This window comes from Aromatoleum toluvorans, assembly GCF_012910905.1.
GTDB classification, from domain to species: Bacteria; Pseudomonadota; Gammaproteobacteria; order Burkholderiales; family Rhodocyclaceae; genus Aromatoleum; species Aromatoleum toluvorans.
On the sequence record NZ_WTVN01000019.1, the window covers coordinates 1 to 93,563 of the forward strand.

The following is a 93,563-nucleotide window of genomic DNA, read 5'->3' on the forward strand; positions in this document are numbered from 1 at the left end:
GGGCCGGAACGCCCCACCGCCGCCCGCAGCAATCGCCCGCCGCGACACACAGGACAAGGAAGCCGAACGCCTCGCCGCACAGTGGCTGCGCCGCGTCCCCGACGAACCGGCAGGGCTGCTGCGCCGCAAACTCGAACTCGAACACCGCCGCCGCGAAAGTGGCGAAGTGGAGCGGCCATGGTGAGATCCGGCGGACTCCCTGGCGCAACGACGCTCGCGCTGGCGTGGCTGGCCCTCGCGGTCGCGCTGATCATCGCCGCGCCGCATCCGGCCTACGCCGAAGCGGGGGGCGACAGCGCACGGCCCGGCCAGGCCCTGTGGGTCGAAGCGGAACTGCAACCGGACGCGCTCCACCTCCACGCACAGGCGCGCTACACGCTGCGCCTCTACCAGGCCGTGAGCGTGCGCGAACTCGCCTTCCATGCCCCCGAAGCCGCACGCGCCGAGATCCGCCCGGCAGGCGAAACCACCCGCGAAGAGACCCGCGCCGGCCACCGCTACCGCGTCACCGAACGGCATTACGCCGTCTTCCCGTTCGCCAGCGGCCCGCTGCAGCTCACCGGCGGCCACGTGTCGCTGCGCACCGATGACGATTCCTCGCCCATACGCCGGATCGACGCTCCACCCCTGAACCGCCAAGTCAGCCCTGTGCCCGCCGGCCATTCGCCGCAAGAATGGCTACCCGCCCGTGCCCTGACGCTCACCGAAACCTGGCCCCCGGACGTGCCGCAACTGCCCCCGGGGCAAGCGCTGCGCCGCACGATCCGCATCGAAGCCACAGGCGTCGCGGCGGCACAGATTCCGCCACTCGCCCCCGGCGCGGATGGCTTTTCCCTGCATCCGGCACCTCCCCGCCTCGAAGAACGCACCGAAGACGGCTGGATCACCGGGATCCGCGAACAAACCTGGCTGCTCGTGCCCAGACAGGGCGGCGATTTCACGCTCCCCGCCTTGCAACTGCCGTGGTGGGACCCTGTCACCGGGCAGGCGCAACAGGCCACGCTTCCGGCGCGACCGATCACCGCCACGGCGCCACCCGGCGCCGCCGATCCGGCGGCGACCGAGCCGGACGCCCCCGCCGCTGCACTCGCCCCGACCCGGATGAGCGCTCCCGCAACTACCCGCGACGCAAGCGCACACACCACGGCCACCACGCTCCTCATCGCGATGGCGCTGCTGGCCGCCAGCGCCCTCCTCCTGCACCGCTACCGCCGCACCGCCACGCTCCGCGGCCTCCGCCGCGCCTGCCGCAACAACGACCCGACCGCCGCCCGCGCGGCCCTGCTGCAATGGTCCCGCGAAATCGGCATTCCCGGACCAGACAGCCTCCTCGCGCTCGCCCGTCATCTGGGCGGCGCCGCAGCCCACGCCGAACTCGCCGCCCTCGACCGCCACCTCTACGGCGATCCGCGCCAAGCATGGAACGGCCGCCGGCTCATCGCCGCACTGCGCAGCGAACACCCCGATCTTGCCCTTTTCCGCCTGCAACTATCGGGAATGACCCGAGGCAAGCCTGCCCTCCACCCGCAAGCAATGGTGGAAATACCAGATACATGCTGTAATTACCCACTGCGTGAGCCCGTCAATACGCCCGCGCCCTCCGGACCACGCCGGCCGGAACGAGCCATTTGCCCTGAAGTGATGTCCGCGCCGATCGAACATGCCCCCCCTCTCGACGTGCTGATGGTCAGCACGTCGTATCCGTCGACGCTCACCGACTGGCGCGGCCTCTTCATCCGCCATCTCTCCGACGCGCTCGCCCGACGCCGCGACCTCGCACTGCAACTGTGGGCGCCGCCGGGCGATTCGCACCCCGCCGTGCGCGCCGCCGCAACGCCGGCCGAGTCGGCCTGGCTCGCCGCGCTGATGCAGAAAGGCGGCATCGCCCACCTGCTGCGCAACAGCCCCCCGCAGGGGATGGCCCACGCACTGCGTCTGCTGCAATTCCTGCGCAGCACCTACGCGCGCAGCCGCCAGGTCGATGTCTATCACATCAACTGGCTGCAAAACGCCCTGCCGCTGCCCGCCAACGGACGCCCCGCGCTGATCACGGTGCTGGGGACCGACATGCAGCTGATGAAGCTGCCGCTGATGGCGACGCTGCTCCGGCGTGCGATGCGCGGCCGTGCCGTGGCGATCTGCCCCAACGCCGAATGGATGGTTCCCGAACTTACGGAACGCTTCGGCGACGTCGCGACGGTACGCTTCGTCCCCTTCGGCATCGACCCCGGCTGGTACGCGATCGAGCGAACTTTCGCACCCAACGCCCCCGCCCGATGGCTCGCCGTCACGCGACTCACGCGCGGCAAGCTGGGGCCCCTGTTCGAGTGGAGCGAACCGCACTTTCGCGACGGCACGCGCGAGTTGCACCTCTTCGGGCCGATGCAGGAAGAGATCACGCTGCCCGACTGGGTGCATTATCACGGCCCCGCCGCGCCCGCCCAGCTGATGGGCGAGTGGTTCCCGCACGCGCGCGGCCTCATCACCCTCAGCCAGCACGCCGAAGGCCGCCCGCAAGTCATGCTCGAAGCGATGGCCGCCGGCCTGCCGATCATCGCGTCGCGCCTGCCGGCCCACGAAAACATCGTCTTCCACGATGGAACCGGCGCGCTGTGCGACCGACCGCAGGACGTCGCGACGGCGCTCGAACGCCTCGAGGCACCCGACGCCAACCTCCGCGCCGGTGCCGCCGCCCGCGCCTGGGTCGCACGCGAAATCGGCACCTGGGACGACTGCGCCGCCCGCTACACTGCGCTTTATCGCCAACTCCTCGACGACGGCAAGGCATGAACGACGCGATCCTGCTCCTCGGCGCACATGGCTTCGTCGGCAATGCGCTGACCCGCGCACTGGCCGCTGCCGGCGCTGCCGTCGTCGCCGTCGGCCGCCACCCGGGCGCCGCTGCCGCTCCCGGGATCACGACGGTCCCCGCCGCCTTCGCCGAGCCGGCGCAATTCGCCGAATGGCTGCCGCGCTGCCGCGCAGTCGTGCATCTCGCGTCCGCCTCGACGCCGGGCAGCAGCGCCGGCAAGCCGCTGTTCGAACTCGACCGCAACCTGCGTCCCACCTTCGCCCTGCTCGAAGCATTGCAGACCCGTCCGCAGTGCGAACTGCTCTACCTGTCCTCGGGCGGCACGCTGTACGGCGACGCCGAGGTCAGCCCCGCGACCGAGCGCCACGTCATCCGCCCCAAGTCCTACTACGGCGCCGGCAAGGCCGCCGCGGAGCACTTCATCACCGCCTGGAGCGCCCAGTTCGGCGGTCACGCGACGATCCTGCGCCCGTCCAACCTGTACGGTCCCGGCCAGAGCACGCGCCAGGGCTTCGGCATCATTCCCACCGCCTTCGACGCGCTACGCGAAGGCACCCCGCTCACCGTCTGGGGTGACGGCAGCACCGTGCGCGACTACCTCTACATCGACGACTTCGTCGCCCTCTGCCTGGCCATCCTCGCCCGCCCGATGCCCGCCGGCACCCAGGTCCTGAATGCCTCCAGCGGCGCGGGCCTCAGCCTCAACGAACTCTTCGCGCACATCGAGAACGTCGCCGGCCGGCCCCTGCAGCGCCACTACGTCCCCGGCCGCAGCGTCGACGTCTCACGCATCGTCCTCGACGCCAGCCGCGCGCAACACCACTACGACTGGCACGCCGGCACGCCGATCGAAGCGGGCCTCTCCGCCGCATGGCAGTGGCACACGGCCGCGACATGACCACCCGCCCCGTCTGCTCCGTCTGCATCGCCAACTACAACGGCGAAGATCTCCTCGCCGACTGCATCGACTCGATTCTCGCACAGGACTGCGACTTCCCCGTCGAGATCCTCCTCCATGACGACGCCTCCACCGACCGCTCGCTCGAACTGCTGCGCGAACGCTATCCCCAGGTCGAAGTCATCGCCAGCACCACCAACGTCGGCTTCTGCATCGCCAACAACCGCTTGGCACAGCGCGCGCGTGGCGACCACCTGCTGCTCCTGAACAACGACGCCGCCCTCGCCCCGGACGCGCTGCGCACCCTCCACGAGCACGCCTGGCAACAACACCCGCGCGGCATCCTCACCCTGCCGCAATACGATTGGGAAACGGGCGAACTCGTCGACCGCGGCTGCCTCCTCGACCCGTTCTACAACCCGGTCCCCAACCTGGACCCGGCCCGGCACGACGTCGCGATGGTGATCGGCGCCTGCCTGTGGATCCCGCGTCAGCTGTGGCAGGAGCTGGACGGCTTCCCCGAATGGTTCGAGTCGATCGCGGAAGACATGTACCTGTGCTGCCGCACGCGCCTGGCCGGCCACCCGGTGCAGGTCACCGACAAGAGCGGCTATCGCCACCGTCAGGGGCAAAGCTTCGGCGGCAATCGCGCCACGACAGGACGCCTCGCCAGCACCTTTCGCCGCCGCCGACTGAGCGAGCGCAACAAGACCTTCGTGCTGGCGATCTGTACGCCGGGAACATGGATGTGGCTTCTGCTCACGCTGCACCTGCTCGCACTCGCCGCCGAAGGCGCCGCACTTGCCCTGCTCAAACGCGACCTGCGCGTGTGGCGCGAAGTGTATGCGAGCACCTACCGAAGCCTGCAAAGCGAATTCGACCACCTCAAGTGCAGCCGCGCGGCGGCGCAGGCCACCCGCCACCGCGGCACGCCTGCCTATCGGAGCGGTTTCACGCTGCTGCCACGCAAGCTGCAGATGCTCTTGAAGTACGGGATCCCGGCGCTGCGCTAGATGCGCCTAGGCCCGCCCGCGAAACAACGCGCGCAACCTTGCCTGCGCGGCGATGAGCTGCTCGCGCGTCAGGCACAGGAGGCCGCGGTATCGGATGTATTCGGCGACCATGCGCCTGAACTCCACCGGCGACACCACGAGGCCCGGGTAATCGTGCGTGCTCGCAACACGCGCATACGAGTCGCCGAAAACCGCGCTACGCTTCGTTCTACCCGTGAAGATCCTGTAGCGCGAGGTCACCTTCGGAACGAAACCGAAATCACATTTCGTCGAGTACTTGACCCACAAGGACCAGTCTTCATAAAGATCCAACGCCTCGTCGAAGCCGCCCAGCTCCTCGTACAGGGAGCGCGCGAACAACACCGACTGGATCGGAAGAAAATTCTTGTACCACAGGAGCACGCGGGAGAACTCCTGCCGGTACGGCACTGCCACCGCCCCGTCGGTCCAACTGCCATCGGCGGCGTACACGGAGGTAATCTCCTCCGCGAGCGCATAGCTCACTTTCAGGCCGTTATTGACCGCGTGAGCGACCAGCACCTCGACGTGATCCGCGTACAGCTGGTCGTCCTCGTCCAGAAAACAGATGAACTCGCCGCTGCAGTGGGCGAGGCCCAGGTTCCCTGCGGCGGCCCTACCGACGGCACCGCCAGTCTTGACGTACACGGCTTCCCGTCCGGCAGCGACGGGCAGGTTTTCCACGATCTGCCTGCCCTGCCCCTCGCCGTCGTCGACCACGACAAGCTCGACATTGCCGTAGGTCTGGTTCCAGGCTGTCTTTATCGCCTCCGCCAACATCGCCGGGCGGTTCATGGTTCGAATCACGATCGAGACCTTGGGCTTCGCTGCAGCCGCTTCGATCGCATAACGTCCGCCGGGCCGATGCCGGCAGTATCGCCAGCGGTCAAATTGCGGACGGGAAGCCGGCGACGTATTCGCCGCGCAATCGGCCCGGAACGCTGCGGCACGCCCGACGACCAGGGACAGCACGCGGTGAACGGCGATCCGCCTGCCCTTGAGGAAGAAATACAGACTCTCGCCCAACAACCAGAGTATCCCGCGCACGGCAACGAGCGCCGAACCATGCTTGAGACGCAGGAGGATGTTGTTCGCCCGGTCGTACACTTCCTGCAGCGGCTTCTGCCCGTGCATCCCCACGAGGTCGTCATGAAACACGATGCAGTCGGGGAGGTAGCGGATTACCTTCCCCTTGCTGCGCAGCCGAATCGACAGGTCGACATCCTCGCCATACATGAAGAGACGGCCGTCGAACCCCCCGACGTCAAGGAATGCCTCGCGCGACACGCAGAAAGCCGCGCCCGAGAACCACGGCGTCTCGAGCGAAACCGGGTCGTATTCCTTCGGGTGCTCATACGGCCGATGCGCCAATTCCAGCACCGCCGTCGCGGGCCCTGCGCGCCGGATCGCCTGTGCTGCCCGCGTCAGCGCGCCTTCGCCGATCCGCAGGTCCTGGTTGAGCACGACGTACCAGTCCTTGCCGGTACCCTCGATCACCTTGTTGATCGCCGCCCCGAAACCGAGGTTGTTGCCGTCGCCCCCCATCACGACGACCTGCCCGCCCTCCACGCCATGTGTCGATCCCGCCCCGGCCAGGGGCGAGTTGTCCCACACGAAAACCTGAACCTCCCGGACAGCGGCGTTCAGCTCGCGGAGCGAGGCACGCACCAGTTCCTGCAGGGACTGGAGGTCCGGCTTGTAAGCGACGATCACGACGCCGATTGAAACATCGCGCTCTTCAGCCATTTCTGCGCATGCACCACGTAGATCCCACGAGCGTGGAAAGGGGAACCCCTCGGTATGACGCCCAGACTGCCGACCAGAACAATAGGCCGCTCACTTTTCCTTCACCGCCCGAAAAGTCAGGAATTCGCGCTGCCCGGGAACGAGCATCTCGCAAGCCTCCGCCAACACATCCGACACCTTCGGTCTGCCCTTCCGCGATGCCGTCAGGACGTCCTCGCTACGGCCGATCGCCTCACTCGCGGCAAAGATGGAGTACAGCACCAGCCCACGGAACTCCTGCGAAATACGCGAAAAGCCCGCCTTGCGCAAGGCGGCGCGCAACGAATCCGGCGTGAACAGCACGAGATGCCGCGGCGGCTCCAGCCCGCGCCAGTCCGGTCCGTACAGGCGATGCCCGAGGCTCGCGAGATTGGGCGTTTCAAGCCACAGGCGCCCACCGGGCTTCAGGAGACGGTGGATCCGCGCGAGCATGCCGATGGGATCATGAACATGCTCGATGACATGACTCGCAGTGATCACGTCGTAGCGTTCGCGCACATCGTCGAACAGCTCGATGCCGCCGTGGCGGACCTGCAAACCCTCTGCGCGGGCCGCACGAACGGCCTGCTCGTCGAAATCGACCCCCTCCGCGCGCCACCCCATTTCACGCGCCACCGCGAGGAAGCGGCCGTTGCCGCATCCCACGTCGAGCAGCGCCCCCCCGCCCGCCGGCGGGCGGGCCAGATGGCGGCATTCGGCATCCGCCGCCGCACGCAACGGCAGCAGCAGCGGGATGAGCAGACGGCCCGCCGTCCGCGCGGGATGGCGCGCAAGGCCGTAACGGCTGTTCAGATAGCCGTTGAGCCAGTCGTGCAACAGCGCTCTGATCATGCCGATCCGGCGGATCGTCGGCGCGTTCTGGGCACAATGCGTGTAATAGCTTGAATACGCGCGCCCGATCGTCGCACGATCCGGGCGCGGTGCCAGATAGGCCGCGCCACACCCCCCGCAGCGATACATGTTCCAGCGCCCGGGCGCAACGCGAAAGATCCGGTCGGTCAGTCCGGCGTGCAGCAGCGCCCGTTGCCCGAATCCGCAAACCGGACAACGCTCGACCGCCTCGCACTCTGACTCGGGCCACTCGGCAACATCGAAAGGGTCAGCTGCGGCGATGATCGGCCTCCCTGGGTTTGGCAAACAATCGCTGACGGCCGAAACACCACAGCGTTCCGGCAAGGGCCAGCGCGACGACCGCGGCAAGCGCCCAGCGCAACGCCGGCGCCGTCACCATCATGCATGCTGCCAGCAGTGTCATGCCGCCAGCAATGCGTATTCCCGCTTCCCGCAGAACGCCCCTGCAATCCGGCTCGAAACGCGCAGCCGCAACGAACAGCAGGACCGTGTCGATCGCAATCCGCGCGCACCAGGCCAGCGCGGCTCCCAGCACGCCGAATTGCGCCACTGCGGCCACGAGCAGCAGCGCATAGACCGGAAACTCCAGCAGGTGCAACTTCGCGGTCACATCTGAACGACCTGCCGACTGGAGCATCGCGTAGGGGATGTGCGCGAATCCATTCAGGAACACGCCCAACAGGAGCCAGCGGGCGATTCCCGCCCCTTCGCTCGCCATCGATGCGTTCAGCCAGACGGTCAGCAATTCGTCGGCAAGCAGCATCGGGATAGCCACCAGCGGAAACCAGAGGACCGTCATCGCCGTCACGGCACCGCGCACCAGTTCGGCACTCTGCACCCGCGCCCCGGACCGCTTCGCCAGTTCCGGAAAGGCGGCATTGACCGCCCCCATCGGAAGCGCACCGAATCGCGATACCGCATCGAGCGGTACCGTGTACAACGCCACCACCGCCGGCGGCAGGATGCTCGCCAGATAGAAACGATCGGCAAAAACCATCAGCGGGCCGATCACGCTGGAAACCGACAACCATGCGCCAAAACTCACGAGCCGCCCGACCGCGCCCTCCGCAGCCCGGCGCTCGCGGCCGAAGTCGAGCTCCGCACGTGCAAGGTACAGCCAGGGAAGCAGCGCGACGATTCTTACGGCCGCCAGCGACGCGAGCGTGAGATCGAGACGCCGAGTCAGCACGGCCGTCACGCCGGGCACCAGAAAGGTCGCTGTGCCGAATGCGAGACGGACGACATTGACGACGGCAAAGCGCTGGAAACCCTCGAGGCAACCGACAAGACCCGTTGACACCAGTGCGAACGGCAGGGTCGCAGCCACCCAACGCAGGCCGTCCACCGCCTCCTCGCCCAAAAGTTGTTCGAATCCGAACACTTTGACGACCAGCAGCGGCACACCGAACCAGAACACGGTTGCCCAAAACACCCCGAGGGCCAGCAGCATGCCCAGTGCCTTGCGGACCAGCGCCGCCAGCTCGAACGACGCTGCCCCGCGTCCGTGCTCACTCGCGACAACCTGGGTCAACGCCCGACCGAGTCCCAGATCGAAGATGCCCGAAAACCCGATCAGTCCGATCGCGAGCGTAAACACGCCCAAGCGCGCGGCACCGAGCCCATGGAGCAGCATCGGGACCGCCAACACCCCCGCCACCGACGGAACGACGATTCCGACGATATTCCAGACCGCGTTACGCCCAACCGGAGACCTCATTCCCGGCCGGACGCCCGGGTAGATGCGCAGGGCCGCGCGCCGGCCGATCGGGCAGCGATATTGGTCATCATTTCGCTCTCCCCGCCGCTTGAGCGATACATCAGCTGCGTAATCTGCTCCGACACCAGCCCGATCAGGAAGGTCGTCACCGCCGAGGTCAACAGGAAGATGGTCGCGAGCGACAGGCGTCCGTGCAGGATGAACGTGTAGGCGTAGTAGCCCAGCCCCAGCAGTGCCTGCACCACCACCACCGGCGCAAACAGCTTCAGCGGCGAATACAGCGTCCCGATCTTGAAAATGATCAGCAGGAAGCGTGCGCCGTCCTTGAGAATCCGCACATGGCTCTTGCCGACCCGCTTCGCGGCCTTGATCGGGATGTAGGACACCGGATAGCCGGCGCGAAAGAACGCCATCGTGCTCGTGGTCGGGTAGGAGAAGCCGTTCGGCAGCAGGTGCAGGAACTCGCGAAAACGGTGCGCACGCGCCGCACGCATCCCTGAAGTGAGATCATCGATCCGGTGGCCGGTCATGTAGCTCGCCAGGCGGTTATAGAACCGGTTCGCCAGTCCGCGCCCAAGGCTCGCCTGCGAGCCACCGTCACGCGCGCCGACCACCATGTCGAAACCGTCGTCCAGCTGCGCCAGCAGACGCGGAATGTCGGCAGGATCATGCTGTCCGTCGGCATCCATGAACACGAGGATATCGCCCGTCGCCGCCCGCGCGCCGCTCTTGATCGCCGCGCCGTTGCCCATGCTGTAGGGGTGGGTGACGACCGTCGCGCCCGCGCGCTCCGCCTCCTCGCGCGTGGCGTCGGTGGAGCCGTCATTGACCACGAGGACTTCGGCATCGGGCAAAAGGCTCCTGATCCCCTCCACGACCCGTCCGATTACGGCCCCCTCGTTCTTCGCGGGCAGGATGACACTGAGTCTGTTCATGTTTCTTCCGGTGGAAACGGGCAGCCGCGCGGCCATTACCTCGTCATTGGGCGACAATGATAGCGCTCCCTGACAGTGCAAGCACGATTCATGCACGGATCCGCGAAGCGGGAACGATGCTTGCTTTTAGCCTCGACCACTCGAACAATCGCCAGACCGGCAACCGAACCTCTGCATTCGCACCCCGACACCCGTGCCCCTGCCGAAGCCCTCCCACCCGTCCTTCACTGCCCGCACGCTCGCCGCCGTCCTGCTGGTCGCGGTGGCGCTCCTCGCCTACCGCGGCATCGAGCTGAACGGCTTCCACTTCGATGACTGGCACAACATCCTCCTGAATCCCGCCGTCCATCTCGAACGCCTGACCCTGGGCGGCCTCATCGACGCCGCCCGCGGCGCGGCGCTTCCCCACCGCCCCTTCGCTTCGATCACGTTTGCACTCGACTGGTGGCGCGGCGGCGGAGACCACGCAGCCTACTTTCTCGCGACCAACCTGGTGCTGCACATCGCCACGGGCATCGCGGTGTTTGCGTTCCTCGTCCAGGCACTGGGCCGGGGCGAACCCGGCAGCCCTTCCTTGCGGACGATCGCCGCGGCCGGTCTCGCCGCCGCATGGTGGCTCGCGCAACCGATCCACATCCAGGCCGTGAGCTATGTCGTGCAGCGCATGACGGAACTCGCCGCCCTGTTCTCCGTCCTGTGCCTCTGGACCTATGTGCGGGGGCGCACCGCTCCCCGCGGACGCGCCGTGTGGTGGGCGCTGTCGCTGCTGAGTCTCGCGCTCGGCGCGCTGTCGAAGCAGAATGCCTGGATCACTCCCGCGCTTATCCTGATGGCCGAGTTCCTGATCGTGCGCCGGCAAGACCGGCTCATCGGGAACAGGCTGGACGCCGCCTTGCTCGCCCTCCCGGCGGTCGTCGGCGCACTGGGCCTCGCCGCCCTGCTCATCGACGGCCCTCTCAGGCAATGGGTCCTGCGCGGCTACGAATGGCGTGACTTCACACTCGCCGAACGCCTGCTCACCCAACCCAAGGTCGTGCTGTTCCACGTCTCGCAACTGCTGTGGCCGCTGCCGGACCGCTTCTCGCTCGAGCACGACATCGAAATCGTCCGTTCCGCCGCCTCGCCCCAGTTCTGGCTGCCCATGGGCGCCATTCTCGCCTGGACGCTCGGCGGCTTGTGGCTGGCACGGCGGCGCGAGACCCGGGCAGTGAGCTTCTTCGTCCTCTGGATTCCCGTCACGCTGCTGATCGAGAGCACCTTCATTCCGCTGGAGCTCGTGTTCGAACACCGCATGTACCTCCCGTCGGTCGGCGTGGCAGGCCTGATCGCGCTTGGGCTTGCACAGGCGCCACGCCGCGCCGCCCGGCTTGCGCCCCTCGCATCGGCCGCGGTCGTACTCGTCACCGCGTTCGGCATCTGGTCGACCCAGCAGCGCCTGCCGCAATGGCGCACCGAGATCACCCTGCTGGAGAATTCGACGAAGCACGCGCCGCGCTCGGTGCGAGTCTGGAACGAGCTCGGCCTGAAGTATCTGGAGAACGGGAACCTCGATCTCGCCCGCCGCGCGATCGACCGCGCCAACGAAATCGAACCCCGTTGGGGCGATGGCTACCCCTTCGTCAATCGCGGCGTGCTGCTGGAAGCGATGGGTCAGCCCGACAAGGCCCTTGCCGTGTACGAGGAAACCATTCGCCTGTTCCCGCGCCAGGTGCTGGGATACAACAACCGGGGGCTGATGCGCCTGCGCGCTGGCGAATTCGAACTCGCCATCCAGGATTTCGACCGCGCGATCGATACCGATCCCGCTTACGCGCCCGCCTGGACGAACCGCGGCACCGCGCAGGTACTGCGCGGCGACACCCAGGCGGCACTTCCCGACCTCGAACAAGCCGTCCGGCTCTCGCTCCGCGAGTCCATCGCCTGGCACTACCTCGCAAACATCTACACGGCGCAAGGACGCAGGACCGAAGCCGCCGATGCCCGGCTGCGTGCGTGCCGTCTCGGTATCGCCAAGGACTGCTCACAATAAGGCCACCATGATCGAGCACGCCGCCATGCCATCAGACACGCCCCTCGCCGCACTGATTCGGGCCGCAGCACGCGGGCGACACCTGCTCGTGATGCTCGCACTGGCCCTCCTCGTGGCGCTCGCCTACCACGGCATCGAGCGGAACAGCTTCCATTTCGACGACTGGCCCAACATTCTCGACAACACCGCGCTGCACATGACGCACTTCAGCGTCGGAGCACTCGTCGACGCCGCCCGCGGCGCCTTCCTGCCGCTACGCCCCATTCCATCGATCAGTTTCGCCATCGACTGGTGGCGCGGCGGCGGCGAGGCGGCAACTTTCCTCATCACCAACCTCGCCTTCCACATCCTGACTGCGTGGGCCGTCTTCGCCCTGCTGCTGCACCTCCTCGCGAAGAATGCTCCGCCAACGGCCCCGGCGGTCATTGCCTGCGGCGCGGCGGCCCTGTGGTGGGCCGTCCAGCCCATCCACGTGCAGGCGGTGAGCTACGTCGTCCAGCGCATGACCGAAATGGCTGCGTTGTTCGCGATCCTGAGTGTCTGGGCTTACCTGAAAGGCCGCACGGCAAGCCGTGCCAAATTGCCATGGTGGGCACTGTCGGTAGTCAGCCTCGCCCTTGCCGCGCTGTCGAAGGAAAACGCCTGGATCACGCCCGTCCTGCTGCTGATGGCCGAACTCCTCGTCGTGCGCAACGACGGAAAACTCGTCCGCAACCGGCGCGACGCGCTGCTGTTCATCATCCCGGCATGCATCGCACTTGCCCTGCTCGCCGACCTCGCGTTGAAGGGCCCTGTGAGCCAGTGGGCGCTGTCGGGCTACGCGACCCGCAGCTTCACCCTTGCGGAACGCCTCCTCACCCAGCCCAAGGTCGTCCTTTACCACCTGTCCCAGATCGCCTGGCCGCTTCCGCAGCGCTTCTCGCTCGAACACGACCTCGACATCGTGCGCTCCGCGACGTCAGCCGATTTCTGGCTCCCACTCGCGGCGATCCTCGCCTGGTGCGCCGTCGGCGTCGTGCTCGCCGCGCGGCGGGGCAGCCGTATCGCCGGTTTCTTCGTGCTGTGGCTTCCCGCCACCCTGCTCATCGAGAGTTCGCTGGTCCCGCTGGAAATGGTGTTCGAGCACCGCATGTACCTTCCTGCAGTCGGCCTCGCAGGGCTGGTCGCGCTCGCACTCGAGCGCGCAATACGCCACGGCGGCAAAGTTCTCCCCGCCGCCGCCCTCATCTTCGCCGCCGCCACGCCCCTCGCCGGGTGGTCGACCAGCACGCGGATCCCGCAATGGCGCTCGGAGGCGAGCCTGTACGAACAGGCGGTGCAGCGCGCACCGCGTTCCGCGCGTGCCTGGAACCAGCTTGGCATCGCCAACCTCGCCCAGCGTCGCGGCGAAACCGTCAGCCGCGACCGCTACCTGCGCGCCCTCGAAGCCTTCGACCGGGCCATCGCGCTCGATGCGAACTACGCCGCCCCGCTCACCAACCGCGGCGTCGCCCGCTACGTTCAGGGTGACGTCATCGGCGCGCAGTCGGACCTCGAAAAGGCGATCGCCATCTCGCCGCGCGAGGCCGCCGCCCAGCACTATCTCGGTGAAATCCACCAGCAAGCGGGCCGCTTCGCCGAAGCGCAGACGGCCCGCCGCCGCGCGTGCGCGCTCGGCGTAAGCATCGATTGCAACCGCTGACACGCCCTTCCCGATGCCCGACCTTCCCAGCCGGACCGAAACGCAGCGAACCCGATTCGCCCTGCTGCGGCTCTGCCTGATCGCGCTGCCGCTCCTCGCGATCGCGATCGCCTACCACGCGGCGCCGCAGAACGGATTTCATCTCGACGATGCCGAGAACATCGTGCGTCACGGCCCCATGCACGTCGCCGAACTGGATGTCGCGTCACTGAAACGCGCCGTGACCCAGGCGGTACTGCCGCAACGCATCCTTCCCAACCTCAGCCTGGCAATCGACTGGTGGCGCGGCAACGGCTCACCAGCGCCATTCCAACTCACCAACATCCTGATCCACGCCGCCACCGCCATGGCCGTGCTCGCCTTCCTTCTCGCGACCTTCCGGCGTGCCGGCATGCCCGAACAGGGCGCCTGGATCGCCGCCGCGACCGCCACCACACTGTGGGCAACCCACCCCATCCAGGTTCAGGCCGTCACCTACATCGTCCAGCGCATGGCGTCGATGGCGGCCCTGTTCATGCTCGTCACGCTCGTCGCCTACCTCCGTGCCAGGAGTGCTCCCCGCCACTGGCCCTGGTATGCCCTCGCCGCCCTCGCCGGCGTCGCCGCATGCCTGTCCAAAGAAACGGCCTACATCCTTCCCGCGCTGATCCTGCTCACCGAATACACGCTGTGCCGCGAACCCGGCGAGCGCATCACCTCGCGCCTCGACTACCTCGTCCTCGCGCTACCCGTCGCCGCGGGCCTCTACGCGGTGGCGGACCTCGCCGTCCTGCACGGCCCACTGTCGGACTATGTCATGCCCGGCTATGCGCATCGCGACTTCACCCCGACCGAGCGCCTGCTCACCCAGCCTCGCGTGATCTTCTTCCACCTCGGCCAGATACTGCTCCCGCTGCCCGACCGATTCTCCATCGAACACGTCTTCCCGAATTCGACAAGCCTCTGGCAGCCGTGGACGACGGCCGTCGCGATCGCCGGCATCGTCGCCTGGATCGCGGGCGGCATCTGGCTCGCCCTGCGCAGCAATTTCCCCGCTGCCGGCTTCCTGGTCCTCTGGGTCCCGGCAACACTGGCCGTGGAAAGCAGCATCGTCCCGCTCGAAATGGTGTTCGAGCACCGCATGTACCTGCCCTCGGTCGGGCTGGCCGGTCTTGCCGGCCTCGGCCTTCACCGTCTTGCCCGCACCCGCCTCCGCCCGGCGGCGTTCGCACTGGCCATCCTGTCCGTGCTCGGTTTCATGGCCGCGACGATCGCGCGCGTCCCGACCTGGCGGACGCCCGTAACCCTCTACGAACACGCGGTGCGCGTCGCACCCGGCGCGGCCCGCGCATGGACCAACCTCGCGACGGCCTACGAAGGTGAAGACAGGACCACGGACGCGATCGCGGCCTACACGAAAGCCCTGGAGATCGACCCCGGCCGTGCGATTGCCTATCTCAACCGCGGTTCGAGCTATCGCAAGCGCGGCGACCTCGCCGCCGCCGAGGCCGACTACCAACGCTTCGTCCGCCTCGAAGGTGGCGACTACCGCGGCCCCTACGCGCTCGGCAGCCTGTATGCCGCGGCGGGGCGATACGACGATGCAATCCGCTGGCTCGACCTTGCCGGCCGACTCGACGAACGCTCTTCCCTCCCGGCCCGCGAGCTTGCAGAGGTCTATTTCGCCATCGGCCGCCCCGACGCCACGATCCGCGCCCTCGAACAGGCCCGCGCCCGCGACGCCGCGATGGCCGACGCCCCCTACTTCGCGCTCCTCGGCACCGCTTACGGTCGCCTCGGCCGCTTCGACGAAGCCATCGGCGCATTCGACCGCGCACTGCAATTCGATCCTGCCCAGAGCGGAACACGCCTCAATCGAGGCTACGCGTACCTGCGCAGCAACAAGCCAGGGACCGCGCTCGCGGATTTCGACGCCGTGATCGCGCAGGCACCTGACATCGCGCGCGCCCACTATGGCCGCGCCGCGGCGCTGGCGCAGCTCGGCCGCCAGCGCGAAGCGCTCGAAGCGGCGCAGCGGTCGCGGACCCTCGACCCCGCCGACGAGCGCGCCGCCCGCCTCATCGGCGAACTCGGCACCACGCAGTAGCCCTAGCCGGGTAAAGGCCAAGCAAGGCTCCGCGCCGGGCCGCACACGTCGCCCGGCGCCGACCGCGATCAGCCTTCCTACGGCTTCACCGGATGGAACACGCGCGAAACATAGGCAATGATCGCATCGATTTCGTCATCCTTCAGCACCGATTTCCAGGCAGGCATCGACGTGTTCGGCAGCCCTTCCCGGATCGTGTGCGCCAGGCGCCCACGCGTCATGTCCTTCATGAACTTCGGATCGGTCAGGTCGCGGGGATGCGGCTCCATGAAGCTGCCGATCCAGTTCCGCCCCGTGCCGGTCGCGCCGTGGCAGAAGGCGCAGTTCGCCTGGAACAGGGTCTCTCCGCGCTTCTCGCCGGGCGTCAGGCCCGACACCTGCGGCACCACGTCATGCAAGGCATACGGACTGGCGCTCGCGATCGCATCGGCCTTGGTCGGCGGCGGTGCGTTGAAATCGCCCGGATCGAAATGGTTGCGCGGGTAGGACAGCGGCCGCCCCCCCCACACCGGCCCCGGATCCTCGGTCCGCGCGTGGTCGTGGCAGGAAATGCACGTCGACAGGAACAGCCGCTTGCCCTTTTTTTCGGTCGGACTGAGCTGATCCCACGGGCGATCGAGCGGAATAGCCCCCGTTGCGAAGGGAAACGCCACCTTGTTCCGTTCGTGGTTGGGCCAGCCGTTCTCGGGCGTGTGGTAGCGCGTATTCACCGCCTTGGCACGAATGAACTCCGCACGCACGAAATCCACGACGGTCTCGACGTCCCTCTCGGAGATGATGCCCTTGAAGCCCTTCATCGCCGTGCCGGGCTTCCCGTCACGCACCGCGGCGATCATCTGTTCACGGCTGATCGACTTCTCGTCGTCCTTCGTGAAGTCGCGCGGCTTGGGAGCGAGATACGTCGCCGCCAGCGTCTTCGCATCCCCGGAATAGCCGTGACAAAAGTAGCAACGGAAATTGTAGATCTTGCGCCCGGCCTCATGCCGGGCGTCCTTGCCTGCGTCGGCGGCAAACGCCGGCGCCGTGAACGAGGCCGCGGCCAATGCCGCGGCAAACCCGCCCAGCCAGATACGTCCGATCATTTCGCCTTGGCAGCCTTCTCACCGGAACGGATGAAACTCTGGAACACGTATTCCGAGACGTTGGCGATTTCCTGTTCGCTCAGCACCTTGCTCCATGCCGGCATCTCGGTCCCGTTGCGTCCGAAGAAGACGGCCGCGTAAATCGCCGGACGGTTCAACGTCAGACGCGAACGCTCCTGCATGAAATCCCGCGGCACCGGGCGAATGAAGTAGGCACGCGGCCCCTGGCCATCCCCCTTCACACCGTGGCATTCGGCACAATTCTTGTCGTAGAAGGCCTGTCCCTTGGCCGCATCGCCCTTCAGTCCGGACGGAAACGGCGCCCCCATGTCGGCACGTTCCCCGGGCGCCACCGGCTTGACTGCCGGAAGCGGTGCCGCGATCGGCGGGACCGGCGCCGCGCTGCCCGCAGGAGCGGGCACCGAACCCGTTCCGCCCGTCGTCCCCGAAGTCCCCGAAATACCCTTCACCAGGCCGGCCGAAATGGCCGCACCGCGGCTGACGATCTCGGTATGCACATAGTCGGCCAGAGCCCCGAGCTGCTCGGCATTCAGGCGCGACTTGAATCCCACCATTGCCGTCCCGGGCTTGCCCTCGGTGATGACGTGGAGGATGTAGTCGCGCGGCAGTGATGGCCCCGCCTTCGTCAGATCCCTCGGCGGAGGATTGAGGCTCTTCATCGCCCGCGAATTGCCGTCGCCCCGGTCCCCATGGCACACCGAACAATACTCGTGATAGAGCACGTCGGCCTTGATCGCGCTGCCGCTCGCGCCGAAGCTCAGCGCCACACCAACACCAATTGCACACGCGCGCAGGACCTGCGTGAATTGCTTGATCTGATTCACAAGATACCTCTAGGTCGAAAAACTTCAGCGTTGATGCAAGAACCGAACCGACCTGCTCTCGAAGGTGGCATGTGCATTGCTAGGGGTACCGATCCAACCACCTGCGGCGCCTCGGACCAGCATTGCGATTCAGCGACGGGACCAGAATGAAACATATCCTTGCAACGGCCGGCTTGGCACTCCTCGTCGTGACAGCCAATGTTGCAGCTGCTGACGGCAAGGCGGTTTATACTCAAATTTGCCGCGCCTGTCATGCAACGGGCGTGGCCGGCGCCCCGATCCTCGGTGACCGGGACGCTTGGGCGCCGCGCCTGCCGGCAGGGCTCGACGCATTGCAGCAGTCGGCACTTCGGGGCAAAGGCGGGATGCCGCCGAAGGGCGGCAACCCTGGGCTTGCGGACAGTCAGGTGAAGGCGGCAGTCGAATACATGGTTTCACTGTCTCGTTAGAAACCGCCCGGGCCAGGATCCCGAACTTGAGAACGGGTTCCACCGTTTGGAAATCCGGCGACGATATTGCGAGCGACAATTGCGCAGCGTGCTCACCACACCTCCTTCCCGCCTGATCGCAGCGATCACCACGCTGCTGCTGGCCTGCACGCTCCTCTGGGGCGATCTGGCGACAGCGCAGCGGATCGACATGCGCAACAGCAAGCACAACCTCACGCAGTCGCCCGACGGCACCCGCAGCGTCGACCCCCGCCAGATCTGCATCTTCTGCCACACCCCGACCCACGCCAACCCCGTCGATGCGGCGCAACCCAAATGGCAGAGCTCGGTCCCGGATGGCAGCACTTTTCTCATGTTCGACGACATCGGACGCATCGGCAAGGAAGGAAGCGAAGCCATCGGGTCGCAGTCGATCGCCTGCCTTTCCTGCCACGATTCTGCCCAGGCATTCGGAATCTCCGGCGGAAGCCTCGATCACCCGTTCGCGGTTCCCTACCGCGGCGCCCTGTCCCCCGAGCAGCGCCAGAAGATCCGCGAAGAGCTGAAGCAATCCGGCAAGCTCTTCAACCCTGGCAAACAAATCAAGTTCGACGACGACTTCCGCCTGGCCACCCGCGGAATCGTCGACAACCGTCCCGTATGGTGGGTATCCAAGGACACCGCTTCAGCCCAGCGTGGCCGTCTCGACGTCCCCCTCTATGTGCGCGTCGATCAGGCCGACCAGACGGAGATCCCGTTCGTGGAGTGCGCGAGTTGCCACGACCCGCATACCGTGCGGCCATTGTTCCTCCGCGCCGACAGCAACCCGAACGAACTGTGTCTCACCTGCCATGTCAAGTAGCAACCGGCTTCGCCGCGCACAGAAGCTGCTTGAGAATGACCGCAGTACTTTCCATTCCGACCATCCTTGCCCGATAAGCCGATGACTCTGTTCCCACGCCATGATGCGCCCCAGTCGGGCCCGCAAGCCTCCCGCACGCTTTCGCTTCTTCTCGCCTGCGTCTTCGCAAGCACTGTCGCTCTGGTCACGGGATGCGCCGAACTGGGCGACACCGGACCCGCTCGCGTCAGCGCCGGCCCCCTCGTATTCCCCGGGCCTCCCGACGAACCGCGCTTCGTCTATGAGCGCACGATCACCAGCTCGGCCGACGTCGAAATCGACAACAGCGACGATGCGTTCCGACGCATGGTCACGGGCGCCCAGCGCTCCGGCTACTTCCTCACGAAACCCTACGCCGTCGCCGTCCACCGCGGCCGGATTTTCGTCTCCGATTCTGCAGAGCGCGCAGTCAAGGTCTTCGACGTCGCTGCGGCGAAGTACTTCACGATCGGGAGCGAGGAGCCCGGCCAGCTCGTCAAGCCGCTCGGCCTCGACGTCGACCGCGCAGGACGCCTGTACGTGGCCGACGCAACACAGAAGATGATCATGATCTACAACCGCGACGGGAAATTCCTGCGCAAGATCGGTGGCAGCGATCTCTTCGACCGCATCTCCAGCGTCACGGTCGACCCCGCTGGACAACGCATCTACGTTGTAGACATCGGCGGCGTCAAATCCGAGAACCACCGCGTCCGGGTCTTCGAAACCGCCACGGGCCGCCACGTCATGGATATCGGCAAACGCGGATCCGGCCCGGGGGAGTTCAATCTCCCGCGCGACATGGCGATCGGCAAGGACGGGAGACTGTATGTCGTGGACGGTGGCAATTTCCGCGTCCAGATCTTCAATTCGGACGGCAGCTTCCACAGCAGTTTCGGAGCGGTCGGCCGACAACTCGGGAACTTCGCCCGGCCGAAAGAGATCGCGGCTGACAAGGACGGCAATGTCTACGTTGCCGATGCCGCATTCGGCAATTTCCAGATCTTCGACCCCGATGGCGAACTGCTGATGTTCATCGGCAACCGCTCGGAGCAGGGTGGTCCTGCCCAATACATCCTGCCTTCGGGGATCACTGTTGACGAGGACGGCCGGATCTTCTTCGTCGATCAGTGGTTCTCCAAGATCGACGTCTTCAGACCCTACAACCTGCCGGCCGATCAGGGCTTCCTCGTGAATCGGGCAACTGCTTCCAAACGCTGATAATTCGTTTCCCGAGATCAGGAATATCCCAACGTCACCTCCCTGATTTCAGTACCCCCCACCCTGCGCGGCGCAGTGAAAACCCTCCTGTGCCGCGCGCCAAACCCCCGCCACGCAAGCAATCTGCGAACACCACAACGTTTCGCAACACCCCCTGACGGAGGTGGACCGGAACCTGCTAATAGTGCTTGCAACAATGAATTTGGTTTTGAAGGTCATTGGTGGCGGGGTCCGGCAGCACAGGCAACCCCCTGCGTGACTAACAAACTGTTTAACCATCCATCGGGGGTTACCATGAAAAAAATCTTCAAATTGTCACTGACGGCCGTGGCGCTCGCAGTGATCGCCGGCTCCGCCTCGGCACAGACTACGGGCATCAAGAGCACGCCGCACAACCTGACGGCCGCGACTGGTACCGGTCCGAACCGGCAGAGCTCGACCGAACAGATCTGCGTGTTCTGTCATACCCCGCACGCTGCAAATACGAGCGCGTCCGCTCCGCTGTGGAACAAGGCCGTGCCCCCGAGCACCGGCTACACCACGTACTCGACCGCAAACTCGTCGACCATCGACGGCCAGGTGCTGTCAGTCGGCTCGGTTTCGGCGGCCTGCCTGTCCTGCCACGACGGCACCCAGGCGATGGACAACCTGGTCAACGCACCGGGCAGCGGCGGCCTCGTTGCAGCCGGCTCGAACCGTCCTTATACCTGGACTGTCGGCGCCGAAACGATCAGCGCGACCAGTGTCGCCAACCTGTCCAAGGACCTCACCAACGACCACCCGATCGGTATCCAGTACTGCGGCGGCGGCCTGAGCGGCAGTGCCGCGGTCGTCAGCGGCAACTGCAAGGACGGCGACTTCGTGCGGCCGGTCACCCAGAACATCAACAACACCCAGGTTTTCTGGGTCGATACGACGAACGCCGGTTCGCGTACGAAGAACGACATCATTCTCTATACGCGTACCTTTAGCGCCGGCGCCGGTCCGTCGGTGGAATGTGCATCCTGCCACGATCCCCACGTTCCGTCGAAAGGCAGCGACAACATCGCGTTCATGCGTGTGACGACCTCCGGCAGCCAGATCTGCCTGTCGTGCCACACCAAGTAAGTCGGGCATAGACCGCGGATCAGTACTGCGCACATTTGCCACACGAACGACGCAGCCGCGGTCACGAAAGGGGTCAGGCGACACAGTCGCCTGACCTTTTTTTTGTCACAATTGGGCATCATCACCAGCTTGCGCCACCTTCGGCCCGAATGGACACTGGCAGCCCAGCAGACGAGACCTCCTGATGAAAACGATCGCTTGCGCCGTTACCGGCGCTCTCGCCTCCATGTTCATTGCCTTTGGCGTCCACGCAGCCGATAGCCAGAAGGCAGGCGCCGCCGCGCCGACGCCGGCCGCGGCACAGAAACCGGCCGACCCGCATGCCGTGCCACCCTACGTCGCGGTCGTCAACGGCAAGGTGATCAGCTCCGCCGATTTCGATGTCGCGACCCGCGAGGCCATCCGCCAGAAGTTCTATCATGGCACGCCCCCCGAAGGGGAACTCGAACAACTTGTTCGGGATGTCGCCAACACCATGATCGACCGCATTCTTCTGGTCGAGGAGATCAAGCGGCGTGAGATGAAGCCCGACGCGAAAGCCGTCGATGACAAGATCGCAAACTACGAGAAGCGCTACGCGTCGAGTGCGCGTTGGCAGCAGGAGCGCGCACAGATTCTTCCGTCGCTGCGTCAACGCCTGGAAGAGGACGACATGCTCGCGGCCCTCGAGGCCAAGACGCGAAATGTCCCGCAGCCGACGCCGGACAAGGTGCTTGCATACTACAAGAAGCACCCCGAGAAGTTCACCGAACCCGAGAAGATGCGCATATCGCTTCTGCTGCTTGCAGTCGATCCTTCGTCGCCGACTGCCGCATGGGAGGCGGCGGAAACCGAGGCCGGCGCACTGCGGCTGAAACTCACGGAAGGCGGCACGGATTTCGCACAATTGGCACGAGAGCGCTCCAGCGATGCTTCCGCTGCCAACGGCGGAGATCTCGGTTACATGCACCGAGGCATGCTGCCCGAAGGCATCCAGGAAAAGATCGACAGCATGAAACCGGGCGACCTTTCCGTCCCCACCAGAGTGCTGCAGGGTGTTGCGTTGTTCCGCTATGAAGCCCTGCAACCGCCCAAGCACCACGACTTCGACACGGTAAAGCCGCGCGCCACCGACCTCCTGATGCGCGATCTTGGCGACGAGGCCTGGCGGAACCTCAAGGAACAGCTGCGGAAGAAGGCGAAGCTCGAAATGAACACGCAGCGTTACCCCGCTCTGGCCAAAAAGGGGCCGGCGACCCCGAAATAAGCTCGGCGGAATGTTGCGTTCGATACTCACTGGGAAAATGACGACGGCGGACCACGACACCTTCGGCATGGCGTCATCGGTCTGTCGCAGGCGCATTTCGCCTATCTGCGGCGGAGTGCTTCTTGGATTGACGGCTGTTCCGGCGATTGCCGCATCCGTTTCGCAAGCGGCGGAGCCCCCCTCGCAGCCTCGTCTGCGACTCGCAACGATTCTGGAAAGCCTGCATCAGGAACGCCCGACGGCCGCTGACGCCCAGTCAGCGGCTGTCGCCGAAACAGATGTGCCCAGCCCGGCGTCGGAACCTCCGCCCCTCGCTCTCAACTGGACATACCAGCTGCCCGGAGACGCTACCACACCGCCGGCAGCCCAGAATCTCGCGCCACCATCGAGTGGCAATCCGCCCGAACGTACGCAGCAGCCCGAAAAACCGAAACCGGGCGATAAACCGTCGAGTGGGGACGCACTCCCCATTCCGGCTCGACGCCCGACAAGCGTGAAAGCGGACGCACGAGATCCGGTCGACGACAAATCGGGCAATACGAGGCGCGAAACCGAATCACCCAGGACGTCGCCCGCACCGGTCATGGTTGCGGCCGACAACACAGGTTCAGCATCCCCCACCACCGGGTCGGATGCCAAGGTCGTGGGAGACGGGGACTTCCTGCCCGCCGATGAACTGAATGCCGAACCTGCCGTGGCAGATCTCCCCGTGCCCTCGCGAAACAATGGTTCCGGCGCCACGTCAGGTGAGGCCGCCGCATCCCGGAAGCGTTGGGGTATGGCTCCGGTACGGTGGGGGGGCACGCTGTCGGTGGGCCTCAGGCACAACAGCTCGGAAAACTCGACCGCCTCGACCGCCCAGGTGTATGAAGCACGCCTTCGCGCCAATTCCTATATCTGGAAGCCGTACATCGCGCTCGTTTCCGGTGACTTCGCACTCACCACGGTGCGTACCAAGGAGTCCGGCGACATCGCATCGAACAATCTGATCGGCACGTCGGTGACCGGTAGCGGATCGCTCAGCCTGTTCCCGCAGAGCCGGTTCCCCTTCAACGCCTCGTTGGCCGTGTCAGACAGCCGCAGTGAGGGCTCCTTTTCCGACTCCAACGTAAAGCAGACGCGCCTGTCGCTAAGGCAGGACTACCGTCCCCAGCTTGGGCAGTGGTCAGCCGCAGCCGGCTACGATCGCAGCGAGCTCACGGGAACCTTCGGATCGGACACCGTCGACCGCGTCTTCGGCAACTACTCGAATACGCTGGGGAAGCACTCCGTCAACCTCTCCGGCGACTTCTCGAACAGCCGCACGGTCGATCAGTCATCGAAAAATTACTTTCTCGGCGCCATTCACGGCTACAGCTTCAGCGACGAACTCTCCCTGAACACGAATGCGAGCATCACCGGTCAGCAGTTCGACCTCGGCAGTCAGGGTATCAGCAGCACCGCGAAGACCCAGAGCACCCAGATCTTCAGTTATGCCAACTGGACACCGATGGACTCCAAGTGGCGCGGCTCGGCAAACCTTCGCTATTTCCAGACGAGCAACACGATTCGCGGAGCGTCGTTCGAGAACCGGACCCTGGGCGGCGCGGCAAGCGCCACCTATCAGGCCAGCCGCAACCTGAATTTCTTCGGCACCGTCGGCCTCAACGTCGACAGCAACAGACGAACGAACTCGAACCAGTCGCTGGGCGTGAGCTATACCGGCGACCCGCTGCGCCTGGGCAGCTACGACTACACGTGGTTCTCATCTGCATCCGTCGCGAATGCAACCTCGGGTGAGGGCAGTGCCTTCCGTTCGCTGAACGGATCGCTGGGACATAGTCTGGTACGGAGCTGGCAGCTGAGCGAACAGACGTTGCTCAACGGCAGTCTCAACCAGTCGATCACGAATTCCCGCACCACCGGCCTGGGATCGTCAAGCACAACCACGCTCGGCCACGGGGCGAGCCTGAGCATGCAGGCCAACGCGGGAGACAGGCTCACGGGCTACCTCAGTGCAAGCTTCTCGGACAGCCGCACTAGGGGGGACGCAGCATCCAACTTCCAGTTGCTCAACGTCCAGCTTACCGGGAATTGGCGCATCGACGGAAACTCGGAACTCGACTCGAATTTGACCTGGCAGTGGTCGCGCCAGCAGTCCGAGAACCTCAATCAGCCGGTCGTCCTCATCGACGAGTTCGGGCGCCCGCTGTTTCGCGAGGACACGTCACGCACCGGCAACACGAGTCTCTCCGGCGGCGTCGGATACGGCCACCGTCGATTCCTGGGCATCCGCGGCCTGCGCTACCGGCTCGATTTCCGTGCCAACACGAACCGCGATGACTCGCGGCGTTTCGGCAATCCCGACGCCCTGCGCGAACAGGACCGTGCAACGCTGGATCTCGACCAGCGCCTGTTCTATCGGATCGGCCGCCTCGATACTGAGCTGCAGTACCGCATCGCCGAGATCGAAGGCCAGCGCAACCAGTTGATTTTCTTCCGGGTTATCCGGGAGTTCGGCTCGTTCTGAGGTCGATCGGCCGGACGTTATATTGCCGAGTGCAACCTTCTGCCCTGCGGGCCGACTAAATCCGATAATCTGTCGGATCGATCTGCCCGAACCGGGTGTGCTGCAACTATGTCTTTTCGCCTACGACGCACATTACTGGGACGTTTCCTCTGCTGCCTGTGCCTCCTCATGATGGCCGCCGCAAGCGCGGACGACCGCTCCTGGCTCCCTATCGCCAAGGATGGGCTGCGTGACCCCAACGGCCCGGCCGCGAAGGTGTTGCAGCAGCCCGCGGATGCGCTGACACCCCTCGCGCCGGACACCGCAGGCAATCAGGTACGCTGGGTCCGCGCCTTGCGGGAAGGGCAGATCAGTCCGCGCTCGAGCTTGCGCAAGCCTTTGAAAAGCGAAAGTTACGACAAGGACGTACTGTTGAACCTCAATGGGGGCATGCCGGTCGTACGCTTCCCTCACAGCATCCACAACGAATGGCTGGACTGCACCAATTGTCACGACCAGTTGTTTCAGAAGGAAAGAGGCGCGACGAAGATCAGCATGTTCCTGATCCTGCAGGGGGAACAATGCGGTGTGTGCCACGGGGCGGTGGCCTTCCCCTTGACCGAATGCGCCCGCTGCCACAGCGTGAAGCGGGCCGACGCGCTCGCTGAGCTCGAACGCGAAGCCGCGGCAAAAGCCGCCGCACAGCCCCCTGCACCCGCGGCAAAGCCCACGCCGGCGACGGCGGCGCCGGACGCACGCGGGCCCGCGCGCAAGACCGAGGGCAAATCGAAATGAGCGCGCGACGGACCTCGAAGTGGATCATCAGCGCCGCGCTGTTGTGTGCGTCGCTATTTTTTACAGCGCCGCACGCGACGGCGGAGTATGCTGACGTCGTTATCAATCGAGTGGCGGAAGCAGCCGGCATGCGGCCCGTGATCTTTCCTCACTGGTTCCACCGCATCCGGTTTCGCTGCAAGGTCTGCCACGCGGAACTCGGCTTCAAGATGCGGGCAGGAGCAAATCTGATCAAGATGACCGACATCATCGATGGCCGCTTCTGCGGGGCCTGTCATGACGGGGAAACCGCGTGGTCGGTCGAGAACTGTGATTTGTGTCATTCCGGCAAGGCAGGCCTGCCCCCGGGCATTTTTGGCGGCCACGAAACACTCGGACCTGGACGTTGGTGAATTCATCATGTGGCGTACCCTAGCCGGCTGCATGCTCCTGGCGTGGGCCCTGATCGCAGGTGCTGCCGGCGCCGACGCGCCCCCCCTCGAACGGGCGAACGCCTTTCTCTCGCCCCAAGGGATGATTGTCGGCGGGTTTTCGGCCCCCGCATCACCGGTTCCCGGGCGTCCCCCTACCGGCGCCTATCTCAAGCTGCTTCACCCATCGGCCCTGGCCGCGAACGGTCCCGACCTCTACGTTACCGATAGCGGCCAACGCTTGCTCTTGCGCATCGACACGGTCAGTCAGTCGATCACGCCCCTGCGCGAGGTACCGCCTTTGCCCGGGGTACGCGTCAAGGTCGGTGCCGACGGCAGTGTCTATGTGGTCCGCCCGGATCGCAGGGAGGTGACGCGTCTTGCGAGGGACGGGCGCCCGATTGCCACCTTCAGCGCCAAGTTCGAAATCCTTCAGCCCGCCGACATCGTCATCGAACCCACCCTCAACCGGCCGTGGATATCGGATGCGGCCGGGGGCGTGTTTGCCTTCCACCCGTCCGGGCGAAAGAGCGAACCCCTTGTAGGGCGCGGCGACGGATTTTCCGACGAATTCGGCGGAGCAACGCTTCTCGCTGCCAGCCGCGAACGCGTCACCGGATTCGACCCGCGCTGCCGCTGCCTGGTCGATTTCGATCGCGAGGGCGCCGTGATGGGCAAGTACGGAGAAGGCGAACTGCTGAACCCGGCGGATCTTGCGCTCGATGCCGGCGGCCGCACGTGGGTGGTTGACCGGGGCGACCGACGCCTCAAGATCTTTGAGCAGGGCAGGCTGGTCGCCGCACTGCAGCCCCCGCAGCTCGGGCTCGTCGACATTACGGCAATCTCGATCGATTTCCATACCGCGTACATCGCCGATGGCCCGGCCGGCCGGATCGGAATTTTCGGCATCACCCCGCCCTCACGGAGATGAGCTTGAAACGCACCGTGTCGTCCGCTCTTCCATGGCTGATTCTTGCGCTTGCCATCTCTATGGCAGGATGTGCGACGCAGTCCACGCCGGCACGCCTCCATTACGGGCTACTCGATGCGCCGGAAGGAAAGCGGCTCATGTGGCCGGCCGAACCGGAGGTGCCCCGCTATCAGTTCGCCGGCCAGCTCACCGGCGAGGAAAATTTCGTCCGCGAGGGCGAATCGAAAGGCGTCGGACGCTTTTTCGCCTGGGTGGTCGGCCTGATGGAGGAGGAAAAGCCGAACGTCCTGCAGCGGCCCCAGGCCGTGGCTGTGGACGAACGCGAACGGATCTTCGTCAGCGACGTGAGTCGCGCCGCGGTCTTCGTCTTCGACAAACCCGCCGGTGAACTCAAGGTCTGGGAGTACGCCGTAGGCCTGCGGCGTTTCGTCTCCCCGATTGGCGTCGCGCTCGCCGAAGGGGGCGGGATCTGGGTTGCCGATTCGGAGCTGCAGGTCGTTGCGCATCTGGATGCGCAGGGAAACCCGCTGCCGCCCATCGGGGCAGGCGTCTTGCAGCGCCCCACGGGGATCGCACGTGACCCGGCGACTGGCCTGCTATACGTCGCCGACACTTACGCCCACGACATCAAGGTCTTCGGCACTGACGGCCGACTGGAGAAGATCATCGGCGAGCGCGGGGAGGCCCCCGGAGAGTTCAATTTTCCCACCCACATCGCAGTCGCCCACGGCAAGCTTTACGTCACGGACACGATGAACAGCCGGGTGCAGGCGATTCCGCTCGAGGGTGACGCCAAACCGCAGATCATCGGACGACGCGGTCTTTACTATGGCAATCTCGTTCGCCCCAAGGGCGTCGCCGTCGATAGCGAAAACAATATCTACATCGTCGAATCCTATTACGACAATTTGTTGATTTTCAACGAGTCTGGGGATTTCCTGATGCCCATCGGCGGAGTCGGTCAGGGGACAGGCAATTTTTATCTCCCGGCAGGGGTCTGGGTCGATTCCTTCAACCGTGTATTCGTTGCCGATACGTTCAACGGACGCGTGACGATCTTCCAGTACCTTGGCGGAGCAAAGGCCGACGAGGAATGATGGCAGTACGGACGGCACGATGGATGGCGCCGTGAAGCGGAACGGACTGGCGCAAGCAGCCTCCGGGCAGGCGCGAACGGACAGCGGCGATCCGACCGAACGAAGTTCCGCGGGCGTGGGCCTGGTGCGCCGCCTTGCTTCGCTCCGGCTGACCCTCGCACTGATCGTACTTCTGGGCGTCGGTGTCGCATTCGCCTACCTCCGGGAAGGCGCCCGAACCTGGCCTCTGGTGGTGCCGCTCATCTTGCTGGCGATCAATCTGATGGCCGCAGTGATGACCAACGGCGTGTTCCGGCGCCAGACGGCGCTGCTCGTCTTTCACCTCGCCCTGGTCGTGCTGCTCTTGCTGGTCGCGGCGGGACGACTGACCTACCTGAACGGCTATGTCGGCGTTACGGAGGATGTGCCCTTCGAAGGCGAACTCTCGGAATCCGACCGTGGCCCCCTGCACGCTGGTGCACTCTCCGGCGTGCGCTTCGTGAACCGGGGTTTCCACATCGACTACGCCCCCGGACTGCAGCGAGAGGCCACGCGCAATCAGGTCGCCTGGCAAGGATCGGACGGCCGCTGGCACGACGAACTCATCGGCGATCAGAAACCCCTGGTCGTTTCCGGCTACCGCTTCTACACCACATTCAACAAGGGGTTCGCCCCCACGTTCCGGTGGCGCGACACTCATGGTTATGTCGTCCGCGGGTCCGTGCAACTTCCTCCTTATCCCCTGAAGGAATACAGCCAGGCCGCGGAATGGAGCCCCCCCGGCAGCACGCTTTCGATCTGGGTGTTGCTGGACATCGACGAAATCATTCTCGATCCTGCCGAACACACATCGTTCCGTCTTCCGGAACACTATAAGCTTGTCGTCCGGATCGGCAGGGAGCGCCATGAAATGCATCCGGGTGACTCACTGCAGACTGCCGACGGCACGCTCGAATTCGAGGGCCTGCGCAACTGGATGGGCTATCGCGTGTTCTACGACTGGACCCTGCCCTGGCTTCTGGCGGCGTGTGCGGTTGCGGTCGTGAGTCTGGCCGCGCATTTCTGGAGAAAATTCACGGCGAGGCCGTGGGACGCATAGTATGGAACAGGAACTCCAGGTCCTTTGGGTCGCGGTGACGGCCTATGTGTTTGCCGGTGTCGTTGCCGTCGTAGGCGTGGTGCTCGGCAAGCGGCCGGAACGCTCGGTCCTCGCGCTCATGCTTGCGGGACTGGCGCTCCAGACGCTGTCGATCGGACTGCGCTGGGATCGGCTCGGGCACGGCCCTTTCATCACGATGTTCGAGATCCTTTGCTCGAACGTGTGGAGCCTGATGACCGCCTACACGCTGGTTTACTGGCGGATTCCGCGGATTCGCGCATCCGCTGCCATCGTGATGCCGCTGATGTTCATCATGCTGGGCTGGCTGATGGTCGCCCACCCCGGCGAGGGCCACTACCCCCCGACCTACAATACCCCCTGGCTGTACATCCACATCGGGCTCGGCAAGGTGTTTCTCGGCGCGGTGCTGGTGGCCGTGGGCCTGTCCTGCGTGATTCTCCTGCGACATGCCGGCATCGGGCTGCAGCGGCTCGCACAGCTGCCCGCCAGCGCGCAACTCGACGAACTTGCCTTCCGCTGCATGGCGATCGGCCTCATCTTCCACACCCTGATGCTCATCGCGGGCGCCATCTGGGCGCAGGACGCGTGGGGGCGTTATTGGGCCTGGGATCCGCTCGAAACGTGGGCCTTCATCACGTGGTTGACGGTCGCATTCACGATTCACGCCCGTCTCGCCTACCGCCTGTCGCCCCCGGTACACGCCGGCCTGGTGCTCGCCGTGTTCGTCACGGCTTTCCTGACCTTCTTCGGGGTCCCGTTCATCTCCGCCACCCCGCATCAGGGGGCCGTGTGATGACGCAAGGGCCGCGTATGCCACCCGGGGTCTCGCACCGTTGGCTGCTGGTCGCCGCATCATCGCTCGGCCTGTCCGCGGTCGCCGCCATCGCCCTCGTTCTCGCCCGCACCCCCGTACTGACCTCCCTCGTACCACCGGACAGCTTTCCGCGCGCGCTCGTGGTGCACGTCAATCTCGCCACCTTGCTGTGGTATTTTGCGATGGCAGCGGCACTGTGGACTGAAACGCTGGACGCACGCCGTCAGCGGATTGCCGGCACGCTGCAGCTCGTCGGGGCCGCCGGGGCGCTCGGCGTGATCGCAACCGGCCTGCTGGCCCCGGGAAGCCCGGTCCTCGCGAATTACGTCCCCTACCTCGATCATCCGCTGTTTCTCGGATCGCTGGCGCTTTTTGCCGGAGCAGGACTGGGCACGGCGGGCATCTCGCTGATCCGCCCCCGCGATGTCGCCGAATGGGGCTTCGCAATCGCACGCCTGCCCTTCATCATGGCGACAATCTACCTGCTGCTGGCGTGGCATCGGGAGATGCCGCTCATCGACGCCCTGTGGGGCACCGGCCACATCCTGCAGTTCGGATTCGTCACCCTCATGATGTCGATCTGGCTGCGGCTGTCGGAACGCGCCGGCGCGAGCGGCCCGCCGCCGGCGATTGCAATCCCCCTGTTCGCCCTCGCTTCGCTGCCCGCGATCATCGCTCCGTCGCTGCTGCTTGCCGGCGTGGATCACGGCACCCTGCACGACCTCCACACCCAGATCATGCGCTGGTCGAACTGGCCCGCTCCGCTGGCCTTCGGCCTGCTGCTCGCGTTCCAGAAGAATGCCCGTCGTGCCGACGGCTTTGCGGCCTCGCTCGGACTCTATTGCATTGGCATTCTCGCGGGGGCCGCCATCGACAGCCAGACAACCCTGATACCGGCTCATTATCACGGTACAATCGGTGCCTTCACGCTTGCACAAATGGCTGCGGTATTCGCGCGTTTATCGCCGACTCAGGGCGCCGAACGATCAACCGAACCGACCCGCAGGCCGTTGTCGATCTATTTCTTCGGCATCACGACGCTGATTTGCGGCCTCGCATGGAGCGGCATGCTCGGCGCCCCACGCAAGGTGGCCTTCAGTGCCGCCGGGGCGGAGCTCCCTGCGATCATCGCCGCCGCGCTGACCGGCCTGGGCGGCACGGTCACGATCGTCGGTGTCGGATACTTCGCACTCATTGCCGCACCCCGGATTGTCAAACTATGCCAGGCAGCCTCGAGCCCGATCTCCCCGCACAACTCCCCCGCAGCCGCCGCGACGTTCGCCGCCGCGCGATAGCCATCACGATTCTCGCCACGCTGGCACTCGGAGGATTGCTGGCTTTGGCGCCACAACGTGGCGATCTCAAGCCGCCACCGCGCCTCGCCTTCGCTGACCTGCTCACTCTCAAGTCCCGCAATCCCCTGACGAACGCGGCGACGATGAAGGAGGTGCGGGCACGTTTCGAACAAGGCGTCGCCATGCTCCACATGCGCCAGTACGAATACGCGCTGACCGCCTTTCATCAGGTCCTTGCCTTGAGTCCTGAGCTTCCGGAAGCGCACGTCAATATGGGATTCGCGCTGATCGGACTCCAGCAGTGGAAGCATGCGCACGATTTCTTCCAGTCGGCCATCGAACTGCGCAAGGAGCAGATCAACGCCTACTATGGGCTCGCCATAACCCTCGATGCGCTGGGGGACCGCGCCGGTGCCATGGGCGCCATGCAGACCTACCTCCATAGAGCACCCGCTGACGATCCCTTCCGGGCACGCGCAGAGGCGGCCCTGTGGGAATGGCGTACGGCACAGCAGAACCCTGCCGCTGCCGTCGGCAGCGCAGGAACCGATGGACGCTGACGCCACAGCGCAGCCGACAATCGGCCAGTCGGCCCCAACCTTCGGGGCCGAGGGCAGAGGCACACCGCAGTTGCCGTCACCCGAGCGCAATGGCTCGCGCCCGACCGAGTGTTACAGGCGCAACTCGCGGCCAACGTCCTAGAATACGAGACAAGGCCGACAGCGCTGGAACAGCCCATAGCATTCTTAAATTCAAGAATCCATTCTCGCGATCGACACAAACAGTTACATTCAACGGAGAATAAGCAGCCACCGCAGGCTGCGAAACAGTACGCCAATGGTGATAGCAAGACGGCGCGTTTCTTGCTTGGCGCATCCGTCCGACACACATCGAGGCCCCATCGCGACGTCAGATGTTTGAACGATGGACGAACTCGGTGCAACAGTATGAGCTTCCGGCGCCTTGTGAGTCTGGTACGGCGACCGGGACGATTACACTCGTTAGGTTGCCAGCCGGCGGAATCTCGGGCAATTTGGCTGGCTGGAACGGTTCACGTTTTCAAGAGGGTTGAACTATGAAGCAGGTCCCGTGGGTAACAAGAATCCGCCGTGGGCTCACTGCGCTGCTGTTTGCCGTGGTGGCCATCACGCTGTGGACCCCGGCCGACAGCCGCGCCGAATATGGCGACATCGTCATCAACAACTATGCTGACGCGGCGGGCATGCGGCCGGCGATCTTCCCGCACTGGTTCCACCGTATCCGCTTCCGCTGCAAGGTCTGCCACGCGGACCTGGGATTCCAGTTCAAGGCGGGCGGCAACGAGATCACAATGCTGAAGATCATCGACGGACAGTTCTGCGGCGCCTGCCATAACGGCGAAGTCGCATGGTCGGTCGAAAACTGCGACCTGTGCCACTCCGGCAAACCGAACACTCCTACGCAAGTGCACGAAAGCACCATCCAGAAACTGGCTGTTCCCGTCGGGCAAGGAGGTAGCAAGAAATGACCCGCCGCATTCCTACCCTTCTCCTGACAGTCTTTGCCGCCGGCCTGTTCGGCTCGACAGCCGTCGCCGCCCAGGACGCCAAGGGCAAGCCGGCCGCAGCGCCGGCTGCCGCCCCCGCACCAGCCCCCGCGCCAGCGCCAGCGGCCCCGGCAACCGACGTGAACCGCTTCAACCGCCTGCTGAAGCCGGCCAGCCAGCGCAACCTGCCGCCGATGCAGGACGGCATCCATGACCCCACCAGCGAAGGCACTGCCGCACTGATGCCGCCGCTGGCCGCGTTCGAGACGCTGCCGCGCAGCAATGCCGGAAACCGCGTGAACTGGGTCAAGGCCCTCGAAGACCGCGCGATCAACCCGCGCTGGGACCGCATCGATCCCAACGCGGCGCCGGTGGTGATGGACCTGAACATCGTCCGTGAAGTGAAAGGCTCGATGCCCGATGTCGTCTACCCGCACAAGCAGCACACCGAATGGCTTGACTGCTCCAACTGCCACCCGGCAATCTTCATCCCGCAAAAGGGTGCCAACCAGATCAGCATGGCGGCCATCCTTCTCGGGCAGAAGTGCGGCGTGTGCCACGGCAAGGTCGCCTTCCCTGTATCCGAGTGCCGTCTGTGCCACTCGAAGAAGAAGGATGGGCCGGTCGCCCGTACTGGCCAGTAAATCGGTCAGCAAGTCGTTTTGAAGTCGAAAACCTGCATGCCCAGGAGTCCGCAATGATGAAATCGACCCGCCGTAAAGGGATTCTTGGACATGCAGTGCTTGCATTGGCACTCGTCGCTGCCAACTCCGCTCTGGCTCAGAGCGGACCGGCACCGTCGGGCAGTGCGTCGACCCGGCTCCAGGCCAACGAGCCCGATCGAGCCCAGCTCGAACGCCGCTTCGAATCGGTCGGAACACTGATCGAAAAGTCGACTGCGGCACGCCAGATCGAAGCCAGCGGCGAAGCGGCCGCCATGGAAAAGCGCAAGGCAGCGAAGGAACAATACACGCAGGCCAAAGCCGCTTTCGACGCGGGCGATCTCGCGAAGGCATCCACTCTGCTGTCCGCCGCAAGCAAGACCATGTTCGAGGCGGCACGCCTCGCCGCACCCGAGAGCGTCACCGCCCAGAAGGTCGAGACGGACTACAAGAACAAACTGGAAAGCGTGCGCGCCCTCCTTGCCGCACAGCAACGGATTGCGTCGGAAAAGGGTAACAAGGAATCGCAGGAAAGCAGCCGCCAGGTCGAGGCGCTCATCGCCGACGCCGAGCGCAAGGCTGCTGCCGGCCAGTACGCAAGTGGTCGCACGATTCTCGAACAGGCCTACCTGCTCGCCAAGGCATCGGTCAGCTCCATGCGCTCCGGCGACACGCTGGTCAGATCCCTGAACTTCGCTTCCAAGGAAGAGGAGTACCACTACGAGATCGACCGCAACGAGACGCACAAGATGCTCGTGAAGGTTCTGCTCGAAGACAAGCTCGGGGGCGCGCCCATGAGTCCGCGCGTCACCGAGTTCCTCACCACTGCGGGCGCACTGCGCGGCGAAGCCGAAGCGGCCGCCTCACGCAAGGACTACGAAGCGGGCATCAAGCTGCTCGAACAGTCGACAAGCGAGCTCGTGAAGGCGATCCGCAGCGCGGGTATCTACATCCCCGGCTGAGCTTCCGCGGCCACGGGACTTGATCACAGGCCCATCAGCGGCCGCACGGCTCGCCCCCGCAAACGGGAAGGGCCGAATTTCCTGATATCAGGAAACCACTCAAGCGGGCATTTTCGCCGCGGTCCGCAAACCCCCGCGGCGCTGGGGCCGCTGGCCGAATGCCGACCCATCTCCAGGCCGGCATGCCGATTGCTAGCTGAGACGTACAGCCCCGCAATCCAACGCGCACAACCCAATGCCCGCATACAGCAGCGCCCTCCGCTCGGACGATCCGCCGCTTCTGACCGCCTGGTCGGAGGCGACGCCGCAGCGCGGGTACGTTCTGGCGACGCGTCTGTACCCATGGTTTGGCTGGGCCGCCGCAGTGTTGTGCTCGCTCGGCCTCTTTGTCGGCCTGATCCTGGCGCCGACGGATCCGCATCAACACGAACATTACCGCATCGCATTCATCCACACACCGGCGCTCTGGCTATCGGTCGTTATCTATGTCGCAACCGCAGTTACGGCTGGCTACGGTCTCGCGAGAAGGCAGCGCTTTCTGTCGATGCTTGCCTCGGCACTCGCGCCGACGGGTGCAATGTTCGCGTTTCTGGCGCTATGGACCGGATCCCTCTGGGGGAAACCGATCTGGGGCACATGGTGGGTATGGGAGGCGCGCCTGACTGCAGAGCTCCTGGTGCTCTTTCTGTTTCTCGGCTACGTCGCCCTGCAGGAAGCGATCGATGACGCCCGTCGCGCAGACCGGGCAAGCGGCCTGCTTGCGCTGGTCGGCGCTTTTGGATTGCCGCTCCTCTATTTCTCGGTGTTCCGTTGGAGCGCCATGTACGGCACTGCACCGCACGGCTTGGCGGCACCAGGAAACCTCGTCGTCACTGCGGGACTTCTGCTGATGGGTCTCGGATTGTTCGCGTACACCGTCGCAGCGACCCTCGCCCGGCTGCGAAATGTCATCCTCAAGCGCGAACGAAACAGCGAATGGGTTGCACGGAATTTCGGAGCACGATCATGAACTGGAGTGGCTGGAGCGAATTCTGGTCGATGGGGGGAGATGGCCTGTACATCTGGAACGCCTACCTTGTCACGGTCGTCGTGATCCTCACGGAAATTGGGGTCATCGCATTGACGCGCCGTTCTATCCTTGAGCATCTTGGCCGCTATGCCAAAATTGCACTAAAGGAAAGGAAGCCGCGAAATGAGGACTCGAGGTTCTGATCGGAAAACGCTGCCAATCAAGGTCCGGATCGCTTCATTGCTGAGGCAGGTCAGCCGGACCGCCATCACCCTTGCACTCGCCGCACTCCTGATTCCTGCGGTGGCACAGGCGGGCGCAGACGGCCCGCCTGCCTCGATGCCGGCCCTGTCGCTCATCAGTCTCGACGGAGCGGCAGTTCGCAGCCAGGACTGGCTGGGCGGCCGCCCGGCCGTCGTCAACATCTGGGCAACCTGGTGCGCGCCCTGCCGGACAGAAATGCCTTCTCTGCAGCGTCTTGAAGCGCTCCTCGCCCCCGACGGCATTCGCGTGCTGGCATTGTCCGTCGATACCGATCACAACCTGGTGCGCGAATTTCTCCTCAAGTACGGGATCAAGCTGCCGGTGAGCATTGCAGGCTCGCCGAGCCAGGCCATGACCGCGCTGGGGGTTGTCGCGCTCCCTCAGACCTTGTACGTCGGGGCCGACGGCCGCATCCTGGGCAGCCATCTGGGACAGCGAGACTGGGCCGACGCCGCCACGGTACGCGATGTGCGCAGCCGCTTTCCCGCGGCGGCATCGCGGAAACGCTGACGGAAAGACCATCCCACGCGGAGCAGCGGCCCGCGAACACGTCCGGTGAAACCCCAGAAATTCGTACGCACCGCACCGGATCGAATCGCCTGCTCGAACGGGGCGGCACGCAACTGTCGACGGGGGCCCCAGCCAGGCCCCGTCGGACGCGACGGCAACCATGCCGAGCGAACAGGCGCTGACTTGATGAATTGACGGCGCGAACTATCTCGCCCCCTCGAGCGAAGTGATCTTTGCAGCTCAGCGCGCTGCCGGCTACTCGTACAGGCGCACCAGGCGATCCGTCGCAACCAGTATCGAGTCCGCCGCCTCCGCGACGACCAGACGATACGATCCGGCCCCTTCCACCGACAAGGCGGTACCCAGCCATTCCCACTGGAGCGCGATTTCCGCAAGCTCGCGACGCGTTTCCGCGGTGTTGTCCGGCAACGCTGCCAAGGCCGTCAAGCCACGTCTGAACTCGTCGGAAGCCGATTCCATCTCGCGACGGCTTGCCGCGGTCTCGGCTCCCCACGAGTAGAGCATGTAGGCCTTCGCCGCGCGCTGGGAGAGCATGCGCAGGCGCCCCGCCTGATTCACCGCGTTTGCGCGACCGCCCTCGACGGCCGATTCCAGCGCCGCAGCGAACCGATCCGCACTCTCGAGTACCGCCAGGCTGCGCCGGGAAGCGAGCAGCGCGCGCTCCCTGTCCGCCGGCTCGGCAACGACCGCACGCAGTGCGGACCACTCGGCGACGAGCCGCTCATAAGGTGCCGCTGCCGAAGGAACCGGGGTCACGAGCGGCCGCAGGCGTTCCAGGCTGCGCTCGACACGTTTGATCGAGTCCTGCAATTGTTCGAGGGCTACAGCAGGCGTGACCTCCAGGCCCCATTGCGTATAGGCCTTGGCAAGACGTTGGGACAGCATGCGCAGCTCACCAGCCGAATTGACGTCGGCGGCCGTCGCCACGGCTTGCGGAGCAGCATGCGCAGCAAGAACCGTCGTCAGGGCCCACAGGAAAACGACCAGTTTCCGTATCATTCACGCCCCTCGCGTCAGAACACCGGAACGCCCATCGACTGCAATGCCCGCACGAGCTGGGCGGAAGCCTGTTCCATCAGCTTGACGGCCTCGGCGTGCTGGCCTGTCTTGGCCTGCTCTTCGGCCTGCGTGCCTAGCCTGCGCCCCTCCTCGACAAATCCGTCTACCAGACGGCGCTTGTCGCCCGCGGCGCGGCCTTCGGCGATCATCATGTCCACCATGATCTCGTTGCTCGCGAAACGCTTCTTCTCGTATGCGTACTCGTCAGCCGGCGTGTCGAACTTCAGGGAAAGCAGGACCTCCTGTCCGGCGCGAAGGCGCGACAGTTCCTCGACTGCGGTCTTGTAAGCCTCGGCCATCTTCTTGCCGGCCTCACCGAGACGGCCGGCCTCCGCAAGCTGCTTCGACTCGGCGGTCAGGCCATCCACGCGCCGGAGCAGGGCCTTGGCCCCCGTGCCCTTTTGCGGGTCCTTGGCAAGCTCCTCGATCGAACTGCGGTACATCCCCACCTGGTCACCGAGATCCTGGAGGTTCTTGCGCTGGGCGCTTTCACTCAGCGCCCCCTCTCCCGAAGACATGCGGCGCGCTGCGCTCGACACGGAACGCAGGGCATCGTCAGCCAGCTTCGCGGCCTCGTCGAACCGCCCGTCGGCCAGCGCCTTGCGCGCGTCGTCGACCGCCTGGTGCCCCTGCTCGATGAGTGCCCGCGCGTCGGCTTCGTGCCCCTCGGCCGCGCCCCTGGCCGCCGGCGAGTTGATCAGGATGTCGACCAGCCGGATCTTCTGCTCGACCAGGCGCCGCCGCTGATCCGCGCCGTCGCCGGGCGCCTGCGCCCCTACGGTCGCGGCGAGCACCGCGGCCAGGAAACCCGTCATCCAGCGCAATCTCATTGGCCTCTCCGGATTTTCTGCGATCAAATCAATCGGAGTCCTGCCCGTGGCAACTGAGTTACTGCGAGATATGCGCCGCGAGCCGCTCAGTGTCCGGCCTTCGCCCCCCCGAGGAACGACCGCGCACCGGGATGACCATGGTCGGCAGCCGAACGGATCCAGCGCATGGCCTCCTCCTGGTCCTGCACCACGCCCTTGCCTGCCAGGAACAGCAGCCCCAGGCCATACTCGGCCTCGGCATGGCCCTTGCGTGCAGCTTCGAAATACCAGCGTGCAGCCTCCTGATCGGGATCCTGCACCGACTTGGGAAGCTTGTCACCGAACACGTACATGTTGCCGATGAAGAACATCGCATCGAGGTTGCCCTGATCTGCGCTGCGACGGGCCCATTGCAGGGCCTTCTCCTCATCCTCCGACACGCCGCGCCCATAGAAATACATGACCGCGAGTTTTTCCTGGGCGACCGCATTGCCTTGCTCCGCAAGTGGTGCAAGCTGCTTGGCGGCAGCATCGTACCGACCGCCATCGTACTGCTGGAGCGCATCGTCGATCGGGGCGGCATGTACTCCCCCCGCCAGCAACATCATGCAAAAGGCCAGACGACGCAACATGAAAGAACCCTCTCTCTATCAAACCAGATCGATTCCCGAAAGCGGTAACACAGCGCTCCCGGCACATTGGCGGGATTCGCATGCAATAACCATACCCTACGGTCCGGCAGCGAACGTATCGTCGCCGTTGCGTTCATATATAACGTTTCCCGGGCCGAGCCCCAGCGTGCGGGCAGTCGCGCGATCTGAGAAAATGTCGGTGCGTACGCATAGTGTAGCCCGACAGCCCCGACCAGAGTGGTACGCGCCCAGAGGCACTAGATGAACACGACTTCCAGTACTGCCGACGGTCTCTACGAGATGACCGGCGACGAGCCTCGACCACAGGAATCCGTGGCGCCACAGTCACGCTCGCTATCGCTCCGGGCCAAGGGGATCATCGCCTTCATCCTGATGGTGGCCTATTCGCTGCTGATCGGCGTATCGACCGAGACGCAGCGGGAGGGCCTCCTGCGCGTGGTCCAGGACCTCGAAACCGCCCACCGCACCGAGGCTCAACTCCTCGAGATCAACACGTCGATGGCGCGCACGCTGTTCTCCGTGAACATGTCCTTTTCGGACGAAGACCTCGCGTCTTCGGCGATCCGTTCGATGATCGAGGTCGAAGCAAGCCTGTCGCTGCTCGAGGCCATACAGGACCGCCATCCCACCGTTCTGATGCTCGCCGGCAAGCTGCACGCGCTGGTGCGCGATCTTGCGCAATCGCCGACGCTCACCACCCTGGGCGTCGCGCGCGCAACGCTGAACGAGTTGATCATCGAACTCGACGGCATCACAAAGGGCGCGCACGCCCACCGGCTGATGCTGCTGGACCAGTACCGGGAAAATTACGATCGAATTACACTCAGCAGTCTCGCGATGCTGGTGATCGGCCTGATCCTGCTGGGAGCCGTCACTGCCATATTCTTCAGCCGTCTGACATGGGACATCCGCAAACTCGAGGCACACGCACACGGCATCGTGAATGGAAGCCGGGACGCGCCCTTGCCCGTCACGCGCAATGACGAACTGGGAACGCTCATGCACGCGGTCAATCGCCTGCAACAGGACCTGCGCGAGCGCGAACGCCACATCGAACGGGCACGCCTCGAGCAGTTCCATCGCGAGAAGATGGTGGCGGTGGGATCGCTCGCCGCGCAGCTCGCCCACGAAATCAACAATCCCATCGCGGCAATTACCGGCGTTGCAAGCGCGATGAGCCAGGTGCAGCAGATCCGGCAATGCCCCAACCACGGGGAAACCTGCCACCCCGGACTGATTCTCGAACAGGCGAAGCGCATTTCGGCGATCACACGCCAGATTGCCGATTTCACGCGCCCGCAGGCGCTGCGTCCGGAGTTGCTCAACCTGAATGAACTGGTCAGCAATACCTGCGCATTCGTCAGCTACGACCGGCGTTTCCGCCGTATCGCCATGACGACGGAACTCGACGGCGAGATGCCGGCCATACGGGCGATAGGCGATCACCTGACGCAGGTGCTGATGAACCTTCTGTTCAATGCGGCGGACGCGCTTGAGGAGATGCCTGCGGACCATCCCGCACAGATTCTCGTGCGCACGCAGGCATCTGAAACCGAAGCGCTGATCGAGATCGCGGACAACGGCGCCGGCATCGACGCCGTCACGCTGGGCAAGGTGTTCGACGAGTATTTCACGACCAAGCCGGCCGGCAAGGGAACCGGCCTCGGACTCGCACTCAGCCGCGAACTGATCGAAGACTCGGGCGGTTCGCTGACCCTCGAATCCGAGCCGGGCAAGGGCGCAACGGCGCGCATACGCCTGCCCCTGCGTGCGCCCGAACGGGTAACCTGACAACTGGCTGGCATCCACACTACAAGGGAATTCGATGCACATACTGGTCATCGACGACGAGCGCGCGGTCCGGGAAATCCTCGCCGACGCCTGCCGGCAGGCGGGCTACTCGGTGGACGAGGCGCGCAACTGCACTGAGGCCGCATCGAAACTGGTGCGCGGCGACGTCGACCTCGCACTCTGCGACATCAAGATGCCGGACGGCAACGGGGTCGATCTGATGCGATCGATCAAGGAGTCCGGCGTCGAGACCAACTTCATCATGGTCACGGCGTTCGCATCGATGGAATCGGCCGTCGAGGCCTTGCGTCTGGGCGCGTCCGATTACGTCACCAAACCCTTCAACGTCGAGGAGATGCTGCACCGGGTGCAGCAGATCGCGGCGCTGCGCGGATTGCGCGAGGAGAACCGCGTCCTGCGCAAGTTCGCCAAGGCCGATTCCGACAAATTCCGCTTCACATCGCCTTCGATGGCTGCGGTGGAACGTCTGGCAGGCAAGGTTGCCCCCACCGACAGCACCGTGCTGATCACCGGCGAATCGGGAACCGGCAAAGGCGTCCTTGCCCGCCTGATCCACGAACAGAGCCGGCGCAGCGAACACCTGTTCCTGCCGGTCAACTGCAGCGCGATTCCCGAGACGCTCATGGAGGCCGAATTCTTCGGCCACACCAAGGGCGCATTCACGGGCGCCGACAAGGCCCGCAAGGGGCTGTTCCTGCAAGCCGATTTGGGCACCCTCTTTCTCGATGAAGTCGGCGAACTGCCGATGCTGATGCAGACCAAGCTGCTGCACGCCATCGAGGAAAAGGAAATCCGCGCCGTCGGCAGCGAGCAGTCGCGACGCGTCGACTGCCGGATCATCGCCGCCACCAACCGCGACCTCAGCCAGATGGTCAAGGAAGGCACCTTCCGGGAAGACCTGTTCTTCCGGCTCAGCATGTTCCACATCCACATCCCGCCACTGCGCGAGCGCAAGGAAGACATCCGCAGCCTCATCCGCTTCATCCTCGACCGGGCGCGCGACCAGCGCGACGCCGCCACCTGCATGACTGTGTCGGAAGATGTCGAGCGGCTTCTAGTCGGTTACCCCTGGCCGGGAAACGTGCGCCAGATGGAAAACGTGATCAACCGCGCATGCATCCTCGCCGAGGACAACTGCATCACCCTGGACGATCTTCCTCCCGAAATCGCCCGCACCGGCACACGCCCACCCGTTCATGGCACATCGATTGCTAGCCAGCGGAGCTTGCGCGACCAATTGCGCGAGTTCGAGGCTGGCGTGATCTACCGGATGCTGGACGAAACGAGTGGCGACAGGCGCACCGCGGCGCAGAAGCTGGGTATCGGCCTGTCGAGCCTGTACCGGAAGCTGGAGGAATTCGAAGCGTTCGGGATCCACAGGAGCGACTCCGGCAATCCCCATCCCTCACGCGACTCCAACTTCGAACAAGGAACCTAGAATGAAGCTTCCCGGAACTGAGAAGATCGTTCCCGCTTTCAGCCACGTGCTTCTCGCCCTGGCCCTGGCCGCCGTGGTGCCCGCGGCCCTGGCTGACGCGGAGGCCGACTATCAGAAGGGGCGCGCATCGTATCGCGTCAATGACGTCGCCGGTGCGATGGATCCGCTCAAGAAGGCCGCCGACGCGGGCCACGCCGCCGCACAGGCGCTGTACGGCTCCATTCTCGACAGCGCCGAACTCGACGACGAAGCCGCGCAATATCTCCAGAAGGCCGCCGAACAGGGCAACCTGGATGGCGAATACGGGCTGGCGAAGATGTACTTCACCGGCGAAGCCAAGGCCTCCAATCCGTCCGATGCCGGTCGGCTGATGCGCGCAGCCGCGGCAAAGGGACACAACCTCGCGATCATCACGATGGCGCTCGCCTTCGTCCACAACGACAAGCGCCTCGACGCGGACAATTCCGAAACGCCGGAAGCGGGCGCGATGCTGCTCAAGGCGGCCGAACTCGGCGAGGTGGACGCAATCAAGGCGGTCGCGCAGGGCTACCGGACGGGCAAGTACGGACTCGCGACCGACACGGCCAAGGCGGAACAATGGGAAACGCGGCTCGCGGGCATCCTCGGCACGAACAAGAAGGGTGCGCGCAAATGAAAGCGATCGGTGGACTGACAGCGCTCCTCGTCGCGGCACTTGCCGCGCCAGGAGCCGCGCTCGCGGCGAACGTCGTCGAAGGACAACGCATCTACAACCAGCACTGCATCGGCTGCCACGGCCCGGGCGGCAACAGCGCGATCCCGAACGCACCGAAGTTTGCACGCGGCGAGAGACTGATGCAGCCCGACATGATATTGCTCGCGAGCATCAAGGCCGGAAAAATGACGATGCCATCATTCAACGGCATTCTTAGGGATCAAGAAATCCTCGACGTAATCGCCTATCTACGGACACTTCAACGATGACCCTGAACCCGCAGCACGCACGGCGCGCCCTGACGGCGGCCGCACTGGCCCTTACCTGCATGACCGGCGCCGCCACCGCCCAGACCCCGTCGCCCGATTACCGGGTCCGCGAGACCTTCAATGTCGGCGACAGCGTGTATGTCAGGGCACTGACGATCGAACCCGGCACCAACACGATCTGGGTGGGAACATCGACCGGCGTGCATGAGATCGACCTCAACACGCGCAAGCCGCGCAACACCTTCACCCGCGCGGACGGTCTGGCGAACGAATACGTGTTCGCGGTGGGCATCGATACGCAGGGCTACAAGTGGTTCGGCACCAATGCGGGCGGCGCCTCGCGCTACAAGGACGGCAAGTGGAAGACCTACTTCCCGATGCACGGCCTCGCCGACTACTGGATCTACTCCTACGCCAACGACAAGGACGGCAACCTGTGGATCGGCACCTGGGCGGGGGTCAATCACTTCAACGTCAAGACCGGCGAATTCAAGAAGTACGTCAAGGAACTCATCAACGAGTGGGTGTACGGCCTCGACGTCGACGCCAAGGGGCGCGTCTGGTTCGCCACCGAGGGCGGCGTGTCGATGTTCGACGGCAAGGAATGGAAGTCCTGGACGCACAAGGACGGGCTGGGGGCGCCCAACGTCGACCAGTTGCCGGCCTCCAGCAACACCGGCCTCGGCACGCGCTCGCGCCATGACCTGACGACGATGGAACACGGGCAGCCGACCTACAACCCGAACTACTCCTTCGCCATGCACATCGACCCGCAAGGCACGGCATGGGTCGGCACCTGGGGGGGCGGAGTCGCCCGGTTCGACGGCAAGACCTGGAAGAACTACAACAGCAAGGACGGGCTCGTCGGCAACATCGTGTACTCGATCGCCCAGGACAAGCAGGGCGTCCTGTGGTTCGGCACCGACAAGGGCGTATCGCGCTTCGACGGCAAGACGTGGCGCTCCTACACGACCAAGGAAGGCCTGCTCGATTCCCACGTCTACACGATCGCAGCCGCCGCCAACGGCGACGTCTGGGTGGGCACGCGCCGCGGCGTTGCGGTCATCGGCAAATAAGGAACTGTCACCGTCGGCTGGGCCAACCTGACCCTGAACGGTCCTGGCCCGGCAGCCGGCAACCGGAACTTAAACTGGAGTTTTTCGCATGAGTTACAAAGTTGCAGCCGTAGCCTCCATCGTCGGCGTCGTCGCGATTGCCGGCGCCTACACGCTTGGCCAACAACAGGGCAAAACCCCCGCACCTGCGGCCGTCGCCAGCGCTCCGGCCGGCACCATGCCCGCAGCGGGCGGGCAGGAAATCCGTGAAGGCAAGGTCGGTGTCGACCCGAACGAAAAATTCACCCACTTCCGCGTCGGCAACAAGAACGTCAAGAAGATCTACGTCGACGACGGGAACGTCTGGGTCGCTACCTCGGGTGGTGTGATCCGCTACAACACGCGCACCGACGAGTACAAGATGTACGACAACCAGAACGGCCTGCTGTCGAACGGCATGTTCTACGTCGGCCGCATCCAGGGCAAGATCACCGTCGGCACCTACGGCGGGGGCATGTCCATGCTCGACGAAAAGACCGGCACGTGGGAGACCTACAACATTCCGGAAGGCCTCGGCGACGCGTTCGTCTATGACGTGGTCGAGACCCGTTCGGGCGACATCTGGATCGCGACCTGGTCGGGCGTCAATCGCGTGCGCGGTGGCAAGCTGAAGGACCCCTCCGCCTGGGAACTGCATACGGTCGAGAGCACTGGCGGCGGCCTGCCGAACGACTGGGTGTACGGTCTGGCCGAAGGCAAGAACGACGACATGTGGCTGGCAACGGAAGGGGGCATGGCACACTTTGCCGACGGCAAGTGGGAGAACTGGAACCACTCGCGCGGCATCGGCGCCGATTACGACAAGGTGAAGCAGGATATCGCCTACAAGAGCGATCCGGCCAAGGAATCCCTGCACCACGCCCAGCAGAAGCGCGAAATGGGCCTTGAAGGGATCGACCAGGCTTACAACCCGAACTACATCATTTCGCTCGTCGTTGACCAGGACGGCTCGGTCTGGTCGGGCACCTGGGGCGGCGGCCTCGCCCACTACAAGGACGGGAAGTGGACCAACTACACCACGGTCGAAGGTCTGCCCGGCAACCACGTGTTCATGTTGCATCGTGACCAGCAGAACCGCCTCTGGATCGGCACGAACAACGGCTTGGCGATGAAGGACGGCGAACAGTTCCGCATCATGAAGTCGGCGGATGGACTCTTCGGCGACACCGTGTTCTCGATGACCACGACGAAGGACGGTGATCTGTGGGTCGGCAGCTACGGTGGCGTCTCGCACATCCGTCCGAACACCTGAGCCGACGAGACCTGCGCAGCACCCTGCAAGGCCGTCCCACGCAAGTGGGGCGGCCTTTTCCTTTGCGGGTCCGCCCCATCCGTGTGTGCGTCGCACATCCTGCGGTGTGCGAGCACCACGCGACTTCGCGCCACGGCTCTTGGGCTTCGGCGTATGGCCCGCGCAGCGGGCGAGGCAGGATTTCGGCGGGGCGGCGACCAATCAGCGGCGCATCATGCGGGTCGAGACGTGGAACCCGAAGGCGAAGCGCGGGCCCCAAATGAACGAAGGGGCGCGCTGCCGAAGCACCGCGCCCCTTCGCCGATATCGGCGTCTGCCTGTTACTTGCGCACGCGGTCGATAACGATGCTCACACCCTCGGCATCGGGCGCTGCGAGCACCGCCTGGCTCTCGAGGTCGCCCGCGCTCGCCGTTGCACTGCCGCCTTTCGACAGCCGTGCGCCGATCGCGATCTGTGCCGGCAGAGGCCCCTGCGACATCCGCTGGGCGCTGGCGAAGTCGAAATCGACCGGGAGTTCGCCGGCGCGGATGCGCAGGGCGGCGATTGGCATGCCGCCCTGCGCCGGGCGCGCGAAGACGAATATCGTATCGTCGGCACCGGCCTTGCTCGCAAGTTCCGGTGCGAGGCTGAGCCGCCCGCGCAGGGTCAGTGCAGTGCTCGCGGCGCCACCCTGCTCTGCTGCGCCCCCACCACCCGCCATCCCGGCCGCCTGCGGCCCCGCAGGCGGGCTCAGCAGCGGCAGGCCGCCCTTGGTGCGCGCCTCGTTGATGCTGGCCAGAATCGACGGATAGGGTTCGACGCCGGGCTGCAGGCTGGCGAGGATCTTCTCCCACTGGGCCGACGCCTGGGCGTAGTCACCCCGCCGGAAGGCCGACGTGCCCGACAGGGCGAGCGCCTTGACGTGGTTCGGGTCGAGCGCAAGAGCCCGCACGATCAGCCGATCGGGATCACCTTCGAACTTGCGCCCCGCCGCACCCGCAAGCAGGTCGGCCCAGTCGGCCAGAATGTCGGCCTGCTCCGGTATCTGTGCACCAATCTTCTGCCAGGTCGCGACGGCGCCCTGGAAGTTCTGCATGACGGCATACGAACGGCCGAGCATCATCCAGCCCTGGACGTTGTCCGGTTCGCGCTCGAGACGCTCTGCGAGCTGGGCCACCATGGCCTGCATTTGCTCGGGCGTGATCTGGTGGCCGGCTTCGGGCGCGGGCTTCAGGTTCTCGGGATCGAGTCCCGCCGGGGTGCCGAGCAGCATGTAAACGGTGACCGCGAGTACCGGCACGGCGAACACGACGCCCAACGCCCATCCGCGTGCCGGCGCACCGTCAACGCCGGCCTCCGCCGTCCCCCCTTCGGCCAGCGCACGCTGTTCGACTTCGTCGCGCGACCGCTGGTAATCCGCTTCGGCGATGCGTCCGGCGGCCCGCTCGGCGTCGAGTTCCGCGAGTTGTTCGCGCAACACGACCAGCACCGTACGCGCCTGCTCCTGCCGCGCCGCGTGTTCGCGCGCCTTCGCTCCGGCGCCCAGCATGGGCGGGATGACGAGCAGCAGGGCACCGGCCACCAGCATGGTGGCCAGAATCAGGAAAACAGTCACAAGCGGGACTCCCGGGAAGGTTTGGCGGTGCCGTCAAGCAGTGCTGCGGCACGGGCATGTTCTTCCGCACTCAGGGCGTGCGGAGTTTCGCGGACGCGGCTACGCAGGCGCCACGCAAGCCACCCTGCGCCTGCCACGAGCAGAAGCCCCGGCCCGAGCCACAGCAACAGCGTGGTGCCCTTGAACGGCGGCAGATAGAGGACGAAATCGCCGTAACGCGCGACCAGATAGTCGACGACGGCTGCTTCGTCCTTCCCTGCCTGAAACTGCTCCCGCACCTGGTTGCGCAGGTCAACGGCCAGCGGTGCATTGGATTCGGCGATCGACTGGTTCTGGCACACGAGGCAACGCAGGTCGTGCGACAGGCGCATGACACGTTCCTCGAGAACCGGATCGTCGGTCACCGGTGCGGCTTCGCCGGCATGTCCCGCAACGGGGAGCAGCAGGGCAGCAACAAGCGCCAGGCGGCGCATCAGGTCAGCTCGCACGTTGCAACTCCGCGATCTTCGGCAGCAGCACGTCGCGCAGCGACTCCGGGGTGATGGGGCCGATGTGCTTGTATCGGATCACGCCCTGCTGGTCGATCAGGAAGGTCTCGGGGACGCCGTACACGCCGTAGTCGATGCCGACGCGCCCGTCGAGGTCGACCGCCGACGCCATGTACGGGTCGCCACCGTGCTCGACGAGCCACTGCCGCGCACGTTGACGTGCGGTGGCCAGTTCGGTCGCGGGGTCGACAGCCTTGGCGTCGAGGGCACCGTCGCCGCGCACTTCCTTGTAGTTGAGCCCGACGATCGGCACCGGGCTGTTGCGGGCCAGTTGCACCAGAACCGGATGCTCATAACGGCACGACACGCACCACGACGCCCAGACGTTGAGGAGCCAGACGCGCCCCTTCATGTCCTCGGGCGAAATGGTCTTGTCCTCGGCCTGCAGTTGCGGCACCCGGAATGCAGGCGCCGCCTTGCCGATGAGCGGCGACGGCACTTCGCGCGGATTGAGCTTGAGCCCGTATCCGAGGAAGCCCGCCAGCGCGAGGAAAATGAAGAGGGGAATCAGGAACTTCGCTTTCATGGAACCTCTCATGCGGCCTGGCGCGCCCCCGCGGGGGCCTCGCGCTCGGCCAGACGACGGTAACGGCGGTCGGATGCGGCAAAGATGCCGCCGAGCGCCATCAACGCACACCCGAACCAGATCCAGCTGATGAACGGGCGGTAGAACAGACCGACGACCCATGCTCCGTCGTCGAGCTGGTCGCCGATATTCACATACACGTCGCGGAAAAGACCGATGTCGATCGCGGCTTCGGTCATCGGCATGCCCTGCGCCTGGTAGAAGCGCTTCTCGGGGCTCAGCGTGGCGACCTTGGCCGCGCCGCGCGTCACGTCGATCGTCGCGCGCGCCGCCGCGTAGTTCGGCCCCGAGACCTCCTTCGCACCGCGGAAGGTGAAGGTGTAGCCGGCCAGCTGCGCCGTGTCGCCCGGCAGCATCTTGACCTGCATCTGCGTGTTGAGACTGCCGACCAAGGCAACGCCGATGATGAAGACGCCGATCCCGAGGTGGGCGAACCACATGCCCCACCACGCGGACGGAATGCTGCGCAGGCGTGCGCCGGCACCGGCGCCGCGGCGGTCGGCAATGCGCTGCCACAGGATCTGGACGCTGCCGATGATGACCCACGCCGCGAGCGAAAGCCCCAGCACGGTCCGCCAGCTCACGTGCCCCAGTGCGAAGGCCGTGCCGGCACCGATCACGAGGCTGCCGACAATGCCCGGCGCAACCTTGCGCAGGACGCTGTTGCCGTCGTCACCCTTCCAACGGATGAAGGGGCCGATCATCATCAGCACGACCACCGGGGTCATCAGCGGGACGAAGACGGTCTCGAAGTACGGAGGTCCGACCGAAATCTTGCCGAGGTTCAGCGCATCGATGAAGAGCGGATAGAGCGTGCCGAGCAGCACGGAGCCGCTGGCGACCGACAGCAGCACGTTGTTGGCGAGCAGCGAGGATTCACGCGAGATCAGCCCGAAGCTGCCGCCGCCCGCCAGCGTCGGCGCGCGCCACGCGAACAGCGCGAGCGAGACGCCGATCACGAGCACGAGCAGCGCGAGCACGAACAGGCCGCGCGCCGGGTCGGTGGCGAAGGCATGCACCGAGGTCAGGACGCCGGAGCGGACGAGGAAGGTGCCCATCAGCGAGAGCGAGAACGCGGCGATCGCGAGGAGCACGGTCCAGCTGCGGAACGCGCCGCGCTTCTCGGTGACCGCGAGCGAGTGCATCAGCGCGGTGCCGACCAGCCAGGGCATGAAGGAGGCGTTCTCGACCGGATCCCAGAACCACCAGCCGCCCCAGCCGAGCTCGTAATAGGCCCAGCCCGAACCGATGGCGATGCCGGCGGTGAGGAAGATCCACGCGACGGTGGTCCACGGCCGCGACCAGCGCGCCCAGGCAGCGTCCATGCGGCCGGACAGCAGCGCGGCGATCGCGAACGCGAACGCGACGGAGAAGCCGACATAGCCCATGTACAGCAGCGGCGGATGGATGATCATCCCCGGGTCCTGCAGCAGCGGGTTGAGGTCGCGACCTTCGGGGGCACCGGGCAGGATGCGGTCGAAGGGGTTGGAGGTGACCAGCAGGAACAGCAGGAAGCCGGTGCTGACGAGCCCCAGCACGCCCAGCACGCGCGCCATGAAGATCTCGGGCAGGTTGCGGCTGAACACGGTGACGGCGACGGTCCACAGCGCAAGCGACATGGCCCACAGCAGCAGCGAGCCTTCGTGGTTGCCCCACACGCCGGTGATCTTGTAGATCAGCGGGGTGGCGGAGTGCGAGTTGCTCGCGGCGAGCTGCAGCGAGAAGTCGCTGTTGATGAAGGACCACGTCAGGCAGCCGAACGCGAAGGCGATGAACAGGAACTGGCCCTGCGCGGCCGTGCGGCCGACCGACATCAGCGCCAGGCGGTTGCGGCTCGCGCCGATGAGCGGCACCACCCCCTGCACGAGGGCGAGAATCAGCGCGAGGATCAGCGAAAAATGACCAAGTTCGGGAATCATTGCTTCACCGTCTGCTCGGTCTTGTGCGCTTGGTCGACCGCGTGCTGCGCTTCAGGCGGCATGTAGTTCTCGTCGTGCTTGGCGAGCACTTCCGAGGCCGTGAACTGCCCGTCGGGGCCCAGTTTGCCCTGCACGACCGCGCCCTTGCCCTCGCTGAAGAGGTCGGGCAGCGAACCCTTGTAGGTGACGGGAATGGTCTTCGCGGTGTCGGTGATCGCGAACTGCACCGTCAGGCCGTCGGCCGCACGCTTGATCGAGCCCTGCTCGACCAGACCGCCGATGCGGAAGGTACGGCCGTTCGGGGCCTTGCCGGCGGCCACTTCGGTGGGGGTATGGAAGAACACGAGGTTCTCCTGGAAGGCGGACAGCACGAGCGCCACCGCCCCGACCAACAGTGCAACGGCACCGCCGAGCAGCATCAGCCGTTTGCTACGGGGTTTCATTCAACGATCTCCTCAAAAGCACGACGCCCGCCCACACCGGCCACATTGGCCCGGCGCAGGCGCAACAGGCGTCGCACGGTATCCCTACGACGACGCACGACGAGGATCAGTTCCCCGACGACGAGCAGCAGCGTCAAGCCGTAACTGCCCCATACGAAAAAGGCAAAACCGCCCATGTCCCAGAAGGCGCTCCAGGATTCCCACTGCATCAGACCTTGCCCTCCTGCGCGTTCAGTTCGGCGATGACCCAATCGGTGTGGCGCTCGCGTTCCAGGATGAGGGAACGCACGCGCCACAGCGTGACCGCGATGGTGTAGGCCCACGCGGCGAGCGCCATGACCAGCATGCCGGTCAGCATCGTCGTCGCCATCGAGGGCGCCTTGTTGAGGCTGACGGATGCGCCCTGGTGCAGGGTGTTCCACCACTTCACCGAGAAATAGATGATGGGCACGTTCACGGCGCCGACGAGGGCGATGATCGCGCCGGCCTTGTCGGCACGACGGGGATCCTCGATCGCACGCGTGAGCGCCATGAATCCCAAATACAGGAAAAGGAGCAACAACTGGGAAGTCAGGCGCGCGTCCCACACCCAGTAGGCCCCCCACGTCGGCTTGCCCCACAGCGCGCCGGTCCATAGCGCGACGAAGCAGAACATCGCGCCGGTGGGCGCGAGCGCCTGCGACATGATGAAGGACAGGCGGGTGTTCATGACCAGGCCGACGAAGGACCAGAAGGCCATCACCAGATACACGAACATGGACATCCACGCCGCGGCGACGTGGATGTAGATGACGCGATAGACCTCGCCCTGGACGGCGTCGGTCGGCGCGACGAAGAAGCCGAGCCACATGCCGATCGCCGCGAGGATCGCCGCGACGCCTGCGAACCAGGGAGCCAGCTTGCCCGCCAGCGGGTAGAACATCTGGGGCGCGGCAAAGCGGAAGAGGCTCTTGCTGCGTTCAGGCTTTTGCATGTCTTTCATTTCATCATTCAACTGCGATTCGGAGTGCGGCCGCACAGGCCAACGGCGCCAGTGCCAGCGACGCCAACAGCCCGCCACCAAGAAGCAAAAGATGTGCCTGTGCACCGGAGCCCGACAGGTATGCGTCCACCGCACCGGCACCGAAGATCAGCACCGGCACGAACAGCGGCAGCACCAGCAGCGCGAGCAGCATGCCGCCCCCGCGCAGGCCCAGCGTGAGGGCCGCGCCGACCGCCCCCAGCAGCGCGAGGATCGGTGTCCCGAGCGCCAACGATAGAATCAGCACCCCCAGCGCACCTTGCTCCACGTCAAACAACAGCGCAAGCCCCGGCGCGACTACCACCAGCGGCAGGCCGGTGGCGATCCAGTGGGCGGAGATCTTGGCAACGACCCACAGGACGGTGGGCTCGGGGGTCAGCAGCAGCTGTTCGAGCGTGCCGTCGGCGTGGTCCTGGGCGAACAGGCGGTGCAGCGACAGCAGGGTGGACAGGAGCGCGGCGACCCACAGGACACCGGGCGCGATGGTGCGCAGCAGGTTGGGCTCGGCGCCGACCCCGAACGGAAAGAGGCAGACGACGACGACGAAGAACGCGAGCGTGACGAGGACGTCGGCGCGTCCGCGCCAGGCGAGCAGGAGATCGCGGCTCAGGACCGCGGCAAAGGGACCCAGGGCGCGGCTCAACAGGCTACCTCGGCAAGATCGAGCACCGCCGGGGCCTTGGCGAAAGGCGCATCCTGGTGAGTGGTGAGCACCACCATGCCGCCAGCGGCGCAGTGTTCGGAAAGGGTGGCGGTCAGGTCGGCCACGGCGGCGACGTCGAGGGCCGTGAAGGGCTCGTCGAGGATCCACAGCTTGCGGTCGGCTTCGAGGAACAGACGGGCCAGGCCGACGCGCCGGCGCTGCCCCTGCGACAGGACGCGGGCGGGAAGGTCGAGTTGCTGGGCGAGGCCGATGCGCACGAGGGCATCGATGCAGGCATCCTCGTCGACCTTGTCGCCGCCCGAGGAACAGGCGAAGCGCAGGTTCTCCAGCGGCGTGAGGAGGTCGTTGAGGGACGGCGCGTGCCCGAGGTACAGCAAGGCGCGGTGATAGCTTTCGCGGTCGCTGTTGATGGGGACGTCGTTCCAGCGGATTTCGCCGCTCTCGGGCATGGCGAGGCCGCACAGGATACGCAGCAGGCTGGTCTTGCCGAATCCGTTGGGACCGGCGACGCGCAGCAGGTCCCCCGGAGCGACCCGCAGGGAAAGGCCTCGGAACAGCGGGCGGTCACCCTTTACGCAGGCGAGAGCGTTGGCATAAAGCATGGGCGTGGATTTAACCACAGACGGGACCGATTCGGGAGTCCCGCCAGGCGGAAAAACCGCGATCCCATCAGTGGATTGATGAAATCGCGGCGGGTCGGTGGCGACGGCCGGAAGCTCAGTCCTGCTTGGGCGGTGCTGGCGGGTGGAACACCTCGGGCGCGACACTTTCATGCGCCGCGCCGATGTCCTGCTCGATCGGCGGCAGCGAGTGCGCGATGCCCTTGTGGCAGTCGATGCAGGTCTTGCCCTCGGCGAGCCCGGCCTGGTGCGCCTTGTTGGAGCGCCGCCCCTGTACGGAATAGTCGAAGTACTCGTAGTTGTGGCAGTTGCGGCATTCCTGCGAGTTGTTCTTCTTCATGCGGCGCCACTCGTTCTGGGCGAGTTGAATGCGCTTGGCGTTGAACTTCTCGGGCGTGTCGATCGAGCCGAGCAGGTGGTGGAAGACTTCGTTGGACGCCTGGATCTTGCGGATGATCTTGGGGATCCATTCCTTCGGCACGTGACAATCCGGGCAGGTGGCGCGCACGCCGGTGCGGTTCTGGTAGTGGATGGTGTTGCGGTACTCCTTGAAGACGTTTTCCTTCATCTCGTGGCAGCCGATGCAGAAGGCTTCACGGTTGGTGAGCTCCAGCACCGTGTTGAAGCCGCCCCAGAAGATGATGCCGGCGACGAAGGCAATGCCGACGACGCCGAAGGCGAGGCGACGCAGGCGCTGCCACGGGCTGCCCTTCGCGTTGTTGTTGTCCTGGGTCATGGTGGTTCCCTGTCCGTTAGGCGTCGAGGATCAGCGCAGGCCCTCGGCGCGCTTGAAGGTGTTGTCGACCAGCGGTTTGGCGTCGGTCTGGGGAATGTGGCACTGCAGGCAGAAGTAGCGGCGCGGAGAGATGTTCGACAGCTCGCCGCCGTCCCGGTCCTTGAAGTGCGTGAGGCTGACCTTGGTGGCGTTGAACTCCTGGTAGCGGCTCCAGGCATGGCAGTCCATGCACTTGTTGAAGTTCTTGGTAACTTCGTAGCCCTCGACCTTGTGCGGGATCAGGGGCGGCTGCTGCACGTAGTCGCGCGAGATGGCCGGGCCGTCGGGCCGGACGTGCGCCGCCGCCGTGGCCGGCTCGGCGGCGTCCACCGCCGCACCGCGCAGGCTCTGCACCTGCTGGGCCAGCGCCTGTCCGCCGAAGGGACCGAAGCTTGCGGCGGCAATGAGCGCCAGCGCCAGGTTACGGGTCTGTTTTTTCATGACTCGCTCCTATCAAATCGGGTCGTGATTCGAAAAACGTTCCTGCCGCATACATCGATGCAGCGGCCACAATTGGTGCAGTTGCGGTCGAGGATGACCGGATGGTCCTGGCCGGCCGCCTTGAGTGCGGGACGGATGACCTGGGGTTCGGGGCAGACGGCGAAGCAGTCCATGCAGTCGTCGCAGGCGCTGCGATGCGCGGCGCTGACGCGCACGAGTGCGGCGCTGCCGAGCAGGCTGTAGAAGGCGCCCATCGGGCAGAGGTGGCCGCACCAGCCGCGCGTGGCGATCAGCAGGTCGTACAGGAAGACGCCGCCGACGATGCCCCACGCGAGGCCGAAGCCGAAGATGAGGCCGCGGTGCAGCATCGACACCGGATTGACCCATTCCCACGCGAGGCTGCCGCTGGCGAAGGCGGCGAGCAGCATGAAGCCGAGCAGCCAGTAGCGCGTGTCGCCCGAGGGGATCTTGCCGCCCTTGAGGCCGAGGCGGCGGCGCAGCCACGCGGCGGCATCGGTGACGAGGTTCATCGGGCACACCCAGGAGCAGAACACGCGGCCGCCGGCGACGAGGTAGAAGGCGACGACGATGCCGGTGCCGATCAGGGCCTCCTTGTACGGGAGCGTTCCGGCCGCGAGCGACTGTGCAAGCAGGAAGGGGTCGGTGAGCGGCAGGACGCCGAGCGTGAGGCTGGACGACAGGTTGCCCTTGACGATCCACAGCCCGAACCACGGGCCGGCGAGAAACGCGGCCAGGATGCCGAGTTGCGACAGGCGCCGCAGGATGAGCCACCGGTGCGCGCGCAGCCAACCCTTGGCGGCGATCGCGTCGGCGCCGACACGCGGGCGCGCGGCCTTTGGCACGGCGGCGACGCTCATGGCTTCCACCCCGAATCGAGGCCGCTGCCCGGCCGGGCCGGCGCGGCGGGAGCCGGCGTTGGCCCCTGCCCCGGCGCGACACGCGTGTCGCCGTAGGACTTGCCTTCGAGGCCGCGCACGGGCAGTTCGAGCTGCTCGCCGATCAGCGACTCGCCGGCGGCTTCCTTCTCTTCCCAGCCCTTGCGGTAGTGCTCGGCCTTCGAACCCTGCGCGAGCTTCAGCGGCAGCACCTTGATCGCGGCTTCACCCGGCAGCACGCAGGATTTTTCGCACTTGCCGCAGCCGGTGCAGTGGTCAGAATGCACCGTGGGCAGGAGCATTGCGTGGCGGTCGGAGCGCGGGTTGTGCTGGCGCTCGAGCGTGATCGCCTTGTCGATGACCGGGCACACGCGATAGCAGACGTCGCAGCGCAGGCCGAGGAAGTTGAGGCAGGTCTCGTGGTCGATCAGCACCGCGAGCCCCATGCGCGCCTTGCCGATGTCGGTGAGGCCGTGGTCGAGCGCGCCGGTCGGGCAGGCGACGACGCAGGGGATGGTCTCGCACATCTCGCACGGGATCTGGCGTGCGTGGAAGTACGGGGTGCCCGTGGCGATGCCGTCACCGAGTTCGGCGAGCCGGAGCGTGTCGTACGGGCAGTCGCGCACGCACAGGCCGCAGCGCACGCAGGCGGCGAGGAAATCCGCCTCGGCGAGCGCGCCGGGCGGACGCAGGGCGGTCGCGGGCAGGGCGCTTGCCTGCTTCGCGTACAGGCCGACGCCGAGCGAGAGCAGGCAGGCGCCGCCCGCGACCCCCGCCGCTTCCCGGAGGAAGCGGCGGCGGGGCGAGGGGCCTCCCTGACCGACCGGCTTGTCCTGCACTTCAGCCATGATCCGCGCTCCGCTGCCCTATGCCGTCAGACCTTGAGCACCTTGACGGCGCACTTCTTGAAGTCCGTTTCCTTCGAGATCGGGCAGGTGGCGTCGAGCGTGAGCTTGTTCACCAGGCGCCCTTCGTCGAAGAACGGGATGAAGATGAGGCCGACGGGCGGCTTGTTGCGGCCACGCGTTTCCAGGCGCGCGGTGATCTCGCCGCGACGCGAGGCGACCTTGACCAGCATGCCGCGCTGCAGGCCGCGCTTGGTGGCGTCGTCCGGGTGCATGAAGATCTGCGCCTCGGGCACCGAGCGGTGCAGCTCGGGCACGCGGCGGGTCATCGAGCCGGTGTGCCAGTGCTCGAGCACGCGGCCGGTGCACAGCCACATGTCGTATTCCTTGTCCGGCATCTCCGGCGGATCCTGGTAGGGCAGCGCGAAAATGACCGCCTTGCCGTCCTTGTGGCCGTAGAACTTCACGCCCTCGCCGGTCTTGACGTAGGGGTCGTAGCCCTCGCGGAAGCGCCACAGGGTTTCCTTGCCTTCGACGACCGGCCAGCGCAGGCCGCGCGCCTTGTGGTACATCGCGAAGTCGGCGAGGTCGTGGCCGTGGCCGCGGCCGAACTGCGCGTATTCCTCGAACAGGCCCTTCTGCAGGTAGAAGCCGAGCTCCTTCGACTCGTCGTTCATGTAGCCGGGAATCGCGTGGGCGTTCGTCTTCTCGACGTCGGCGAGCGGGAACTTGTTGACCGAGCCGTTCTTGTACAGCACGTCGAACAGGGTCTTGCCCTTGAGTTCGGGCTTCTTGGCGATGAGTTCGGCCGGCCACACGTCCTCGACCTTGAAGCGCTTCGAGAACTCGACGAGCTGCCACAGGTCGGACTTGGCCTGCCCGGGCGCGGCCACCTGCTGGCGCCAGAACTGGGTGCGGCGCTCGGCATTGCCGAAGGCGCCTTCCTTCTCGGCCCACATCGCGGCCGGCAGGATGAGGTCGGCGGACAGCGCGGACACGGTCGGGTAGGCATCGGAGACGACGACGAAGGCTTCCGGGTTGCGCCAGCCGGGGTAGATCTCGCCGTTGATGTTGGGACCGGCCTGCATGTTGTTGGTGGTGCTGGTCCAGTAGCACTTCAGCTTGCCGTCCTTGAGGGCGCGGCTCTGCGCGACGGCGTGGTAGCCGACCTTCTCCGGGATCGTGCCCTCGGGCAGCTGCCAGATCTTCTCGGTGATCGCGCGGTGCATCGGGTTGGTGACGACCATGTCGGCCGGCAGGCGGTGCGCGAAGGTGCCGACTTCGCGCGCGGTGCCGCAGGCGGACGGCTGGCCGGTGAGCGAGAACGGGCTGTTGCCGGGCTCGGAGATCTTCCCGACCAGCAGGTGCACGTTGTAGATCATGTTGTTCACCCACGTGCCGCGGGTGTGCTGGTTGAAGCCCATGGTCCAGAAGGACACGACCTTCTTCTTCGGATCGGCGTAGAGCTTCGCCATGCGCTCGAGGCGGTCGACGGGCACGCCGGAGAGCTTCGACACCTTCTCGGCCGTGTACTCGGACACGAACTTGGCGAAGTCCTCGAAGCCGATGTCGGTCGCGGCGCCGGTGTTGCCCTTGGGCTTGCCGTCGGCGCCGGGATAGCCGTTGTTGGTGGCATTGGCTTCGAGCGCGTGGTTCGGGCGCAGGCCGAAGCCGATGTCGGTCTCGCCTTTCTTGAAGTTCACCCGCGTCTTGACGAACTCGGTATTAACTTTCTTGTTCTGGATGATGTAGTTGCAGATGTAGTTCAGGATCGCGAGGTCGGTGTTCGGCACGAAGATCATGCCGTTGTCGGCGAGCTCGAACGAACGGTGCTCGTAGGTCGACAACACGTGCACTTCGCAGCCTTCCTTCGACAGGCGGCGGTCGGTGATGCGCGACCACAGGATGGGGTGCATCTCGGCCATGTTCGAGCCCCACAGCACGAAGCCGTCGGCGTTCTCGATGTCGTCGTAGCAGCCCATCGGCTCGTCGATGCCGAAGGTGCGCATGAAGCCGGCCACGGCCGAGGCCATGCAGTGGCGGGCGTTGGGGTCGAGGTTGTTGCTGCGGAAACCGGCCTTGTGCAGCTTGGACGCGGCGTAGCCTTCCCAGATCGTCCACTGGCCCGAGCCGAACATGCCCACCGAGTCGGGGCCGTGCTGCTTCATCGCGGCCTTCCATTTCTCGGCCATGATGTCGAAGGCCTGGTCCCAGGTGATCGGCGCGAATTCGCCGTTCTTGTCGTACTTGCCGTTCTTCATGCGCAGCAGCGGCTTCGTGAGCCGGTCGTTGCCATACATGATCTTCGACAGGAAATAGCCCTTGATGCAGTTGAGGCCGCGGTTGACGGGCGAGTCCGGGTCGCCCTGGGTCGCGACGATGCGCCCGTTCTGCACGCCGACGAGCACCGAGCAACCGGTGCCGCAGAAGCGGCAGGCCGCCTTGTCCCAGCGCACCTTGGTGGAGGCCTTGCCGGCCGGCTGGGCCTGCGCCTCGGCCACTACCGGGATACCAATGCCGGCGGTCGCCGCGGCAGCCGCGATGGCATTGGTCTTGATGAAGTCGCGTCTATCCATGGTCATTTCAAGCCTCCTTGTCCTGAGCGCTGCCGATTCCGTCCCCCGCGAGCGGCAGGCCCGGTATCGGTTCCGGGTGTTCCAATTCGTGTTCCAAACCTTCGTCCGTGTATTCGTAGGCGAGCGTGACGCCGAGCACGTGCGGTGCGACGTTCACAGCCAGCAGGGAATCGGTCATGGCATAGCCTTCGCCGTCCTCGACGGTGACAATGACGCGCCCGAGCTCGCTGCTCGCGCCGTGCAGCTCGACGCCGGGGATCTTCAGCAGCGCGTCCTTCAGGGCGTCGATGTGCTCCGGGCTGACCCTGACGACCAGGCTTGCGATCTTCATGCAGGCATCTCCACTCGATTCTTCATTGCGATGGCGCCGGCCGGACAGGGAGCCTGACAGGCGCCGCAGCCGGTGCAGCGTTCGGCGTCGAACAGGGGCTGCGCGACACCGCCGCGGCTGGGGCGGAAGCGGATCGCGGCGGCGGCGCAGGCCTCGCCGCACACCCGGCATTCGATGCCGCGGCGCGCGAGACAGGCATCGGCGATCACCGCCGCGAGCCGCCACGGCGCCAGTCCGTCGCTTCGCTGCAGCGCGCCGGCCTGGCAAGCGGTGACGCAGTCGCCACAGAAGCTGCATTCACCACGGCTGAAATCGACGCCCGGATAGCCGCCGGGAGCGGCAACGACAATGCCGGTCGGACAGGCCTTCAGGCAGTCCCCGCAGCGCGTGCAGGCATCCTCGAAGTCGCCGCCCGCGATCGCCCAGGGCGGTCGCAGCACATCGGTATCGGAACGGAAACGGCCCCTGAGGAACCCGCGGCGTGAGGTCGGCATGACGCACGCAATACCCTGAAACATTCATGGGTTTTCATTGGACACGCGCCCGGATTGCCGGACCTTGACTGCCGTCAAGATGCGAACGGCTCCCATTCCGGGGCCGCCGCGGGGTGGGATCAGCGTTCGGGGCGCAGGTGTTCGACGGCCCAGACGGCCGCCTCGACGCGCGAACGGAAATTGAGTTTGCGCAGCAGGTGCTTGACGTGCACCTTGACGGTGCCTTCGGCAATGTTGAGCTCGCGGGCGATCTGCTTGTTCGACAGGCCGCCGGCGATGTATTCGAGGATGCCCTGCTCGCGCTCGGTGAGCCCGGCCGCGGACGCGCTCTCGGGACGCTTGTCGTCGCGCAGCGCGGCGGCCAGCAGGTGCGTGAGCGCGTCGGAGACGACGATGCGGCCGGCCGCGGCGGCGCGCAGCGCCTCGACCATTTCCTCGGGCTCCATGTCCTTGAGGAGATAGCCGTCGGCCCCGGCGCGCAGGGCGGCGACGAGGTCGTCGGCGGCATCCGAAACGGTGACCATCACGACGCGGGTGTCGAGGTCGGCCTGCTTCACGAAGCGCAGCACGTCGAGGCCCGACATCTCCTTCATGTTGAGGTCGAGCAGCAGCAGGTCGGGGCGCAGGTGGAGGATCTGGCGGATGCCTTCCCTGCCGTCGGCGACTTCGGCGACGAGATCGAAGCCGGGCACGGTGCGCAGCAGCTGGATCAGTCCCTTGCGGAACAGCGGGTGGTCGTCGACGATGATGACGCGTTGCCGGGTGTCGGTCATTTGTTCTCCATGACAATGGGTAGTTCCGGGCGCCCCTCGGCCGGCCGCGGGTTGAAGCGCAGCACGATACGTGTGCCGCCCTCCGGGCAGGACAGGACTTCGAGCGAGCCGCCCAGGCCGCGGGCGCGCTCGCTCATGATCGTGAGGCCGAAGTGATGCGCGGCGGCCACCGATTCGTCGTCGACGCCGCGGCCGTCGTCCTCGACGACGACGGTGATGTCACCGCCGGGGGCGCTGGCGAGCGCGACGCGGATGCGCGTGGCCTGGGCGTGGCGGACCGCGTTCGACAGCGCCTCGCGGATGATGTGCAGGACGTGGATTTCCTGGTTGGGATTGAGGTGGCTGCCGCCGAGCTCGAGTTCGAGTCCGATCGGCAGCCCGCTGCGCGACGCGAACTCGGACACGGTGTTGCCGAGCAGGCGCGCGAAATCGCCCTCGATGCGCAGCCGGAAGGTTGCCAGCAATTCGCGCAGCTGACGGTAGGCCGCGTTGATGCCTTCGCGCAGGTCGGCGAGGATCGTCTCCGCTTCCTCGCGCGCCTGCGGCCCCGCCAGCGCGGGCGACAGCAGGCTGACCTGGATCTTCATGAAGGACAGCGACTGCGCGAGCGAATCGTGCAGTTCGCGGGCGATGATCGAGCGCTCTTCCTGCAGCGCGAGCAGCCGGTCGCGTTCGCTCTGGCGCGAGATGCCGAGCGCGATGCCCATGTGCCGCGTCACCGCCTCGAGCAGCGTCCGCTCCCAGTCCCCCAGGCGCTGGCCCGGGGGCAGCGCGAGGCGCAGCATGCCGTAGTGGCGTTCGGCGTCGCGCAGCGGCACGAGCAGCACGTCCATGTCACCCTCGCCATGGTAGCTCCACGGAGCCCGCCGCCCCGAGCAGCGGGCGCAATCCCCATTGCCGGTTCGGCGTTCGGGGCACTCGCCGATGGTCGAGGCGAGCACCGATGCCGCCCCCCCGAGCTTGGGCTCGACGCAGATGAAACTGCCGCGCAGTCCCAGCGTCTGCTCGAGATCGCTCAGGGTCTCGGCGTAGGTCGCGCTGCTCGCCGGGGCGTGATAGAGGCGCGAGATCACGTAATACAGCAGTTCCAGTGCGCGGTTGCTGCGGGTGAGATCCGCGGTCTTGCGCGCGACCCGCGATTCGAGCTCGCGATAGGCGACCGACAGCTCGCCCGCCATCGCGTTGAAGGCCTCGCCGACGCGCCCCAGTTCGTCGCGGCCGGTGAATCGGGTGCGTGCGTCGAAATCCCCCTGCGCGATGCGCGCCGCGCAGTTGTGCAGGCCGCTCAGGGGCGCAATCACGCGCCGGCGCAGCACGTACAGCGCAGGCGCGACGGCGCCCACCAGCAACAGTAGCGCGGCGCCGAGCAGGGTGCGCAACTGCTCGATGCGCGACTCGGCGTCGTGCTCGAGCACCGCTACCAGCGTGTTGATTTCCTCGGCAAAGGCGTCGACCTCGACGAGCAGCGCGCGGTAATGCGCCGCCGCGGACGGATCCTCGGGGGGCGCCTCGGGAATCGCCAGCACGCGCGGCCGGATGCGCGTTTTCCAGCCCGCCTCGACACCGCGAAAGACCGACGCGAACACGCTGCTCGGCTGACGCTCGAGCACGCTCGCGATCACCGGACTGGCGAGGGCGACCTCGAACTGCGCGACGGCGTCCTGCACCGCCCCCTGATCCGCCGCGCCGATGCTGCGCGCGACGGCGAGCCCGCCGGCCCGGTGCGCGAGCCGGCGCAGGCTGCCCGCGACGTTGACCGCGCTGGCGCTGCCCTGGACGGACTCCATGACGACCACCGACACGCCGATCCCGATCACGCCGATCAGCGCCACCGCAAGGAAGGCAAGCAGCAACAGGAGCAGCACGGCGCGCCCGGCGATCATCCGCCAGACGCGCCCCGGCAGGCCGCGCCATTCCCCGCCCTGCGCTGCAGCGGCTGAATTCATGGGGATACCTCCATATACCCAAGCTCGTCGCCTGGATCTTCAAGATCCAGCAAAATCTCAAAAAATCAACCACTTCTCAATTACCACCAATACCTCCGAAGAGGTATTTCGCCCCTCCCGGCGTGCATATGCCGACTGGATCATCAGAGTTTCTGCATCTAGACTTGGGCAAGATCATCGGCCCGAATCCCGCATGTGCCGTCCAGGGAGCGTAACGCAATGAACACGATCCAGGCCCAAACCGTCCAGACCCTCGCCCTCCTCGACCCCTTCGACTGCCTCGACTCCGCCACCCTGGGGCGGCTTGTCCACGGCGTGCGCTCCGTGCGCGCCTCCCGCACGGAGATGATCATGCACCGCGGCACGGAGCCCGGAGGCATGTACCTGGTCCTCGAAGGCGAGGTCAAACTGTTCCTGATCTCGAGCGCAGGCGCGGAAAAGGTCGTGCGCCTGGCCGGGCCGGGCGACACCTTCTGCGAAGAGAACATCTTCAGCGACACGCGCCAGACGCTCGCGGCGCAGGCGACCCGCAACAGCATCGTCTTGCACATCCAGCGCAACGCGGTGCAGGCCGCGATGGCGGCCCAGCCGCGGTTCGCGATGGCGCTGATGGCCCGCCTGTCCGAGCGCATGCAGGAACTGGTCGAAGGGATGGAGCAATGCACGCAGCGCAGCAGCACGCAGCGCGTCGCGCATTATCTCGTTCAGCATGCCGACAGCGACGACGGTGAGGTGCATCTTCCCTGTGACAAGCAGACCATCGCCTCGCAGCTGAACCTCACGCCGGAGACCTTCTCGCGCGTGCTCAACCGGCTCCGGCGCGACGGCTTCATCGTGCCGCGCGGACGGCGCGCGATCACCCTCACCAACCGGCTGCAGCTCGAACGCATCGCGGCCTGACGCCGCAGCGCGGAGGGCGTCGGAAGGGTCAGGGCAGGAGCGGCATGACGGCGTCGCGGTGGCCGTCCGCGGCCAGCCAGCGCACCAGCGTGCGGTAGATGTCGAGATCGAAGCGGCGCGGCGGCAGCGCCGCACGCAACGTGTCCAGCGCCTGAGGACTGTCGGCGGTGCCGAGCAGACACCAGTGGTCGACCACGTGCCAGGCCTCACTGCCGCTGTGGGGACAGCGCTCCGCGATCATCACCGCGCCCGGCCACGGCCAGGGGCGCAGCCGCACCGCCCCGAGCGCGCCGAGCAGGCGTTCGTCGTGCGCCGCGAAGCTTTCCTTGCCGGCACACACGCCGGCGCAGCGCTTCGCCAGATGCGCCGAGCACGGGCCGCTGTTGCCCGATTCCAGCCCGAGGCGGCGCAGGCACAGCTGATAGGCCTGCGCCAGCTCGCGCAGCAGGTTGTCCGCTTCCTTCTTCGTGCGGAACGTGCCGTGCGCGTCGCCCCACGCCGCCGGATCGCTGCCCGCCAGCGCGACGCGCTGCAGGATGGGGGGACGCTTGCGTCCCGGCACGTACTGCAGGCCGAAGACTTCCGCGCTGCCCGCGACGCGGTTGTACGGCGGGCAGCGTCGGTGCAGCAGCGCCATCTCGCGCAGCGTCGCGGTCAGCTCGCCCGCGCTTTCCTCCCAGTCGACGCGGCGCACGCGCTTGGCGAGTTCCGCGTCCTTGCCCTTCACGCCGGGCGCGAAGTGCTCCATCACGCGCGCACGCAGGCAGGCGCTGCGACCGATGTAGAGGAGCTGGTCGTTGTCGCCGTAGAGGTAGTACAGGCCGGGCGACTCGGGCAGGCCTTCGAGCACGCCCTCGGGCAGCTCGACCGCGCGCGCCGGGCGCTTCATCGCGCGCTCGACCGCGCGCGCGAGCACGTCGGGCGCGAAGGCGTCGGTGACGAGGCGGGCAAACTGCCACAGCACCTCGGTGTCGCCCATCGCGCGGTGGCGAGCACCACAGGTGAAGCCGTGGCGCTCGATCAACGCGTCGAGGCCGTGGCGGTGATGCTCGGGATACAGCGCGCGCGACAGCTTCACGGTGCACAGCACCGGGGCGTCGAAAGTCTGCTCGATGCGCGCGAACTCGCTGCGGATGAAGCCGTAGTCGAAGCGCGCGTTGTGCGCGACGAACACGGCGCCGCCCAGCCGGGCACGCACCTCGTCGGCGAGCGCCGCGAAAGTCGGCGCACCGGCGACCATCGCGTCGGTGATGCCGACCAGCCGCTGGATCAGCGGCGGGATCGGGCATTCGGGATTGACCAGCGTTTCCCAGCGATCGACCAGCTCGCCGCGCTCGATGCGCAGCACGGCGATCTCCGTCACGCGGTCGCGCAACGGATTCGCGCCGGTGGTTTCGACGTCGATCAGGACCAGTGAGTCAGGCAGCGACACGCGGGCGTGGGAAAGAGCGGATTCCCGTCAGGCAAAACGCACGCGACAAACAGCGAACGCGTGCGCGGCAGACGAATCGGCCGTGCCGAATCAGTAGTGCGTATCGTAGTAGTACGCCTTCACCGGCACGCGGGACTCGTCGTAACGCTTCTGGGTCTCGACGTCCTGCGGCTTGTCCCACCACAGGGCACGGCCCTTCTTCTGCTCGTCGAGTTCCTTCGGATGCTTTTCCAGCCACTCGCGCATGAACTTGGTGTGATCCGATTCGTACATCGCCATTTCTTTCTCCCGGTACAAGGCGACGCATTGTAGACGCCCGGCCAGCCGCCGCCAATCCGCGTACGCAAAACGGGATTCCCTCGCCTTACTTCGACAGCAGTTCGTCGATCAGGATCCACGCGGCGGTCGCCCCGAGCAGGGCGGCCATCGTCCAGTTGAAGGCCCGCAACGCGACCGGGCTCTTCAGGAAGACGCCCATGCGGTCGCCCGCGAGCGCCCACAGCGCGATGCACGGCAGGTTCACCAGTGCGCACCACAGCGCCAGCTCGCCCGCCGCCTGCCAGCCGCTGCCGCGCGGCAGGAACAGGATCGCGACGTTGAGCACCATCATCCACGCCTTGGGATTGACCCACTGGAACAGGGCGGCGCCGAAGAAGCCCAGCGGGCGGACCTGGCCGCGCGCGGCCGGCTCGCCGGCGCGTGCCTGGCGCCACGCGAGCCACAGCAGGTAGGCACAGCCGGCGATCACCAGCGGCACGCGCAGCGCTTCGAGCCACACCATGATCCAGGCCAGCAGGCTCGCGACGAGCACGACCTGCACGCCGTGGCCGATGCTCACGCCGAGCATGTGCGGCAGGGTGCGGCGGAAACCGAAATTGACGCCGCTCGCCGCGAGCATGAGGTTGTTGGGTCCGGGGGTGACGGACATCGTGAACACGTAGGTCATCAGGGGCAGATCGAACATGGTGCCTTCTCCGGGCTGTCTTGCATGTCACCCAGAATAAGGATTCGCACGGCAAGGTTACAGCGCCAGAAAATAGATTTTATGCTGGACACAGTTTATTCTTCATCGAACTGTATCCACCAATTGCAGCGCCGACTGCAACCATTCGCCCCGGAGGCCCCACGATGCTCGACGACAGCCAGCCGCTGTACCAGTCCCTCGCGCTGGAGCTGCGCCACGCGATGACCGACGGGCGCCTCGCGAGCGGCGAGCGCCTGCCCTCGGTGCGCGAGGCGGCGAAGAGCCGCGGGCTGAGCATCAACACCGTGCTCGCGGCCTACCGCCAGCTCGAGGCGCACGGCCTGATCGAGGCGCGGCCGCAGTCGGGCTATTTCGTGCGCTCGCGCCTGCCGACGCCGCCGGCGCCGCGCTTCGCCGCTGCCAGCACGCTGGCGAAATCCGCGGAAGCCGAGGTCCTCGACCAGATCAGCCGCGTCGTCGCCGCCCAGGCGAGCCCCGACACGATCGACCTGTCGCTCGCGTGCCCGAAGGGCAGCACCTTCTATCCGGGCGAACGCCTCGGGCGGCTCGTGTCCGACCTCGCACGCAGGCGGCCGGAGCTGCTGTCGGACTACAGCCTGCCGCCCGGATCGCTGCTGTTGCGGCGCGAGATCTGTCGCCATGCGCAGGACCTGGCGATGACGCTGGCGCCCGAGGACATCATCCTCACCAACGGCTGCATGGAGGCGCTGCAGTTCGCGCTGCGCACGGTGACGCGCCCCGGCGACACGATCGCGCTGGAGTCGCCGACCTACTTCAACCTGATCCCGCTCGCGGAGCGCCTGGGGCTGAAGACGATCGAGGTGCCGACGCATCCCGAGACCGGCATGTCGCTCGACGCGCTGGAGCTGCTGCTGTCGGAAAAGCGCGTGCAGGCCGTCGTGACCATGCCCAACGTGCACAATCCGCTCGGCACCAGCATGCCGGTCGAAGGCAAGCGGCGTCTCGCCGAACTCGCCAACGAGTACCGCGTGCCGGTGATCGAGGACGCGCTGTACGCCGAGCTGCAATACGCGACCCCGCTGCAGCCGGCCGTGAAGGCCTTCGACCGCGGCGGCTGGGTGATCGTGTGCGCGTCCTACACGAAGACGCTCGCGCCGGGTTTTCGCATCGGCTGGATGGAGGGCGGGCGCTTCCGGCGGGAACTCAACGACCTCAAGTTCTGCAGCTCGGTCGCGCAGCCCGCGCTGCTGTGCGAGGCGCTGGGCGTGTTCCTGGAAAGCGGCGGCTACGCGCAGCATCTGCGCCGGCTGCGGCGCACCTACGCGGGGCAGGTCGAGCGCCTGCGCGGCCTGATCGACAGCGCCTTCCCCGCCGGCACGCAGGCGACACGGCCCACCGGCGGCTTCCTGCTATGGGTGCAACTGCCCGCGGGCTGCGACTCGAATCGCCTGTTCGACACCGCCCTCGCGCGCGGCATCAGCATCACGCCGGGACAGCTGTTCTCGCCCAGCGGGCGCTATACGCGGCACATCCGGCTGTCGGGCTGCTACCCGTTCTCCGATCGGCACGTGCATGCGCTGATGACACTCGGCGAGCTCGCGCGGCAGCAGTCATGAGCAGGGCTGGCCGCAGAAGCTCGACAGGATGCTGACGACCTCCTCGCGCGCGAGGTCGCGCACGATGAAGACGAGGCGGCTCCGGCGGTCGTCGTAGGGCGGGCCATCGGGCCACGCGGGCAGGCTGCTGGTCGGATAGGCGACGTGCTGCACGCACTGCACGACGCGCGGCAGCGGGTCGCCGGCGACGTTCAGCAGGCCCTTGATGCGCAGGATGCGCGCACCATACACCTGCAGGATCAGGCCGAGGCCGTCGGAGAAGCCCAGCCAGTCGAGCGGCGCGTCGAAACGCAGCACGTAGCTCGTGACGTGCTCGTCGTGGCGCGCCTCGTGGCCTTGCGCGGGGGCAGATTTCGCACCCGGCTTGCGCCATGCCGGCGCCGCTGCGGCCTGCGCGCGCACGCGCTCGTCGCCGAGCCAGCGCGCGACGTCCGGGATCTTGCCCGCGGGATCGTACAGGCCGCAGCCCGACACCGCCGCAGCGGGCACTTCGCCGCGGAACACCTCGATCTGCTGTGCGCCCGGGTTCAGCGTCGCGAGCCGCGCTGCGAGTGCCGCGCGCTCGTCCTCGCCCGCGAGGTCGCACTTGGTCAGCAACAGGCGGTCGGCCATCGCGACCTGACGCACCGCCTCGCGGTGGCGGTCGAGTTGGCCCTGGCCGTGCGTCGCGTCCACCGCGGTGATCACGCCGTCGCAGCGGTAGCGCTCGGCGATGAAGGGCTCCTGCATCAGCGTGTAGATCACCGGCGCGGGGTCGGCGAGGCCCGTGGTCTCGACCAGCACGCGTTCGAGGCCGGGAATCTCGCGCCGCAGCGCGCGCATGAAGAGGTTCTTCAGCGCTTTCACAAGATCGCCCTGCACGCTGCAGCACACGCAGCCGGAATCGAGCACGACGAGGGTCTCGTCGACCTTGTCGACGAGGTGGTGATCGACCGCGACTTCGCCGAATTCGTTGATCAGCACCGCGGCGCGCGCCATCGCGGGGTCGCGCAGCAGGTGGTTGAGCAGGGTCGTCTTGCCGGCACCGAGGAAGCCGGTCAGCAGGGTGACGGGAATGCGGCGGTCGCCGCCGTCCGCGGCGTCGGGCCGGGCGTGAGCCATCTCAGGCGCGCGCGTCGCTCTTCGGGCGCGCGATGCGCACGATCTCCGGCACCCGCCGCACGCCGCGCATCACGCGCGCGAGGTGCATGCGGTCGCGCACCTGCACGGTCAGGTTCATCGCCGTGTACAGGCCGCCCTGCTCGTTGTCCATCGACACGTTCTGGATGTTGCAGTCCGCGTCGGCGATCGCGCTGGCGACGCGCGCGAGCACGCCGCGCACGTTCTTCGTCAGCACGCGGATCGTGACGTCGAACAGGCGGTCCTCGCCGGCCTCCCACTCGACATCCACCCAGCGCCCGCGGTCGCCGCGCACCTTCGAGGCCACCGGGCAGTCGTGCAGGTGCACTTCCAGCCCCTGGCCCTTGCGGATCACGCCGATGATCGGGTCGCCGGGGATCGGCTGGCAGCAGCGCGCGAGCTGCACCGCGATGCCCTCGCTGCCGCGGATCAGGATCGCACCGGCGGGCTTCGGCTTGATGACGTCGGGGCGGCCGGACTCCTGGTCCTGCGCCTGCGCGAGGCGCCGCGCGACGATCGCCGGCAGTCGCCGCCCCAGGCCGACGTCGGCGAACACGTCCTTCTTCGAGCGCACGCCGCGGTCGCGCAGGAAGCGGTCCCACGCGAAGGTGCTGATCTGGCCCAGCGTGAGGCCGTGCGGGCGCAGCGCCTGGTTGAGCAGGCGTTCGCCCAGCGTCACCGATTCCTCCTGCTGCGCGCCCTTGAGGAAGTGGCGGATCTGCGCGCGCGCCTTGCCGGTGCGCACGTACGCGAGCCAGGCCGGGTTGGGGTTGGCGTGCGCGGCGGTGATGATCTCGATCTGGTCGCCGTTCCTGAGCTCGGTGCGCAGCGGCATCAGGTCGCCGTTGATGCGGCAGGCGACGCAGCGGTTGCCGATGTCGGTATGCACCGCGTAGGCGAAATCGACCGGCGTCGAGCCCTTCAGCAACGACAGGATGCGGCCCTTGGGCGTGAACACATAGACCTCACCGGGGAAGAGGTCGATCTTCACGTGCTCGAGGAATTCGGTCGCCTCGCCCGAGGTCGATTGCAGCTCCAGCAGCGACTGCAGCCACGAGTGCGTCTTCTGCTGCAGCTCGGTGAGCGTCTTCTCGTCTTCCTTGTACAGCCAGTGCGACGCGACGCCGCTCTCGGCGATGTGGTGCATCTCGGCGGTGCGGATCTGCACCTCGACCGGCGTGCCGAAGGGGCCGATCAGCGTCGTGTGCAGCGACTGGTAGCCGTTCGCCTTGGGGATCGCGATGTAGTCCTTGAACTTGCCCGGCACCGGCTTGTACATCGAGTGCAGCGCGCCCATCGCGAGGTAGCAGGCCGGCACGTCGCGCACGATCACGCGGAAGCCGTAGATGTCGAGCACCTGCGAGAAGGACAGGTGCTTCTCGGCCATCTTGCGGTAGATCGAGAACAGGTGCTTCTCGCGCCCGCGCACTTCGGCGGCGATGTGCCACTGCGGCAGCCGCTCCTCGATCGACTGCAGCACCTTGCCGACGACCTCGCGCCGGTTGCCGCGCGCCGCCTTGATCGCGCGCGACAGCACGCGGAAGCGCATCGGGTACTTGTGCTCGAACGACAGTTCCTGCAGCTCGCGGTACAGGTTGTTGAGGCCCAGGCGGTTGGCGATCGGCGCGTAGATCTCCAGCGTCTCGCTGGCGATGCGGCGCCGCTTGGCCGGGCGCACGCATTGCAGCGTGCGCATGTTGTGCATGCGGTCGGCGAGCTTGACCAGGATCACGCGCAGGTCGCTCGCCATCGCCAGCAGCATCTTGCGGAAGTTCTCGGCCTGCGCCTCTTCCTGCGAACGGAATTCGATCTTGTCGAGCTTGGAGAGGCCGTCGACGAGCTCGGCGGTGGTCTTGCCGAAGCGCTCGGCGATCTCCTGCTTGGAGATGTGGGTGTCCTCCATGACGTCATGGAGGAGCGCGGCCATCAGCGCCTGCGGGTCGAGGTGCCAGTCGGCGACGATGTCGGCGACCGCGACCGGGTGCGAGATGTAGGGGTCGCCGCTGATGCGGAACTGCCCCTCGTGGGCGCTCGCGGCGAAATGGTAGGCCGCCTCGACGCGGCCAACGTCCTCCGGCTTCAGGTAGGTCGCCAGCTTCGCCTTGAGTTCGGCGAAGTCGAGCGACAGCACGCTCGAGGCGGGAGGACGGAAAGGTTCGGGGGCGGGAACCGCAGCGGCTGCTTCCATGACGGCACGACTCCCGGCTCCCCGTGCGGGGATCAGGCCTGCCCGCGGTTTAGGACTTCCAGGCCGACCTTGCCGGCGGCGATCTCGCGCAGGGCGATCACGGTCGGCTTGTCCTTGTCGCTCTTGTCGATTTCGACCTGCGGCGTCGAGCCGATCGTGATCTGGCGGGCGCGATAGGTCGCGGCCAGGGTCAGCTGGAAGCGGTTGGGGATCTTTTTGAGGCAATCCTCGATGGTGACACGAGCCATGTTTCAGTCCTGTTCAAGAAAATCGAAGTACTGCTGGTGCCGCACGCGCTGGCGCCCGTAGCGCAGCCGCGACGCCCGCACCACCGCGACGAGGTCGCCGATGGCGTTTTGCAGATCGTCATTCAGTATAACGTAGTCGAATTCCCCTACATGCCGCATCTCGCCGCGCGCGCCCAGCAGGCGCCGGGCAATCACCTCCTCGCTGTCGGTGCCGCGGCCGCGCAGGCGCGACTCGAGCTCTTCCACCGAAGGCGGCAGCACGAACACGCCCACCGCGTCGGGGAAGCTCTTGCGCACCTGCTGCGCGCCCTGCCAGTCGATCTCGAGCAGGATGTCGCGCCCGGCGGCGATCTGGTCCTTCAGCCAGACCCTGGACGTCGCATAGTAGTTTCCATGCACCTCGGCCCATTCGAGGAACTCGCCGCGGTCGCGCAGCGTGCGGAAGGTGCCGACGTCGACGAAGTGGTACTCGCGCCCGTCCTGCTCGCCGGGGCGCGGCGCGCGCGTGGTGTAGGACACCGACAGGTGCATCTGCGGGTCGCGCTCGAGCAGCCCGCGCACGAGGGTCGTCTTGCCGGCGCCGGACGGCGCAGTGATGATGATCAGGGTACCGGGCATGGATTTCGCACGCCGCGTCGCCGAAGACGCGGCCTCCGTGGTTCGCTGGTGGTCCGTTGCCGGCACGCGCCGGCCTCGCCGTAAGGGGAATCGTCATTGTGCCAGCCGCCGTGACGCGACGCCAAACCCCGCATGGCAAAGGCTGATGTCCCCCGGCGAAAACCGCCCCGGATGCACCCGGATCGACTATCGTGCACACCATGTCCCGCTACCGCCACGTCATTTCCCGACTGCTCTGCGTACTCGGCCTGAGCGCGCTTGCGGGCGCCGGCGTCGCCGCGGAAGCGCCGCCCCTGCCCGCGCTGGGCGCCAGCCTCGACCGGCTGACGGTGTCGGGCGTCTCGTCGGGGGGCTACATGGCGGTGCAGTTCCAGGTCGCCCATTCGGCGCTGGTGACGGGTGCCGGCATCCTCGCCGCCGGCCCCTACGACTGCGCCGCGGGCAGCGTGTGGCGGGCGCTCAACAACTGCATGAACCCCGGCAGCGGCGCCCGCGCGCCCGACGCCGACACCACCTTCGCCCGCGTGCAGGCGGCCGCCGGCGCGCAGCGCATCGATCCCGCCACCGGACTGCAGGACGACCGGGTGTGGGTGTTCGCCGGCGGCGCCGACCGCACCGTCGAACGCCCCGTGGTCGACGCCCTGCTCGCCTTCTACCGGCGCGTGCTGCCCGGCGACGCGATCCGCTTCGTCGCGGTCGGCGAGGCCGGTCACGCGATGATGTCGATCGCCGATCCGCAGCCGAACGCCTGCGCGACCTCGGAGCCGCCCTTCATCAACCGCTGCGGCGACCTCGACGCCGCGGGCGAACTGCTCGCGCATCTGCTCGGACCGCTCGCGCCGCGCAGCGCAGCCCCCGCCGGGGAGCTGCTCGCCTTCGACCAGCGCCCCTTCACCGGCCGGGCACCGATCGACCTGAGCCTCGCCGACCGCGGCTACGCGTACGTGCCGGGCGAATGCCGCAGCGGCGGGTGTCGCGTGCATGTCGCCTTCCACGGCTGCCGCCAGGGCGAGGCCGAGGTCGGCCGCCGCTTCGTCGACGGCGCCGGCTACAATGAATGGGCCGACAGCAACCGGCTGATCGTGCTGTACCCCCAGGTCCGGCCGCGCAACGGCTTCGCCTGGGGATCGCTGCGCTGGGTGTATAACCCGAAAGGCTGCTGGGACTGGTGGGGCTACGCGGACCCCGACTACGCGACTCGTAACGGCGGACAGATCAAGGCGGTGCGGGCGATGCTCGAACGCCTCGCCACACCCCTGCCGCCCTCGCCGGAGCGCTGAACGACATGGACGCCCACGAGCTGCTCGGCCTCGCGCCGGGCGCCAGCGCGCACGACATCAAGCGCGCCTTCCGCCGCCTGGCGATGCTGTGGCACCCGGACCGCAACCCCGACCCGCATGCGCTGGAGCATTTCAAGGCCCTGCGGGCGGCGTACGAAACCCTGCTGGACGGCCTGGCGGCGGGGAGCGACGAAGCGCCCGCCGCGAGCGATGACGATGCCGAGCCGGCGGACGAAGGCCGCGACGCAGCCGGCGGCACGCGCGGCGCGGACCGTCACCATGACCTCACGCTCACGATCGAGGCGGCCTTCCACGGCGGCGAACGCACCATCGACGTCGGTGACGAGGGGACCTGCGACGCGTGCGACGGCAGCGGCGAGGAAGTGCTGCGCCATACGCGGCTGTGCGCGCACTGCCACGGCACCGGCCGCGTGCATGGCCGCACCGGCCTGGTCGCATGCCGGTACTGCGCGGGCCGCGGCTACCTGACGAAACAGGCCTGCCCGAGCTGCCATGGCAGCGGGCGCCAGCGCACGCTGCGTCCGGTGATCGCCCACCTGCCGGCCGGCCTGCTCGATGGCGATGAAATCCGCGTCGCCGGCGCGGGGGATCCGGTTGCCGGCGCCCCGTCCGGCGACCTGATCCTGCACATCCGGCACCTGCCGCACGCGCTGTATCGGCTCGAGGGCCGCAACCTGGTGCTGGAACGGCCGGTCAGTGCGCTGCGGATGCTGATCGGGGGAGAACTGGCGATTCCGCTGCCGGGCGGCACGCGCACGCTCAGGCTGGAAGCCGGCACTGCGGCCGCCCGCACGCTGCGGGTCGCGGGAGCGGGCTTTCCGGGACGCAAGGGGCAGGCGGCGGGCGACCTGATCGTGCATCTGGTGCCGGTGCTGCCCGAGGCGCCGGATGCCGGGATGCGCGGACTGCTCGAACAGCTCGACACGCTCGTCACCGCGAATCATTCCCGCCACCTGCCGGATGTGGCACTCTGGGAAGCGCGCTGGCTGCACGACACGCCGGACGTCCCCTAGGGCGCTCGCGGAGACGGCCAGGCAACCCGCGCGTGCCGCGTTCAGGCGGGCAGACGGCCCGCCCCATCACCTCAACTGCACTCCATGATCCTCGACATCGACTTCGTCTCCGACTTCATCTGCCCCTGGTGCTTCCTCGGCAGGACGCGTCTCGTCCGCGCGCTCGAACAGGTCCGCGCCACCCACGCGGACCTCGAAGTGCGCGTGAACTGGCTGCCCTTCTTCCTCAATCCGGACACGCCCGCCGCGGGCGAGCCCTATCGCCCCTACCTCGAGGCGAAATTCGGCGGGCGCCGCGGCGTCGACGAGATGCTCGGCCGCATCGCCGCGGCCGCCGCGCCCGATGGCCTGCAGTTCGCGTTCGACCGCATCGCGACGCGCCCCAACACGCTCCCCGCGCACCGCCTGACCTACCGCGCGCAGTCGCAGGGGCACACGGCGGCGCAGATCAACGCCCTCGGCGAGGCGCTGTTCGCGGCGCATTTCCAGCAGGGGCGGGACATCGGCGACATCGCGACGCTGGTCGACATCGCGGCCGAGACGGCGGGGGACGACCGCGAGGACGTCCAGGCCTACCTGGAGAGCGACGAGGATGCGGCGACGGTCCGGCGTATGGCGGGCCAGTTGCAGAAGCAGGGCGTCAACGGCGTGCCCTTCTTCATCTTCAACCGCCGCCTCGCGGTCTCCGGCGCGCAGACCCCCGCGGTGCTGGGCGCGGCAGTCCTGCAGTCTCTGCAGAACGCCTGAACGCGGCGGAGCGCCGCCGGCTCAGTGCGCCGGCGTGGGCGGTGCCGCGGGATGCACCGGCAGCACCGCCGGCGGCTGCGCGGGCGTGCCGTCCCGATTGACGCTGTGGCAGCGGTAGCAGTTGCGGTGCGTGATGAAGGCCACGCGGTCGTGGCACTTGCCGCAGAACTGCCCGCGGAAGATGTCCTCCATGCGGATCTTCGTGCTCCCGGCCTTCTCCGCGAACGGATCGGGGTGGCAGTTCTTGCACGCCAGCCATTCGGTGTGCGCGCGGTGCGGGAAGCGCACGTTGGGCATCTCCTTGGTGTTGCGCAGGATCACGTCGAGGTCGAGCGGCGGCTCGCCGTCCTTGCCGTCGATGCGCTGACGCGGCTGGATCAGGCCCTGGCGCAGCGCGGTCATCCAGTCGACCTTGCCGTCGCGGTCGCGCGGCAGGTCGCTCAGCGCCTCGTCGGCGCGCTGCAGGCGTTCGTACGCGGGACTCGCCGGATCGTAGAACTCGCCGGCGGGGGCGCGCTGCTGCCCGCCGACACGCGGCGCGGGCGCGGCGGCCGGCTTCTCTTCCGCATCGGGCGGCACTTCCACGGTTTTCAGTGCGGCGCCGGCGTAAGGCCCGGCGGCATACAGCACGGCCGCGACGCACAGGCCGGCCAGACCACGCAAGATTCGTTTTCCCATCAGATCACTGTCCATCCATCCTGCCGCGCCTGCACGCAAGTTCGGCGCCAACCGCATGCCCCTGCCGGCGGGGTCCTTCCCCGCCCGGGCGCACGCAGCGGCACGTTCGGCGCGCATTCTGCCCCCTCCGCAGCAATCCGGCCACAGCAGAATCGTGCAGCCGCGGTCCGGTGCGACCGCCGGCACCGTGCGACCCGGTATCGGTACGACGACACGCCGGCCGTGCCGTTCCCGCGGCCGGGAATCGCGGACGCCGCGCGGGCACCCGGCGCTATACTCCCCGCATACGCGCCGCCGGGGCACCGCCTGCGGCCGCAACCTGCCACTCGTGGAGAACCTGACGGCATGACACACGCACTACAGCGGCTCGCCGCGACCCTCCTCGGCTGCGTCCTGTTCCCGGCGGGGACGGCGCTGGCCGAAACGCTCGGCGACGTCTCGACGGTCTGGAAGCTGATCGGCCCGAACCACAAGATCGTCGTCGAGGCCTACGACGACCCGCGCGTCGAAGGCATCACCTGCTACGTGTCGCGCGCGAAGACCGGCGGCCTGTCGGGCGCCTTCGGCCTCGCCGAAGACGTCGCCGAGGCCTCGATCGCGTGCCGCCAGGTCGGACCGATCCACGTCGCGAAACCGCTGCCGCTCAAGGAGGAAGTGTTCTCGGAGCGGCAGTCCATCCTGTTCAAGCGCCTGCAGGTCGTGCGCATGGTCGACAGCAAGCGCAACGTGCTCGTCTATCTGACCTATTCGGACAAGATCATCGAGGGCAGCCCACAGAACAGCGTCACCGCGGTCGCGGTGGACCGCGCCACGCCGATTCCCGTACGCTGAAATGCAAAGGGCCGCGCGAAAAGCGCGGCCCCCTGGTGCATCCCGGGCCGCACACGGGTGCGGCCGCCACGGATCACTTGCCCACGCGCACCGCGCTGGCGAAGATGATCTGGTCGAACTTGCGGTTCAGCGAGGTGCTGGTGAAGTTCGTCATGACCATGCCGTCACCCCAGCTGACCGTGTCGCCGGCCTTCGCCTCGGTGACCGGCGCGGCGACCCACACGGTGGCGCCGTTCTGCTGCACTTCGAGGTAGGTGTAGCCGCCGCCATTCACGACGCTCTTCACCTGACCGCTGCTGCCGGCCGGCGCGGCGGCCTGCGCGGCCGGCTGCTGCATGCCCTGCATCGGCGGATGCTGGCCCATCGCCTGGCCGGCCATCGGCTGCGTACCGTGCGGCGCCACCCCGGTCGGCGACGACCCGGCGGGACCCCAGGCGTTCACGAACAGGATGCGGTCGAACGTGCGGTTCAGCGACTTCGACGCGAAGTTCGTCATCACGGCCGAATCGCCCCACTGGACGGTGTCGCCGGTCTTGACTTCGATCTGCCCGCCGGCGATCCACACCTTTTCGCCGTTGGCCGCCTCGACCTCGGCATAGGTGTAGCCGCCGCCCTGCAGCAGCTGCACGACCTTGCCGGAATTCGGCGTGGCGGCGGAGACGGCTGCAGGCGCCGCCGGAGCGGCGGGCGCAGCGACCTGGGGCGCCGGGCTCGGGGCGGCGGCCTCTTCTTTCTTGGAACATGCAGCAAGGCCGACCGACGCGGCAACAGCGACCAACAACCAGGCTTTCACAGGAACTCTCCGAAAACGTCACGGCCGATTAGCCGTGGAAGCGCGGATTCTATCACGCGAAAAAAATCCCATTCGACTGGATCGTAACCAATTTTCCACAGCGGGGCAGTGACTTACGCAGCCTGAACTGGGGAATTTCACCCCCTCGCGCAGCGCCCCGCCGCGGCCGTGCGATAATTGCGTTTTCAGGCAATCGAAGCCGATCTGTGCATCGGCCGCCTGAGCGGTCTACGTACCGCATTGTTTCACGGACGGGACGCCCTCGTGCATCCCTTTTAAGCCCCGGCGACTTCCGCACCGGGGCGGCTGTGGCGTCGCGCCGCGCGCGTCGTCATGAAGGAATCGGGAGAGTAGGAATCATGTTCGATCCGCATTGCGCCGGACGGCGGCGCATGCTCGCCTCCATCGGGGGCCTCGTCGCGGCCGCCTTCGCGCCGCCGGCGCTGTCCATGCCGGGCAACTCGCGCACGCCGCTGCCGGGCGACAAGCTGGAAGCGGTGGGCCAGCTTCCGCCTGCGCCCGCAGCCCTGCGCCGCGTGCTGGAGCCGCTGCGCGGCAAATCCGTGCTGGTGAATTTCTGGGCGACCTGGTGCGAACCGTGCCGCACGGAAATGCCCGCGCTCGTCAGCCTGACCGAATCGGAACCGGGCCTCGCGCTCGTCACCGTCGCAGTCGCCGACCGTGCGGACGAGGTGCGCCGCTTCTTCGAGGACCACCTCGTCGACCCGCCGTTCGTGAACGATCCCGAGCAGGTCATCTCGCGCGCATGGGACGTGCGCTACCTGCCGACCACCCTGCTCCTGGACGCCGCCCATCAGCCGCAGCTGCGCGTGCGCGGGGATCTCGACTGGCATCACGACAGCGTGCGCGCGCGCATCCGCAGCGTCACCGCGAATCGTTCGGCCAAGGCGTGAAACGGAGACCATCGACAATGAACCGCAGGAATTTCCTCAGGACCTCCGCGATCGCCGCGAGCCTCGCGCTGCCCGCGTGGAGCCGCGCAGCGCTGCCCGTCGCGCCCGCCTTCACGCCGCGGCCGGAGAACGGTTGGCGCGTGTTCGAGCTCGTGACGCGCGTCGAGCCGGTCGCGACGGACGGCCCCACCCAGGTGTGGATCCCGCTGCCGACGGTGGCCGAAAGCGACTGGAGCCGCCCGGTCGGCAACGCGTGGACCGGCAATGCCAGGGAGATGGTGCTCGCGACCGACCCGGTCTACGGCGCAACGATGCTGCACGCGACCTGGCCGGTGGCGACCGACGTCCCGGTGGTCGAGGTCGTAAGCCGCTGCGCGACGCGCGACCGCGCCGTCGACCTCGCGCATGGCGGGCGCGTGCCGCAACTCGCCGCGGCCGAGCGCGCGCTGTACACGCGGGCGACCGCGATGCTGCCGACCGACGGCATCGTGCTCGACACCGCGCGCGAGATCACGCGCGGCGCGAAGAGCGACGAGGACAAGGCGCGCGCGATCTACGAGTGGATCGTCGCCAACACCTTCCGCAACCCCAAGACGCGCGGCTGCGGCCTGGGCGACATCCGCGCGATGCTGGAGACCGGCGACCTCTCCGGCAAGTGCGCCGACCTCAACGCGCTGTACGTCGGCCTCGCGCGCTCGCTGGGCCTGCCGGCGCGCGACGTCTACGGCATCCGCGTCGCCGATTCGCGCTACGGTTACAAGAGCCTGGGCAAGAGCGGCGACGTGTCGCGCGCGCAGCACTGCCGCGCCGAGGTCTGGCTGGAGCACGCGGGCTGGGTGCCGATCGATCCGGCCGACGTGCGCAAGGTCGCGCTCGAGGAGCCACCGGGCAACCTGCTGCTGTCCGATCCGAAGGTCGTCGCGGCGCGCAACACGCTGTTCGGCGCGTGGGAGATGAACTGGCAGGCGTACAACTTCGGCCACGACATCCGCCTGCCGGGCAGCGACGGCCCCGACGCGCCCTACCTGATGTATCCGCAGGGCGAGAACCGCGACGGCCGCTTCGACAGCCTGGACCCGGCGAACTTCCGCTACACGCTGACGGCACGCGAAATCACCGCGGCGTGAGCCGCGCGACGGTACGGGCCCGGCGCGGAACGGCCGGGCTTGCTATCATCGTCCGCATGAAAGCTTCCCTCTGCGAGCAGCTCGACATCCGCGGGCTGCGCTACAACGTGCGCCACTGGGGCAGCGCCGATGCGCCAGCGGTGTTCTTCCTGCACGGCTGGATGGACACCTCCGCGACTTTCCAGTTTCTCGTCGATGCGCTCGCGCACGACTGGCACGTGATCGCGCCCGACTGGCGCGGTTACGGCGCGAGCGAATGGCTCGGCCGGCCGTACTGGTTCCCCGATTACTACGGCGACCTCGACGCGCTGCTCGCGCACTATTCGCCCGACCGCCCCGCGCGCCTCGTCGGGCACAGCATGGGCGCGGCGATCTCGTCGGCCTACAGCGGCGTGCGCCCGGACCGCGTCGCGCAGCTCGTGATGATGGATTTCCTCGGCCTGACCGCGACGGCCGAAGACGATGCGCCCGCGCAGCTCGCCGGCTGGCTCGACAACCTGCGCAAGGAGCAGCCGCTGCGCGGCTACGCGGACCACGACGCGTTCGCGCGCCGGCTGCAGCTCGCCAACCCGCGGCTCACCGGCGCGAAGGCGGCCTTCCTCGCACGCCACGTGTCGCGCACGCTGCCCGACGGCCAGGTGACGATGGCCGGCGACCCGTGGCACAAGGTGCCGTCGCCGGTGCGCTACCAGGCCGGCGACGTGATGGCGGCCTGGCGCGGGATCAAGGCGCCGGTGCTGATGATGCTCGCCGACAAGGGCTACGTCGCCGAGCGCTTCGCCGACGCCCCCGCGGAGATCGAGCGCCGCCTCGCCTGCTTCGCGGACATGCGGCGCGTGACGATCACCGACTCCGGCCACAACCTGCAGCACGACCAGCCGGAGCAGGTCGCCGCGGCGATAGAGGCCTTCCTCGCACGCGACTGAGGCCCATGTCCGGCGGCCCTCTCGTGACGGCGCGACCGTAGGGCGGATGAGCCGAAGGCGTTATCCGCCGCATGGGACTCGCCGCCCGCGGACATACGGCGGAAGGCGCTGCGCTTTTCCGCCCTACGGTGCTACGGTCCGCTGATCCCGATCCGGCTCAACGCATCTCGCCGCGCAGCCCGGCGACCGCCGCCTGCAGGCTTTCGGGCGTGGCCGCCTCGGCTGCGACGGGCAGGCCGCCGACCACCTCGATGCGGCTGAAGAAACCGCGCCGCAGCGGCCGGCTGAAGGCGGGGCCGTCCTTGCGGCTGAAGCTGCTGCCCCACAGGCCGCGCAGCGCGAGCGGCACGACCGGCACCGGCGTGCGCGCGAGGATGCGCGTGACGCCCGAACGGAAGGGCTTCAGCTCGCCGTCGTCGGTGATGCGCCCTTCGGGGAAGATGCCGACGAGTTCTCCCGCTTCGAGCGCGCCGGAGACCTCGTCGAAGGCGCGCTCCATCATCGCCGCGTCCTCCTTCGCCGGGGCGATCGGGATCGCGCGGCTCGCGCGGAACACGAAGGACAGCACCGGCCAGCGGAAGATCTGGTGGTCCATCACGAAGCGCACCGGCCGGCGCGAGGCGGCCATGATCACGAGCGCATCGACGAAGCTGACGTGGTTCGCGACGAGCAGCGCCGGCCCCTCCTCGGGGATGTGCTCGATGCCCTGCGCGCGCAGCCGGTACACGGTATGCACGAGCAGCCACACGATGAAGCGCACGAGGAACTCGGGCACCAGCGTGTAGATGTAGAGCGCCACGGCGGCATTGAGCACCGCGGTGATCAGGATCAGCTGCGGGATCGTGACGCCCGCCGCGAGCAGGCCCGCGCCGAGGCCGGCGGCGACGACCATGAAGAGGGCGTTGAGGATGTTGTTGCCGGCGATGATGCGCGAGCGGTGCGCGGGGTTCGAGCGCGCCTGCACCAGCGCGTACAGCGGCACGATGAAGAAGCCGCCGAACACGCCGATCATCACCAGATCGACGAGCGCGCGCCAGGTCGCGGGGGCGCCCAGCACCGCCGCGAGCGGCAGCGGGTCGCCGGCGTGCGCGGCCGCGGGGCTCGCGAGCCACAGGTCGAAGGCGAACAGCGACAGCCCGATCGAGCCGAAGGGCACGAGGCCGATCTCGACGTGCTTGCCGGAGAGCTTCTCGCACAGCAGCGAGCCGGCGCCGATGCCCACCGAGAACAGCGCGAGCAGCAGCGTCACCGCGTGCTCGTCGCCGCCCAGCACGTCCTTCGCATAACCGGGGAACTGCGACAGGAACAGCGCGCCGTAGAACCAGAACCACGAGATGCCGAGGATGGAGAGGAAGACCGTGCGGTTCTCGCGCGTGAAGCGGATGTTGCGCCAGGTTTCGGTGAGCGGGTTCCAGTTGATCTTCAGCCCGGGGTCGGCGGCCGGCGCGGGCGGGATCCGGCGGCACGTCAGGTAGCCCGCGACGGCGACGGCGATCACCGCGGCCGACAGCCACGCCGCGCCGCCCGGCAGCGCGATCGTCACGCCGCCGGCGATGGTGCCGAGCAGGATCGCGATGAAGGTGCCGGATTCGACCAGCGCGTTGCCGCCGACGAGTTCCTCTTCGCGCAGATAGACGGGCAGCACCGCGTATTTCACCGGCCCGAAGATCGTCGAATGCACGCCCATCAGGAAGAGCGCGGCGAACAGCAGCGCCAGCGAATCGAGCGCGAACGCCACCGCCGCGAGCGCCATGATGGCGATCTCGAAGAGCTTCACGAAGCGGATCAGGCGCGTCTTCTCGAACTTGTCCGCGAGCTGGCCGGAAGTCGCCGAAAACAGGAAGAAGGGCAGGATGAAGAGGCCCGCGGCGAGGTTCACGAGGACGCCCGGCGCGAGCGTCGTGAAGCGCGCCGCCTGGAAGGTGATCAGCACCACCAGCGCGTTCTTGTACAGGTTGTCGTTGAAGGCGCCGAGGAACTGCGTGAGGAAGAAGGGCAGGAAGCGCCGCTCGCGCATCAGCTGGAATTGGGTCATTTCGGGGAACTCAGTTCGCGGTCCGGTGAAGGTGGTCGGGAGTGTAATGCGGGCAGGCCGATGCTTGCGGATCAGGCCGCTTCCGCCCACCGCTTGAGCGTCACGTAGTCGATCTTGCCGGTACCCAGCAGCGGCAGCGCGTCGACCGGCACGATCTTGCGCGGCACCGCGAGCTCGGGCACGCCCAGTTCGCGCGCCGACGCGAGGAGGTGCTCGCGGGATAGCGCGCGATCGCTCGTGAAGAGCACCAACGCCTCGCCCTTAGCGGCGTCGGCCTGCGTCGACACGGCGTGCTGCGCGGCGGGGACGCTCGCGGCGGCGAGCTTCTCGACCGCTTCGAGGCTCACCATCTCGCCGGCGATCTTCGCGAAGCGTTTGACGCGCCCGACGATGCGCACGAAGCCGTCGTCGTCGATCGTGACGACATCGCCGGTCTCGTACCAGCCCTCGCCGGCGTCGGACGACGGCGGCTGCAGCACGCCGGGGCGATCGACCCTGAGGTAGCCGCTCATCAGGTTCGGGCCGGACACGTGCAGCAGGCCGCCCTCATTGATGCCCGGCACCGCCACGAGACGCGCCTGCAGGCCGGGGAGGAACTGGCCGACGGTGCCGCTGCGGTAGGCCATCGGCGTGTTCACCGCCATCACCGGCGCCGTCTCGGTCGCGCCGTAGCCTTCGAAGATGCGGATGCCGAAGCGCTCGAACCACAGCTGGCGCACCGGCTCGGCGAGCTTCTCGGCGCCGGCGATGACGTAGCGCAGGCGGTAGAAATCGTAGGGGTGGGCGAAGCGCGCGTAGTTCGCGAGGAAGGTGCTGGTGCCGAGCAGCACGCTGCAGCCGCGGTCGTAGGCGAGTTCGGGGATCACGCGGTAGTGCAGCGGGCTCGGGTAGAGGAAGACGTTCGCGCCCGAGAGCACCGGCAGCAGCCCCCCGGCGGTCAGGCCGAAGGAGTGGAAGAGCGGCAGCGCGTTGAGGATCTTGTCGTCGACCGAGAAATCGACCACTGCGCGGATCTGCGCGATGTTGGCGAGCAGCGCGCGGTGCGACAGCACGACACCCTTGGGCTTGCCTTCGGAGCCGGAGGTGAAGAGCACGACCGCCGTGTCCTCGGGCGAACCGATCGAAGTCGCCGCACGCGGGAAACGGATCGCCCACAACATCAGCCACAGCTTGTCGGCGAGGCCCATCTTTTCGCGCAGGTCTTCGAGATAGACGAAGCGCACCTCAGTGCACACATCACTGAGCGCCGCGAGCTTGTCGCCGAGCTTCGCCTGCTCGACGAAGGCGCGTGACGTGACGATCGTGCGGATCTGCGCCGCCGTGCACGCCGCCTGCATGCCGTCGGGGCCGGCGGTGTAGTTGAGCATCGCCGGGATGCGGCGGAAGGCGGTGAGGCCGAAGACGAGACCCAGCGTCGGCGCGAGGTTGGGCAGCAGCAGGCCGACGTGCTCGTCCGGCGCGGACTCCTTCGCGACCAGGCGGCCGAGCGCGAGCGCCATCCTGATCAGGTCGCCGTAGGAGTATTCCTCCTGTTTCAGGTCCTCGACGAGGCGGCGCGAGCGGCCGTGGATCGACGCGGCGTCGAGCAGCGCCTCGAACAGCGTCTGCTGCGGGCGGCTCGCGAAGATCATCGCCTGCATGATGCGGCGCATCGCCTCGCCCGCGCGGCGGCGGCGTTCGCGCGCGGTGGGCGCGACGGGCAGGTCGATGCGGGTGACCGGGTGGATTGTCAGCGACAGCTGCGGGAAGAGCCGCCTCGGAAAACGTCCGCCCATGCGCGAAAACCAAGTGCGCGCGGCGCCGTCGATCTTCACCGGCAGGATCGTCGCGCCGGTGCGCGCGGCGACGAAGGCCGGGCCGTCGTAGGTCTTCATCAGGCTGCCGGTGGTCGTGATGCGCCCTTCGGGGAAGATCACGACGGGACGGCCGGATTCGAGCAGGCGCACGACCTTCTTCATCGCCATCGGGCTCGTCGGATCGACCGCCAGGTAATCGACGAGCGTGAGCATCAGACGGAACCAGCGGTTGTTCGCGACCGTGGTATGCACGACGAACACCGGGTCGAGCGGCAGGAAGAGGCCCAGCAGCAGGCCGTCGAGGAAGGACTCGTGGTTCGCGATCACGAGCAGGCGCCCGGCTGCGGCGGGTGCCGTGCCGATCACGCGCACGCGGAACAGCACGCGGGCGAGGCCGCGGAGCACGAGTTTGAGGAGCGGTCGGAGCATGGTCGGGTCTCGTCGTTCGCGGGTCGAAACAGGCAGTTCAGCGGGCGGGCGCATTCGGTGACGGCGCGTCAGGCCAGGACACGTCGGGGCGCTTCAGGTCGCGGAACGCCGCCATCAGCCACGAGCGCATGCCGATCACCAGCGTGTAGGGGCGGCGGTCGGCGGGCGCGAGCTTCTGGTCGGCAATGTGCTGCTGGGCGAAATCCTGGCCGACGCGCGCGAGCCGTTCGCGGAAGGAATGCGCCAGCCCGCGGCCGATCTGGCCATGCACCACCATCAGCATCTCGGATTCGCCGTCGAAGCCGCCGGCGAAGTAGTCGTCGATGACCTCGCCCCGGAAGTACTGCATCACCGGTCCGTGCGGACGCCAGCGGAAGCCCTTGGCGACCTTGAGGTGGTAGCGGTTGCCGGGGCGCAGGTCGATCACGCCGAGGCGGTCGAGGCGGGTCAGGTGCTTGACGACCTCGGCCTCGCCCATCTGGTAGGTCGCGACGATCTGCTCGGCCGTCCAGTGGCTCAGGCAGCAGATCGCGACGAGCAGCAGCTTGCGGTCACCGACGACGGCCTTCTCCTGCGCGAGCGAGAGTTCCGCGAGCAGCGGCTCCTTCTCCGCGACGCTGCGCGCGAGGTCGGCGAAGTCGAGGTTCAGCGCACGGCAGATCGCGTCGATGCGCGACAGCGGCATGTCGCCGCTCGCCGAGAACATGCGCTTGACGCTCGATTCGGCCATGCCGAGGCGCGCCGCGAGTGCGGCATAGGTGAGACCGGCGGCCTTGAGTTCGGTTTTCAGCGCGGCGACCAGGTCGGCAGTGGTGCTCATGGGGGTTGTCCGTTCGGGATTGGCGCCAAGACTATCCGCATGGCGTGCGCAGCGCGAGCGAATGTCATCAAGTATCGCAAAATGATACTTTCGGCACACTCCCATCGCATCCGATATCGTCACGCAGCGCTTCCCGGCGCAATTCCCGAATATGGGACTCAGGCTCGGGAATGGTGCGCAGATCGGCGTTCGCATGCGGGGATCCCGGGTTCCCGACGCGGACGGTCGATGAAATCGATTCATCATGCGGCCGCGGCGGATCGCCCCTGTTTTCGCGCTTCCAGGACTTTCAGCACGGCGCGGCGCGCGCCGGCCGCGCAGGAAATTGGTATCTACCTGTTGCATCAGACGTTTTTGCCCTGTTCCGGCACGCCCGTTGCTTGGTTTAATATCGCTAACGCCGGGGCTCCGGACGCAGTTGTTGAACCACTTTTCCGGGGACCATCGGATGAGGAAATTCTCGCGCCTTCTCTCGTGTCTTGTGACCGCCGTGCTGGCCGGCACGGTCGGTCTTGCCTCCGCGGGGGAGTTCGACACCACTGTCGACATGCGCGCGACCAGCGCGACGACCTTCTACGTCGAAGGGCGGATCGCGGGGCTCGGTGACGTGGACCTGATGGTCGACACCGGCTCCGGCTACATGACGATCAACGAGGACATGCTGGCGCAACTCGCACAGGCCGGCCGCGTGCGCTATGTGAAGGACTTGCGCGGCAGGCTCGCGAACGGCAGCGAGCTGACCGTGCCGGTGTATGCGATCGAGGCCGTGAGCATCGGCGGCGGATGCTGGCTCAAGGATGTCGAGGCGGCGGTCTTCCCCGGCGCCACGCGCGCCATCCTCGGACTCAACGCCTTGCAGCGGGCAGCGCCGTTCATCTTCTCGTTCGAGCCGCCGCGCCTGGTGCTCAGCAACTGCCTCACCGCCACCGCCGCGAACGTGTCGGGCGACACCGCCGACCTCGCCGCCTTCGACAACTGAACCGAGGCAAGAAAAAGCCGGCACCTCATCGGGCGTGCCGGCTGTGGCGCATCGGACGCTGTGCGTCCGACACCGGTCCTGTCGGTGAGCTTACGGCGTGAACTGACTGTTCTCGGGATAGAACGCGTTGGGATTACCGCTGCCACGGTCCCACATGGATCCCCTGTGGGGCGCCTTCTCCGATACGGTCTCGAACGCCGAGAATTCGCTGATCGGCTGGTCCGTCGGCCGCACTTCGACGTACTGCTCGGCGCGGTACGCGGGCCTTGCCTTCAGTTCGTCCGCGCTTGCGCTCAGCCGCAGCTTCCCATCCTCATAACGCATGCTGTCGAGCGGCACGGTGATCTCCTTGTCGCCCAAGCCGAGCCCGCTTGCAGCGACCACCGCCTGGATGCTTTTCTCCTGACGGCTCTGCACGACGGTCTTGACCGTGCCGATGGTCTCGCCATTGGCCCCGACGACTTCGGTGCCGCGCAACTGGCTCGGGGTCATCGTCTGCAACTGCCCCGACATCCCCATCTGCGAACGCATCTGGTGTCTGGCGGGGCCCTCTCCGTAGGTGCCCGCCATGGCCCCCACCGGGACCGCAACGAGTGCTGTGATGGCAACGGCCAGCATTGACTTCCGCTTCATGGAACTCATGGCATCCTCCTGCCTGATGGTCCAAGTGTCTCGTCCGTACTTGGGAACGAGTGTCCGGTATCGACCCGAACCGCAGCCTGGCTTCGACCTACCCGGGAAGACTCGGTTACGGCGATTAGATCGATAAGCCTTCGAACGATCGAAGCCTGCCGAGTTCCGGTGCGTGCGCCGGGGGTCGCTAGCGCAGGGCCGACGCGGGCGGTAACAAATTGTTTCCCTTCGGCGCGAGCTCGGGCGGACGGAAGCGGCGGGTCACAGGGACAGGAGCCACTCGATCAGGTTCTCGATGTCCTCGCGCGGGGCCGTGACGATCTTGTGGCTCTCCTCATGCCCGTCAGGAAACGTCACCGCGCGCCCGGAGGTGAGATGGTGGAGCAAGGTGGCCTGCGCGTCGTCCTTCCCCCGGTACTTCGCGGCGACCTCGCGATAGGGCGGCCCGTCCTTGCGTTTGTCGATGGCGTGGCACTTGAAACAGGCGCTCTGACGCGCAAACGTTTGCGCCGCGGCGGCATCCATCGCACGGACCGGCACCGATGCGACACCCAGGGCCGCGGCCGCGAACGCAGCGGGAAGCCACCTTCGCGGGTGACGGGAATCAATCATTCTGACCAGCTCGCAGGATGGGAGCCCCCTCTCGTTTCCAGCTCTTCCGGCGGAAGCAGCCGCCCAACGCCCGCCGCAGCGAGGAGGAAGCGCTGCAGACCGGCGGCCAGCGAAATGCTGCCCGCTACTTCTTGACTTGAGCCTGGCTGGCGAAGAAATGCGCGACCGCGTCCAGTTCGTCGGGCGTCAGCCCCCGGAACGCATCGTCCATCAGGAAGACGAACTTGCGCTTGCCCGACACGAATGCCCTGGTTTCCCCCAGCATGTAGTCGAGATCCTGGCCGGCCATCAGCGGCGCATCGTGGTCCGATCTGCGGCCCGCATCCGGGTGGCACTCGGCACAGCGTTTGCCGTGAATGACATTTCCCTGCGCGACTTTCTGCGGATCGACCGCCTGAGCGGGACGCTGCGCGGTGCTCTGGGCGTAGAACTGCGCCACGGCCGTGATGTCCGCCGGGGACCACGTCTTCGGCACGTGGTTCGCGACGCCGGTGGCGCGGCCGCCGTCCGCGAGGCCGGCAATTTCCTGTTCGAGGTAGTCGGCCAGCTGGCCGTTGAGGTGCGGCGTCTTCGCGGCCCTGCTGACACCTGCCGGCCCGTGGCACTCCGCGCAAGGCGTGGTCAGGGATTGAACGTCGGGCGCCGCGGCGCATGCCGCACTGGCGAACAGTGCGCTGAACGCGACGGCAACGATGGGGGTGCGCATGGATCTTCCTTCCAGGTTCGCAGAGTGGGGGCGCGCGGAAGTATAAGCGGATAAACCCACCGCGAATGAGGTTATCGCGCCGCCGGCGCGCGCGGACCGCGGCTCAGCCTCGGGCGGTCGACGCCCCCGCCCTGCCGCGTGCGAGAAGGCTGCCGACGGTCTCCTGCAGGTCCGCCGGCAGCACGACGACCTTGGCGCTCTCGGACGAGCCCATGCGCTCCATGGCGGCGATGTATTTCTCGCCCAGCAGGTACATCATCGGGCCGGGCTGCTCGCCGACGGCGGCGGCGACGCGGCGGATCGCTTCGGCGGAGGCTTCCGCGAGCATCACCTGGGCGTTGGCGTCGCGCTTGGCGGATTCGAGGCGCGCCTCGGCCTCGAGGATCGCGGCCTGCTTCTCGCCTTCGGCCTTGGTCACCGCCGCCTTGCGTTCGCGCTCGGCGGCGGCCTGCATTTCCATCGCGCGCTGCATCGACTGCGACGGCTTGATGTCCTGGATCTCCACCGACTTCACGGTGAGGCCCCAGTCCACCGCCTCGTCGGCGATGCTCTCGCGCAGGCGCGCCTTGATCTTGTCGCGCGAGGACAGCGCCTCGTCGAGCTCCATCTCGCCGACGATGGAGCGCAGCGTCGTCATGATCAGGTTGCGGATCGCCTCGGCGAAGTCGGTGACGCCATACACGGCCTTCACCGGGTCGGTGACCTTGATGAAGGCGATCGCGTTGGTGACGATCACCGCGTTGTCGCGCGTGATCACTTCCTGTTCCTGCACATCGAGGATGATGTCCTTGGTGACGAGCTTGTAGGCGACGCGGTCGAGGTAGGGAATGATGATGTTGAGGCCGGGCTTGAGCGTGCCGTGGTATTTGCCCAGGCGCTCGACGATCCATTCCTCGCCCTGCGGCAGGATGCGCACGCCCTTCGCGAGCGTGACGACGACGAAGACGAGTACCGCGATGACGAAGATCAGACTGCCGCTCATGAATTCTCCTCAGCTCAGGCTTTGACGACTTTCAGGAAACTGCCTTCGACGGCGACGACGCGCACGCGCTCGCCGGCGGAAATCGGGCTCTCGGCGAGGCACACCCACTCCTCGGCGCCGAGCAGCGGGCGCTGGAAGCGCACCCGCCCGCGCTCGAAGGGGGCGACGGCACCGACCAGCAGGCCGACTTCGCCGATGACCTCGCCGTCGGCGGTGCCGATGCGGGTCTTGTGGAAGCCCGGCTTGAACACGCGGAACCACAGCGCGACCATGGCCAGCGACAGGACGGTCCAGGCCGCGAGCTGGGCCGTCAGCGACAGCCCCGGCGCGATGAAGAGCACCAGCGCCATCGCGAGCCCCGCGACGCCGAACCAGATCACGAAGAAGGACGGCAGCGCCAGTTCGGCCAGGATCAGCGCGATGCCGACGACGGTCCAGTGCCACCATTCGATATTCATAGCCTCCTCCTCGCCGGCGATTGTAGCGGGATGTCATCACGGTGTGCGCCCCCCGCGTCGGGTCCGATGCACGCGGTCGCGACCGATTGCACACCGCCGGCGCAGGAGGATCCGGAAAGGCGCGCGAGGCAGTTGACCGCGGCGCCGTTTTTCACCAGACTGCTTGCGCGCATCAGTCATCGCGTGGTGTTTCGTGCTCGAAGTCCTCTGGTACTCCAGTCCGTCATTCCCCGATCGCGATTGTCGCAACTCTGGGCAAACGCCCCTTATTTAAACTTTGATTTGGGAAATTCAGAAAATGGCAACTGGTACCGTCAAGTGGTTCAACGACGCCAAGGGCTACGGCTTCATCACCCCGGACAACGGCGGCGAAGACCTCTTCGCGCACTTCTCCGCGATCCAGGGCAACGGCTTCCGCAGCCTGGCCGAAGGTCAGAAAGTGCAGTTCGACGAGACCTCGGGCCCGAAGGGCAAGCAGGCGGGCAACATCCGCCCGCTCTGATCCGCTCCGGCAGGATCTGATCGAAGAAGCCCGGCATTGCCGGGCTTTTTGCTTTGTGTGCGCCGTCAGCGCGTGTACCGGAAGGGGGATACCGCCGGTGCCGGCTGCGGGGCACGCGCGGCGCCGCTCAGGCTCCTGCGCGGGTCGACCGGGGCGGGCGTTCCTGCGGCGAAGCCCGGCGCGGCGTTCGCGTTCGCAGTGGTCTGCGCGGTGGTGCTGAAGGCGCGGTCGGCGACGAACTGCCAGTCGGCATAGGTTTCCACGCCCTCGAACTCCATCCACTCGGCCGGGAAACGCGCGCGCTTCAGCGGCGTGTCGCGCGACTGGCTGTACACGCCGACGATGCCCCCGTCCGCGCCGCGGATCAGCCCCCAGTCGGTGCTGCGCGTGATCGGGTCGGCGTACAGGCGGCGCAGGTGGTGGCGCGGCTTGGGGCTGCGCTGGTCGGTGAGCAGATCGTCCAGCCGCTGCGGGAAGCGTTTCAGGTCGGGCGAGGTCTCGTAGTACAGCCGCAACGCATGCGCGTACTGCGAGCCGACCCACAGCAGCTCGCGCTCGCGGGCGCGCAGGCTGGCCGTCGACCACAGCTGCGCGGTGCCCACCAGCGCCAGCGTCATCATCACGACCAGCACCAGCACGCCGATGTAGGTGAAGCCCCGCTCGCGCACATGGACGTCCGGCGGCACGGCTACCACTCCGAGTAGGGGGTCCCGTCGCGCCCGTTGCCCTCGGCGCCGCTGCGCACGTTGCCGACGCTGCCGCCGGCGCCGCCCTGCGGAGGCACGAGCACCCAGGAGTCGCTGCGCTGCGTGATGGGGTCGACCGGGACGCTGCGCAGGTAGCGCTTGTCGACGAGGGCCTGCAGCGAGTCGGGATAGACGCCGGTGTCGCCGTAGTAGTGGTCGAGCGCGTCGCGCATGACGGTGAGGGACTGGCGCAGCGCCGTGTCCTCGGACCTTTCGAGGCTGCCGAAATAGCGCGGCGCGGCGATCGCGAGCAGGGTCGCGATGATGGCCATCACGACCAGCAGCTCGATCAGCGTGAAGCCGGCCCGGGATTTGCGCGGGGTGTCCATCTCGGATCTCACCATTGGCGATAGGGGACGCCGTTCAGCCCGTCGCCGGACGAGAGCGGATAGACGTCGAACACGTCGGCGCCCGCGCGGGGACTGTCGGGCGGGCTGTCGTAGCTGCGCAGGCCCCAGGTTTCCTCGGGCCGCAGCTTCGGGTCGGCGAAGGGGTCGCGCGGGACGCTGCGCAGGAAGTAGATGCGCTTGCCTTCGGCGCTGCGCACGTCGCGCACGCCATCGACCAGCACGCGCAGCGTCGGCGGGTAGCCGGTGGCGTCGGCGAGCTTCTCGATCTGGCCGGAGTCGGCCGCGAGCTTGTAGGCGTCGATGGCGTCGCGGATGCGGTACAGCGCGCTCTTCAGTTCCTGCTCCTTGCCGCGGCGCACGACCGTCTCGGTGAGCGGCGCGGCGATGCTCGCGAGCAGCGCGACGATCGCCACCGTGATGACGACCTCGACGAGGGAGAAGCCGCGTTCGCGCCGCATCACCGCTCCCTCAGGGCTTCGTGCCCAGCGTGAGCGCGGCGGGCAGCGGCACGGGAACCGGGCGGTTGCCCTCGCCGAAGGCCGACACGCCGGTCACCCGGAGTTCCGCCGGCGCCGTGCTGCCGGGCAGCGCGGCCACGCGCAGGCGCACCAGCGCGCCGTCGCCGCGCGCGCCCCGCGCCGCGGTACGCGACAGCGCGACGAACATGCGCCCGGTCTTTTCGTCGATGCGCGGCGCGAAGGAGGTGACGGCGCCGTCGGCGTTCATCACGTCGCCCTCGGTCACGGCGACGACCCGCAGCGCCGCCGGATCGTAGGCGAACTGCAGCGTCGCGGCGCCGAGCGGCTGGGACACGTCCGCGCGCAGGATCACGTCGGTTTCCTCGCCCGGCTTGAGGCTGGCGGGCGCCGTCCACGACAGGATGGCGGCCGCGGGCGACGCGAGCGCGCCCGGGGCGTCGCTGGCGACCGCCGCCGGCGGCGCGAGGGCGGCGACCGCCGGCGTCGGCACGGCGCCTTGCGGCGTGGCACCCGCGGCCGGCGGCGTCGCCCCGCGCAGCATGTCGGTACGCGACCGCAGCGCCGCTTCGGTCCCCGACGGGTATTCGATGTCCTGCGGGTTCATGTAGGGCAGGTTGCGCACGATGCGCGGCGTGATCGACAGGACCAGCTCGGACTTGCCGATGGTGTCCCGGTTGCTGCCGAAGAGCCGCCCCAGGCCGGGGATGTCGCCCAGGCCCGGGATGCGGTTGCCGGTGACGTCGTGGTCGTCGCGCACCAGGCCCGCGAGCACCTGGGTCTCGCCGTCCTTCAGGCGCAGCGAGGTCGCGGCATTGCGCGTGTCGACCTGCACGGGGATGGTGCCGTTCTTGGTCGGGCTCAGCGCCGTGGCCTTGCTGACTTCCAGCCCGATCTTGATCAGCACCTCGTCGTCCAGATGCACGGTGGGCTCGACTTCGAGCTTGAGGCCGACCTCGAGGTACTGGATGCTCTCGGTAATCACCGGCCCCTGCGTCGAGGGCGTGGAGGTGGCGCTGACGACCGGCACGCGCTGGCCGATGTGGACGCGCGCCTTTTCCTTGTTGCTGACGCGGATCACCGGGTTCGCGAGCGTATTCACGTCGCTGTCGTTGGCGTTGATGCGCAGCTCGGGGGACGGGCCGACGGTGATGCGGCTGCCGTTGATGTTGTTGTAGTCGGTCAGCACGCCCGGGGGGCCGCCGAGGTCGGGACGCAGCAGGCCGAAGGTGCTGGGCCACTGCAGGCCGAGGTCGAGGATGCGCTGGCGCGACACTTCCATCACCTGGACTTCCAGCACGACCTCGGGCTCGGGCAGCCCCTGCGCGGTGAGCAGCTTCTCGGCGAGGCGCACCGCGTCGGGCGAGTCGCGCATCGTCAGCGTGTTGAGGCGTTCGTCGATGAACACGTCCTTGCTCTTGAGCAGGGTCTTGAGCATGTTCATCGCCGTCTTCGCGTCGGTGTTGGCGAGGTGGAAGGTGCGCAGCGTGAGATCCTGGTAGTCGCGCTGCTTCTGCGGCGTGTCGGGGTAGATCATCACGGTGTTGTCGCTGATGATCTTCTGCTGCAGCTGGTTCTGCAGCAGCAGCAGCTCGACGGCCTGCTCGACCGGGACCTGGCGCACGAACAGCGTCGCGCGGAGATCGGGCTTGACGTCCTTGTCGAACAGGAAGTTGATGCCGGCGGTGCGCGACAGCACCTCGAAGATCTGCCTGAGGTTGCCGTCGCGGAACTCCAGCGTCACCGGCGCGGCCATCTTCGTGCGCAGTTGCGGATAGGACTGGACGGTGCGCGAGCGGATGTCCTCGATCTCGCGCCTGAGCGCCAGCGCGCCCTCGTGGCGCGAGTCGAGCGCGAGCACCTGGCGCACCTGGCGGTCGGCGCCGTCGACGTCGCCGCGGCGCAGCGCGGCCTGGGCCTGGCGCACGATCTCGCCGGCATTGCGCAACTGGTCGAGCTGACGCAGGGCCTCGGTCGCACGTTCGTTGGCCGGCTCGATCCCGAGCACGCGCTCGTAGCCGCGCGCGGCAGCGTTGTAGTCGCGCATGCGGCGGGCGCGGTCGGCGTTGGCCAGCAGCGAGGCGATCACGCGCTGGCGCTGCGTCGTCTGCGCCACATGGACGGCGGGGTTGCGCGGCTGTTCGCTCACGGCCTGATCGAGCTTGGCCAGCCCTTCCTCGTAATGCCCCTCGTCGATCAGGCGCATGCCATCGCGTTGCAGGGCGTCGGAGGCACAGCCGGCGAGCGCCGAGGCCAGCACCAGGATCGCGACATGGGGGACAACTCGGCCGAACACGGTATCCGTCTTCATGGTTTGCTTCCCACGGGCAAGGTTTGGGTCATGTTGAGAGGAAGATAGACAAGCGTCATCGTGGTGTCCGTGATGCGTTGCACTTTGTAGTTGCCATCCAGCACATCACCCTCGGTGACGGTGTAGGGACGCTCGCCGCGCACGAGGAAGACGCGCACGGAGCTGCCGTCGGCGAGCTTGCCGAGATATTCGTAGGGGACGGGGGGTGCGACCGGCACCGGCGGCGGCGCTGGCGGGGCC

Annotated in this window: 92 protein-coding genes and 1 pseudogene; 44 read left to right on the forward strand and 49 right to left on the reverse strand. The window is 66.9% G+C overall.

What is annotated here, in order from left to right; translation table 11 throughout:
* The 4 genes from GPA22_RS13085 to GPA22_RS13100 all read left to right on the forward strand — a co-directional run.
* Nucleotides 1–184: hypothetical protein (locus tag GPA22_RS13085; protein WP_169256508.1), on the forward strand; the 184-nt coding region annotated here is incomplete at its 5' end.
* Nucleotides 178–2,790 (forward strand): glycosyltransferase family 4 protein, encoded by a 2,613-nt coding sequence (locus GPA22_RS13090; protein ID WP_169256509.1) that lies wholly within the window; start codon nt 178–180, stop codon nt 2,788–2,790. The genes GPA22_RS13085 and GPA22_RS13090, both read left to right, overlap by 7 nt.
* Complete coding sequence (locus GPA22_RS13095; RefSeq protein WP_169256510.1) at nt 2,787–3,710, forward strand: NAD-dependent epimerase/dehydratase family protein; 924 nt, start codon at nt 2,787–2,789, stop codon at nt 3,708–3,710. Before GPA22_RS13090 ends, GPA22_RS13095 begins: the two co-directional genes overlap by 4 nt.
* A complete protein-coding gene (locus GPA22_RS13100) occupies nt 3,707–4,723 on the forward strand; it encodes a glycosyltransferase family 2 protein (protein ID WP_211169109.1) in 1,017 nt (338 codons plus the stop codon). Before GPA22_RS13095 ends, GPA22_RS13100 begins: the two co-directional genes overlap by 4 nt.
* 6 nt (nt 4,724–4,729) lie before the next feature.
* Here GPA22_RS13100 and GPA22_RS22955 read toward each other — a convergent pair whose 3' ends face one another.
* The 4 genes from GPA22_RS22955 to GPA22_RS13120 form a co-directional block, all read right to left on the reverse strand.
* Complete coding sequence (locus GPA22_RS22955; protein WP_169256512.1) at nt 4,730–6,487, reverse strand: glycosyltransferase family 2 protein; 1,758 nt, start codon at nt 6,485–6,487, stop codon at nt 4,730–4,732.
* 90 nt (nt 6,488–6,577) lie between these two features.
* Nucleotides 6,578–7,702, reverse strand: coding sequence for a class I SAM-dependent methyltransferase (locus tag GPA22_RS13110; RefSeq protein WP_169256513.1), 1,125 nt, complete (start codon nt 7,700–7,702; stop codon nt 6,578–6,580).
* Complete coding sequence (locus GPA22_RS13115; RefSeq protein WP_246264327.1) at nt 7,626–9,095, reverse strand: oligosaccharide flippase family protein; 1,470 nt, start codon at nt 9,093–9,095, stop codon at nt 7,626–7,628. The genes GPA22_RS13110 and GPA22_RS13115 overlap by 77 nt, the downstream gene beginning before the upstream one ends.
* Nucleotides 9,092–10,087 carry a glycosyltransferase family 2 protein gene (locus GPA22_RS13120; protein ID WP_246264329.1) on the reverse strand — a complete coding sequence of 332 codons (996 nt, stop codon included), beginning with the start codon at nt 10,085–10,087 and terminating at the stop codon, nt 9,092–9,094. Before GPA22_RS13120 ends, GPA22_RS13115 begins: the two co-directional genes overlap by 4 nt.
* A gap of 136 nt (nt 10,088–10,223) precedes the next feature.
* On the opposite strand from GPA22_RS13120, the gene GPA22_RS13125 reads away from it, so the two are divergent.
* The 3 genes from GPA22_RS13125 to GPA22_RS13135 are packed head-to-tail and all read left to right on the forward strand — an operon-like array spanning nt 10,224 to nt 15,826.
* Nucleotides 10,224–12,059, forward strand: a complete 1,836-nt coding sequence (locus GPA22_RS13125; protein WP_343036042.1) for a tetratricopeptide repeat protein — start codon at nt 10,224–10,226, stop codon at nt 12,057–12,059.
* Between the two features lie 7 nt (nt 12,060–12,066).
* Nucleotides 12,067–13,740: a tetratricopeptide repeat protein gene (locus tag GPA22_RS13130; protein WP_246264331.1), complete on the forward strand. Its 1,674-nt coding sequence runs from the start codon at nt 12,067–12,069 to the stop codon at nt 13,738–13,740.
* 13 nt (nt 13,741–13,753) lie between these two features.
* A complete protein-coding gene (locus tag GPA22_RS13135) occupies nt 13,754–15,826 on the forward strand; it encodes a tetratricopeptide repeat protein (RefSeq protein ID WP_169256515.1) in 2,073 nt (690 codons plus the stop codon).
* A gap of 77 nt (nt 15,827–15,903) precedes the next feature.
* Here GPA22_RS13135 and GPA22_RS13140 read toward each other — a convergent pair whose 3' ends face one another.
* Together GPA22_RS13140 and GPA22_RS13145 are read right to left on the reverse strand one after the other, a co-directional pair.
* The gene (locus GPA22_RS13140; RefSeq protein ID WP_169256516.1) at nt 15,904–16,908 is read right to left on the reverse strand and encodes a c-type cytochrome; all 1,005 of its coding nucleotides are present in this window, start codon (nt 16,906–16,908) and stop codon (nt 15,904–15,906) included.
* Nucleotides 16,905–17,753, reverse strand: coding sequence for a c-type cytochrome (locus tag GPA22_RS13145; RefSeq protein ID WP_169256517.1), 849 nt, complete (start codon nt 17,751–17,753; stop codon nt 16,905–16,907). Before GPA22_RS13145 ends, GPA22_RS13140 begins: the two co-directional genes overlap by 4 nt.
* 146 nt (nt 17,754–17,899) lie before the next feature.
* Here GPA22_RS13145 and GPA22_RS13150 point away from each other — a divergent pair, with 146 nt between their 5' ends.
* The 20 genes from GPA22_RS13150 (at nt 17,900) to GPA22_RS13245 (ending at nt 36,496) form a co-directional block, all read left to right on the forward strand.
* Nucleotides 17,900–18,202, forward strand: coding sequence for a c-type cytochrome (locus GPA22_RS13150; RefSeq protein ID WP_169256518.1), 303 nt, complete (start codon nt 17,900–17,902; stop codon nt 18,200–18,202).
* Between the two features lie 88 nt (nt 18,203–18,290).
* Nucleotides 18,291–19,043 carry a cytochrome c3 family protein gene (locus GPA22_RS13155; RefSeq protein WP_343036051.1) on the forward strand — a complete coding sequence of 251 codons (753 nt, stop codon included), beginning with the start codon at nt 18,291–18,293 and terminating at the stop codon, nt 19,041–19,043.
* Nucleotides 19,044–19,109: 66 nt separating this feature from the next.
* Nucleotides 19,110–20,282 (forward strand): 6-bladed beta-propeller, encoded by a 1,173-nt coding sequence (locus GPA22_RS13160; protein ID WP_246264335.1) that lies wholly within the window; start codon nt 19,110–19,112, stop codon nt 20,280–20,282.
* A gap of 294 nt (nt 20,283–20,576) precedes the next feature.
* On the forward strand, nt 20,577–21,389 hold the full coding sequence (locus GPA22_RS13165; protein WP_169256519.1) for a cytochrome c3 family protein: 813 nt from the start codon (nt 20,577–20,579) through the stop codon (nt 21,387–21,389).
* 184 nt (nt 21,390–21,573) lie between these two features.
* Nucleotides 21,574–22,635, forward strand: coding sequence for a peptidylprolyl isomerase (locus GPA22_RS13170; RefSeq protein ID WP_169256520.1), 1,062 nt, complete (start codon nt 21,574–21,576; stop codon nt 22,633–22,635).
* A gap of 493 nt (nt 22,636–23,128) precedes the next feature.
* Nucleotides 23,129–25,144, forward strand: a complete 2,016-nt coding sequence (locus GPA22_RS13175; protein ID WP_343036044.1) for a serine-rich family protein — start codon at nt 23,129–23,131, stop codon at nt 25,142–25,144.
* A gap of 168 nt (nt 25,145–25,312) precedes the next feature.
* On the forward strand, nt 25,313–25,918 hold the full coding sequence (locus tag GPA22_RS13180) for a c(7)-type cytochrome triheme domain-containing protein (RefSeq protein ID WP_246264337.1): 606 nt from the start codon (nt 25,313–25,315) through the stop codon (nt 25,916–25,918).
* Complete coding sequence (locus tag GPA22_RS13185; protein WP_169256522.1) at nt 25,915–26,310, forward strand: c(7)-type cytochrome triheme domain-containing protein; 396 nt, start codon at nt 25,915–25,917, stop codon at nt 26,308–26,310. Before GPA22_RS13180 ends, GPA22_RS13185 begins: the two co-directional genes overlap by 4 nt.
* A 7-nt stretch (nt 26,311–26,317) precedes the next feature.
* The gene (locus GPA22_RS13190) at nt 26,318–27,259 is read left to right on the forward strand and encodes an NHL repeat-containing protein (RefSeq protein WP_169256523.1); all 942 of its coding nucleotides are present in this window, start codon (nt 26,318–26,320) and stop codon (nt 27,257–27,259) included.
* A gap of 2 nt (nt 27,260–27,261) precedes the next feature.
* The gene (locus GPA22_RS13195; protein ID WP_246264339.1) at nt 27,262–28,356 is read left to right on the forward strand and encodes a 6-bladed beta-propeller; all 1,095 of its coding nucleotides are present in this window, start codon (nt 27,262–27,264) and stop codon (nt 28,354–28,356) included.
* A 19-nt stretch (nt 28,357–28,375) separates the two neighbouring features.
* Nucleotides 28,376–29,434, forward strand: coding sequence for a cytochrome c biogenesis ResB family protein (locus GPA22_RS13200; RefSeq protein WP_246264341.1), 1,059 nt, complete (start codon nt 28,376–28,378; stop codon nt 29,432–29,434).
* Between the two features lies 1 nt (nt 29,435).
* Entirely contained in the window at nt 29,436–30,248 is an 813-nt protein-coding gene (gene ccsA, locus GPA22_RS13205; protein WP_169256525.1) for a cytochrome c biogenesis protein CcsA, read from the forward strand.
* Entirely contained in the window at nt 30,248–31,564 is a 1,317-nt protein-coding gene (locus tag GPA22_RS13210; RefSeq protein ID WP_169256526.1) for a hypothetical protein, read from the forward strand. Before ccsA (GPA22_RS13205) ends, GPA22_RS13210 begins: the two co-directional genes overlap by 1 nt.
* Nucleotides 31,489–32,124 carry a tetratricopeptide repeat protein gene (locus tag GPA22_RS13215; RefSeq protein ID WP_169256527.1) on the forward strand — a complete coding sequence of 212 codons (636 nt, stop codon included), beginning with the start codon at nt 31,489–31,491 and terminating at the stop codon, nt 32,122–32,124. The genes GPA22_RS13210 and GPA22_RS13215 overlap by 76 nt, the downstream gene beginning before the upstream one ends.
* Nucleotides 32,125–32,639: 515 nt before the next feature.
* Nucleotides 32,640–33,071, forward strand: coding sequence for a c(7)-type cytochrome triheme domain-containing protein (locus GPA22_RS13220; RefSeq protein WP_169256528.1), 432 nt, complete (start codon nt 32,640–32,642; stop codon nt 33,069–33,071).
* On the forward strand, nt 33,068–33,733 hold the full coding sequence (locus tag GPA22_RS13225; RefSeq protein ID WP_169256529.1) for a c(7)-type cytochrome triheme domain-containing protein: 666 nt from the start codon (nt 33,068–33,070) through the stop codon (nt 33,731–33,733). Before GPA22_RS13220 ends, GPA22_RS13225 begins: the two co-directional genes overlap by 4 nt.
* A gap of 53 nt (nt 33,734–33,786) precedes the next feature.
* Complete coding sequence (locus tag GPA22_RS13230; RefSeq protein ID WP_246264343.1) at nt 33,787–34,713, forward strand: hypothetical protein; 927 nt, start codon at nt 33,787–33,789, stop codon at nt 34,711–34,713.
* A 235-nt stretch (nt 34,714–34,948) separates the two neighbouring features.
* Complete coding sequence (ccsA, locus tag GPA22_RS13235; protein WP_211169110.1) at nt 34,949–35,722, forward strand: cytochrome c biogenesis protein CcsA; 774 nt, start codon at nt 34,949–34,951, stop codon at nt 35,720–35,722.
* Nucleotides 35,719–35,925, forward strand: coding sequence for a heme exporter protein CcmD (ccmD, locus tag GPA22_RS13240; RefSeq protein WP_169256530.1), 207 nt, complete (start codon nt 35,719–35,721; stop codon nt 35,923–35,925). Before ccsA (GPA22_RS13235) ends, ccmD (GPA22_RS13240) begins: the two co-directional genes overlap by 4 nt.
* On the forward strand, nt 35,906–36,496 hold the full coding sequence (locus GPA22_RS13245) for a TlpA family protein disulfide reductase (RefSeq protein ID WP_246264345.1): 591 nt from the start codon (nt 35,906–35,908) through the stop codon (nt 36,494–36,496). The genes ccmD (GPA22_RS13240) and GPA22_RS13245 overlap by 20 nt, the downstream gene beginning before the upstream one ends.
* Before the next feature lie 255 nt (nt 36,497–36,751).
* On the opposite strand, the gene GPA22_RS13250 is transcribed toward GPA22_RS13245, so the two are convergent.
* The 3 genes from GPA22_RS13250 to GPA22_RS13260 all read right to left on the reverse strand — a co-directional run bounded on the left by GPA22_RS13250 (nt 36,752) and on the right by GPA22_RS13260 (nt 39,017).
* A complete protein-coding gene (locus GPA22_RS13250) occupies nt 36,752–37,516 on the reverse strand; it encodes a type IV pili methyl-accepting chemotaxis transducer N-terminal domain-containing protein (RefSeq protein ID WP_169256531.1) in 765 nt (254 codons plus the stop codon).
* 14 nt (nt 37,517–37,530) lie between these two features.
* Nucleotides 37,531–38,406: a hypothetical protein gene (locus GPA22_RS13255; protein ID WP_246264347.1), complete on the reverse strand. Its 876-nt coding sequence runs from the start codon at nt 38,404–38,406 to the stop codon at nt 37,531–37,533.
* 86 nt (nt 38,407–38,492) lie between these two features.
* Complete coding sequence (locus GPA22_RS13260) at nt 38,493–39,017, reverse strand: tetratricopeptide repeat protein (protein WP_246264348.1); 525 nt, start codon at nt 39,015–39,017, stop codon at nt 38,493–38,495.
* Between the two features lie 261 nt (nt 39,018–39,278).
* Here GPA22_RS13260 and GPA22_RS13265 point away from each other — a divergent pair, with 261 nt between their 5' ends.
* From GPA22_RS13265 to GPA22_RS13290, 6 genes are all read left to right on the forward strand, one after another.
* Complete coding sequence (locus tag GPA22_RS13265; protein ID WP_169256532.1) at nt 39,279–40,829, forward strand: sensor histidine kinase; 1,551 nt, start codon at nt 39,279–39,281, stop codon at nt 40,827–40,829.
* Between the two features lie 34 nt (nt 40,830–40,863).
* Nucleotides 40,864–42,288 carry a sigma-54-dependent transcriptional regulator gene (locus tag GPA22_RS13270; protein WP_169256533.1) on the forward strand — a complete coding sequence of 475 codons (1,425 nt, stop codon included), beginning with the start codon at nt 40,864–40,866 and terminating at the stop codon, nt 42,286–42,288.
* Nucleotide 42,289: 1 nt separating this feature from the next.
* The gene (locus GPA22_RS13275; protein WP_169256534.1) at nt 42,290–42,943 is read left to right on the forward strand and encodes a tetratricopeptide repeat protein; all 654 of its coding nucleotides are present in this window, start codon (nt 42,290–42,292) and stop codon (nt 42,941–42,943) included.
* On the forward strand, nt 42,940–43,251 hold the full coding sequence (locus tag GPA22_RS13280; protein ID WP_169256535.1) for a c-type cytochrome: 312 nt from the start codon (nt 42,940–42,942) through the stop codon (nt 43,249–43,251). Before GPA22_RS13275 ends, GPA22_RS13280 begins: the two co-directional genes overlap by 4 nt.
* Nucleotides 43,248–44,327: a ligand-binding sensor domain-containing protein gene (locus GPA22_RS13285; protein ID WP_169256536.1), complete on the forward strand. Its 1,080-nt coding sequence runs from the start codon at nt 43,248–43,250 to the stop codon at nt 44,325–44,327. Before GPA22_RS13280 ends, GPA22_RS13285 begins: the two co-directional genes overlap by 4 nt.
* 88 nt (nt 44,328–44,415) lie before the next feature.
* Entirely contained in the window at nt 44,416–45,618 is a 1,203-nt protein-coding gene (locus GPA22_RS13290; RefSeq protein WP_169256537.1) for a ligand-binding sensor domain-containing protein, read from the forward strand.
* Nucleotides 45,619–45,938: 320 nt separating this feature from the next.
* On the opposite strand, the gene ccmI is transcribed toward GPA22_RS13290, so the two are convergent.
* The 18 genes from ccmI to GPA22_RS13380 all read right to left on the reverse strand — a co-directional run bounded on the left by ccmI (nt 45,939) and on the right by GPA22_RS13380 (nt 62,091).
* On the reverse strand, nt 45,939–47,213 hold the full coding sequence (ccmI, locus tag GPA22_RS13295; protein ID WP_169256538.1) for a c-type cytochrome biogenesis protein CcmI: 1,275 nt from the start codon (nt 47,211–47,213) through the stop codon (nt 45,939–45,941).
* Nucleotides 47,210–47,686 (reverse strand): cytochrome c-type biogenesis protein, encoded by a 477-nt coding sequence (locus GPA22_RS13300; protein ID WP_169256594.1) that lies wholly within the window; start codon nt 47,684–47,686, stop codon nt 47,210–47,212. Before GPA22_RS13300 ends, ccmI begins: the two co-directional genes overlap by 4 nt.
* A gap of 4 nt (nt 47,687–47,690) precedes the next feature.
* Complete coding sequence (locus tag GPA22_RS13305; RefSeq protein WP_169256539.1) at nt 47,691–48,287, reverse strand: DsbE family thiol:disulfide interchange protein; 597 nt, start codon at nt 48,285–48,287, stop codon at nt 47,691–47,693.
* Nucleotides 48,288–48,295: 8 nt separating this feature from the next.
* Nucleotides 48,296–50,266 carry a heme lyase CcmF/NrfE family subunit gene (locus tag GPA22_RS13310; RefSeq protein ID WP_169256540.1) on the reverse strand — a complete coding sequence of 657 codons (1,971 nt, stop codon included), beginning with the start codon at nt 50,264–50,266 and terminating at the stop codon, nt 48,296–48,298.
* A complete protein-coding gene (gene ccmE / locus GPA22_RS13315) occupies nt 50,263–50,709 on the reverse strand; it encodes a cytochrome c maturation protein CcmE (RefSeq protein WP_169256541.1) in 447 nt (148 codons plus the stop codon). Before ccmE ends, GPA22_RS13310 begins: the two co-directional genes overlap by 4 nt.
* The gene (gene ccmD, locus GPA22_RS13320; RefSeq protein ID WP_169256542.1) at nt 50,706–50,918 is read right to left on the reverse strand and encodes a heme exporter protein CcmD; all 213 of its coding nucleotides are present in this window, start codon (nt 50,916–50,918) and stop codon (nt 50,706–50,708) included. The genes ccmE and ccmD (GPA22_RS13320) overlap by 4 nt, the downstream gene beginning before the upstream one ends.
* Complete coding sequence (ccmC, locus tag GPA22_RS13325; RefSeq protein ID WP_169256543.1) at nt 50,918–51,682, reverse strand: heme ABC transporter permease CcmC; 765 nt, start codon at nt 51,680–51,682, stop codon at nt 50,918–50,920. The genes ccmD (GPA22_RS13320) and ccmC overlap by 1 nt, the downstream gene beginning before the upstream one ends.
* 13 nt (nt 51,683–51,695) lie before the next feature.
* Nucleotides 51,696–52,373 carry a heme exporter protein CcmB gene (gene ccmB, locus GPA22_RS13330; protein WP_169256544.1) on the reverse strand — a complete coding sequence of 226 codons (678 nt, stop codon included), beginning with the start codon at nt 52,371–52,373 and terminating at the stop codon, nt 51,696–51,698.
* Nucleotides 52,370–52,996: a cytochrome c biogenesis heme-transporting ATPase CcmA gene (gene ccmA, locus GPA22_RS13335; protein WP_169256545.1), complete on the reverse strand. Its 627-nt coding sequence runs from the start codon at nt 52,994–52,996 to the stop codon at nt 52,370–52,372. The genes ccmB and ccmA overlap by 4 nt, the downstream gene beginning before the upstream one ends.
* A 115-nt stretch (nt 52,997–53,111) precedes the next feature.
* Nucleotides 53,112–53,750 (reverse strand): NapC/NirT family cytochrome c, encoded by a 639-nt coding sequence (locus GPA22_RS13340; protein WP_169256546.1) that lies wholly within the window; start codon nt 53,748–53,750, stop codon nt 53,112–53,114.
* Between the two features lie 30 nt (nt 53,751–53,780).
* Nucleotides 53,781–54,230 (reverse strand): nitrate reductase cytochrome c-type subunit, encoded by a 450-nt coding sequence (locus GPA22_RS13345; RefSeq protein WP_169256547.1) that lies wholly within the window; start codon nt 54,228–54,230, stop codon nt 53,781–53,783.
* Nucleotides 54,227–55,108, reverse strand: coding sequence for a quinol dehydrogenase ferredoxin subunit NapH (napH, locus tag GPA22_RS13350; RefSeq protein ID WP_169256548.1), 882 nt, complete (start codon nt 55,106–55,108; stop codon nt 54,227–54,229). Before napH ends, GPA22_RS13345 begins: the two co-directional genes overlap by 4 nt.
* A complete protein-coding gene (gene napG, locus GPA22_RS13355; protein WP_169256549.1) occupies nt 55,105–55,974 on the reverse strand; it encodes a ferredoxin-type protein NapG in 870 nt (289 codons plus the stop codon). The genes napH and napG overlap by 4 nt, the downstream gene beginning before the upstream one ends.
* Before the next feature lie 26 nt (nt 55,975–56,000).
* Nucleotides 56,001–58,553: a nitrate reductase catalytic subunit NapA gene (napA, locus tag GPA22_RS13360; RefSeq protein ID WP_169256550.1), complete on the reverse strand. Its 2,553-nt coding sequence runs from the start codon at nt 58,551–58,553 to the stop codon at nt 56,001–56,003.
* A gap of 1 nt (nt 58,554) precedes the next feature.
* On the reverse strand, nt 58,555–58,878 hold the full coding sequence (locus GPA22_RS13365; RefSeq protein ID WP_169256551.1) for a chaperone NapD: 324 nt from the start codon (nt 58,876–58,878) through the stop codon (nt 58,555–58,557).
* Nucleotides 58,875–59,396, reverse strand: coding sequence for a ferredoxin-type protein NapF (gene napF, locus GPA22_RS13370; protein WP_425483960.1), 522 nt, complete (start codon nt 59,394–59,396; stop codon nt 58,875–58,877). Before napF ends, GPA22_RS13365 begins: the two co-directional genes overlap by 4 nt.
* 95 nt (nt 59,397–59,491) lie before the next feature.
* Nucleotides 59,492–60,145: a two-component system response regulator NarL gene (gene narL / locus GPA22_RS13375; RefSeq protein WP_169256552.1), complete on the reverse strand. Its 654-nt coding sequence runs from the start codon at nt 60,143–60,145 to the stop codon at nt 59,492–59,494.
* Nucleotides 60,142–62,091, reverse strand: a complete 1,950-nt coding sequence (locus GPA22_RS13380; protein WP_169256553.1) for an ATP-binding protein — start codon at nt 62,089–62,091, stop codon at nt 60,142–60,144. The genes narL and GPA22_RS13380 overlap by 4 nt, the downstream gene beginning before the upstream one ends.
* Nucleotides 62,092–62,310: 219 nt before the next feature.
* Between GPA22_RS13380 and GPA22_RS13385 the strand changes: the two genes are divergently transcribed.
* Nucleotides 62,311–62,991, forward strand: coding sequence for a Crp/Fnr family transcriptional regulator (locus GPA22_RS13385; protein ID WP_169256554.1), 681 nt, complete (start codon nt 62,311–62,313; stop codon nt 62,989–62,991).
* A 28-nt stretch (nt 62,992–63,019) separates the two neighbouring features.
* On the opposite strand, the gene GPA22_RS13390 is transcribed toward GPA22_RS13385, so the two are convergent.
* The 3 genes from GPA22_RS13390 to GPA22_RS13400 all read right to left on the reverse strand — a co-directional run bounded on the left by GPA22_RS13390 (nt 63,020) and on the right by GPA22_RS13400 (nt 65,387).
* Complete coding sequence (locus GPA22_RS13390) at nt 63,020–64,423, reverse strand: exonuclease domain-containing protein (protein ID WP_169256555.1); 1,404 nt, start codon at nt 64,421–64,423, stop codon at nt 63,020–63,022.
* 90 nt (nt 64,424–64,513) lie between these two features.
* Nucleotides 64,514–64,702: a DUF3460 family protein gene (locus GPA22_RS13395; RefSeq protein WP_169256556.1), complete on the reverse strand. Its 189-nt coding sequence runs from the start codon at nt 64,700–64,702 to the stop codon at nt 64,514–64,516.
* Nucleotides 64,703–64,787: 85 nt separating this feature from the next.
* A complete protein-coding gene (locus tag GPA22_RS13400; protein WP_169256557.1) occupies nt 64,788–65,387 on the reverse strand; it encodes a LysE family translocator in 600 nt (199 codons plus the stop codon).
* A 164-nt stretch (nt 65,388–65,551) separates the two neighbouring features.
* On the opposite strand from GPA22_RS13400, the gene GPA22_RS13405 reads away from it, so the two are divergent.
* Entirely contained in the window at nt 65,552–66,985 is a 1,434-nt protein-coding gene (locus GPA22_RS13405; RefSeq protein ID WP_169256558.1) for an aminotransferase-like domain-containing protein, read from the forward strand.
* Here GPA22_RS13405 and GPA22_RS13410 read toward each other — a convergent pair.
* Genes GPA22_RS13410 through gmk form a run of 4 tightly spaced genes read right to left on the reverse strand, consistent with a single transcriptional unit; the run spans nt 66,980 to nt 71,158 of the window.
* Complete coding sequence (locus GPA22_RS13410; protein WP_169256559.1) at nt 66,980–68,086, reverse strand: CobW family GTP-binding protein; 1,107 nt, start codon at nt 68,084–68,086, stop codon at nt 66,980–66,982. The two genes, GPA22_RS13405 and GPA22_RS13410, sit on opposite strands and share 6 nt — an antisense overlap.
* Before the next feature lies 1 nt (nt 68,087).
* Nucleotides 68,088–70,292: a RelA/SpoT family protein gene (locus tag GPA22_RS13415; RefSeq protein WP_169256560.1), complete on the reverse strand. Its 2,205-nt coding sequence runs from the start codon at nt 70,290–70,292 to the stop codon at nt 68,088–68,090.
* Nucleotides 70,293–70,324: 32 nt separating this feature from the next.
* The gene (gene rpoZ / locus GPA22_RS13420) at nt 70,325–70,540 is read right to left on the reverse strand and encodes a DNA-directed RNA polymerase subunit omega (protein WP_169256561.1); all 216 of its coding nucleotides are present in this window, start codon (nt 70,538–70,540) and stop codon (nt 70,325–70,327) included.
* A 3-nt stretch (nt 70,541–70,543) separates the two neighbouring features.
* The gene (gene gmk, locus GPA22_RS13425; protein ID WP_169256562.1) at nt 70,544–71,158 is read right to left on the reverse strand and encodes a guanylate kinase; all 615 of its coding nucleotides are present in this window, start codon (nt 71,156–71,158) and stop codon (nt 70,544–70,546) included.
* Between the two features lie 200 nt (nt 71,159–71,358).
* On the opposite strand from gmk, the gene GPA22_RS13430 reads away from it, so the two are divergent.
* From GPA22_RS13430 to GPA22_RS13440, 3 genes are all read left to right on the forward strand, one after another.
* Complete coding sequence (locus GPA22_RS13430; RefSeq protein ID WP_169256596.1) at nt 71,359–72,438, forward strand: extracellular catalytic domain type 2 short-chain-length polyhydroxyalkanoate depolymerase; 1,080 nt, start codon at nt 71,359–71,361, stop codon at nt 72,436–72,438.
* 5 nt (nt 72,439–72,443) lie between these two features.
* Nucleotides 72,444–73,472 carry a DnaJ C-terminal domain-containing protein gene (locus GPA22_RS13435; protein WP_169256563.1) on the forward strand — a complete coding sequence of 343 codons (1,029 nt, stop codon included), beginning with the start codon at nt 72,444–72,446 and terminating at the stop codon, nt 73,470–73,472.
* 84 nt (nt 73,473–73,556) lie between these two features.
* Nucleotides 73,557–74,219, forward strand: a complete 663-nt coding sequence (locus tag GPA22_RS13440) for a DsbA family oxidoreductase (protein WP_169256564.1) — start codon at nt 73,557–73,559, stop codon at nt 74,217–74,219.
* Nucleotides 74,220–74,240: 21 nt separating this feature from the next.
* On the opposite strand, the gene GPA22_RS13445 is transcribed toward GPA22_RS13440, so the two are convergent.
* The gene (locus GPA22_RS13445) at nt 74,241–74,897 is read right to left on the reverse strand and encodes a c(7)-type cytochrome triheme domain-containing protein (protein ID WP_246264349.1); all 657 of its coding nucleotides are present in this window, start codon (nt 74,895–74,897) and stop codon (nt 74,241–74,243) included.
* A 345-nt stretch (nt 74,898–75,242) separates the two neighbouring features.
* On the opposite strand from GPA22_RS13445, the gene GPA22_RS13450 reads away from it, so the two are divergent.
* Nucleotides 75,243–75,728 (forward strand): CreA family protein, encoded by a 486-nt coding sequence (locus GPA22_RS13450; RefSeq protein ID WP_169256565.1) that lies wholly within the window; start codon nt 75,243–75,245, stop codon nt 75,726–75,728.
* 73 nt (nt 75,729–75,801) lie between these two features.
* Here GPA22_RS13450 and GPA22_RS13455 read toward each other — a convergent pair whose 3' ends face one another.
* Nucleotides 75,802–76,521, reverse strand: a complete 720-nt coding sequence (locus GPA22_RS13455; protein ID WP_343036048.1) for a hypothetical protein — start codon at nt 76,519–76,521, stop codon at nt 75,802–75,804.
* Between the two features lie 359 nt (nt 76,522–76,880).
* Between GPA22_RS13455 and GPA22_RS13460 the strand changes: the two genes are divergently transcribed.
* From GPA22_RS13460 to GPA22_RS13470, 3 genes are read left to right on the forward strand one after another with little or no spacing between them, the layout of a single operon-like run.
* On the forward strand, nt 76,881–77,435 hold the full coding sequence (locus GPA22_RS13460) for a TlpA family protein disulfide reductase (protein WP_169256566.1): 555 nt from the start codon (nt 76,881–76,883) through the stop codon (nt 77,433–77,435).
* Nucleotides 77,436–77,452: 17 nt separating this feature from the next.
* Nucleotides 77,453–78,562 carry a transglutaminase-like domain-containing protein gene (locus tag GPA22_RS13465; RefSeq protein WP_169256567.1) on the forward strand — a complete coding sequence of 370 codons (1,110 nt, stop codon included), beginning with the start codon at nt 77,453–77,455 and terminating at the stop codon, nt 78,560–78,562.
* Between the two features lie 56 nt (nt 78,563–78,618).
* Nucleotides 78,619–79,488 carry an alpha/beta fold hydrolase gene (locus GPA22_RS13470; RefSeq protein WP_169256568.1) on the forward strand — a complete coding sequence of 290 codons (870 nt, stop codon included), beginning with the start codon at nt 78,619–78,621 and terminating at the stop codon, nt 79,486–79,488.
* Nucleotides 79,489–79,645: 157 nt separating this feature from the next.
* Here GPA22_RS13470 and GPA22_RS13475 read toward each other — a convergent pair whose 3' ends face one another.
* The 3 genes from GPA22_RS13475 to GPA22_RS13485 form a co-directional block, all read right to left on the reverse strand.
* Entirely contained in the window at nt 79,646–81,523 is a 1,878-nt protein-coding gene (locus GPA22_RS13475; protein WP_169256569.1) for an MFS transporter, read from the reverse strand.
* A 71-nt stretch (nt 81,524–81,594) separates the two neighbouring features.
* Complete coding sequence (gene aas / locus GPA22_RS13480; protein WP_169256570.1) at nt 81,595–83,748, reverse strand: bifunctional acyl-ACP--phospholipid O-acyltransferase/long-chain-fatty-acid--ACP ligase; 2,154 nt, start codon at nt 83,746–83,748, stop codon at nt 81,595–81,597.
* A 37-nt stretch (nt 83,749–83,785) separates the two neighbouring features.
* Complete coding sequence (locus tag GPA22_RS13485; protein WP_169256571.1) at nt 83,786–84,568, reverse strand: helix-turn-helix domain-containing protein; 783 nt, start codon at nt 84,566–84,568, stop codon at nt 83,786–83,788.
* A gap of 448 nt (nt 84,569–85,016) precedes the next feature.
* Here GPA22_RS13485 and GPA22_RS13490 point away from each other — a divergent pair, with 448 nt between their 5' ends.
* Entirely contained in the window at nt 85,017–85,547 is a 531-nt protein-coding gene (locus GPA22_RS13490) for a retropepsin-like aspartic protease (protein WP_169256572.1), read from the forward strand.
* Nucleotides 85,548–85,637: 90 nt separating this feature from the next.
* Here the strand turns inward: GPA22_RS13490 and GPA22_RS13495 are convergent, their stop codons facing one another.
* The 5 genes from GPA22_RS13495 to GPA22_RS13515 all read right to left on the reverse strand — a co-directional run bounded on the left by GPA22_RS13495 (nt 85,638) and on the right by GPA22_RS13515 (nt 88,938).
* On the reverse strand, nt 85,638–86,189 hold the full coding sequence (locus GPA22_RS13495) for a PRC-barrel domain-containing protein (protein WP_169256573.1): 552 nt from the start codon (nt 86,187–86,189) through the stop codon (nt 85,638–85,640).
* 252 nt (nt 86,190–86,441) lie between these two features.
* Nucleotides 86,442–86,792, reverse strand: coding sequence for a c-type cytochrome (locus tag GPA22_RS13500; RefSeq protein ID WP_169256574.1), 351 nt, complete (start codon nt 86,790–86,792; stop codon nt 86,442–86,444).
* Nucleotides 86,793–86,916: 124 nt separating this feature from the next.
* A complete protein-coding gene (locus GPA22_RS13505; protein WP_169256575.1) occupies nt 86,917–87,498 on the reverse strand; it encodes a c-type cytochrome in 582 nt (193 codons plus the stop codon).
* A 103-nt stretch (nt 87,499–87,601) separates the two neighbouring features.
* Nucleotides 87,602–88,480, reverse strand: a complete 879-nt coding sequence (locus tag GPA22_RS13510; RefSeq protein ID WP_169256576.1) for an SPFH domain-containing protein — start codon at nt 88,478–88,480, stop codon at nt 87,602–87,604.
* Nucleotides 88,481–88,494: 14 nt separating this feature from the next.
* Nucleotides 88,495–88,938, reverse strand: coding sequence for an NfeD family protein (locus tag GPA22_RS13515; protein ID WP_169256577.1), 444 nt, complete (start codon nt 88,936–88,938; stop codon nt 88,495–88,497).
* Nucleotides 88,939–89,236: 298 nt separating this feature from the next.
* Here GPA22_RS13515 and GPA22_RS13520 point away from each other — a divergent pair, with 298 nt between their 5' ends.
* Nucleotides 89,237–89,440 (forward strand): cold-shock protein, encoded by a 204-nt coding sequence (locus tag GPA22_RS13520; RefSeq protein ID WP_169256578.1) that lies wholly within the window; start codon nt 89,237–89,239, stop codon nt 89,438–89,440.
* A 65-nt stretch (nt 89,441–89,505) separates the two neighbouring features.
* On the opposite strand, the gene GPA22_RS13525 is transcribed toward GPA22_RS13520, so the two are convergent.
* From GPA22_RS13525 to GPA22_RS13545, 5 genes and pseudogenes are all read right to left on the reverse strand, one after another.
* Nucleotides 89,506–90,126, reverse strand: a complete 621-nt coding sequence (locus tag GPA22_RS13525) for a type II secretion system protein (RefSeq protein ID WP_211169111.1) — start codon at nt 90,124–90,126, stop codon at nt 89,506–89,508.
* Between the two features lie 2 nt (nt 90,127–90,128).
* Complete coding sequence (locus GPA22_RS13530) at nt 90,129–90,515, reverse strand: type II secretion system protein (protein ID WP_169256579.1); 387 nt, start codon at nt 90,513–90,515, stop codon at nt 90,129–90,131.
* Between the two features lie 8 nt (nt 90,516–90,523).
* Nucleotides 90,524–90,994 carry a type II secretion system protein gene (locus GPA22_RS13535; RefSeq protein WP_169256580.1) on the reverse strand — a complete coding sequence of 157 codons (471 nt, stop codon included), beginning with the start codon at nt 90,992–90,994 and terminating at the stop codon, nt 90,524–90,526.
* Nucleotides 90,995–91,004: 10 nt separating this feature from the next.
* Complete coding sequence (locus tag GPA22_RS13540) at nt 91,005–93,323, reverse strand: secretin N-terminal domain-containing protein (RefSeq protein ID WP_169256581.1); 2,319 nt, start codon at nt 93,321–93,323, stop codon at nt 91,005–91,007.
* A pseudogene (locus tag GPA22_RS13545) lies at nt 93,320–93,563 on the reverse strand (secretion system X translation initiation factor); the annotation flags it as partial. The gene GPA22_RS13540 and the pseudogene GPA22_RS13545, both read right to left, overlap by 4 nt.

Excerpts from the sequence above, each read along its gene's own strand:
- aas (WP_169256570.1), bottom strand. The coding sequence starts at position 83,748 with ATGCTCCGACCGCTCCTCAAACTCGTGCTCCGCGGCCTCGCCCGCGTG.
- napA (WP_169256550.1), bottom strand. The coding sequence starts at position 58,553 with ATGACCATGGATAGACGCGACTTCATCAAGACCAATGCCATCGCGGCT.
- GPA22_RS13170 (WP_169256520.1), top strand. The coding sequence starts at position 21,574 with ATGAAAACGATCGCTTGCGCCGTTACCGGCGCTCTCGCCTCCATGTTC.
- ccsA (WP_211169110.1), top strand. The coding sequence starts at position 34,949 with ATGCCCGCATACAGCAGCGCCCTCCGCTCGGACGATCCGCCGCTTCTG.
- GPA22_RS22955 (WP_169256512.1), bottom strand. The coding sequence starts at position 6,487 with ATGGCTGAAGAGCGCGATGTTTCAATCGGCGTCGTGATCGTCGCTTAC.
- GPA22_RS13515 (WP_169256577.1), bottom strand. The coding sequence starts at position 88,938 with ATGAATATCGAATGGTGGCACTGGACCGTCGTCGGCATCGCGCTGATC.
- GPA22_RS13225 (WP_169256529.1), top strand. The coding sequence starts at position 33,068 with ATGACCCGCCGCATTCCTACCCTTCTCCTGACAGTCTTTGCCGCCGGC.
- GPA22_RS13415 (WP_169256560.1), bottom strand. The coding sequence starts at position 70,292 with ATGGAAGCAGCCGCTGCGGTTCCCGCCCCCGAACCTTTCCGTCCTCCC.
- ccsA (WP_169256525.1), top strand. The coding sequence starts at position 29,436 with ATGGAACAGGAACTCCAGGTCCTTTGGGTCGCGGTGACGGCCTATGTG.
- GPA22_RS13490 (WP_169256572.1), top strand. The coding sequence starts at position 85,017 with ATGAGGAAATTCTCGCGCCTTCTCTCGTGTCTTGTGACCGCCGTGCTG.
- GPA22_RS13250 (WP_169256531.1), bottom strand. The coding sequence starts at position 37,516 with ATGATACGGAAACTGGTCGTTTTCCTGTGGGCCCTGACGACGGTTCTT.
- GPA22_RS13100 (WP_211169109.1), top strand. The coding sequence starts at position 3,707 with ATGACCACCCGCCCCGTCTGCTCCGTCTGCATCGCCAACTACAACGGC.
- napG (WP_169256549.1), bottom strand. The coding sequence starts at position 55,974 with ATGGCTGAAGTGCAGGACAAGCCGGTCGGTCAGGGAGGCCCCTCGCCC.
- GPA22_RS13475 (WP_169256569.1), bottom strand. The coding sequence starts at position 81,523 with ATGACCCAATTCCAGCTGATGCGCGAGCGGCGCTTCCTGCCCTTCTTC.
- ccmD (WP_169256530.1), top strand. The coding sequence starts at position 35,719 with ATGAACTGGAGTGGCTGGAGCGAATTCTGGTCGATGGGGGGAGATGGC.
- ccmC (WP_169256543.1), bottom strand. The coding sequence starts at position 51,682 with ATGCAAAAGCCTGAACGCAGCAAGAGCCTCTTCCGCTTTGCCGCGCCC.
- ccmD (WP_169256542.1), bottom strand. The coding sequence starts at position 50,918 with ATGCAGTGGGAATCCTGGAGCGCCTTCTGGGACATGGGCGGTTTTGCC.
- GPA22_RS13440 (WP_169256564.1), top strand. The coding sequence starts at position 73,557 with ATGATCCTCGACATCGACTTCGTCTCCGACTTCATCTGCCCCTGGTGC.
- GPA22_RS13230 (WP_246264343.1), top strand. The coding sequence starts at position 33,787 with ATGATGAAATCGACCCGCCGTAAAGGGATTCTTGGACATGCAGTGCTT.
- GPA22_RS13090 (WP_169256509.1), top strand. The coding sequence starts at position 178 with ATGGTGAGATCCGGCGGACTCCCTGGCGCAACGACGCTCGCGCTGGCG.
- GPA22_RS13465 (WP_169256567.1), top strand. The coding sequence starts at position 77,453 with ATGAACCGCAGGAATTTCCTCAGGACCTCCGCGATCGCCGCGAGCCTC.
- GPA22_RS13210 (WP_169256526.1), top strand. The coding sequence starts at position 30,248 with ATGACGCAAGGGCCGCGTATGCCACCCGGGGTCTCGCACCGTTGGCTG.
- GPA22_RS13505 (WP_169256575.1), bottom strand. The coding sequence starts at position 87,498 with ATGCGCACCCCCATCGTTGCCGTCGCGTTCAGCGCACTGTTCGCCAGT.
- ccmA (WP_169256545.1), bottom strand. The coding sequence starts at position 52,996 with ATGCTTTATGCCAACGCTCTCGCCTGCGTAAAGGGTGACCGCCCGCTG.
- GPA22_RS13115 (WP_246264327.1), bottom strand. The coding sequence starts at position 9,095 with ATGAGGTCTCCGGTTGGGCGTAACGCGGTCTGGAATATCGTCGGAATC.
- GPA22_RS13260 (WP_246264348.1), bottom strand. The coding sequence starts at position 39,017 with ATGTTGCGTCGTCTGGCCTTTTGCATGATGTTGCTGGCGGGGGGAGTA.
- GPA22_RS13365 (WP_169256551.1), bottom strand. The coding sequence starts at position 58,878 with ATGAAGATCGCAAGCCTGGTCGTCAGGGTCAGCCCGGAGCACATCGAC.
- GPA22_RS13180 (WP_246264337.1), top strand. The coding sequence starts at position 25,313 with ATGATGGCCGCCGCAAGCGCGGACGACCGCTCCTGGCTCCCTATCGCC.
- GPA22_RS13460 (WP_169256566.1), top strand. The coding sequence starts at position 76,881 with ATGTTCGATCCGCATTGCGCCGGACGGCGGCGCATGCTCGCCTCCATC.
- GPA22_RS13150 (WP_169256518.1), top strand. The coding sequence starts at position 17,900 with ATGAAACATATCCTTGCAACGGCCGGCTTGGCACTCCTCGTCGTGACA.
- GPA22_RS13395 (WP_169256556.1), bottom strand. The coding sequence starts at position 64,702 with ATGGCGATGTACGAATCGGATCACACCAAGTTCATGCGCGAGTGGCTG.
- GPA22_RS13470 (WP_169256568.1), top strand. The coding sequence starts at position 78,619 with ATGAAAGCTTCCCTCTGCGAGCAGCTCGACATCCGCGGGCTGCGCTAC.
- GPA22_RS13540 (WP_169256581.1), bottom strand. The coding sequence starts at position 93,323 with ATGAAGACGGATACCGTGTTCGGCCGAGTTGTCCCCCATGTCGCGATC.
- GPA22_RS13520 (WP_169256578.1), top strand. The coding sequence starts at position 89,237 with ATGGCAACTGGTACCGTCAAGTGGTTCAACGACGCCAAGGGCTACGGC.
- GPA22_RS13410 (WP_169256559.1), bottom strand. The coding sequence starts at position 68,086 with ATGGCTCACGCCCGGCCCGACGCCGCGGACGGCGGCGACCGCCGCATT.
- GPA22_RS13305 (WP_169256539.1), bottom strand. The coding sequence starts at position 48,287 with ATGAAAGCGAAGTTCCTGATTCCCCTCTTCATTTTCCTCGCGCTGGCG.
- GPA22_RS13165 (WP_169256519.1), top strand. The coding sequence starts at position 20,577 with ATGAAAAAAATCTTCAAATTGTCACTGACGGCCGTGGCGCTCGCAGTG.
- GPA22_RS13435 (WP_169256563.1), top strand. The coding sequence starts at position 72,444 with ATGGACGCCCACGAGCTGCTCGGCCTCGCGCCGGGCGCCAGCGCGCAC.
- GPA22_RS13485 (WP_169256571.1), bottom strand. The coding sequence starts at position 84,568 with ATGAGCACCACTGCCGACCTGGTCGCCGCGCTGAAAACCGAACTCAAG.
- GPA22_RS13535 (WP_169256580.1), bottom strand. The coding sequence starts at position 90,994 with ATGCGGCGCGAACGCGGCTTCTCCCTCGTCGAGGTCGTCATCACGGTG.
- GPA22_RS13190 (WP_169256523.1), top strand. The coding sequence starts at position 26,318 with ATGTGGCGTACCCTAGCCGGCTGCATGCTCCTGGCGTGGGCCCTGATC.
- GPA22_RS13140 (WP_169256516.1), bottom strand. The coding sequence starts at position 16,908 with ATGATCGGACGTATCTGGCTGGGCGGGTTTGCCGCGGCATTGGCCGCG.
- GPA22_RS13310 (WP_169256540.1), bottom strand. The coding sequence starts at position 50,266 with ATGATTCCCGAACTTGGTCATTTTTCGCTGATCCTCGCGCTGATTCTC.
- GPA22_RS13495 (WP_169256573.1), bottom strand. The coding sequence starts at position 86,189 with ATGAGTTCCATGAAGCGGAAGTCAATGCTGGCCGTTGCCATCACAGCA.
- gmk (WP_169256562.1), bottom strand. The coding sequence starts at position 71,158 with ATGCCCGGTACCCTGATCATCATCACTGCGCCGTCCGGCGCCGGCAAG.
- ccmE (WP_169256541.1), bottom strand. The coding sequence starts at position 50,709 with ATGAAACCCCGTAGCAAACGGCTGATGCTGCTCGGCGGTGCCGTTGCA.
- napF (WP_425483960.1), bottom strand. The coding sequence starts at position 59,396 with ATGTTTCAGGGTATTGCGTGCGTCATGCCGACCTCACGCCGCGGGTTC.
- GPA22_RS13095 (WP_169256510.1), top strand. The coding sequence starts at position 2,787 with ATGAACGACGCGATCCTGCTCCTCGGCGCACATGGCTTCGTCGGCAAT.
- GPA22_RS13530 (WP_169256579.1), bottom strand. The coding sequence starts at position 90,515 with ATGGACACCCCGCGCAAATCCCGGGCCGGCTTCACGCTGATCGAGCTG.
- napH (WP_169256548.1), bottom strand. The coding sequence starts at position 55,108 with ATGAGCGTCGCCGCCGTGCCAAAGGCCGCGCGCCCGCGTGTCGGCGCC.
- GPA22_RS13430 (WP_169256596.1), top strand. The coding sequence starts at position 71,359 with ATGTCCCGCTACCGCCACGTCATTTCCCGACTGCTCTGCGTACTCGGC.
- GPA22_RS13285 (WP_169256536.1), top strand. The coding sequence starts at position 43,248 with ATGACCCTGAACCCGCAGCACGCACGGCGCGCCCTGACGGCGGCCGCA.
- GPA22_RS13450 (WP_169256565.1), top strand. The coding sequence starts at position 75,243 with ATGACACACGCACTACAGCGGCTCGCCGCGACCCTCCTCGGCTGCGTC.
- GPA22_RS13345 (WP_169256547.1), bottom strand. The coding sequence starts at position 54,230 with ATGAAAAAACAGACCCGTAACCTGGCGCTGGCGCTCATTGCCGCCGCA.
- GPA22_RS13385 (WP_169256554.1), top strand. The coding sequence starts at position 62,311 with ATGAACACGATCCAGGCCCAAACCGTCCAGACCCTCGCCCTCCTCGAC.
- GPA22_RS13135 (WP_169256515.1), top strand. The coding sequence starts at position 13,754 with ATGCCCGACCTTCCCAGCCGGACCGAAACGCAGCGAACCCGATTCGCC.
- GPA22_RS13280 (WP_169256535.1), top strand. The coding sequence starts at position 42,940 with ATGAAAGCGATCGGTGGACTGACAGCGCTCCTCGTCGCGGCACTTGCC.
- GPA22_RS13185 (WP_169256522.1), top strand. The coding sequence starts at position 25,915 with ATGAGCGCGCGACGGACCTCGAAGTGGATCATCAGCGCCGCGCTGTTG.
- GPA22_RS13340 (WP_169256546.1), bottom strand. The coding sequence starts at position 53,750 with ATGACCCAGGACAACAACAACGCGAAGGGCAGCCCGTGGCAGCGCCTG.
- GPA22_RS13400 (WP_169256557.1), bottom strand. The coding sequence starts at position 65,387 with ATGTTCGATCTGCCCCTGATGACCTACGTGTTCACGATGTCCGTCACC.
- GPA22_RS13270 (WP_169256533.1), top strand. The coding sequence starts at position 40,864 with ATGCACATACTGGTCATCGACGACGAGCGCGCGGTCCGGGAAATCCTC.
- narL (WP_169256552.1), bottom strand. The coding sequence starts at position 60,145 with ATGACCGACACCCGGCAACGCGTCATCATCGTCGACGACCACCCGCTG.
- GPA22_RS13200 (WP_246264341.1), top strand. The coding sequence starts at position 28,376 with ATGGATGGCGCCGTGAAGCGGAACGGACTGGCGCAAGCAGCCTCCGGG.
- GPA22_RS13290 (WP_169256537.1), top strand. The coding sequence starts at position 44,416 with ATGAGTTACAAAGTTGCAGCCGTAGCCTCCATCGTCGGCGTCGTCGCG.
- GPA22_RS13445 (WP_246264349.1), bottom strand. The coding sequence starts at position 74,897 with ATGGGAAAACGAATCTTGCGTGGTCTGGCCGGCCTGTGCGTCGCGGCC.
- GPA22_RS13255 (WP_246264347.1), bottom strand. The coding sequence starts at position 38,406 with ATGAGATTGCGCTGGATGACGGGTTTCCTGGCCGCGGTGCTCGCCGCG.
- GPA22_RS13215 (WP_169256527.1), top strand. The coding sequence starts at position 31,489 with ATGCCAGGCAGCCTCGAGCCCGATCTCCCCGCACAACTCCCCCGCAGC.
- GPA22_RS13245 (WP_246264345.1), top strand. The coding sequence starts at position 35,906 with ATGAGGACTCGAGGTTCTGATCGGAAAACGCTGCCAATCAAGGTCCGG.
- GPA22_RS13510 (WP_169256576.1), bottom strand. The coding sequence starts at position 88,480 with ATGAGCGGCAGTCTGATCTTCGTCATCGCGGTACTCGTCTTCGTCGTC.
- GPA22_RS13265 (WP_169256532.1), top strand. The coding sequence starts at position 39,279 with ATGAACACGACTTCCAGTACTGCCGACGGTCTCTACGAGATGACCGGC.
- rpoZ (WP_169256561.1), bottom strand. The coding sequence starts at position 70,540 with ATGGCTCGTGTCACCATCGAGGATTGCCTCAAAAAGATCCCCAACCGC.
- GPA22_RS13500 (WP_169256574.1), bottom strand. The coding sequence starts at position 86,792 with ATGATTGATTCCCGTCACCCGCGAAGGTGGCTTCCCGCTGCGTTCGCG.
- GPA22_RS13220 (WP_169256528.1), top strand. The coding sequence starts at position 32,640 with ATGAAGCAGGTCCCGTGGGTAACAAGAATCCGCCGTGGGCTCACTGCG.
- GPA22_RS13300 (WP_169256594.1), bottom strand. The coding sequence starts at position 47,686 with ATGCGCCGCCTGGCGCTTGTTGCTGCCCTGCTGCTCCCCGTTGCGGGA.
- GPA22_RS13130 (WP_246264331.1), top strand. The coding sequence starts at position 12,067 with ATGATCGAGCACGCCGCCATGCCATCAGACACGCCCCTCGCCGCACTG.
- GPA22_RS13405 (WP_169256558.1), top strand. The coding sequence starts at position 65,552 with ATGCTCGACGACAGCCAGCCGCTGTACCAGTCCCTCGCGCTGGAGCTG.
- GPA22_RS13275 (WP_169256534.1), top strand. The coding sequence starts at position 42,290 with ATGAAGCTTCCCGGAACTGAGAAGATCGTTCCCGCTTTCAGCCACGTG.
- GPA22_RS13380 (WP_169256553.1), bottom strand. The coding sequence starts at position 62,091 with ATGAATTCAGCCGCTGCAGCGCAGGGCGGGGAATGGCGCGGCCTGCCG.